Source organism: Mycobacterium syngnathidarum (assembly GCF_001942625.1).
In the GTDB taxonomy this organism is placed as follows: Bacteria; Actinomycetota; Actinomycetes; order Mycobacteriales; family Mycobacteriaceae; genus Mycobacterium; species Mycobacterium syngnathidarum.
The window spans coordinates 1-112,350 of sequence record NZ_MLCL01000089.1 but is presented as its reverse complement, the minus strand read 5'-3'; the positions used below and the strand labels follow the sequence as shown (position 1 = coordinate 112,350).

Below are 112,350 nucleotides of genomic sequence, written 5' to 3'. Positions count from 1 at the left end.
CTGGGTGCGGGAGTCGCTCGACGGCAAGCAGCTGACCGCGGCCGGGCAGGTCTTCCGGATGGCGATGTACCACGACAACTACGGAGGCATGCACTACGAGATGGCCAACCGGGTAGAGGTTTTCGAGCCGCCACACGCGATTGCGTGGCTTCCGGGCCAAGGCGACGACCACGCCACCCTGGAGTTCGGCGGCTGGATCTGGCGCTATGACCTTGAGCCGCTCGGCGACGACCGGACGGAGGTCACGCTGACGTATGACTGGTCAGCCGTGCCGCCCACCCTTCGCGAACACATCCAATTTCCGCCGTTCGACCGCCGGCACCTGGACAACTCGCTCAAGCACCTGGCCGGGCTGGCACAGGAGCGGGCGTAGCTGTCGGCTGGATGGACACGATTCGGAACGCATCCGGCCGGGAGCCATCCGTCACGAACCGGACAACGAGGCTGTCGGGAGGAAATTTGGTGGCCAGGTCGTTGAGGGTTCTGGGCAGAAAAACCCGGGCCTTCGCATTGCCGTACCAGTTCGGGTTGGCCGGGGATGTGTCGAGGTCACCGACCGTGTCGATCTCGGTGTCCCATTGCTGAACCGGATTCGGCGGCTCAGCTCCGAAGCCCGTCGATTTCAGGTATGCGTCGGCTTGCCCCGCGAGGGTGACCGCGGCCCCGCCACCCACCGGCGTCCCGGTGATCGTCCCGTCGATCACATCGGCCGTGACCGATGTCAGCCGCGCCGTGCACACTTTGTCGACGAGGTTGGGCGGCACACAGAATCCGGGTAGCGGGGTCGCGTGCGCTGCGGAGACGTTCAGAATCCCCGGAATGGCCAATGCCGCTGCGGCAGCACCCACGGCGGTCATCGCCCGGCGACGATCGTTCGGCATCGGCCAACCCCCTTGAGACGCGCTGAACCGTATGTCGGCGCCGTCGTCGTGGGAGTTACAGATCCTCAGCCGCCGATCGGCGCGTACCAGTCGGCGTTGGTGAGCAGCACCCGCGTCCCGAGGTCGCGATTCCACTCCGGCTCGATGCCGTGGCGCCGCACGATGGGGAACACGACCTCGTCGAGCATCCGCGTCACGTCGCTGACGTACAGGTCTTCCTTGGCCTGATCGCTGAGCGTGTTGTACGCGTCCTCGTCGAAGTCTTCGGGCTCGAAGGCTCCATAGCCGATGTAGGTCGAGCCGCTCTCCACCAAACTGTCGGTGTCCTGGTTGTGAAAATAGATGTAACCCTGCCAGTGTCGGCTGTCGTCACGCTCGTCGCCGATCTCGGCGGAGGCGCAGGTTCCGCAGCAGGAGAAATCGGCGCGGGCAACCACGCCATGGGCGTTGAGTTCCTCGAACGCGGCGTGCGTCCGGGACCGGTAGTCGCCGATCTCGGCCTGTTGGCGCAGTCGCGCGTCGCGCAGCGCGGCGAAGGCGGTGGTGAGCTGCTCCTCGGTGAGCTCGTAGTCCTCGGCGTAGATGTCGAGGAACTCCTCGACGTCGTCATTGCCGGTGACCAGCCTGCCCCAGATCTCGGAGGTCAGGTTGGCACGGTCCCCGTCGTCCAACGGGAGGACGGGGAGCGCGGCGTAGGCGGGGATCATGTTCGGGTTCGATGGTGCGCTCACAGCGCGGGGCCTCCAGATGTGCCGTCGGAACCGGGCGAATGCACCCAGCGTGGCGATCGTATCCGCGGATGCCGAATCGGTATCGGACCGAAACCTCAACACGTCGTGCGGCGCCGCGGCTTTCGACTCAAGTGATCCACAATTCGGACATGACGGAACCGCGGGAGTCGCCGCGCGGGATCTCGCGTCAAAGGTTCCTGCGCGGAGCCGTCGGTGCGTTTGCTGCTGGCGCGGTGTTCGGATCGAGCCGGGCAAGTGCCGACCCGGCCGGCTGGGGCGATCTCTCGGCCGCGATCCAGGGCCAGGTGGTCCTGCCGGACAACGGTGGGCAATTCGCCTCGGCCAAAAGCGTTTTCAACACCAATTTCAACGGACTGACCCCGGCGGCGATCGTCACCCCGAATTCGGCGGCGGACGTGCAAAGGGCGATGGCCTTCGCCGCGGCCCACAACCTCAAGGTCGCTGCGCGCGGTGGCGGGCACTCCTATGTGGGCGCGTCGACAGCGAACGGCACGATGGTGCTGGATCTGCGCCAACTGCCAGGCGGCATCGACTATGACGCCGCCACCGGGTATGTCACGGTGACACCCGCTACCGGCTTGTACCCGATCCACCAGGCCCTCGCCGCAGCCGGGCGTGGCATTCCCACCGGCACCTGTCCGACGGTCGGGGCGGCCGGGCATGCCCTGGGCGGCGGGCTCGGCGCCCAATCGCGCCATGCGGGGCTGATGTGCGATCAAATGGTCTCGGCGACAGTGGTGCTGCCCGGCGGTGCGGCGGTCACGGCGTCGGCAAATGAGCATCCGGATCTGTATTGGGCGTTGCGAGGCGGTGGCGGCGGCAATTTCGGGGTGACCACCGCGCTGACCTTCGCCACCTTCCCGATCAGCGACGTGGATGTCGTCGGGCTGCATTTTCCGCTGCAGGCTTTCCCGCAGGTACTGATGGGGTGGCAGAACTGGCTGCGTACCGCCGACCGCAGCAGCTGGGCATTGGCCGACACCGTCACCGACCCGCAGGGCGCGCACTGCCGCATACTCGCAACCTGTCCGGTCGGGTCAGGGGGCAGCGTGGCGGCCACCATCGTCAAAGCGGTGGGTCTGCAGCCGGCCGGGACGGAGAACCGCACATTGAACTATCTGGACCTGGTGAAATTCCTGGCTGCCGACAACCTCAACCCGGCGCCGCTCGGCTATGTCGGCGGATCCGACGTCTTCCAGTCGATCACCCCGGCCGCCGCCCAGGGAATCGCCGCGGCGTTCAACGCCTTCCCGGCCGGGGCCGGCCGTCCGCTGGTGATCATGCATGCGCTCGACGGCGCACTGGCCACGGTGGGGCCGGGGGACGCCGCCTTTCCGTGGCGACGACAGTCCGCTCTGGTGCAGTGGTACGTGGAAACCGCCGGTTCGCCTGCGCCGGCAGCCAATTGGCTCAACACTGCGCACCGAGCCGTGGCACCGTATTCGGTCGGCGGCTACGTGAACTATCTCGAGGCGAACCAGCCGGCGTCACGGTATTTCGGGGCCAACCTTTCCCGGCTTGCCGCCACCCGGCAGAAGTATGACCCGAGCCGGATCATGTTCTCGGGCTTGAACTTCTGACAAGCGCTATCTTGGTCGTGAGCCGGAAGAGTGAAGGAATGAGCATGCGAGCAACCGTGATGTATGGCGCCGGCGACGTGCGTGTGGAAAACGTGCCCGATCCCATCGTGAAAGAGTCGACCGACGCCATCGTGCGGGTCACGCGCGCCTGCATCTGCGGCAGCGACCTGTGGCCGTATCAGTCCATGCCCCACAAGGACGGTGGCCGACGGATGGGGCATGAGTTCATCGGCGTCGTCGAGGACGTCGGAGTAGACGTGTCCGGGCTCGCGCGCGGTGACCTGGTGGTCGCCCCCTTCGTCTGGGCGGACAACACGTGTGATTTCTGCGCGGAGGGGCTGCAGACGTCCTGCCGCCACGGTGGCGGGTGGGGCGCCCCCGGCGTCGATGCCGGCCAGGGCGAAGCCGTGCGCGTTCCTCAAGCGCAGGGGACGCTGGTGAAGCTTCCGGTGGCCGAGGACTCGGCACTGATGCCGTCCCTGCTGACCCTGTCGGATGTGTTCTGCACCGGCCATCACGGCGTGGTGACCGCCGGGGTGGGGCCGGGATCGTCGGTGACGGTCATCGGTGACGGTGCGGTGGGACTGTGTGCGGTGCTGGCCGCCAAGCGGTTGGGTGCCGAGCAGATCATCCTGAACGGCCGCCACACCGTCCGAACCGACCTGGGTCGCGAGTTCGGTGCCACCGACGTGGTACCCGAACGCGGCGACGAAGCCGTCGAGAAAATTCGCGAACTGACCGGCGGGGACGGCACCCACGCAGTGATCGAATGCGTGGGGACCGAACCGTCGGTCGCCACGGCGCTCGACGTGGTACGGGCGGGCGGCCGGGTGAGCCGGCTAGGAGTATCTCAATACACCCAAGTGCCAATGGATTTCGGCACCTTCTTCCGCAACGTCACGCTCACCGGCGGGGTGGCGCCGGCCCGTGCCTACATCGAGAAACTCATGCCCGACGTGCTCGACGGCACCATCGAACCCGGCCGGGTGTTCGACCGCACCATCGGCCTCGACGAGACCCCCGACGGCTATCGCGCGATGGCCGACCGTGAGGCCCTCAAGGTGTTGATCGAGCCATGAACCTGCTGTGGCCGGGCGTCAGCGGCGCTGCAACTCGATGACCGGGATGACCCGGTCGGTTTTCGTCTGATACTCCCCGAAGCCCGGTGCCTTCGCGACGATGCGTGGATACGCCGCGTCGCGCTCGTCCCGTGGCATCTCGCGAGCGCGTACGTCGTAGGCGTCGGTACCGATTTCGATGTGGGCATCGGGATGCGCGCGCAGATTGTGCAGCCATGCAGGGTCGACGTCGGCACCTGCGTACGAACCGACGATGGCGAGCTTGCCGTCGAGATCGAATGCCATCACCGGGTTGACGCGCTCCTTGCCGGACTTGGCCCCGGTGGTGTGCAGGAGCAGCAGCGTCGCACCCTCGAACGGTCCACCGACCTTGCCTCCGTTGGCGCGGAACTCGGCGATGATCTTGTCATTCCAGTTCTCGGTCATGACGTCCTTCCTACGCCGGGGCTTCACGCCGGTGCAGGCGGATCACGAAATCTCGGTCGTGGTGATGTGGACTTCCGAATTGAGGGTTTGATGGACGGGGCACCGCTCCGCGATGTACATCAGCCGTTCCCGTTGGGTGTCGTCGAGCTCGCCGATCAACTCGATCTCGCGGTCGATCTGGTCGATCATCCCCTTCGTGGTCTCGCAGTCGGCACAGTCCTTCGCATGAATACGCTAGTGCCGCAACGTGACTCGTACCTGCTCAAGAGGCCAGCCCTTGCGGTCGGCGTACATCCGCACCGTCATCGACGTACACGCGCCCAGGCCGGCCAATACCAGGTCATAGGGATTCGGGCCGGCGTCGTCACCCACCGGAAGCGGTTCGTCGGCGATGAACTGGTGGCGTCCGGCGGTGATCTGCTGGGTGTAGGTTCCCGCGCCCGTCTCGGCCACGGTGACGTCGATGGTCATGGTCACGAGTTTCGGCGAGCAGACACAAAGCTGCCCGCAAATGCCGATTTTGGGACAGTTCTACGTCTGCTCGGCAGGGAACTGGTCGGCCAACGTCACGGAGACCGCGGCCAAGCGGTCCGGATCGCCGATGATGTCGATGACATGAATCCGCCCGTCTCGGATGTCGAGACGCAGTAGGGACCTCAGCCGGCCGGCCGGCGCGATGACGATGCCGGCGGCGCCGTCGAGCACCGCGACCTCGCCACCGCGGGCGACCGCGGCGAACATCTTCGACTCCTCGACGAACTCCTGTGCACCTCGCAGCTCGGTGGGGACCTGCCCGCCGACGAGCACGCGGTCGACGCGACGCACCACATCGGGGTCCAGAATTTCCAGCAGCGCCTCCAGATCGCCCTGCTGGGAAGCGGCCAGGAAAGTCCGGGCGATGTCGAGGTGTTCAGCGGTGGGGCGGGCCGCGGACGGCTCGGAACCGTTGACGCGGTCGCGGGCCCGGCTGGCCAGTTTCTTGGCGGCCGCCGGTGTGCGGTCGAGCAGCGTGGCAATGACGTCGAAAGGCACGGCGAAGGCGTCGTGCAGCACGAACGCGACGCGTTGGGCGGGCGAGAGCTGGTCGAGCACGACGAGCAGGGCGCGGCCCACCGATTCGGCCATGACCACCTGCTCGTCGGCGGCTGGGGACAGGGCCTCGGGGAGCAGTTCGTCGCCGCCGAGGACTTCGGCACGCCGCTTGTGCTCTCGCAGCCGGTCGAGACACTCGTGTGCGGTGACCGTGGTGAACCAGGCGGTCGGGGTGTTCACACCGTCGATGCCGCGACGGCTGATCTTGAGCCACGCCGCCTGAACCGCGTCGTCGGCATCGTGCACCGAGCCGAGCAGTCGACACGCCACCGCGCGCAGACGGGGACGATCCTCTTCGAATCGGTCGGCCAGGACCCTTTGGTCGGTCATGCCGTCACCTTTCACGCACGGCGAGCGTCAACAAGGTGAACCCCTTGACGATCGGACATCGGAGGCGACCACCATGACCCTACAACTCGGCATGATCGCGACATTGATCGTCGCGGTCACCATCGCGGCCAACGCGGCGATGGCGCTCGCGGATCTCGCCGGGGCGAGTTTCGTGCTGGCCAACTCGGCGGAGGTCGACGTCCCGCGGAACTGGGTTCCGGTGCTGGGCCTGCTCAAGGGGGCCGGAGCCGTCGGACTGCTCGTGGGCCTGTTTGCATTCCCGCCGCTCGGCCTCGCCGCCGCGGTCGGACTGGTGGCGTTCTTCATCGGTGCCGTGATCACCCACATCCGCGCGCAGGTCTTCTACAACATCGCGTTCCCGGCGGCGTTCCTGGTCCTCGCGGTGCTGTCGCTGGCCGCCTTTCTCGCGGGCTGACCGACGCAGGCCAACTCAAGCTGACAACCGAAAAGGCCCCATCTCGACTGGGATGGAGCCTTTTCGGATCGGCGTATGAGTTTGCTGTACGGCTCAGGCGGTGCGGCGGATGCCTCGCTTGAGCAAGAGCTCACGCTCGGACTCGCTCAGGCCGCCCCAGATGCCGTACGGCTCACCGACTGCAAGCGCATGTGTACGGCACTGGGTAATCACTGGGCAGCTGCGGCACATCTCCTTGGCGCGGAGCTCACGTTGAGCCCGGGCCCGTCCGCGTTCACCATCGGGATGGAAGAACATCGACGAATCGACACCACGGCAAAGTCCCTGCATTTGCCAATCCCAGATATCCGCATTGGGTCCGGGAAGCTGCTGCGGCTGCGGCATGTGGAAAACCCCTCTCTGCTCGCCCATTTCGCCGAATTGGGCGGGTTTGAGTCGGTGGAACCGAACTGAGCACGTGTCGCCGATGACCGCTCGTGCACACAAACTAGGGGGACTGAATAAAGCGAGTCAATAGGCCCGCGGTGTGCTAAAGGGCATAATCGCAGGTCGAGAATTTACATCGCGTTCATCGTTGCGACGCTTAAGCCGGGGCTTGCATGTTAAGGCTGTGGCAACCAAGTTCGGGTTTTCCCTGTTCGCGCAGGCGGGGACGTTGTGTGCTATTCCGGGCGGGCAGCGGTTAGTTGACACGCCATTAACATTCGCGCCACCAATTGTTAACTGATGCTTATATCGCAACATTCAATACCCGGTTCCGACGGTATGCGGTACCCGATTCCCGCGTGCCTGAGCCGACTGTGAAGTTGCGACTGTGCAGTTGATAGCGTCGCGAAACGATGACTGAATTCCCGGCGGCCGCTGCGGCCCTGGCCGACGCGGCCTTTGGGGCCGAGCCCGGCCGGTGGCCGCTACCCAGCGCAACTACGCCGCGCGAGCGCTGGCTGCGGGCGGTCGCCGCCGGCGGGCAGGGGCGCTACGGCTGTGCCCTCACCGAGCTCGGCGTGCTCCTGCGGGGGCGGGACGCCGGGCCATTGGTGTCGTTGGCGCACAGCACCCGGGCCTCGTTTCTTCGCCAGTTGGGCGGGCACGCACGTGCCCGCGCGGCCGACGGTCAGGCCTGGGCTCGGTGCGGTGACGATGCCGAGGCAGCCGCCGATGCGCTCGTCGGGCTGGCCGCCGATGCGCTCGGACTCGGCCGCTTCGGTGTCTCGGAGCGGCTACTCGACCGGGCCCGCGCCCTCGAAACATCCGCCAACTCACGCCGGCAGATCCGGCTGGAGTGGGTGAGCGCCGAACTGGCGATGGTCCAGGGCGACGGCGCCGCGGCGGTGGAGCATGCCCGTCGAGGGGTCGCGGCTGCGGCCGGTCACCGCTCGACGCGCCACGCCGTCAAATCAGACGTTGTGCTGGCCGCGGCACTGTGCAGTGCCGGCGAGTTCGACGCCGCACGCGAAGTCGCCGACGCGGCACTGCTGGCCAGTGAGAAATCCGGGCTGATCCCGCTGCGCTGGGCGTTGGCCTGCCTGCTGGCCGACATCGGGAGCGCCACGCACGAGGCTGGACAAATCAGCAGAATCCGGGACCTCAGCGCCGATACAGTGCGTCGCAGAGGCGGGGTGTGGGCCGGCACCTAGAACCGGCACTGGTCACGGCCACCCCGCCCCGATCGTTATTGTTTAGCTCAGCCAATCGCCGCGAGTGTCGGTGCAACGTAACGCTGGAGAGATCGCCCACGATGACAAGTTCGGGAGACCGTCTCGACATTGTCGTTGCTGAGGCAGTGGCAGGTGATCGGAACGCGCTCTCGGAAGTGCTGGAGATCATTCGGCCAATCGTCGTTCGTTATGTCCGGGCGAGGGTGGGGGCGACCGAGCGTAGTGGTCTATCAGCTGATGACGTTGCGCAGGAGGTTTGCTTGGCCGCCATAACGGCGCTGCCGCGCTACAAAGATCAGGGACGCCCGTTCCTGGCCTTTGTGTACGGCATCGCTGCGCACAAGGTTGCTGACGCGCATCGCGCGGCGGCCAGGAATCGTGCCGAGCCCACCGATGTGGTGCCCGAGCGGTTCTCCCTTGACACGGGGCCCGAACAGACCGCGCTCGACACCGAGTCTTCGGAACGGATGGCCAGGCTGCTGGCGGTACTGCCCGAAAAGCAGCGCGAGATCCTGATCCTGCGCATCGTGGTCGGCATGAGCGCCGAAGAGACCGCCGAGGCCGTCGGCAGCACCGCCGGCGCCGTGCGGGTGGCTCAGCACCGGGCGCTGGCCCGGCTCAAGACCGAGATCATGGCGACGGGACGTGACCATGCCTGACTTCGGCCGCTGGACCTCAAACGGTGGTGATCCGTCCCTCAACGAGATCAACCGGTCCGAGAAATTCATCGAGGCGTTGTCCCTCGAACGGCAGGTGTATGCCACCGACCGGGAAGAGGCAGAACTCGCCGTTCTGCTGACCGGCTGGCGCGACGAGGCGCGGCGCGCTCCGATGTCGGGCATCGCGACGCCCCGCGAGGCCGTCGCGGCACTCGACAAGGCCACCTCGCAGGGCCGGGTTCGGATGCCGATGGCACTGGTGGGATCGATGGCGGCCGCGCTGCTGTGCCTCGGTGGGTTCGGTGCGGCCGTGTACGGCTCGGGGCCGGGCGACGCGCTCTACGGCGTGCGTGGACTGGTTTTCGGCTCGGCACCGGTGACGCGCGACGTAGGCGTCGAGTTGGCCTCCAGTGAGCTCAAACAGGTCCAGCAGCTGATCGACGATGGGCAATGGGAACAGGCACAGCAGAAGCTGCAGACCCTCACCACCACCGTCGCCACCGTCGATGACGAGCGGCGCAAGCAGGAGCTCGTCGACCAATGGCAGCAGCTGTCGGTGAAGGTGGAAAACCGTGATCCGAAAGCGACCGTGCCACCCGACGCGCCGCCGGTGGTGCTGCCCGAGGTGACCGTGACGACGCCACCGTCGTCGCCCGTCGAGAGCCCGCCGGGAGAGATCCCGACGTCGACACCGACGACCGGGCCTTCGACCTCGCCTACGGAGACGACACCGGGTTCGGAGACATCGGGTCCGTCGGTAACACCTACAACACCTACGCCGTCGGAGACATCGCCTCCGACCACCACGGCCCCGTCGACGCCGCCGACCTCGTCGGCGTCGACAGCCCCGACGAGCAGCCCCGAGCCCACCACCAGCGCGTCGGCCCCGGCGACGACTCCGTCGTCGTCGGCCTCACCGCCGGCGGTGACGCGCACGACGTCGGCGCCCACCACCTCGGCTGCGCCAACGGCTGAGCCGCCCACCACCGCCGCGCCGGTGGAGCCCACGTCGGCGCCCCCGGCGCACAGCGCGCCGTCGGCACCTGCCGAGAGCGAGGGTGGCGCAGATCACGAGGGCCCGTCGAGCGGGCAGGGTGCGGAAGGTCCGGCGTTGCCGGAGATGGAACTGCCCCTGTTGCCGGGGCTAGGCGGTTCTCAGCGGTAGCCGTCGGTGTCCGAGGTGGCCTCGTTGAGGGACGCGTCGGCGTAGCCGCGGCAGTAATCCCACGTCACGTAGGCGTCGGGCTCGGGATCGTAGGCGGGCTCGTGCGGGCGTACCGTGCCGTCGACAAGCAGCTGCAGCAGATTGGCCCGCAGCATGTCCCAATCGTGGTAGTGGTCCTGTTGGCATTCGTCACAGCACACGACGAGGCCACGAATTCCTTTGTGCGCCAACAACGCTTCATACACCGCGAGATCGGCTAGATCAGCCTCGACTGCCGTCCGTTCCTGGGGGTCCAGAGGCTGGCCCGGCTCGATCGCGTCCAGTGCGGCCGACGGATCGCAGGGATCGTCGGCAAACGGATCGGGCGGCAAACCAGGGGGGAGGTGGTCACGCACGGGTCCCACACTACGCAGCCGTCCTCCCATCGCGCCAGCCGTGCCGATGCGCAAGCGGACGTGCGAGGAGCGGCAACATCACTGTCAATATCCGAGCCGATAGAATCGGGTCATAAGCCCCACGCCTGCCACTGGAGGCCCCACCCATGTCGATCGCTGAAAGCAGCGTTCCCATCGCCGTACCGGTGTCGACCGGCGGCGATGACCCCACCAAGGTCGCAATGCTCGGTCTCACCTTTGATGATGTGCTGCTGCTGCCCGCGGCCTCCGATGTGGTTCCCGCTGCTGCCGACACCTCGAGTCAGCTGACCCGCAACATCCGCCTGCGGGTGCCGCTGGTCAGCTCTGCGATGGACACCGTCACCGAGTCGCGGATGGCCATCGCGATGGCCCGCGCCGGCGGCATGGGCGTGCTGCACCGCAACCTGCCCGCCGCCGAGCAGGCCGCCCAGGTGGAGACGGTGAAGCGGTCGGAGGCCGGCATGGTCACCGACCCGGTCACGTGTTCTCCGACCAACACCTTGGCCGAGGTCGACGCGATGTGCGCCCGGTTCCGCATCTCCGGTCTGCCCGTTGTCGACGAGGGTGGGCAGCTGGTCGGGATCATCACCAACCGCGACATGCGGTTCGAGGTGGACGAGAACAAGCCTGTCGCCGAGGTGATGACCAAGCCGCCGCTGATCACCGCGCAGGAAGGTGTTTCGGCCGAAGCTGCGCTGGGCCTGCTGCGCCGGCACAAGATCGAGAAGCTGCCGATCGTCGATGGGCACGGCAAGCTGACCGGCCTGATCACGGTCAAGGACTTCGTCAAGACCGAGCAGTTCCCGCTGGCCACCAAGGACAGCGACGGCCGGCTGTTGGTCGGCGCCGCGGTCGGTGTCGGCGACGACGCCTGGGCCCGGGCGATGAACCTGGCCGATGCCGGTGTCGACGTGCTGATCGTCGACACCGCCCACGCTCACAACCGCGGTGTGCTCGACATGGTTTCGCGGGTGAAGCAAGCCGTGGGCGACCGCGTCGAGGTGGTCGGCGGCAACGTCGCGACCCGCGCGGCGGCCTCGGCGCTGGTCCAGGCCGGTGCCGACGCGGTCAAGGTCGGCGTCGGCCCCGGCTCGATCTGCACCACCCGCGTCGTCGCAGGTGTCGGTGCCCCGCAGATCACCGCCATCATGGAGGCGGTCGCGGCCTGCAAGCCGTATGGCGTGCCGGTGATCGCCGACGGCGGTCTGCAGTACTCCGGTGACATCGCCAAGGCGCTGGCCGCCGGTGCGTCGACGGCCATGCTGGGCTCGCTGCTGGCCGGTACCGCCGAGTCGCCCGGTGAGCTGATCTTCGTCAATGGCAAGCAGTTCAAGAGTTACCGCGGCATGGGCTCATTGGGTGCCATGCAGGGACGCGGCGGTGCCAAGTCCTATTCCAAGGACCGTTACTTCCAAGACGACGTGCTCTCCGAGGACAAGCTCGTGCCCGAGGGCATCGAGGGCCGGGTGCCGTTCCGTGGTCCGCTCGGGACGGTCATCCACCAGCTGACCGGCGGCCTGCGGGCCGCGATGGGCTACACCGGCTCGGCGACCATCGAGCAGCTGCAGCAGGCGCAGTTCGTCCAGATCACGGCGGCCGGGTTGAAGGAAAGCCACCCGCACGACATCACCATGACTGTCGAGGCCCCCAACTACTACACCCGCTGAATCGGTGGGGCAGGAGACTAAGAACAGTCATGCGCGACATGGTTGAAATCGGCATGGGCAGAACTGCCCGCCGTACCTATGAGCTCGATGACGTCACGATCGTGCCGTCCCGGCGCACCCGTTCGTCCCAGGACGTGTCGACGGCCTGGCAGCTCGATGCGTACCGCTTCGAGGTTCCGGTTGTCGCGCATCCGACCGACTCCCTGGTATCGGTGGAGTTCGCGATCGAGATGGGCCGGCTCGGTGGGCTCGGGGTACTCAACGGCGAGGGGCTGATCGGCAGGCACGCCGATGTCGAAGAGAAGATCGCCCAGGTGCTCGACGTCGCGGCCACGGCTTCCGATGATGCCGCCGCAACCCGAATGCTGCAGCAGCTGCATGCCGCACCCCTGGACCCCGAGCTGCTCGGCGCGGCGGTGGCCCGTATCCGTGAGGCTGGGGTCACCACGGCGGTCCGCGTCAGTCCGCAGAACGCCCAGGCGCTGACCCCGACGCTGGTGGCGGCCGGGATCGACCTGCTGGTCATCCAGGGCACCATCATCTCCGCCGAGCGTGTTGCGCAAGATCACGGGGCCGGTGATCCTCTCAATTTGAAGACGTTCATCTCCGAGCTCGACGTGCCCGTGGTGGCCGGCGGCGTGCTCGACCACCGCACCGCACTGCACCTGATGCGTACCGGCGCGGCCGGCGTGATCGTCGGCTACGGCTCCACTGCCGGGGTGACCACCAGCGACGAGGTGCTGGGCATCAGCGTGCCGATGGCCACCGCGATCGCCGATGCGGCGGCCGCCCGTCGCGAATACCTCGACGAGACCGGCGGACGCTACGTGCACGTGCTGGCCGACGGCGACATCCACACCTCGGGCGACCTGGCCAAGGCGATCGCATGCGGTGCCGACGCGGTGGTGCTGGGCACGCCGCTTGCCATCGCCGACGAGGCGCTCGGCGGCGGCTGGTTCTGGCCGGCCGCGGCGGCGCACCCGTCGTTGCCTCGTGGTGCGCTGCTGCAGGTGGCGGTCGGCGAGCGGCCGGGGTTGGCGCAAGTGCTCAACGGGCCGTCCGACGATCCGTTCGGGTCGTTGAACCTGGTCGGTGGTCTGCGCCGGTCGATGGCCAAGGCGGGCTACTGCGATCTCAAGGAATTCCAGAAGGTCGGGCTCACTGTTGGCTCTTGACGCCGAGCAGACAGAGAATCGCATTACCCGCGCGTGTTTCATGCGAGTCTGTGTCTGCTCGCGGTCTCAACCGGCTAGGCGCGCTGCCGAGAGGTGATAGTTGATGCGCTCGGCGAGCTGGCTGGGATATCGCCGCACATCTTGAGCCACCATCGGAATCACTGTCCACCCCTGCTCTTGAATGCCGGCGACCCGCTTCTTGTCGTCGACCATCTTGGCCGGACCGGAATGCCAATCCAGGCCCTCGTACTCCGCTGCGACTCGCGCGTCGAGCCACGCGAAATCGACTCGCCATGTCTCGCCGTTCCGGCCACGGATCTCGTACTGAAGTTCAGGCCGCGGTAGGCCGTAGTCGATCATGACCAGCCTGGCCTCGCTTTCCATCGCGGATTCGGCTCGGCCATCGGCATGTTGGAGAAGTTCTCGTACGGCGACGATGCCGCGCCGACCGCGCTGCTCGCGTACTGCCTTGTCCAAGTCGGCGGGAGTGCACCGCAGCGAATGAAGCGCGCCGTCCAAGACAGCGAGCGCGCGTGGCCGCGGCAACTGTCGCGCGATCTCGACCGCCGTCCAGGCCGGTGCGGTCGCCAGTCGTCCGGAAATGCGCTGCAGCGGCGCGCCTACTCGTTGATGAACCATCAAGCCGACGCAGGGTCGTACGCGGACACCCGGATCGAGCATGTGGATGGCTGTCGTGTTCTCAAAGTCGAAGCCGTACAGCGTTGCGGCAGTTCCCATGCACAGGACCGCTTCACTGCCTATGTAGAGGTCGAGCGCGGCCAGGCGTCCCATCAGATCTGGCTTCGACGCTGCATACACGCCGTACCAAACACGCGTGAGAAAGCCTCTGCGCACCTGGACGTCCAGCTGCTGACGTGTCATGACGGTCAACAACTGGCGGGTGGTGGCGAATCCACCGAGCTCGTCCAACAGCGTCAGTGCCGAGGCGGTCACAGTCGATACGGTCACGATCGAATCCTGGGTCGCCACGCACTTCCTGCGCCGCACTACTTGGGCCGGTTGGGGATGAACTTCGGCTTGTGGACAAACCCTCCCCGCCGAGCAGACAGAGAATCGCATTACCGAGGCCCAATTGATGCGAGTCTGTGTCTGCTCGCGGGGAAAATCTCCTTTACAAGTTAGGGCCTCCTGTCTAGAAGTTACCAATCGGTAGCGTCATACTGATCACATGAAGCCTGACTATGACGTCTTGGTGATCGGTTCGGGGTTCGGCGGCAGCGTCAGTGCGCTGCGGCTGACAGAGAAGGGCTATCGGGTCGGTGTACTCGAGGCCGGCCAACGGTTCGCCGACCCGGACTTCGCCAAGACCTCGTGGGACCTGCGCAAGTTCCTGTGGGCACCTCAGCTGGGCATGTACGGCATCCAGCGCATCCACCTGCTGCGCAACGTGATGATCCTGGCCGGCGCGGGTGTGGGCGGCGGATCGCTGAACTACGCGAACACCCTCTACGTGCCGCCGGACCCGTTCTTCAACGATCCGCAGTGGAAGGGCATCACCGACTGGCGGGCCGAGCTGATGCCGCATTACGACCAGGCCCAGCGAATGCTCGGTGTGGTGAAGAACCCGACCTTCACCGACGCGGACCGCATCGTCAAAGAGGTCGCCGACGACATGGGCTGCGGGGATACCTTCGTCGCCACGCCGGTCGGGGTGTTCTTCGGCCTCGACGGTGAGAAGGCACCTGGCAAGACCGTGCCGGACCCGTTCTTCGGCGGCGCAGGCCCGGCCCGCACCGGGTGTATCGAGTGCGGGGAATGCATGACCGGCTGTCGTCACGGTGCCAAGAACACGCTCGTCAAGAACTACCTGGGTCTTGCGGAATCGGCCGGCGCACAAGTGCATCCGATGACCACCGTGACGAGTTTCGAGCAGCGCGCCGACGGGCTGTGGGAGGTCACCACGGTGCGCACCGGCAGCAAGCTGCGGCGCAGGCGCAAGACGTTCACCGCGACGCACCTGGTCCTGGCGGCCGGGACGTACAACACCCAGAAGCTGCTGTTCAAGATGCGCGACACCGGCAAGCTCAACCGGCTGTCGGACAAGCTCGGCGTGCTGACCCGAACCAACTCCGAGTCCATCGTGGGCGCACAGACCCTGACCGTGACACCCGGTATGGATCTGACCCACGGCGTGGCCATCACCTCCTCGGTGCATCCCACCTCCGACACCCATGTGGAGCCGGTGCGCTACGGCAAGGGCTCCAACGCGATGGGCCTGCTGCAGACGCTGATGACCGACGGCGCCGGGCCGCAGGGCACCGACGTTCCCCGTTGGCGGCAATTCCTCGATCAGGCCCGCCAGGATCCGGGCAAGCTGATCCGGCTCCTCAACCCGCAGCGGTGGAGTGAGCGCACGGTGATCGCGCTGGTGATGCAGCACCTGGACAACTCGATCACCACCTTCACCAAGCGCGGGCCCGGGGGTAAGCGCGTGATGACGTCCAAACAGGGCCACGGCGAACCGAATCCGACGTGGATCCCGGTGGGCAACGAGTTCACCCGGCGGATGGCGGAGAAGGTCGACGGGGTGGCCGGCGGTACCTGGGGCGAGCTGTTCAACATCCCGCTCACCGCGCACTTCCTCGGCGGGGCCGCCATCGGCGACAGTGCCGAGCACGGCGTCATCGATCCCTACCAGCGCGTGTACAACTATCCGACGCTCCACGTGATGGACGGTGCGGCCATCTCGGCGAACCTCGGGGTGAACCCGTCGCTGTCGATCACCGCGCAAGCTGAACGCGCGGCGTCGTTGTGGCCCAACAAGGGGCAGGACGACCAGCGCCCGGCGCAGAATGAGCCGTACCGGAAACTGGCGCCGATCGCGCCCGAGCATCCCGCGGTACCGGCCGAAGCGCCCGCCGGGTTGCGACGCCTGCCGATCGAGCCCGTCAACTCAGGCGGTTAGCGCCCAGCCCTTCCGGGTACTTGACCTTCGCCGGACGGCGGGGTCCGGGGGAGGGATGTGGCGATGCGGAAGGCGTTTCACGACGAGTTGGCACAGCTGTGCAGTCAACTTGCCGAGATGTGTGCTCTGGCGGTGAGCGCGATGCAACGGGCCAACCAGGCTCTGCTCGACTCCGATCTGTCGTTGGCCGAGCAGGTCATCGCCGACCATGAACACATCGCCGCCTATAACCGCCGCATCGAGGAGTCGGCGTTCCGGCTGCTGGTCCTGCAACAGCCCGTCGCCGGCGAGCTCCGCACGGTCGTCGGTTCGATGCACATCGCGGCCGACATCGACCGGATGGGTGCGCTTGCGGTGCATGTCGCCGACATCTCCCGATTGCGTCATCCCGAGTGCGCGCTGCCCGACGAGGTCCGCGCGAGTTTCACCGACATGGGGGCGCAGGCCGTGCGGTTGGCGCAGACCGCCCAGGAGGTGCTGGTGTCGCGGGATCCCGACGCTGCGGCACGTCTGCGCGATGAGGACGACGCCGTCGATGCCGAGCATCGCCATCTGTTCACCCTGCTGCTGGACCGTCAGTGGGAGGACGGGGTGTGCTCGGCTGTCGACGTGGCATTGTTGGGCCGCTACTACGAACGGTTCGCCGATCATGCCGTCGAGATCGGCAAGCGGGTGATTTTCGAGGCGACCGGCGGCCGGCCGCTGCACAAGAAGCTGGCGTGAGCCGTTACTGCGCGGGGGAGGATTCCAGCAGCGCGGTGAACAGCCGGGTGAGGGTCTCGGTGTCGACTGTCCCGGGTTGCAGCACTTCCTCGGTGGCGATGCCGGAGATGATCGTCACCACCAGTTGTGCCAGTGCCGACAACTGGTGGCCGGGCAGGCCCGTGCCGGCCTGTTCGACGATGCGCAGCGCTTGATCGGCGGCCGCGCGGCGGCGGGCCACCAAGCGTTCGCGCAGCTGCGGGTCTCGTACTGCACGCAGCCAGTATTCGATGAGCACGATCTGATATTCGGTCTGGTCGTGGATCGAATCGAGGGTTGAGCGGCTCAGGGCCGCGGCGATGGCCGCGGTATCGCCCTGGCCGCTGTCGAGCGCGGTGGCGATAAGTGCGCCGCGGCTCTCGAACTGCCGGTCCAGCAGGGCCAGGAACAACTCGTCCTTGGATTCGAAGTTCGAATACACCGCGCCTTTGGTGAATCCCGCGGCGTGACCGATGGCGTCGATGGTGGCGCCGGCGAACCCTTCGGCCGCGAAAACCTTGAGCGCCGCGTCCAGGATCCGGTCACGCACCTCGTCACGGGTGGGGCGGGTACGGGTGGGTTTGACAGCCGACATGGCCAACACAATACTCGCTAGTATCGTATGGATACCAGTGAGTATCGAAAGGTCGGAAATGGCAGACAGGGACGACGCCGAGGACACCCAGGCGCCCGAGGTGGACGACGCGCAGGACCCGCCGCAGATCATTGCGGCCGGGCTGGGGGTCGACGGCGAGCACGGACCGCTGTTCTCCGATATCGGCCTCGAGCTCACGCCGGGATTCCATGCCATCCAGATGCCCGGTGGCTGGGGGCAGACCGCCCTGCTGCTGACGTTGGCCGGGCGGCTCAAACCCACCCACGGCACCGTGACTGTCCGCGGCGAATCGGACCCCAGAGCGATCCGGCGCCACTGCGCGATCGCGGCGTTCGCCGACATCGATGAACTGGAGGATTCGGTCACCGTGCAGACCGTGCTCGCCGAACAGCGACGCTGGCTGGCGCCGTGGTATCGACGAGTTCCGATCGAGGCCGGCGAATCCGCCCTGCGCGAGGTGTTCGGCGAGCTGACGCCGCCCGCACCGCAGGACTACATCAGCGAACTGTCCGATCTCGACCTGTTTCTGCTGAAAGTCACCTTGGCGCTGTTCTCGAATCGTCCGATCCTGGTGGTCGGTGACCTCGAACAGGTCCGGGACAACTCGCGCCGGGCGATCGCCATCGAACGACTCGGCGCCATCGCCACCCAGCGCAGTGTCGTTGTCGGCGTGACCAATCCGCTCGGTGTCGAAGCTCCTGACCACGGACTGCACGACCACCGCATCCTGACCGGAAAGGACGCCTGATGTTGGGTCGTCACGACTTCAACTCACCCGCCGCGGGTCTCGCCTTCGGCTCGGAGATCAAGCGCTTCGGCCGCAGCCGCATGACCCGAGCCGCGATCGTGGTGCTCATGCTGCTGCCGCTGGTGTACGGCGCACTGTATCTATGGGCGTACTGGGACCCTTTCGGTCAGGTCGACAAGATGCCGGTGGCGCTGGTCAATTCCGACCAGGGAGCGGTGGTTTCGGGTCAACACGTCAATGTCGGCTCCGAGATCGCCAAGAGCCTGACCGACGACGCCAGCCTGAATTGGCATGTGGTGGATGCCGACGAGGCGCGGCAAGGTGTCGAGCACGGTCAGTACTACTTCATGCTTGAGCTGCCAAGCGACTTCAGCGAGGCGATCGCGTCGCCGCTGACCGGTAACCCCAAGCAGGCCAACCTCAATGCGGTCTACAACGACGCCAACAACTACATCTCGTCGAACATCGGCCGAACCGCGATCGACCAGGTGCTCAATGCGGTGTCGACGCGGATCTCGGGTCAGGCCGTCAACCAGGTGCTGTCGGTCGTCGTCAGCTCGGGTGCCGGGATCAAGCAGGCCGCCGACGGCGCGGCCCAACTCGCCGACGGCGCAGCCAAAGTCGACGACGGCGCCGGTCAGCTGGCGACCGGGCTGCACAGCGCTCGGTCGGGCTCGGCTCAGTTGGCCACGGGTGCCAAACAGCTCTCGGACGGCATCACCAAGGCCACCGATCCGCTGGTCGCCGTCACCTCCGCATTGTCGAAGATCGGCGGCGACACGCAGAAGCTGGAAGACGGGACCGCTGCGTTGCGTCAGGCCAATGACCAGATCGGTGCCATCACCGGGGCGCAGGACTCCGCGGCCACGGCACTGGCCTCGGTGATCGACCAGCTGTCGGCCAGCCCGGATCCTGTCGCCAACAACGCCGCCGGGACGCTGCGCGGCGTTCAGGATGATCTGCGGGCCCATCAGTTCACCCCGCAGATCCGCCAACAGCTCACCGACGCCGAAAACGCGGCGATCTCGATGACGTCGTCGCTGCGCAATCCCGGCAGCCCGCTGAACTCAGCGCTGGATCAGGTGGGCAGCAAGAACCAAGAACTCAGTGCGAAACTCAATGAGTTGCGCAGCGGAGCCCGGCAGCTGGCGACGGGCAATGCCGAACTGGCCAGTGGCATAGCCAAACTCGATACCGGTGCCGGGCAGCTCAAGGCCGGCACCGCCCAGTTGCGAGGCGGATCGGCCGAGTTGGCGACCAAGCTCGCTGACGGTGCCGGCCAGGTGCCGGATTGGACGCCCGCGCAGAAGGAAGCGATCGCCGACACCATCGGCGGCCCGGTGCACCTGCAGAATTCGGCCGAGAACGCCGCACCCAACTTCGGCACGGGGATGGCGCCGTTCTTCATCACGCTCGCCCTCTTCTTCGGTGCGCTCGTGCTGTGGATGGTGTTGCGTCCGTTGCAGAATCGCCCGATTGCCGCGGAGGTGCTGGCGATCCGGGTGGTGCTCGCCAGCTACCTGCCTGCCGCGGTGATCGGGGTGTTCCAGGCGATCATCCTGTACTGCGTGGTGCGCTTCGCCCTCGGTATGCAAGTGGCGCATCCGGTCGCGATGCTCGGCTTCATGACGCTGGTTTCGTGTACCTTTGTCGCCGCGACGCAGGCGATCAACGCCTTTGTCGGCCCTGCGGTGGGGCGCGTGCTGCTGATGGCCCTGCTCATGCTCCAGCTGGTCAGCGCGGGCGGCATGTACCCGGTGGAAACCACGTCACGGCCGTTCCAGGAGTTTCACAACTACGATCCGATGACATACGGCGTCAACGGTTTGCGTCAGCTCATCCTCGGCGGGATCGACCACCGGCTCTGGCAGGCGATCATCACGCTGTTGGTGATCTGGGTCGGCGCACTGACCATCTCGTCGTTGTCGGCCAGGCGCAACCGGCTGTGGAACATGACCCGGTTGATGCCCGCGATCAAGATGTGAGTCAGACTGCCTGCAGCAGAGCGGCATCCGCCAGCGGCCGGCTCGGTTGGCCGTGGATGTCGACGGGAACATCGCCGGCAAGCGTCACGCGGTGCATCACCCGGCGCTGGTTGTCGTAGTCGTCGACCGCACGGTGCTGGGTGGCGCGGTTGTCCCAGATCGCGACGTCGCCGAGTGACCAGTTCCAGCGGATAGTGTTCTCCGGAACGGTGATTCGGCGCTGTAGCAACTCCAGCAGGGTGGCCGATTCGTGGCTGTCCAAACCGAGGAATCCGCGGGTGAAGTCGCCGGCGACCAGGGTGCGCTCGCCGGTCTCCGGATGCACCCGAACCACGGGGTGCTCGGTCCGGAAGTCGGGCTTCTCGAACGCGGCCCGCATCAGCTGCTGTTCCTCGGTGAGGGCGATGGCCTGTGCCGCGGCGTAGTCGAAGCGGTTGCTGTGGACGGCCCACAGGTTCTCGGTGAGGGCCTTCAGCGGTGCGGGCAGGGCGTCGTAGGCGGCCGCGGTGGAGGCCCACAGGGTGGATCCGCCGTATTCGGGCAGCGTCACCGCGCGCAGGATCGAGATGGCCGGGTAGTCGGGTACGAATGTGACATCGGTGTGCCAGCGGGTGGCCTTGGCGTACTCGGAATCCAGCGGTGTGATGATCGGGGCTTCGGCTTGCTTGAGGGCGTGATGGCCGACGGGCTTGCCCAGGAGCCGCGCAAAGGCGTGATGTTGCTCGTCGGTGAGGTGCTGCTGGCCGCTGAAGAAGATCACTTTGTGCTCGAGCAGCGCGCGCCGGATCTCGGCGACGGTGTTCTCGTCGAGATCGCCGCCCATCTGCACGCCCTCGATGCGGGCGCCGATGCGGCTTCCGAGCTTTGTGACAGTGAGAAGGGGGGTGGTGGAAGCGGTCATCGGCTCGTCCTTTGTTCTGGTGGGAACACCTGTAGTCAGGTGACTACAGGTGCATGTGGGCTAGTGTAGCCATGTGACTACACCCACGCCACCGGCCAAAGATCCGGCGAATCCGGTGGGCCGCGACGAGGTGGTTGCCGCCGCGCTGTCGGCGGCGGCCGAACTGTTCGCCGAGCGCGGAGTGTCTGCCACGTCGATCCGTGACATCGCCGCCCGGTCCAAGGTCAACCACGGACTGATCTACCGGCACTTCGGCACCAAGGAGCAGTTGGTCGGCGCGGTACTCGATCACCTCGGGACACGGCTCACCACACTGCTGGACAACGGTGGCCCGGCTGACGAGATCGAACTCAACATGGACCGACACATGCGGGTGATGGCCCGCGCGCTGCTCGACGGTTACCCGATCGGCCAATTGCAGACCCGGTTTCCGGGGGTGACGAGGCTGCTCGACGAGGTGCTTCCGCGTTTCGACGACGAACGAGCGGGGCGGCTGGCGGTCGCCAATGCCGTTGCCCTGAAATTGGGTTGGCGGTTCTTCGAACCGTTCCTGCGATCGTCGGCCGGCCTGGATCCGATCAGCGACGGTGAGGTGCGGAACGCGGTCGGCGCCGAGGTCGCACGGATCCTCGAACCCGGCGCCGCCGCGGATCAGTCAGCTGCCGCTGCGGACTGAGGATTCGACCTTCTCGCCGAGCTGTTTGTCGACGTTCTTCCAGTACTCGAAGGCCCGCTCCAGGACATGCTCGGAGACACCCTTCGAGAGGTGACCGGCGATGTTGGAGACCAGCCGGGCCCGCGCCGCGTCGTCGAGCACGTCGCGCACCATGGTTCCGGCCTGCCCCCAGTCGTCGTCCTCGGCGTGCAGCGTGTAGGCGGCGCGGATCATCTCGCCGTCGGCACGCCACAGCGATTCACCGGTGCGGGCCGGGTCGGCCTGCGGGCCGCCGTACGAGTTCGGGGCGTAGACGGGATCGGACACGTTCTTGATCCGCATGGCCCCGTCTTTCGAGTAGCTGTTCACCTCGACCTTCGGGGAGTTGACCGGGATCTGCTTGTAGTTGGTCCCGAGCCGGTGACGGTGGGCGTCGGCATAGGAGAAGTCACGGGCCAACAGCATCTTGTCCGGACTCAGACCGGTGCCGGCCACCCGGTTGTTCGGCTCGAACGCTGCCTGCTCCATTTCGGTGTGATAGTCCTCGACATTGCGGTCCAGCGTCAGCGTGCCGACATCGTGCAGCGGGTAGTCGCCGTGCGGCCACACCTTGGTCAGGTCGAACGGATTGAACCGGTAGTCCTTGGCTTCCTCGAACGGCATGAGCTGCACCTTCAACGTCCAGCTCGGGAAGTCGCCGCGGTCGATCGAGTCGTACAGATCACGCTGATGGGCATCGCCGTCGACGCCGGCCATTCGGTCGGCTTCCTCCTGGGTGAGGAAGTCGATGCCCTGGTTGGTGATGAAGTGGTACTTGACCCAGGTGATTTCTCCGGCAGCGTTGATCCAGCTGTAGGTGTGGCTGGAATAGCCGTTCATGTGCCGCCAGTCTTTCGGGATGCCGCGGTCACCCATCAGCCAGGTGACTTGGTGCGCGGATTCCGGCGACAGCGTCCAGAAATCCCACTGCATGTCGTGATCGCGAGTGTTGTTGTCGCTTCGCCGCTTCTGCGAGCGGATGAAGTGCTGGAACTTCAACGGGTCCCGCATGAAGAACACCGGGGTGTTGTTGCCGACCATGTCGAAGTTGCCCTCGGTGGTGTAAAACTTGGTCGCAAAACCCCGGGGATCACGCCAGGTGTCTGGGCTGCCGCGTTCACCGGCCACGGTCGAAAACCGGGTCAGCGTCTCGGTTTTGACGCCCGGCTGGAACAGCGCAGCCTTGGTGTAGGCGCTGACGTCGTTGGTCACCTCGAAGTGACCGAATGCGCCGCCACCCTTGGCGTGCGGCTGGCGCTCCGGGATGCGCTCCCGGTTGAACATCGCCATCTGCTCGATCAGGTAGTGGTCCTGCAGCAGGATCGGCCCGTCGGGACCGATCGTCAATGAATGCTCGTCGCTGTACACCGGGATCCCGGCGTCGGTGGTTGTCGGCTTGGGCTGGGTACCGGTCACCCCGTCGCTCCTTTCGCTGTTCAGCAGCCGGCGCTGCGCGCGCGGCAACGCCACCACTGGGACCTACGAGTGCCGGGTACCCGCCGACGTTGTGACTCCAAACCCCGTTCGGGTGCTCTTATCGGTCGGAGTGGCCCGCGCGACGGCGTACCGGTTCCTTGCCGGGTGGCTGATGCGGGGGCGGCAGCAGTGGATGGAGAGGCGTGATGGCGACGGTAGTCGGTCCACTGGTGTCGAGCACGACGTCGTCTCCGGCATGACGGATGGTGAGCGTCCCGTCGGGCCCGTCGCGCAACGTGTAGGTGACGTCTTCGTGGTGCGCATCGACTGTCACCCGAAAACCCTTCCACAGCAACCGAAACCGTAGACACGAGATGCCGTCGGGCAGGTGCGGGTCCAGGGACAGGGTGCTCTCGTCGTCCCGCAGCCCGCCGAAACCGGCCACCAGCGCGGTCCATGTCCCGGCCAGCGAGGCCATGTGCAGGCCATCGCGGGTGTTTCGGTGCAGATCACGTAGATCGATCAGCGCGGCCTCGTAGGCGTAGTCGTGGGCCAGCTCGAGGTGGCCGACCTCGGCGCACATGACTGCCTGGGTACATGCCGACAGCGACGAGTCCCGGGTGGTGCGCCGCTCGTAGTAGTCGACGTTGCGGGCCTTCTGCTCCGCGGTGAACGCATGGCTCTGCCACTGCATGGCCAGCACGAGATCGGCCTGCTTGAGCACCTGGGCCGGGTAGAGCCGGACATAGGGTTCGTGCAGCAGCAGCGGGTAGGAGGTGTTGGCGGAGAAATCCCATTCGGCCAGCGTTGTGAAGCCCTGGCACTGCGGGTGCACCCCCAACTCCTCGTCGTAGGGAATGTGGGCGGCATCGGCGGCGTCACGCCAGGCCGCGGTCTCCTCGGTGGTCACGCCCAACGCGTAGGAGGCGTCGGGATGGCGGGTGCACGCGGCAGCGGCCACCCGCAGGTTGTGTGCGGCCATCAGGTTGGTGAACACGTTGTCGCGCACCACCGCGGTGTACTCGTCGGGTCCGGTCACCCCGTCCAGATGCCAGATCCCGTGGCGATCGTGATGGCCCAAGGACATCCACAGCCGGGCGGTGTCCACCAGCACCGTGAGCCCGCATTCCTGCTCCAGCGAATCATCGCCGGTGACAACGCGATAGCGCTCGAACGCCGCGGCGATGTCGGCATTGATGTGCCACGCGGCGGTGCCCGCAGGCCAATAGGCCGAGCACTCCTCGCCGCGGATGGTGCGCCACGGGAAGCTGGCGCCGTCCAGATCGAGCTGCTTCGCACGCTCTCGGGCGAGATCGAGCGTGGAGGCCCGCCACCTCAGGGCGTCGGCGGCCGCCTGCGGCTTGGTGTACGTCAGCACCGGCAGCACGAAACCCTCGGTGTCCCAGAAGGCATGCCCGTCATAGCCGGTGCCGGTCAGTCCCTTGCCTGCGATGGCACGCCGCTCGGCGCGGGCGCTGGCCTGCAGCACGTGGAACAGTCCGAACCGCACTGCCTGCTGGCAATCGGGGTCGCCTTCGACTTCGACGTCGGCGCAGTCCCAGAATTCGTCGAGGTAGGCCCGCTGAGAGTCCAGCAGCCCCTGCCACCCGCTGTAGCGGGCACCGGTGATGGCCGCAGCGGCCTGGTCGCGCAAGGCCGGACGCGATCGCAGGCTGGACCATCCGTACCCGAGGTATTTGACGATGCGCAGCTTCTGCCCGGCCCGCAGGCCGCAGATGACGGTGGTGCGGGCCAGGTCCTCACGCGAATCGGTGCTGACCTCGACCCGCCCGGGCACCTCGACGTCGTGATCCATCGCGGCCGCCATCATCAGGCCACTGCCGACCGTGCGGTGCACCAGAAGCGCACCGCTGTCGGTGTTTTCATGGTGGACGGCGTGCAGCGGATGTTTGAGCACCGCCGAGACCCGGGGGTCGTCGGAGGTCTCGGGCTGGTCCTCGTTGGTGACGAGTTCGGATTGCACCGTCACGCGGACGAATTCGTCGAGCGCCTCGACGATGTACTCGACGGCCGCCACGCCGCGGTGCGCGAACGACACCAGACGCGTCGAGAGAATCCGGACCTGTTTGCCCGCCGGGGAGCGCCAGTGGGCGAGGCGCGTCAGGGTTCCGGCGCGTAGGTCCAGTGTGCGTTCGTGATCGATCAGCTCGCCGTAGCGCACGTCGAAGGGCTCGTCGTCGACGAGCAACCGCAGCAGCTTGCCGTTGGTGACGTCGACGACGGTCTGGCCGGCCTCGGGGTAGCCGAACCCGGCCTCGGCATAGGGCAGCGGGCGCACCTCGAAGAACCCGGCGAGGTAGGTGCCCGGCAGACCGTAGGGCTCGCCTTCGTCGAGGTTGCCGCGCAGGCCGATGTGGCCGTTCGACAGCGCGAACAACGATTCGGATTGTGCCAGCAGGTTGAGGTCCAAACGGGTTTCGCGCACCTGCCACGGCTCCACCGGATAGGCCTCGTGGGTGATCATCATGGCGTTACATCAACTCCGCGAGGTCGGTGACGACGACGTCGGCGCCGTCGCGGCGAAGCTGCTGGGCCTGCCCGACCCGGTCCACGCCGATGACGAATCCGAATTTTCCGGCTCTGCCTGCCGCGACCCCGGCCAGCGCGTCCTCGAACACCGCGGCCTGGGCGGGGGAGACGTCGAGGAGTTCGGCGGCACGTAGGAAGCTGTCCGGCGCCGGCTTGCCGGCAATGTTCTCCTCGCGCATCGTCACGCCGTCCACCCGCCGCTCGATGTAGGTGTCCAAACCGGTGATCCTGAGGACTTCCTCGGTATTGGCGCTGGAGGACACCACGGCCCGGCGCAGCCCTGCATCGGCCACGGCTTGCAGATATCGTCGCGATCCCTCGAACACCTCGACCCCGTCTTTCTGCAGTGTCTGGTGAAACATCGCGTTCTTCCGGTTGCCCAGGCCCTCGATGGTGCCGGCTTCGGCGGGATCATCCGGTGTGCCCTCGGGTAGTTCGATTCCCCGGCTCGACAGGAACGTCCGCACGCCGTCCTGTCGGCGCTTGCCGTCGACGTAGCGCAGGTAGTCGCCGTCGACGTCGAACGGTGTGTACGGCTCACCGGTGCGGTCGGCCCGGCCTTCGAGGTACTCGTCGAACATGGCCTTCCAGGCCTTCTTGTGCACGCTGGCCGTATCGGTCAGCACACCATCGAGATCGAACAGGCAGGCGGTGATCTGCTCGGGCAAGCCCAGCACAACGGTCCTCGCTTTCGCCGACGTCCACTCCATCATGCGTAGTCGCCGCGCCAAGGGTGGGTTTAAACACGGCTCCGGCGGCCCGCGGTATCCGCCTACCAAGTTTTCCGGCACGTCAAGCACGCTCTGACCTGCCCTCTAGACTGTTGCGGTGGCTTCTCCATCTCCCCGTCCCGTCCTCGTCGTCGACTTCGGCGCTCAGTACGCACAGCTGATCGCGCGGCGGGTCCGTGAGGCCCGGGTGTTTTCCGAGGTCATCCCGCACACCGCCACGGTCGAGGAGATCAAGGCCAAGGATCCGCAGGCCATCGTGCTGTCGGGTGGCCCGGCCAGTGTGTACGCCGAGGGCGCCCCACGCCTGGATCCTGCGTTGTTCGATCTCGACGTCCCCGTGTTCGGCATCTGCTACGGCTTCCAGGCGATGGCCCAGGCACTCGGCGGCACCGTCGAGCACACCGGGACCAGCGAGTACGGGCGCACCGAGCTCGCCGTGTCGGGCGGCGACCTGCACTCTGAGCTGCCGGTCAGCCAGCCGGTATGGATGAGCCACGGCGACGCCGTCACGGCCGCGCCGGAAGGCTTCGAAGTGATCGCCTCCAGTGCCGGCGCCCCGGTCGCGGGTTTCGAGAACCGGGCCCGCCGCCTGGCCGGCGTGCAGTACCACCCGGAGGTCCTGCATTCCCCGCATGGCCAGCAGGTGCTGAGCCGGTTCCTGCACGAATTCGCCGGCATCGGCGCGACCTGGACCCCGGCCAACATCGCCGAGCAACTCATCGAGGCGGTCCGCGCCCAGATCGGTGACGGCCAGGCCATCTGTGGTCTGTCCGGTGGTGTCGACTCCGCGGTGGCCGCGGCGCTGGTGCAACGCGCCATCGGGGACCGGCTCACGTGTGTGTTCGTCGACCACGGTCTGCTGCGGGCCGGGGAACGGGGGCAGGTGCAACGCGATTTCGTCGCCGCGACCGGGGCCAAGCTGGTGACCGTCGATGTCGCCGACCGTTTCCTCGAAGCGCTGACCGGGGTCACCAACCCCGAGGGCAAGCGCAAGATCATCGGCCGCGAGTTCATCCGCGCGTTCGAGGGCGCGGTGCGCGACACCCTGAGCGAGGCCGACATCGACTTCCTGGTGCAGGGCACGCTGTACCCCGATGTGGTGGAATCCGGTGGCGGCACCGGCACGGCCAACATCAAGAGCCACCACAACGTCGGCGGCCTGCCGGACGACCTGAAGTTCAAGCTCGTCGAACCGCTGCGACTGCTGTTCAAGGACGAGGTGCGCGCGGTGGGCCGTGAACTCGGCCTACCCGAGGAAATCGTTGCCCGCCAACCGTTCCCGGGGCCGGGCCTGGGTATCCGTATCGTCGGCGAGGTGACCGCCGACCGGCTCGAAACCCTGCGCCGCGCCGACGCGATCGCGCGTGAGGAGCTCACCGCCGCCGGGCTGGATCAGCAGATCTGGCAGTGCCCGGTGGTGCTGCTGGCCGACGTGCGTTCGGTCGGTGTGCAGGGCGACGGCCGCACTTACGGGCACCCGATCGTCCTGCGCCCGGTGTCCAGCGAGGACGCCATGACCGCCGACTGGACCCGGGTGCCCTACGAAGTGCTGGAACGGATTTCGACCCGGATCACCAATGAGGTGCCCGAGGTCAACCGGGTGGTGCTGGACGTCACCAGCAAGCCGCCGGGCACCATCGAGTGGGAGTAGTTACGTCTGCTCGCCGGGATTCGTCGCCGCCTTCTCGACGTACTCGGTCAACATCTGACTGACCACCGATTCGATGGTCGATTCGATCGAGGCGGCCAGCGTCGCGCTGACCGCGGAGACGGCCTGGGTACGGAACTGGATCAACATCGTGATCAGTTCGGCCACTTCGGTATCGGCGGGCAGCGACTCGCCGGGTTTGATCTTCTGGGACACCTGCTCCACACCCGCCCGCACCAGGATCGAGCTGATCTGATCCAGCAGCGGCAGCACCTGCTCGTGTACATCGATCAATTTGTCGATCGGGACACCGTACCGCCGGACTTCGTTGAATGCCTCGATCAGCTTGGGTCGCACGATGATTGCCTCATCCGAGGTCTTCTCGATCTTGATCACGCCGTTGCCGACCAGCCTGTCGAAGGCCGAGTCGTCGGCGACCAGCCGTTTGGCGTGCCCGAGCGGCACCCGTTCGGGTTTCTCGGTCGCCCAGTTGCCCGCGATGGCGTCCTCCAAGCCCAGCACATCGCCGATGTCCTTGCCCTGTTCCCAGGCGCTGAGCATCTCGTGAACGTGCGCGATGTTGTAGCCCCGGTCCAGCATCGAGGTGATCAAGCGCAGCCGGGTGAGGTGGGTGTCGTTGAACAACGCGATCCGGCCCACCCGCAGTGGCGGGTGCAGCAGGCCCCGGTCTCGGTACACCCGAATGTTGCGGGTGGTCGTGTCGGCAAGCCGGGCGAGCTCCTCGATCCGGTACTCGCCCGATGCGGCGGCGCCGTGCGGTTGCACGGCGGCGTCGAAGAGCTGCGACACCGCCGTCTCGATGACGTCGCGCGATCCGCGCCGGATCTGCCTGGGGGCCCGGCGCAGACCGGTGAGGATGGTCGAGATGGCGCCGGCCGGCGGCCGGGGCTGCTTGGCCGCCATCACGCCGAGGAGCTGATCGCGACAGCTGCGTCGCGTGCTGAAGTGGGACTCGGCGCGTCCCGCACCGCTACCTCATAGTCGCCCAGCCGGAAATCCCGCATCTGTCGAAGATACTGGGTGGCGGTTCCGGGATACATCGACGCGTTGAATCCGTCGGCGGTCAGATACCAGCTGGTGCACCCCGACATCCAGGTGGTCTTCGTCAACCGCTGCTGAAGTCGGGTGTTGTGCCGCTCCTGGACGGCGGCTCGCACGTCGAGGTAGCGGAGATTCTTGCGCAGGATCGTGGTGATGCCGGTGACGGCGTAGTCGATCTGACCCTCGACGTAGACCAGCAGCGAGTTGTGTCCCGGCCCGGAGTTGGGTCCGGTCATCAGGAACAGGTTCGGGTACCCGTGGACGTTGATGCTCTTGTATGCCTGGGCGCCGCCTTTCCACTCGTCGGCCAGGGACCGGCCGCCCACGCCGGTGACCGGATACGGCGGGCCGGTGAGATGGACGTCGAAGCCGGTGGCGAACACGATCGCGTCGAGGTGGTGTTCGATGCCGTCGCTGGTGCGGATGCCCACCGGGCTCATCGTGGCGATGGGCCAGTCGATCAGCTTGCAGTTGTCGCGCTGCAGAGCCGGGTAGTAATCACTGGACACCAGCATCCGCTTGCAGCCCGGGGTGAAATCCGGGGTCAGCTGCCTGCGCAGCCAAGGGTCGGCAACCTGCCGGCGCAGGTGCGCCTTGCCGAGCCGGGCCACCAGTCCTGTCAGCGGGGTGTCCCACACCATCGCCGTCGCGCTCGCCTCATGACCCCAGAACAGGATCTGCCGGGCGAGCTGTTGTGCGGCAGGAACTTTGGCGAACAAGCTGCGCGCGACCGGGGGCGTGGCGATGTCCAGGCGGGGGATCACCCAGCCCGGGGTACGTTGGAACACTTTGACGAAGCCCGCGGTCTTCACCAGTTCCGGGATGATCTGCACCGCGCTGGCTCCGGTGCCGATGACGGCGACGCGCTTGCCGGTGAAGTCGTAGTCGTGGTCCCAGTTCGCACTATGGATCTTGTGCCCCTGGTAGGTGTCCAGTCCACGGATATCCGGCCATTTATGGTCCGGCAGGGGGCCCGACGCCAGCACGACGGTGCGGGCCCGAAATTGCTTGCGGCCCGTGGTCTTGACCGTCCAGACGTCCTCGGTCTCGTCGAAGGCGAGGCCGTTGACCTCGATCCCGAACTGGATGCGCCGGCGCAGGTCGAAGGTGTCGACCATGCCCTCGATGTGCTGACGGATTTCACCGGCCGGCGAGTACGCCCGTGACCAGTCCGGGTTCCTGACGAACGAGAACGAGTACAGCAGTGACGGAATATCGCACGCCGCACCGGGATAGGTGTTGTCGCGCCAGGTTCCACCGACCCGGTCGGAACGGTCCAGGATCACGAAGTCGTCGACGCCGGCCTCGATGAGTTTGATCGCGGTGCCGATACCGGTGAACCCGGCGCCGACGATCAGGGTGTCGTACGTACGCATGTCAGGCCGCCGGCTCGTGGGTCAGCTCTTTGAACCAGCTGGGGATGGGTCGCAGCAACGTCTTCGGATAGCGGTCGGACGCCCACACCATCGGGTTCGCGATCCAGTGATAGGGGTGGCGTGGGTTGGTGACCACCCGGCCGTGCAACTTGAGCAGCTGATACGTCGGGACCCGCCAGGTGTACTCACCGCGGCCGCCGATCTCCTTGAAGCGCATCATCGCCTTGTACAGCTTCTCCGGTTGCAGACCCATGTCGACGATGTTGTTGCGCATCCGGTTGAGCAGCGGCACATACATCAACGTGCCGATGATGACGCCGGGGGACGCCACGTTGCCGACGAATTCGACCGCCAGTCTCCGCGCGGTGGAGTTGCCGATCATGTTGAGCACCTCGAAATCCACCGCGATATGGCGGGATTCGTCGTTGTTGATCTTCTCGAAGACCTGGTGGCACACGGGGTCGTCGACCTCTTCGAGCAGGAACTTCAACAGTGCCCCGTCGAGGGCCACCTCGAGCATCGGGATGACGGTGCCTAGCACCGAGAGTGACATGTTGTCGGAGAAGGTGTCCAGCCACTCGATGGCCAACCGGATGTTGACGTTCGGTTCGGGCATCTCGCCGTCGTCGAGCATGCCCCAGCGCTTCATCAGGGCCAGTTCGGCATTGGCATGCCGCTGCTCCTCGGCGTGGAAGTAGCGGTAGATCTCGGCGATGGTCGGGGTGGGAGCCTTCTTGGCCAGCGCGGCGAACCCGCGCGCACCGACGTTCTCGATCCAGCACAGATCGGCCATGAAAGCCTTGAGCTTGGGCCGCATTTCGTCGGTGATGGTCTCGGCGCCCGGCGCGTCCCAGTCGATGTCGGCCAGTGCCCACTGGCGATCCTTGATCTTTGCCAGCATGCGTTCCATATCCATGGCCATGGCTAAACCTCCTCGTGACTGGTGACGCGGGTGGTCAGACCCACGGCTCGGGTGTAGATCGTCGGGGTGAGTCGTTTGATGCCCCAACCGATCCGGGCGTCGGGTTGCGGCATGCAGTAGAGGCCGCCGCGGTCGTTGGTGTCCAGGCACATCCGGGCGACACGTTCGGGGGAAAACCCGGTCCAGCGCATCAGCCGGTCGGCGAGCTGCGTCGACTGGGCGGTGATCCGGCCAGCTTCGACGATGTTGGTCTTGACGAAAGTCGGGCACAGCGCCGTGACGTTGATCCCGGTGCCGGCCAACTCGGCGGCCAGCGTCTCCGACAGCGACAGCGTCCCAGCCTTGCTGACGTTGTAGGCCGCCATCCCCGGAGCCGCGCCGAATGCGGCAGCGGACGCGACGTTGATGATGCCGCGGGGCTGATTGCCTTCTGCGGCACGCAGAATCGGAGTGAACACGTGGCAGCCGTGGATCGGCCCCCACAGGTTGATGCCGAGCACCCAGTTCCAGTCGTCGAGGGTGACCTCGCCGATGGGTTGGCCGCCGGCGCCGACGCCGGCGTTGTTGACGACCAGCGATGGCGGACCGTCGAACCAGGCTTGTGCGGCCTCGGCGAGATGCGTGACGTCCTCGATCCGCGATACGTCGCAGCGCACCGCGGTGGCCTGCCCACCGACGACGACGATACTTTCGGCGATGGCGCGGGCTGCGGCCTCGTCGATGTCGCTGCACACCACCCGGCCGCCGCGGGCGGCCAGTTCGCGGGCAAAGGCCGCGCCGATGCCGCTGCCCGCTCCGGTGACAACGGCGTCGGCGTGCCGGCTGCGCTTGCGGCCCGATCCGAGGATGTTCATCCGGTCACCTCGATGGTGGTGCAGCGCAGGGACTCCGAGATGAAGCCCGCTGCCCGTTGCATGGCTGGGACGGCTTCTGGGCTGAGCCGAGGGAGGGCCTGGAAGACGTGGACCTGATCGGGCCACACCTGCAGTTCGGCATTCCCGCCCGCAGTGCGGATGTCCGCGTCGAGCGAGCGGGCATCGGCGAGCAGCATCTCGGCGCCGCCGGCCTGGATCAGCGTCCGCGGCAACTGCCGCCCGCCTGCGACATCCAGGGCCAGGCGAGGGTGGGTGACATCGATTTTCCCGCAATACAACTCGACGAGGCGAGCGGCATCGGCGACGCGGATGGCGGGGTCGGGGGACAGGCTCTCCCGGGCACGGGCAAGCGTGAACGTCAGATCGATCAGGGGCGAGAACAGCACCAACCCGGCGGGATGGGCGACATCGGGTTGCAGGAGCAGATCCACGGCGAGGTGCCCACCTGCGGAGTCGCCTGCCATCACGATGCGGTCCGGATGGAGGCCGCGTTCGGTGCACAACCAATTCCAACCTGCCCGCACGTCGTTGGCGGCGGCGGGGAACCGGTGTTCGGGAGCCAGCCGGTAGTCGATGCAGAACACGGGCAGTCCGGTCAGGCGTGACAGCCATGCGGTGAGCCGCCGGTGTGTCTGCGGCGAGCACAGCGCGAACCCGCTGCCGTGAAGGTAGTAGATGGCCCGTTCGCCTTCGGTCACTCCCGGGCCGCGTACCCATTCGCCCACGACGCGCCTGCCATCGGCCGTGCGTACGTCGACGCGTTCGACGCGGGTTCCCGACAACGACGGTCCGAAGGTGGCCATGATCCGCGCGATCAGTTTGCGTGAGCTCCACAGCCCCCAGCCGGTGTCCGGTGGGAGGGCGGCGCTGACATTCCGCAGGGTAAGGCTGCTGACCTTGGATGCGCTGCGGGATCGGAACGATCCATGGCGGGGCACGGCCGGGTGTGGTCCGGGCATGAGGGCCTCCTCGTTGAAGCGTGGAAGGAGTACACCAGCAATTGATGACATTTGTCAATGTCACCAATCGTCGATGGATGAACATCGATCGACCCGCCCCGGGTCAGCGGGCCGGGTCTCCACGCCAACGAAAACTGTTGACGTACTTGCCCATGTCCAAGGCAAGGTCCAAATTGGCCCCGGACGGGATTCCCGGACCGAAATCAGGGCCGTACGCGTGATACGGCCCGGTAGCGACGGCGATCAGCGCCAGGTCGTTCTTGACGGCCGTGAGGATGACCACCCGCAACCGCATGTACTCGCCGGTGGCGTTCTGCGGCCAGCTGTCGAGAACCATCCCGTACCCCGGCTGGTAGCCGACCATGGCATTCGGGATCTCGTAGTCCATGTCGGCGTCGGGGTAGGTGTCCGCGATCAGGGCCGTGGCGACCTCCTTCGGGGTCCGTCCGGCTGCCGGCTTGCCGATGAGTTGCATGGTGCCGCCGTCACCGGCGAGGAAATCCGCCGTCACACCGTCGTTGGCGGTGGTGACCGTGTAGGCCGCGCCGGTGGCGGGGAAGGCGACCGAGAACCCGCCGTCCGGAGCGTTGAAGCGGGGATTCGTCGCCACGGGCTCGAACGTCGGCGGACGGCCACAGTCGGGCGGGCAGATGTAGCGAGCAGGTGCGGGGCTGGCCAAGGCCGACACCCCGACGAGACCTGCGGCCGGCAACACGACGGCGGCACCCCATAGCTCCAGCATCCGGCGGTCGTCGGCCCGGTGCACCGGCGGCGGCAACGTGTGGATCGCGACTCCACAGTTGGGGCAGAACGTCGTATCGGGAACGGACTGGTCGCATTGTGGGCACACCAGCGATCCGTCGGTCTGAACGGCGTCACGGGTTTCGTAGAGCAATGCGAGCTGCACGCTGATGCGCAGTGCGAGCATCGCCAGCGCCATCACCGCCAGATGCACTGCCAGCACCAATATCTGAGAGACCGGCGCTACATCGATCAGACCGAGAATCGCATAGCCGGCAGGAACGGCTGCGGCCGTCAGTGTCACGGCCGTGCGTACTCGCTTCGGCTGCGCGGTGGCCGCCGCCGGCGTGAACCACAGCGCGACACCGACGAGCGCGCCGGCGGCCCCTGCGGTCAACGGCACCGCCACGCCCTGGATCCCGGCCTGGACCAACAGCCCGGTCAGCGGCCGGTCGTGGTCGACCAACCCGTCGTCGAACTGCGGAGCCAACCGGCCGAGTGTGGCGGTCGCAGTGAAGGCAAGCGCACCGAGTGCACCGATTGTGAAGCCGCCCAAGGACTCCCGTGCGCGCGGTGCGAACAGACCGATCGCGATGACCGGGGCCAGCATCAACAGCATCGCGCCGAGTGGGACGCCGAGGCCGTCCCGCAGGATCCGCAACGGTGGGACGGCGACACCCATCGGCATGTCGTACTCGCGGGCCACCGTGGTCGCCGTCATTAGTGTCCAAGCGACGCCCAGTCCAGCGCCCAGGACAGCGGTCAGCAGCAACGTGCGCGCTGGAATGTCTTGTGAGGCAGCGGTTCGACGGAGGTATGCGACGAACAACAGCGGCACTCCGAATGCAGCGAGCGCGTTCATCGCGGCGGGTAATCGCAAGAGTGCGCAGGCGACCACCGCGACCACCAGCACCGCTATGGCCAGGCGGAACAGCGCGCGCGAATGTCGCGGCAGCTGCGGGAACAGCGAACTGACCACCGACGGCCGCAGCAGGTGCTCGCGGCCTGCGCAGTATGCGCGGATCCGCAACCACCCGGGCTCATCGCCCTGTGCGTCCAGATGTGTACCGCACCGGCCGCAGAACTCTTGTGCCGCAACCTGGGCCCGGCATCGCGGGCACGCGGTGGTTCGCACTGTGTCGTCGGGGTCGTCGGGGCCCGTTCCGGAGCTCATGGCATGGATGGCCGCGAAGTCGGCGGCCGCTGTCCGAGCGCTATTGCCGGTGGGGGCTGCCGATCCCGTGCCGCCCAGTGGGTGGCGCCGCCGGTCCCACGTGGGTGGGCGTAAAGCTGTTGGCGCCGCCCGGGGTCACCTGCTTCTCGGTGGGGGCAGCGGGCGGCGGTGCCGTTGTGGTCGTCGTGGTGGTAGTCGGAGTCGGGCTCGTGGTCTCGGGCGCCTTTTCGCCCGTACCGCAAGCGCTGAGCCCGACCATCCCGATGATCGCAGCGGAGGCCGCACCGACTGCGAGGCGACGAGCTGATGTGCGTGACCTCATGGTTTGTCCTAACTGTCCCCCGCCGGGTGATTCGGACATGGCAGCCGAATCGAACTGGTAGCAAACCCTAACCCGGCGCGCCCCGGCGTGGGCGTCAATTGCGAGTTTCAGGCTCAGCGACTGGGATCGCCGCGCCAACGGAAGCTGTTGACGTATTTACCCATGTCCAGGGCCAACTGCAGGTTGGCCCCCGAGGGTTTACTGGCGCCGGAGCCAGGCCCGAATTCCCGGTACGGCCCGATGGCTGACGCGACCAGCGCGAGGTCGTCTTTGACCGCGACCAACACCAGGACCCGCATCCTCATGTAGTTGCTCGTCGCGCCCTGAGGCCAGCAATCGGCGACCAGGCCGAAACCCGGGTGGTAGCCGACCATCGCGTTGGGGATGGTGTAAGCGGTCCTGGTATCCGGAAAGCTCTTCTCGACCAGGGAATTGGCGATGTCCTCGGGGTTGCGCCCACCGGCCCGCTCGCTGAACAACTGCAGCATGCCGCCATCACCGGCCTGGAACTCGGCGGTGACACCGGTCGGGTTGGTGGTGACCTTGTACGCCGAGGAAGCCACCGGATAGGAGACCGAGAAGCTCCCGTCGGGCGCGGTGAAGACGGGATTGATCGCCACGGCCTGCCCGGTCGGCGGCTGCCCGCAATCCGGCGGACACATGTAGCGGGCCGGGGGTTGGCTCGTCGTGTGGGAGACCCAGGCCAGTATCCCGGCCACCAGGGCGATTCCGGCAACCAGGACGGTCAGCATTTTCAGCGCTGAGGATCCACGGATGGCCCGGGTTCTGCCTGTCGAGATGGGTACCGCGTATCCGGGGAAAAACGTGTTCATTCGGCGCCCGGCCCCGGGTCACGGACAGGTCGGTGTTCGCGACGTTCTTCTCGGGACGTGCGTGATGATGCGTGGGTGGCTGCGCCGCAGTGGGGACAGAACGACATGTCGGGCACGATGTGGCCGCAGCGTGGACAGAAGATGGGTTTGTCGGAAGCGATCTCGTCCTGGGCCTCGTGCAGCAGCGCCAGATGCAGGCCGACGCGCAGTGCCAAGATTGCCAGCAACGCAACCGTGATGTGCACGGTCAACTGGACCCACTGGGGGATACGGGCCACGTCGACCAAACCCAGTGCCGTGTAGATGATCAGCACGGCCAACGCGCAGGAGAACATCACGAGCCGGACGTAACCGACGTGTTTGTCGGCCTTGGTGGGAGGGCGGGTGAACCACAACGCCGCACCGACCAGGCCTCCGATGGACGCCGCGGTCAACGGTACTGCGATACCACGAATCCCGGCTTCCACGAGTAGCCCGGACAGCGGGCGGTTGTGCGCGATCATTCCGGTGGTCAACTGCGGGGCCAGCCGGGTCAGCGTGGCCGCCGCGGTGAAGGCCGTTGCGCCGAGAGCGCCGATCATGAAGCCGTCCAAGGATTCCCGGCTCGCCGGCCGCAGCATCCGGACCGCCACCGCGGGTACCAGCATGAGGACGGCACCGCCCAGTGGAATGCCCAGGCCGTTGCGCACGATCCGGGTTCCGGTCACCCCGGTCCCGAGCGGGACGCCGTAGGACTTGGCCATGACGTGGCCGGTGAGCAGCACCCATCCCACGCCCAGCGCGATTCCCAGGACGACGGTCAGCGCCAGGTTGGCGCGGTGCAGGTCCCGGAAGGCATCGGACTCGTAGAGATAAATCAGGAAGAGCAACGGAAGCCCCAGCGCCGCAACAGCGATCAGGGCCGCGGGCAGGCGCAACAGCGCACACGACACCAACGCGGCGAGCAGGATCAGCATCGCGATGCGGAACGGGGTGCGAGATCGATCCGACAGGTGAGGGAACAGCGAGCTGGTGATCGACGGGCGCAGCAGATGTTCGTCGGGGGCGACGCAGGATGCACTGAGGCGCAACCATTCCGGCCCGTCTCCTTGCTCCTTGTCGATCGGCACCCCGCACAGGCCGCAGTACTTGCCGTCGGGCACGTCGACCTTGCAGACGCGACACTCGGTGGTCGGGACGTCGTTGCCCTCAGGCGTGTCGGTCATCGGTTCGCCTTCTGCAGCACGAGGAGATTCTTGACGAGGTTCTCTACGTTGGGCGTGCCCAGCCCGGTCACCATGTCGTAGCCGGGTGCGGCGCTGGCCACCGCGTTGCCCCCGAGGGTGACGTCGCGGAATGCCGGCAGCGGTGCACCCTTGGCGACGCGGTACAGCATCGGATTGAGATCGCCGAGTGCGCGCCCACCGTTGGCGGTCAGGTACTGGTTCATCACCGCGGCCATCGCAGCCCACAGCGGCGCGGACTGCGAGGTGCCGCCGCCGACCAGGACCTGGCCGTTCAGAACGATCTTCACGCCGGTGAACGGGTCGGCGACCGCCGAGATGTCTGGGGTCAGCCGCTTCTGGTCGCCACCGGCTTCGGTACTACCGGGTGCGGACAGCCCGCGCTGCCAGCCCGGTCGGTCGAACAGCGACGAAACCCCGCCGCCGGTGCCTTGTGACAGCGGGACGTCGAACCAGGCCTGTTCGGCCAACCAGTCGCCGTCGGCGTCGGTGGACAGTGTGGTGCCGCCGACGTCGGTCATCTCCGGCAGGGAGGCCACCGAGTCCAGGCCGATGTCGTCTTCGCTGGGTGCCGACGACCAGTCTTGTCCGCCTTTGCATTCCAAGCCGGCCAGGTCGCCGCTGGCATTGAATGCCGTGGTGCCGTGGGTGTGTGCGGTGGCCAGCGCCGAGCGGACGGGGGCGAGATCGGCCGCGGTGATCAGCTTGTCGCAGCCCCACCCGATCGAGAAGCTCCACACCGCACCGGGGAACTGCCGGTCGGCGGACTCGAGCATCTTCCCGATCTTCTCGTAGGCACCGTCACCCTCGACGGTCGGCCGGGCATTGACCACGACCTTCTGCGCATCCGGGGCGATGGCATGGGCGACCTGCAGATCCATGGTGGTCTCACCCCGCGGTGCACTCGGTTGCCCGCCGACCACCGCGGGTGTGAACCTGGGCAGGCCGAAGGTGGTGGCGAACGTGTCCAGATCGGACTGATCGAATCCGTCGAACGCGAAGAACACGATGGTGGTGCCCTTGCCGGTGAATCCCTGTTTGGCCAGATCGGCGAGGTTGTAGGTGTTGAGCACTCCCTGTGGCGTCAATCCCTGGTCCGGAACATCGGTGGGCAGGTTCCGCAGGTCCGGCAGTGACATCCGGTGTGGCGTGTAGCCCAGGATCCGGCCGACCTCGCTGACGTCTGCGGCCAGTGGCCCGGGCACCGAAGGCTGTTGCGGTGAGGCATAGAACTCCTGACCGCGCCGCCCCCGGTAGTCGTGGATGTCCACGCCGAAAGCGGTTGCCATGTCGGGGGATCGGCCTTCGGTGATCGCCCAGGCGTCACCGGGTCGCCAGCGGACCGACAGTGCGTGCTGCTCGGCCCACTCGAACAGGGCCGCCGGCCGAGCGGCACCGTGCAGCGTCATGGTGAGTTGCGCCGAACCGTTGTCGGCGGGGCCGAGATCGGTTGAGTCGGACAGCAGATGGGCGTACGGGCCGCTTATCTGAGCGGACCCGTACGCCCGGTCACCCGTGGCCGGAGTGGCCCGCAGGTCAGACACCAGCAGGGCGCTGAACAGGATCAGAACCAGTAGCGTCCGCCCAGCGGCGATGTTCATCCCGGTCATGGGTGAACGACCGACTTTCTGTGCTCCGCGTTCAGTTGTCGCCGGGGATGGCGGTCGGTGCAGGCGGTGCCTTCACGCCGGGTGTGAAGAGATTGCCGCCGGTGGGGTTGATCGACTTCTCGGTCGGTTCGACCGATGGCGGTGGAGCAGGGGTGGCCGGCGTGGTGGTTGTGGTCGTCGTCGTGGTGGTCGGTGTGGTGGTCTCGGGGCCCTCCTCCTCGGTACCGCACGCGGCGGTGAACGAGATCATCCCGATGACTGCCGCGCCGCCCGCGATGACGGTGAGCCGACGAGTCAACTGCCCAGACTTCATGTTGTTGTCCTCACTGTCCCCCGTGCTGTTACAGAGCTGGCCTTCGGCGAATCGCGGTGGATTCCCACTACTTGCAACGCAAATCGTGGCCCAGCCCCATCCCGAAGCGGGTTCTGGTGATCGGAACTCTAACCGAAGGTCCGCGCGGTCGCAGAACCATCGCCGGCGGTGCGGCTTCCCGCGTCGGTGGCCGTCGCCCGCGGCTTGACGCTGTCGGAGCGTAGGTGTTTACTCGAGCCATCGAACATATATTCGAACATGCTGGGTTGCGAATGGTGCGGGAGGTGTTGTTGTGACTGTTGCGGCAGAGCTTGATATGCGTCGGCTTACCCGCTCTGAACAGGTAGAACACCTCCGCCGGAAGATTGCCTCGGTGTCGGGCAAGGTCGGCCCGGTGCATCGCGGAGCGCCCCGGTCACCGGCGGTGGCGACGCCTCCGGAAACTTTGCTGTCGTCGCCTGAAACCCAGGTTGATGCATTCCCGGAGGGCCTGCAGACGATGCTGCCACGCGGGTCGGTCGCGGTGGCCGCGGGTGCCCGGTCGCTGTCGCTGGGCATGGTGGCGGCGGTGACGGCCGGGGGCGGGCATGCGGTGATCATCGGCCAACCCGATGTCGGCCTGTTGGCCGCGGTGGAGATGGGCGCCGACCTGAGCCGCCTCGCGGTGATCCCCGACCCAGGCGCCGACCCTGTTGAGGTGGCCTCGGTGCTGATGGACGGGATGGATCTGGTGGTGCTCGGTCTGGGTGGGCGTTCGGTGCCGCCGAGCCGGGCCCGGGTGATGGTGGCGCGGGCACGGCAGAAGGGCTGCACTCTGTTGGTCACCGACGGTGACTGGCAGGGGGCATCGGCCCGGCTGGAGGCGCGGGTATCCGGCTACGAGGTGGTCGGTGCCGGTCAGGACGTCCCGACGCCCGGCCGTGGCCGGATCAGCCGGGTTCGGCTGGCCATGGGGGCCCGGGGCCGGGGCGTCGGATCGGCTTGTGCGGCAGGCGGGTAGCTCATGCCCGCGGATTCCAGGGTGCTGGCTCTCTGGTGTATGGACTGGCCGGCGGTGGCTGCGGCGACGGCGGCAGGTCTGACGTCGACGGTGCCGGTCGCGGTCACCTTGGCCAACCGGGTGATCGCCTGTTCGGCATCGGCACGCGCAGCCGGGGTCCGGCGCGGCCTGCGCCGCCGCGAGGCTCAGGGCCGGTGCCCGCAACTGCATGTCGTCACCGCCGATCCGGCCAGGGACGCCCGCCATTTCGAGAACGTGACGCTTGCCGTCGACGATCTGGTACCTCGCGCCGAGGTGCTGCGTCCGGGGCTGCTGGTGCTCTCGGTCCGCGGCGCGGCACGGTACTTTGGTTCGGAATCGGTTGCGGCAGAACGATTGATCGATGCTGTCGCCGCGGCAGGGGCTGAATGTCAGGTCGGCATCGCCGATCAGCTTTCCACAGCGGTCTTCGCAGCTCGGGCGGGGTGCATCGTCGAACCCGGGGCCGACGCACGGTTTCTGTCCGGGTTGTCGATCCGGCAACTGTCCACCGAACCGGCCCTGGCCGCTCCGGGGCGCGAGGACCTGGCAGATCTGTTGTGGCGGATGGGTATCCGGACTCTTGGGCAGTTCGCGGAGTTGTCCCGCACCGATGTTGCCTCCCGGTTCGGGGCCGACGCGGTGTCGGCGCACCGGTTCGCCTGTGGCGAGCCGGATCGGGGGCCTTCCGGGCGGGATCCGGCCGCTGAACTCGACGCGGTGATGAACTGTGACCCGCCGATCGAACGGGTGGATGCCGCAGCCTTCGCGGGACGGTCACTGGCCAGTGATCTGCACCGTCATCTGGAGGCGGTGGGGGTGGGCTGCACCCGATTGGCCATCCACGCCGTAACCGCCAACGGTGAAGAGCTGGAACGGGTCTGGCGGTGTGCCGAACCACTGACCGAGGATGCCACCGCTGATCGGGTGCGTTGGCAGTTGGACGGCTGGCTGAACTGCCGCACCATTGATCGGCCTAGTGCGCCCCTCGTCATGTTGCGCTTGCGGCCGGTGGAGGTGGTGTCGGCGGCGGCGCTGCAGTTGCCGTTGTGGGGCGGGCTCGGGGAGGAGGATCGGCTGCGGGCCCGGCGGGCGCTGCTGCGGGTTCAGGGTCTGCTCGGCCCGGAGGCGGTCCAGGTCCCGGTGCTCAGCGGCGGGCGTGGACCGGCTGAACGCATCACCTTCACCCCGCTGGGGGATGAGCCGGTGCCGCGAGCCGATCCTCGGCAACCCTGGCCCGGTCAGCTGCCCGAGCCCTCGCCGACTGTGTTGCTCGACGACCCGGTGGAACTGCTTGATGTACAAGGAAATCCGGTGCGGGTCACCAGCCGCGGGTTGTTCTCCGCCGATCCGGCGCAGCTGACCGGCGCCGGCCGCCGGGACGGCAGGTTGTGCTGGTGGGCGGGGCCGTGGCCGGTCGACGAGCGGTGGTGGGATCCGGAGAACCGAGGGGTCGGACGTACGGCGCGGGTCCAGGTGCTGCTGGGCTCTGGAGATGGGGAAGGGGGTGATCTTGCTCTGCTGTTGTGTTACCGGCAGCGCCGGTGGTATCTGGAGGGCGCCTATGAATGAAGTCTTAGGGAGCCGCTAAATGACGAGGTGGCAAGCGTAGCATGCAGTGCTACGCTTGGGTATGACCGAAGAAATCAGTCAGCGCGAATTGCGTAACGACAGCGGGCGGGTCCTGCGGGCATTGGATGAGGGGAAGACGTTCGTCATCACCCGTAATCGCGAGCCTGTCGGGGAACTTCGTCCGTTGCGGCGGCGACGGCTGATGGATGCGCACATCGCAGTTGAGTTGTTCCGTCATGCTCCTACGGTCGATGGGGTTCGGTTCCGAGCTGATGTGGATGCACTCGCTGACCAAGATCCGGCACCTAGTGTCTGAACGGGCGAAAGTTCGTGCCAAGGCGGGATTACTTGACACCTCCGTGGTCGTAGATCTGGAATCGCTGAGCCCGGAGGATCTTCCTGAGCAGATTGCGATCAGCGCAGTGACGCTCGCGGAGCTTGCCGCCGGTCCGGTGTCAACGACCGATCCCGCTGAACGTGCCAGGAGACAAGATCGCCTGCAGCGGGCAGAAGCGGTTTTCGATCCGGTCCCTTTCGGCGTCGAGGCGGCACGAGCCTATGGCCGGGTGGCGAGCGCAGTGGTTTCGGCGAAACGACAACCGCGAAAACGATTCGCCGATCTGATGATCGCGGCGGTGGCCATTGCCGAGGGCATGCCCGTCGTTACACGGAACCCGGATGATTTTCGCGGGTTGGAGGATCTCGTTACCGTTATCGCCGTCTAGCGTCGGGCTGGTCAGCTCAAACGCTGTGCGAATTCCCCGACCCGGCTGATAAACCGGTCGAAGAACACCGACGGGTCGACCTCGGTGCCGATCAGTGCATTGGGTCGACGGCCCCAGTGTCCGCGCCAGTCGGCCACCGTCATGCCGCGGGTCAGAGTTCCGCTCAGCTCGACATCGACTGTGGTCTCCCGGTAGCTCACCAACTCCGGGTCCAGGGCGACGGCAGCGGCCAGGGGATCGTGCAGGTGGGCCAGGTAGCCGTCGCCGGTGTCGAAGTGGAACTCGAAGTAGAACCGCATGGAGTCCTCGAGCACGCGGATCAACGGATTGTCCGCGCTGGACCGCGTGCCCCGCTCGTCGAGCACGCTCATCGGTGCCGATGGGGAGCCGGCCGCGGCCGCCAATCGGTTCAGTAGTGCGGGCGTCATCGCGATGTTCTCGGTCAGGTTGAGGCCCAACACGATTGGCACATGTTCCGCATCATCGTGGCCCCAGGCGGCGTTCCAACCGCTGAATACCTCGGCGGCAGACTCGGGGTCCACACTGATGTTCCATTCCGACACCGGTGTGGTGTTGCCGCGATAGTCGAAGGCCCCGCCCATGATCACCAACCGGCGCAGCAGCTTGGGCAAAGTGGGTTCGGCGCGCATGGCCAGCGCCAGGTTGGTCAGCGGGCCGGTGGCCAGGCCGATCAATTCGCCCGGGTGCGCGCGTGCGGCGCGTACCCAGGCCTCGGCGGCATCGTGCGCGGTGAGCAGCCGATCGCTGTTCGGCAACTGCGCATATCCCAGGCCTTGTGGCCCGTGGGTGTCCTCGGCGGTGCGCAGGGGTGCGCTCAACGGCTGTTCGGCCCCCTTGGAGACCGGGACCCCCGCCACCCCACACAGCTCCAGCATGCCGAGGTTGTTGGCACAGACCTGTTGCACCGGAACGTTTCCCGCGGTAGAGGCGATACCGACCAGTTCGGCCTCAGGGCTGGCGAACAGATATGCCAGCGCCATGGCGTCATCGACACCGGTATCGACGTCGGCGAACACGGGAATTACGGATGACGTCACCGTGCCAAGGATAAGCCAACGACATGACCCAGATCGGCTACCAGTGCACCCCGGGCACCAACCGCACCGCCCGCTTGACCGGGCGGGCCACCGCCCGCGGGACCCGCAGGTTGCGTCTGCTGCGGACGGGTCGCTTCGGGCGTCGTTGCGCTTCAACGCGATCCGGCCCGTCGGTGCCGACGCCACGTGCGGCGGCCGAATCCGGGTAGCCCAGATACAGCTGGTGCAGAACGCGTCGGGACAGTTTCGGGGTCAGGTAATTCCCGAAATCGGCGACGGTCCCGAGCGGGGTGTCGATCCGGGCCGGTTTGTCGACCAAGCCGCGCACCACCATGGCCGCGGCATGTTCGGCCGAGATGGGCGGTACCGGGTTGAGCTTGCGTGACGGCGCGATCATCGGCGTCTTCACCAACGGCATATGGATATTGGTGAACGTGATGTGATCGGAGAGGGTTTCGGTGCCGACCACCTCGGAGAACGCATCCAGCGCGGCCTTGGACGGGAGGTAGGCGCTGTACTTCGGGCTGTTGGCCTGTACCCCCGCGCTGGACACGTTGACCACATGACCGAACCGGCGTTCGCGCCAGTGCGGCAGCAGCGCCAGCACCATCCGCACCGAGCCGAAGTAGTTGACCGCCATCACCCGCTCGTAGTCGTGCAAGCGGTCCGTCGAGTTCACCACCGAGCGGCGGATCGACCGGCCGGCGTTGTTCACCAGGTAGTCGACGTGGTCGAACCGGCCGAGGATGTCCTTGACCGTGTGCTCGACCGACGCCGAATCGGTGACGTCGCAGGTGAATGCATAGGCCTGCCCGCCTGCCGAGCGGATCTCGGCGACCAGGTCGTCGAGTGCCTCCCCGTTGCGGGCCAGGGCGAAGACGCAGGCGCCGCGCTCGGCGATGGCGATGGCCGAGGCCCGGCCGATGCCGCTGGAGGCGCCGGTGATGATGACGTGCTTGCCGACCAGGGGGCCGGCCGGGTCGTCGCGCCGCGCCCGGTCCGGGTCGAGGTGCTCAGCCCAGTACCGCCACAGTTTCGGTGCGTACGTGCTGAATTCAGGTACCGCGATCCCGGTGCCGCGCAACACGGCGGTGGTGTAGTCGGCGGTGAATGTCGGCCTCAACTCGGCCACGTCGAGCACATCGCCGGGGATCCCCAACTGGGTGGAGACGATGTTGCGCACCGCCTTGGCCCGTCCCCGTGCCCGCAAGACCGGTGCCGCGGTGGCCCGCGGCAGCGAGCCGCGCAGCGGCGGCAGGCCGGCTTCGACGGCCACTCCGCGGTAGATGTCGCGCAGTCCGGTGGTCTTCGGCGCGGTGAGGTGGAACGTCTCACCGTCCTTGTCGTCGACGTGCATCAGATGGACAACCGCTGCCACCACATAGTCCACCGGTACGACGTTGGTCCGGCCCGAGTCGGGCAGCATCATCGGGGTGAACTTGGGCAGTGCTGCCAGCCGCGCCAGCACGCCGAAGAAGTAGTACGGGCCGTCGATCTTGTCCATCTCGCCGGTCTGCGAATCGCCGACCACAACCGCCGGGCGGTATACCCGGTAGCGCAGGCCCGGCGCCGAGCGGACCAGCAGTTCGGCCTCGAACTTGGTCTGGTGATACGGCGTGGGCAGGTCCTGGGCGACGTCGAAATCGGCCTCGGTGAACACGCCCCGATGGTTGCCGGCCACCGCGATCGAGGACACGTGGTGCAATGTGGCATCCAGGCGCTGGGCCAGTGCGATCACCGCGCGGGTGCCCTCGACGTTGGCGGCCCGTTGCTCGGCCTCGCCCACGGTCATGTCGTAGATCGCCGCGCAGTGCACCACATGGGAGATGTCACCGAGGTCGGCGATATCGGTGTCGGACAACCCGAGATCAGCCGCGGTCAGGTCACCGACCAGCGGTTTCACTCGATCATCCCAGTTTTGGGCGAGCTTCTCGAACCGTGTCAACGACTCACGGCGCACCAGCACCCACACCTCGGCGCCGGGGTCACGGGACAGAATCCGGGTGATCACTCGGCGGCCGATAAACCCGGTACCGCCGGTAACGACATAACGCATGCGAGCCATCGTGGCCCTAGATTTGGCAAACGTCAACATGGGCGGCCGCCTCAACTATCGTCGGCACGCATGCCTCTCAATCCGGACGCCATAGGCGCGACGACCGATCCGATCCCGTTCGACTGGACCGACCGCGACACCCTGCTGTACGCCATCGGCGTCGGCGCGGGAACCGATGACCTTGCCTTCACCACCGAGAACAGCCACGAGATCGAGCAACAGGTGTTGCCGACGTATGCGGTGATCGCGTGCTCGGCGTTCCCGGCGGCACTGAAGATCGGCACCTTCAACTTCAGCATGCTGCTGCACGGGTCCCAGGAGATCCGGCTGCACCGGCCGCTGCCGCCGGCCGGAAAGTTGACCGTGGTCTCCGAGGTTGCTGACATTCAGGACAAGGGGGAAGGCAAGAACGCGGTGGTCATGCTCAAGGGCATCGGCACCGATCCGGCCAGCGGCGAGGTTGTCGCGGAAACCCTTACCACCGTGGTGATTCGGGGCGAAGGCGGGTTCGGCGGCCAGCCCGGGCAGCGCCCGGAGGCACCGCAGATTCCCGACCGCGAACCCGACGCCCAGGTGGCGCTGCCCACCCGCGAGGACCAGGCGCTGATCTACCGGCTCTCCGGGGACCGCAACCCCCTGCACAGTGATCCCTGGTTCGCGAAGAATCTCGCCGGGTTCCCGAAACCGATCCTGCACGGGCTGTGCACATACGGGGTGGCCGGCCGGGCACTGGTTGCCGAGCTCGGCGGCGGCGACGCCACGAAGGTTCATGCGGTGGCGGCGCGGTTCAGTTCGCCGGTGTTCCCAGGCGAGACGCTGACGACGTCGATCTGGCGCACCGAACCGGGCCGGGCGGTGTTCCGCACCGAGGCTGCCGGGCCCGACGGAGCTGAGGCCCGGCTCGTCCTGGAGGACGGCGCCGCAGAGTATTCCGCCTGATCCAGGCAATTTCGTAGAAGCCCTGCACGCCGCGTAGTGGGTTGACAGGATCGAACCACGACGTTCGCACGGCGCGGTGCGGGATGGGTGGTGGCAGATGACGCAGGCGAACTTGGTCGTTGGATACCTGGCCACCCCCGGTGGTGCCGACGCGGTGGCCTTGGCAGTCCGGTTCGCCCGGACCCTGGGTGCCGAGGTCAACATCTGCATCGTGCTCCCGCCCGACACCGCGCCACCGGGCACCGTGCCCAAAGGCGGTGGCTACGAAGACGTCGTCGCCGAACAAGCGCAGCGTTGGCTCGACGATGCACGGGGGCTGGTGCCCGACGACGTTGTGGCACACACCCATCTCAGCTTTGACGAGTCGTTCACCGACGGTTTGATCCGCGAGGCGCTGCGGTTGCAGACCAGCGCCATCGTGGTCGGTGGCGCGGGTGGGGGACTGGTCGGCAGTTACTCGCTGGGGTCGGTGGTCAACGAGTTGTTGCATTCCTCGCCGCTGCCGGTTGCGGTGGCGCCGCGTGGGACGCGCTTTTCCCAAGTTCAGCGGGTGCACGAAATCACTTGTGCCATCGGCCAGCGCCAGGGCTCGGGCTTGTTGCTCGACACCGCTGTACGTGCCAGCCGGGCTGCGGATGTCCCCTTGCGGTTGGTGTCGCTGGTGGCACTGGATCCTGCCTTCGGCTCGCTACGCGGCGACGCCGAGGCGGTCCGGGCGCACGCGCTCGCACATGCCGAGCGAACCCTTGATGCGGCCAGAAACGAACTGCCTCCTGATTTTCCGGTGACGTCCACGATCGTGAACGGTCCAACAGTCGAAGCGGCCGTCGAACAGTTGGGCTGGCAGGACGGTGACGTCATCATGGTCGGATCCAGCCGGCTCAGTGCGCCGCGGCGGATCTTCCTCGGTTCGACCGCCGCAAAGATGTTGCGGGTTTTGGACGTACCCATGGTGGTCGTGCCCCGGGACGAACGGAAGGACGGCGAGGACAAGTCATGAGCGAGTCGGCATCCGAACGCCAGTCCCACCAGAAGCTCGAGGAAGCCGAACACTCCGCGGGATTGGTGTCGAAAGGGCTGGCCGCAGGCAAGGTCGGCACGTTGTCTGGTGCGATCCTCGGGATCTCTTGTGTGGCACCCGGGTACACGCTGACTGCCAGCATCGGCCTGATCGTCGCCGCGGTCGGCTTGAAGATGCCCGCCATCTTCATCGCCGGGTTCATACCGATGTTCCTGACCGCCTACGCTTATCGTGAACTCAACTCACGTGCGCCCGATTGTGGGGCGTCGTTCACCTGGTCTACCAAGGCATTTGGTCCGTATGTCGGGTGGATGTGCGGTTGGGGCATGGTGGTTGCGTCCATCATCGTGCTGTCCAATCTGGCCGCGATCGCCGTCGAGTTCTTCTATCTGTTCATCGCCCGGATCGCCAACCAACCCTCGATCGCCGAGCTCTCCGACAACAAGGCCATCAACATCGTCACCACACTGGTGTTCCTGGCGATCGCGACCGCCATCGCCAGTAGAGGCATCACCACCAGTGAACGGGTCCAGTACGTACTGGTCGGTTTCCAGATGGTGGTGCTGCTGGCGTTCGCGGTGATGGCGTTCGTCCGTGTGGGTGGCGGTGACGCCCCGGCCGGGTTGTCGTTCGACCTGGACTGGTTCAACCCATTCAGCGGGCTGGCGTTGAGCGCCTTCGTGGTTGGTGTGACGGGGTCGATCTTCGCCTTCTGGGGCTGGGACACATGTCTGACACTGGGAGAGGAATCCAAGGATCCGACGAAGGTGCCGGGCCGGGCCGGGCTGCTGTGCGTGCTGTCCATCCTTGCGACGTATCTGCTGATCGCGGTCGCGGTCATGATGTTTGCCGGTGTCGGGGAAACCGATCTCGGACTCGGCAACCCGGACAATGCCGAGAATGTGTTCGCCGCGCTGGCCGACCCCGTGCTGGGGACGTGGGCCGGCCCGTTGCTGTTTCTGGCGATCCTGGCCTCGTCGGTGGCCAGCCTGCAGACCACATTCCTTCCTGCCGCACGCGCAATGCTCGCGATGGGTGCCTACCGGGCCTTCCCGTCGCGCTTCGCCGAGGTCAGCCCGCGCTACCTGGTGCCGAGCTTCGCGACCATCACCGCCGGCGTGGTCACCGGTGTTTTCTACACCGTGGTGAGCCTGCTCTCGGAGAGCGCCCTGCTGGATACCATTGCCGCCCTTGGCATCATGATCTGCTGGTACTACGGCATCACTGCGTTTGCGTGCGTCTGGTACTTCCGCCGGGAGTTGTTCGCCAGCGTCCACAACGTGGTGTTCAAGTTCTTGTTCCCGCTCCTCGGCGGACTCGTATTGGCGGCGGTGTTCGTGATCTCGATCGGCGAGAGCATGAATCCGGAGAACGCCAGCGGTGCGGCGATCGGCGGCATCGGCCTGGTGTTCTTCATCGGCTTCGGTGTGCTGCTCTTCGGTGCCGTGCTCATGTTGATCTGGCGGTCTCGCAGCCCTGAGTTCTTCCGGGGCGAGACGCTGCGGTACGACACACCGTCGCTGGTGGAGTAGGGGCGCGGTGGTCAGCTGCCGGCCGCGTTACCGATCCCCGAGTTGCCCTTGTTGTGGGCGAGCTCGAACGGATCGAGCAGGTCCCACACCGTGGCGACAGCGGTGTCTTTCAGCTCGGCGCCCGGGGTTTCCAGGTTGATCAGGTCGGCGACGATGTCGTAGCCGTAGTACACCGCCGAACCCGGCGGAGTGGTCTTGATCAGCTCCATGATGATGGTCTGCCGGGCGTCGCGGGCCGCCTCGTCATCGCCGAGCGCCGGCGCCAGACTGGGCAGGATCTTGCTGATCGGGATCACCGCGTTGACCCACGGCACGATCTGGCTGCCCCGGTAGATCTGCTCGGTGGCTTCCCGGACGAACGGATCGAGTTGATCGGGTGACGCCCCCATCAGGGCATTCCGCAGATTCATGATCGGCTCGGGGATGTCCGTCGGCTCCGGATCCTCGGCGCGGAACGGGTTGGGATCCCACGCCGGGTCATCTGCGGCGGTGTCGACCTGGGTCTGTACCGCGGCGAGCTTGGGCGTGGCCAGGCTGGTGCTCTCCGGCTGCACCACGGCCTCGCTGTCGGCCGTGGGCTTGGGCGCGGCCGCCTGCTTGGGGTTGAACAGGTCCTTGAGCTTGGCGACTTCGCCGGCCTCGAACTCCTCGGCGCTGGGCTTGGACTTGAGCTTGGGCTTGACGGGCTTGGTCAGCGAGCCGGTGATCGTCGTGGTCACGGCGTTCGCGGACTCGGTGACCCGCGTCGCCGCCTTCTCGATCTTGCCCGCGCGCTTGTCGAGGTTGTCCTTGACGGCGTCCTTGAACTTGGCCACGGGCTTGGCTCGTTTGGTGTCGGCCTTGGTTTCACCGCGCTTGGGTCCGGCCTTGGTGTGCTGCGATGTGCTGCTGGTCGAGCCCTTGGACCTGCCGTCCGTGGAATCGGCGTGCGCGGTGCCCTGGCCGGCGACTGCGAGCGCCGCACCGACTCCCGCCGCTACCGCGACACCACCGACGTAGCCGATGTACTTCGTTGACGCCGACGTTGTGGCCATTGCCTGCCTTTCAGACCCGATCCCCAGCCCATCGGCATCGTAAGGGGTCGGCGCGAATGCGGCAGTGCGTAGGTCCGATCGGACAGCTCACGCCTGCGCGACCTTGTAATACGCTGTGGATCGCCCGCATTTTTGCTGTGCAGACGTCGGAGCGGGCAGCGAGGTTAGGAGAGCGCAGTCGTGATGGTGCAGAGGTTGGCCGGTCTGTTCGGAGCGCTTGTTCTGGCGGTGACGCTGAGCGCGTGTGCCGACGACGCGTCGGTGGATGTCGCGGCACCGGTAACCCAATCGGCGGCGCCGGACCCGGCGACTGCGGAGCTCACGATCGAGATCGTCGACAAGATGAACTCGACGCTGCAGGAGATGACCGGTAGCGCTTTGGGCCAGATCGAGGTGAGCTCCATATCCATCAGCACGTCGGGCAACATGGCGGTGGACGCGCTCGACCCGGCCAAGCCCACGGAGTTCAACCAGTACGTCTCGTACTGGGACGGACGCACCGACGTACGGCCATATGACTACGGTGGCTCGGAGAAGCTGCCGGCACTGAGGGAAACGCTGTTCGCGGCCAATACCGTTGCCCCGCAAACCCTGGTGGATGCCTGGACGGACTCGTTCGAGCGTGTCGAGGGTGAGCGCGCCGAACTCAACGCATCCGCGGGGCCCACCGTGACTCGCGCCGACGAGACCGGGCCGGTCGAGATCTACGTTGTCAACGGCACCGAGCGGGACCGGCAGACCGTTTACTACGACGCGACAGGGAACTTCCTGCGCGTGTCATAGCGCCGGCGTGGAGCGGGCCGAGCGAGCCGAGCTATTCCGGCGGTGGCAGGGCGGGCGTCGGGTCGACCGGTACCGGTGGGCCGAACACCTGCCGGTTGATGACTTGTGTTGGGACAGCAGTAAACTGAGCCTCGGCAGATCCTTCCACGGTTACGCCCTTCATAAATCTGGCCTCGGTACCGTGCACGGTGAATTCGCCGTGCCGAGGCTCGTGGCCGCCGCGTACCTGATATGTCACGGCAAACGGCTGATCTGGCAAGGGGTGCAGGCCAATGTAGTTCGGTTGGATTGTGTAGGTGTAGACGCAGTTGTCGGCCGATGGGCAGTTCCGGTCGGTCACGGTGACGCCGATGTTGAATTCCTCCGGGGTTGGCAGCTTCGGCGCTGCGACCGGTGTTTGGAGTGCGGCCGGTGGCTGTGTCGCGTCCGGGACACGCGCGTCGCCGAACAAGATGAAGACCGAGACGCCGATGCCGGCGACGACTATCCCCACGAGGGTCAGCGCCGCCCCCCACTTTCGTACTAGCTGTTTCCAGCCGCCGTCACTGAACAGTGCGACCCCTAGTCGATGCATACCGGCGACTATCCGGTAGCGCGCCGGGTTTCGCTCACGGATTCGCGGTATTGGCTGACGGCGTCTCGTGCCAGGAAATGAGCGTATCGAACAGATGTTCGATATGCTGGCGTGGTGGGTTGGCATAACGGGCCGCCGAGCTGGTCGGAGATGGAGCGGGTACTTACCGGTAAACCGCGTCGTTCCGGGCTGCCGTTGGAACCCGTCGGCGACGGTGGGGACAGCCCGGCCTGGTCGCGTAAACGCGGTAGCTATCAGCCGCCGGAACTTGACCGGCCGCGGACGTCCGTCCGCTATGCCGAGCTACATGCGCACAGCGCCTACAGCTTCCTCGACGGCGCCAGTACGCCGGAGGAGTTGGTCGAGGAGGCGGCCCGGCTGAACCTGCGGGCGATCGCACTGACCGACCACGACGGGCTCTACGGCGTGGTCCGGTTCGCCGAGGCGGCCAAGGAGTTGGACGTCGCCACGGTCTTCGGTGCCGAGCTGTCGCTGGGGAACATTCCCCGCACCGAAGATCCCGATCCGCCCGGTCCGCATCTGCTGGTGCTGGCCCGTGGGCCGGAGGGCTATCGGCGGTTGTCCCGTGAGATCGCCAAGGCGCACCTGGCCGGTGGCGAGAAAGGTAAGCCCCGCTACGACTTCGACGGGCTCACCGAGGCCGCCGGTGGGCACTGGCACATCCTCACCGGATGCCGTAAAGGCCATGTCCGCCAAGCGCTCTCGAAAGGCGGTCCGGAAGCGGCTGCCGTCGCACTGGCCGATCTGGTGGATCGCTTCGGGGCGGGCCGGGTTAGCGTCGAACTCACCCGTCACGGTCATCCGTGTGACGACGAACGCAACGCCGCCCTGGCCGGGCTGGCCCGGCGGTTCGGGCTACCGGTGGTGGCCACTACGGGTGCGCACTTCGCCTCCCCCGACCGGGGCCGGCTGGCCATGGCGATGGCCGCGATCCGGGCCCGCAACTCGATGGACACCGCAGCGGGCTGGCTGGCCCCGCTCGGCGGGTCTCACCTGCGCTCGGGGGAGGAGATGGCCCGGCTGTTCGGTACCGGGATCACAACAGCCGCAGCAGATCTCGGTGAGCAGTGTGCCTTCGGGTTGGCGCTCATCGCCCCGCAGCTGCCCCCGTACCCAGATGTACCGTCCGGCGAAACCGAAGACAGTTGGTTGCGACACCTGGTGATGGCGGGAGCTGCCGAGCGGTACGGTCCCGTCGACAACGCGAAGAAGGCTTACGCGCAGATCGAACACGAACTGCGGATCATCGAGCAGTTGAAGTTTCCCGGCTACTTCCTTGTGGTGCACGACATCACCCGATTCTGCCGAGACAACAACATCCTGTGCCAGGGCAGGGGATCGGCGGCAAATTCGGCGGTCTGCTACGCGTTGAAGGTCACCAACGTCGATCCGATCGCCAACGAGCTGCTGTTCGAACGGTTCTTGTCCCCGGCTCGCGACGGCCCACCCGACATCGACATCGACATCGAGTCGGACCTGCGCGAGAACGTCATTCAGTACGTTTACGAGCGTTACGGTCGTGACTACGCCGCGCAAGTCGCCAACGTCATCACCTATCGCGGCCGCAGCGCGGTCCGCGACATGGCCCGGGCCCTGGGATTCTCGCAGGGGCAGCAGGATGCCTGGAGCAAGCAGCTCAGCCGGTGGGACGGGCGTCCGGACTCGCCGGAGGCCGAGGACATCCCGCGGCCGGTGATCGAGCTGGCCACCCAGATCGCCAACCTGCCGCGCCACCTCGGCATCCACTCGGGGGGCATGGTGATCTGCGACCGCCCGATCGCTGACGTGTGCCCGGTGGAGTGGGCCCGCATGGCCAACCGCAGCGTGCTGCAGTGGGACAAAGATGACTGTGCGGCAATCGGTTTGGTGAAGTTCGATCTCCTGGGCCTCGGTATGCTCTCGGCCCTGCACTACGCCATCGACCTGCTGGCCGAGCACAAGGGCATCGACGTGGACCTGGCCAAGCTGGACCTGTCCGAACCGGCGGTCTACGAAATGCTGCAGAAGGCCGACTCGGTCGGGGTGTTCCAGGTGGAATCCCGCGCACAGATGGCCACCCTTCCCCGGCTAAAGCCACGCACGTTCTACGACCTCGTGGTGGAGGTGGCGCTGATCCGGCCGGGGCCGATCCAGGGCGGCTCGGTGCACCCCTACATCAAGCGGCGCAACGGTCTGGAGGAAGTGACCTACGACCATCCCTCGATGGAGCCGGCGCTGAAGAAAACCCTTGGGGTGCCACTGTTCCAGGAACAGCTCATGCAATTGGCAGTCGACTGTGCGGGTTTCACCCCGGCCGAGGCCGACCAGTTGCGCCGGGCGATGGGTTCCAAACGCTCCACCGAGAAGATGCGCCGGTTGCGTGCCCGGTTCTACGACGGCATGCGAGACCTCCACGGCATCACCGGCGAGGTGGCCGAGCGGATCTACGAGAAGCTGGAGGCATTCGCCAATTTCGGTTTCCCGGAAAGTCATTCGCTGAGCTTCGCGTCGCTGGTCTTCTATTCGTCATGGTTCAAGCTGCACCATCCGGCGGCGTTCTGCGCGGCACTGCTGCGGGCCCAGCCGATGGGGTTCTATTCTCCGCAGTCACTGGTGGCCGACGCGCGCCGACACGGGGTGGTGGTACACGGCCCTGATGTCAACGCCAGCCTGGCCTACGCGACGTTGGAGAACGCCGGTATGGACGTACGGCTGGGGTTGGGCAGCGTGCGGCACATCGGTGACGAGTTGGCGGGGCGTCTGGTCGATGAACGAAATGCCCACGGGCCGTTCACCACCCTGATCGACCTGACCAACCGGGTGCAGCTGTCGGTGCCGCAGACCGAGGCGCTGGCCACGGCCGGGGCGCTGGGGTGTTTCGGGATCAGCCGGCGTGAGGCGCTGTGGGCCGCAGGTGCGGCGGCTACTCAGCGGCCGGACCGGTTACCGGGAGTGGGCTCTTCCTCCCACGTCCCGGCATTGCCGGGCATGAGCGCGCTGGAGCTGTCGGCCGCCGACGTGTGGGCCACCGGTATCTCACCGGACAGCTATCCCACCCAGTACCTGCGTGCCGACCTCGATGCGATAGGCGTGATTCCGGCCGACAAGTTGCTGGATGTCGTCGACGGGACTCGGATCCTGGTTGCCGGGGCGGTAACTCACCGGCAGCGTCCGGCGACCGCGCAGGGGGTGACGTTCATGAACCTGGAAGACGAGACCGGGATGGTGAACGTGCTGTGTGCACCGGGGGTGTGGGCTCGCTACCGCAAGCTGGCGCAGACGGCGCCGGCCCTGGTGGTCCGCGGAATCGTGCAGAACGCCAGCGGTGCGGTCACGGTGATCGCCGACCGGATGAGCCGGGTCGAGCTGAGGGTCGGGTCCCGGTCGCGCGATTTCCGTTGAGCGCTGAGGCCGGGTTCAGTGCTCCGCGTCGGCGCTCGGCTCCGCCTTCGGCAGCTCGGGCGGGCTCGCACTGGTGCCGTTCTCAAGCCCGCTCCGCAGCAACGACCATGCCAGCCGCCGCGCGGCAGTGGCCCGCTCTTGTAGCAGCCGCTGGACCGCCGGGATGGGGTTGGTTTCCGGGGTGCGTCCCTCGACCACGTCGGAGTGCACATCCTCGGCGACCTGGATCGCCATCAGGACCGCGTCGTTGACGCGGTTCAGCGCATCCTGCAGGCGCTCGTCTTGGTTGAGCAGGTGGGCGTTGTCCAGCTCGACCGAAACGTCGTTCACCACCTGGCTGATCTGCCCGAAGAGCGCGTTCATCGCGGTTTCCCGCTCGTCACGGTCCGGGTTGCGCAATTGCGTCGCAGCTTCGGTCCACAGCGTTGCGAGCATCCGGGTGTGTGCGCCGACCGCCCGCGACACCTCGATCATGGCCTGCTTCTGCAGTTGTTCGAGCAGGTTGTTGCGCTCGATACGGGCCAGTTCCTGCTGAGCCGCCAGCTCGGCATGGTGCAGTCTCTGCTGGGATTCCATCTGGGCCCGATGCCATTTCTGGTTCAGGGCGATCTCGAGGGCGGAGCGTTCGTCGGCGGCCGCGAGCTCACGGCGTAGCCGTTCGTCGGCTTGGGCGATGTCGTACTTGGCCTGACGCTGGAGCGTGAGGATGAGCCACATCGTCACCATCACGACGACGAAGACGACGGCGCCGAAGAACCACTCGGCCTTGCTTCCCGACTCGCCCGGACCGAACACCAGGTATCCGACGATGGCCAGGGCGCCCAGACCGGCGCACACCAACCAGCCGATGCTGACCTTGGTGATGCCGGCCTTGGTGTCGATCGGCGTGGCGTCGGGGGCCCGGACTTGATCCACTGCGGCCACCCGCATGGGCTCGGTCGTCTCGCCGATCTCGCTGTAATCCAACGGGGCACCCCCTGGCTCAGCGACCCTTGTCGATTCAGTTAGTCCGGCCATGTCGACCTCCCGTCGGCCAAGCCTGCCACCGTGCGGCGTTCAGAGTAAGGCCATCCTCGGCAGCGGGTGCTACCGGCCGGTGGCATCCGCATTCGCATACCTTGTTTTTCGTCATTCTTCAAGTGCCCCTAGCGATGACGCGCGGCGTCGAAACCGCTAGTGTCATCCCGAGTTCAACCGCGAGCGGCGGCGAATCGACCACCCAGGCCGAGCAGCCGGCCGTTCACCATGTATCTATTGCACTCGCTGGAGAATTGAGGCCTCATGGGACAAAAAGCCACGCTGGAAGGTGATTCGGCGGTCATCGTCAGTCTGTCGGAAGCGGCGATGCACATGTACTCGGCCGCCATCGACGCACTGCCGTTCCCCGAGGACAAGAAGTTCCACAAACGCGCCGACGTTGTCCTGTCCGGGCTGCGGAAGCTGCGCGCTTCCCTGACCGAGGCAGCCAGCAGCGACCGCCCTTCACCCTCGGTCATCGTGGCGCTCAGCGGAGTCCGTCAGCGGTACGACTCGCTGATGGCGCACGCCGCCGCGGCGCCGGGATCCTCTCTGGGGCAGCAGATCTACGTCACGCGCGTCCACGCCAAGCTGTCGGCGCAGGAAGTGGCTAACGGTGCCGGCCTGCCTGACGGCCTGCTCGACGAGCTCGAGGCGGGCGCAACCCCGACCGAGGCCGAGGCGCAGAAGATTCGGGACACCATTGCCGCGCTCGGCGGGTTGCCCGGCGACGATCACGGTATTCACGCTGTGCCCAACCCGATCGACTACGCGTCGTCCGACGAGTCGCAGGTCAGCGGCTGGGAGCCCATGGTGGTCTCGGAGAACGCCGGCTGATCGGCCCGTGCGCCGGCGCCTCGACGGCGTCGGTGTGCAACTTTCATCGGTTAGCTGAGTTTCACTGCGGCGCACGATGATTGAAGCTCCCCAGCAAACTGCTGGGGAGCTTCGCTGTTTTGGCGGCGCGGTAGTCTCGCGGCATGACAGCCGAATCCACCCTGAACCTGACCGTCGATGAACTCCTGACCACCACCCGATCGGTGCGCAAACGGCTCGACTTCGAGAAACCGGTGCCCCGGGACGTGGTCATGCAATGTCTCGACCTGGCGCTACAGGCCCCCACCGGGTCGAATGCACAAGGCTGGCAATGGGTTTTCGTGGAGGATGTGGCAAAGAAGAAGGCGTTGGCCGACATCTACCGGGCCAACGCCAACCCGTACCTCGACCTACCGAAGCCGGAGCGCGGTGACATCCGTGATGAGCAGATCGGCGCGGTGATGAGCTCGGCCAAGTACCTGGCCGACAACTTCGAGAAGGCGCCGGTGCTGATGGTGCCGTGCCTTGAGGGCCGGCCCGACGGTGCGCCCGCCGGGATGAGCGCGTCCTTCTGGGGCTCGCTGCTGCCCGCGGTGTGGAGCTTCATGCTGGCGCTGCGGTCACGGGGCCTGGGATCGGCCTGGACGACGCTGCACCTGCTCGGCGACGGAGAGAAGCAGGCCGCCGAGCTGCTGGGGATCCCGTTCGACCGGTACGCCCAGGCGGGTCTGTTCCCGATCGCCTACACCGTGGGCACCGACTTCAAGAAGGCCAAGCGCCTTCCGGCCGAGCAGTTCTCACACTGGGACAGTTGGTGAGCCGGGCGCTCTGGGGCCTCTGGTGCACCCGATGCAATTGTGAAGCCGGTGTATGAACTCTCTGTGAGATTCGGGCGTGGGTCGCGGGGCGGCCCACGCCCGAGGCGTAACTAGACGCCGCCGGCGAACCCGTGCTGGCGCCACGCCTCATAGGCGGCGACTGCCGCCGCATTCGACAGATTCAATGACCGTCTGCCGTCGAGCATCGGAATACGCACCTGCTCGGTGATATTCGGGTCGGCCAGAGTGTGTGCGTCCAGGCCGGTGGGTTCCGGGCCGAACATCAAAACGTCTCCCGGCTCATAGGCGATATCGGCGAACGAGGTCGACGCATGCGCGGTGAACGCGTAGACCCGGGCCGGCAGCAATGCCCGCCACGCGGCGGCCAGATCGGCGTGCACGGTCACCGATGCCAGGTCGTGGTAGTCGAGGCCGGCCCGGCGCAGCTTGGGCTCGGACAGGTCGAAGCCCAACGGCTCGACCAGGTGCAGCTCGCATCCGGTGCCCGCCACCATCCTGATCGCATTGCCGGTGTTGGGTGCGATGCGCGGAGAAAAGAACAACACCCGGAACATCCGACGATGATCGTACGAAGGCCGGCCGCGGGGCGAATCGGGATGCAAATGCGGGCGAAATCGGCTACCCGGAATGCGGCGCGGAAATCGGTACGCGATTCGGCAAGGTCGGCGCTGTTTGCTCGATTACCACACAACTGCGCTACAGCTCGGTCACGAACTCTGTCTGTTCAGTAAGAATTGTGGAAACGCTCGCGGGAGACTGTCATACTCGTGCAATTGCCAAGGCGTTTGACGCCCGCCCCCGCGTGGGCGGAAACAGCAGGAAGTCTTATGAATCACGCCCCACGAGTGAATTGCGGCCACGCAGCCGGTAGTGCGGTTGGGCGCCGATGACTGCCTTTACGCAGCTGAAACAGGCTGACGGCACCCTCGTCGAATTCTCCCCAGCTCCATCGGCTCCGGCCAAGCGCCCCTCGCGCTGGTCACCGGCCAACTGGCCGGTCACGAGGAAAGTCCTTGCCATCGTCGTCGTGCCGTTGATCCTGGCGGCGACATTCGGTGGCTTGCGCATCTATGCCAGTGCCAGCGCCGCCGGAGACCTGCGGTTGGCGGCCGACCGCGCCGAACTGATCCCCGACATCGACGGCTATATGGCGGCGATGGAGGGCGTGCTGATCGCAGCCACCGAAGGCGGCGACGGGCAGTCGGCCATGTCCACGTTCGACGAGCGCAAATCCGACTTGAAGCAGCGGGTGGATGCCACCGATCTGCCCGAAGACGTGGATCAGGCGGTGACCGGCCTGCTCGGGAAAGGCCAGCAACTCGTCGATGCCGTGATGTCCAATTCGATCGACCTGCGGCAGCGCATCCTCGAGTACGGTCCGCTGCTGCTGACCGGCGAAGCCGCCATCACCGGTTCGGTGCACAGCAATCAACAGGCGGTCCAGGCCCGGGTGGAGGCACTGGCTCGCGCGGTGGGCGCCCGTGGGCAGATGGCGATCCAGCGGATGCTGGTCAACCGCGGCGGCGACGAGCCGGAGCCGTTGCTGCGCACCTCGATGATCACGATGGCCGGCACCGAGCCGTCCACGGTCGCGGCGCTGACGAAGGTGCTCGGGGGCGGCTCCGAGGAGGCGGCCACACTGCGCGCCGAGATGGTCAAGCGCATGGCGATGATGTCGAACCCCGGCATCCCGCTCGTCGGGAACCCGGACATGTTGGCCTCGCTGGACGCGACCAACAAGATCGCCGAGCAGATCATCGAGGACACCACGACGTCCATCCCGGCGGCCGTGGAGGCACAGGCCGCCGATGCCCGCAACGACGCCATCCGCGACGCCATCCTGGTGGCGACCGCGATCGTCAGCGCCATGGTCATCGTGTTGTTGGTGGCCCGATCGCTGGTGCGCCCGCTGCGCACCCTGCGTGACAGCGCGCTCAAGGTCGCCCACCAGGACCTGGCCAAGGAGATCGAGCGGGTTCGCGCCGGCGGCGAGTTGGTGCCGGTCAACCCGATCCCTGTGCAGACCACCGAAGAGGTCGGTCAGGTGGCCCATGCGGTCGACGAACTGCACGAGCAGGCGGTGTTCCTCGCCGGGGAACAGGCCCAGCTGCAGCTGCAGGTCGCCGACATGTTCGAGACGTTGTCGCGGCGCAGCCGTTCCCTGGTCGACCAGCAGTTGTCGCTCATCGATCAGCTCGAACGCAACGAGGACGATCCAGAACGCCTGGAGAGCCTGTTCCGGCTCGACCACCTGGCTGCCCGCATGCGCCGCAACGGCGCGAACCTGTTGGTGCTGTCCGGTTCCAAACTCGCGCGTGAGCACAGCCGTCCGGTGCCGCTGGCGACGGTGATCAACGCCGCTGCCTCGGAAGTGGAGGACTACACCCGCGTCGTCACCGCGTCGGTGGCCGACGTCGAGATCGTCGGTGCGGCGGCCGGTGACCTGATCCACCTGCTGGCCGAACTCCTCGACAATGCGCTGCGCTATTCGCCGCCGATCTCGCAGGTGCGGGTCTCGGCCGTGCATGCCGCCAAGGGCGCGTTGGTGATCGAGGTCAGCGACGTCGGCCTGGGCATGACCGAGGCCGATCTGCGGGTCGCCAACACCCGTCTGCAGTCCGGCGGTGAGGTCAACCCCTACACCGCGCGCCACATGGGTCTGTTCGTGGTCGGGCGCCTGGCCACCCAGCACGGCCTGGTGGTGCGGCTGCGCAGCACCGTGGCCGAAGAACCGAGTTCGGGTACCACGGCAGGGGTGTACATCCCGGCGGCACTGCTGGCCCGCGACGGGGCCGACCCGATCGACGAGCTGCCTTACGGCAGGCCCGTCGACGCGCATGCCGGGATCTCGACGGCGCTGTCGTTGGACGCCGACCCGGCCGATGCGTCGGCGTTGGACTCGGAAACGGCTGAGGCCCACCTCAACGGCGCAGAGATGCCGTTCGACCTGCTGCCGCAGCGCAGTCCCGGGGCCAGCGGAATCTCGGAGCTGCCGGGCACCCTCGCCCCGCAACCGGAACCGGAGCCGGCGGCGGAAGTGCCGGCCCAGGAACCTGAGGACGAACCGGTCAGCGAGTGGCCACAGCAATGGCCCGTGCACACCGAAGAGAGTGCGGCGCTGGCCAAGGGCGAAGTCAAGGGTGAGGGCGCGGGTGCGGCCGGCCCGACGGCTGACGAAGTGGACGACACCGACGAAGTGGACGACACCGACGAAGTGGACGACACCGAGGCCGGACGTCAAACACCGACCAACACGTCGTCGTTCTTCGCCTCGCGCGGCCAGGCCGCCGCCTACGGCGTCAACGGCCTCAACGGCGCAGACGACCACGACGGCCGCAACGGCGTCAACGGCCACAGCGGTCTGAACGGAGTCAGCGGTCTCAACGGTCTCAACGGTGCGGCTCAACAAGCCGAGCCCGCACCCGAGGAGCACGTCGAACCCGCGGCCCAGGCCGAAAGCCCCGAGGCCCAGGGCGACTCCATCTATCAGTCGATGGTCTCCGAATTCGAGATCGACCCGACCACCCACGTGCGCAGCGCCGACCTGGATTGGCAGACGGTCTGGGAGAAGGGCTGGTCGGTGGCCGCGGCCGCGCAGGACGCGCCCGTCGACCAGCGCACCGAGGAAGGCCTGCCCATGCGTACCCCGGGCGCCCGCCTGGTGCCGGGCGGCGTCGCCGCTGCCGTCGGCGCTGCCGGCGAGTCCAACGGCCGTCACCGCAACGGTGGAGTACACCGTAACGACGACAGCGTCGAGACGGTAGCATCGGCAGACGAACCTGACAGCGGCATGTTCGCGGCGTTCAAACCGCGCGATCCCGAGGCTGTCCGTACCAGCACCAGCAACCTTTTCGGAGGCGTGCACGCCGGACGGTCGCATGCCCGTGAGACCAGAGGAACCGATAACGAATGACCCGTCCGACGCAGCGCGACTCCCTGGACTGGCTCGTGTCCAAGTTCGCCCGCGAGGTTTCCGGGGTGTCCCACGCGGTGCTGGTTTCGGCCGACGGACTGCTGATGGCCGCCAGCGAACACATGCCGGTCGAGCGGGCCGACCAGCTCGCCGCAGTCTCCTCCGGACTGGCCAGCCTCGCCACCGGAGCGTCCCAGTTGTTCAACGGCGGTCACGTGATGCAGTCGGTGGTCGAAATGGAGAACGGCTACCTGCTGCTGATGCGGGTGGGAGACGGCTCCAACCTGGCCACGCTGACCACCCCGTCGTGTGACATCGGCCAGGTCGGCTACGAGATGGCGATTCTGGTCGAGCGGGTCGGCGCGGTGGTGCAGTCTTCGCGCCGCACGCCGCAACCGTCCTGAGTCCCCGCCCCCTTCTGCCCTTCGCGAGGTGCCTTGTGGACGAACCGGAAAACACTGACCGTCCGAGTCTGGTGCGGCCGTACACACTGACGGCCGGCCGCACGGACTCGCGCGTGCACCTTCCGCTGGAAGCGCCGGTGCAAAAAACCGACACGACCCGTGAACCGCGCTGGACTGGGCACGATGTGCGCGCACAGATCGTAGAGTTGTGCACCGGCAGCCCTTCGGTTGCCGAGATTGCCGCTCATTTATCTCTCCCGCTCGGCGTGGCGCGCGTGCTGATCGGGGACTTGGTGACGCAGGGTTATCTACGGGTGGAAGCCACCCTTGATGATTCGGCTAGCTTCGACGAACGCCGCGAATTGATTGGAAGGACCCTGCGTGGCCTACGAGCACTCTGAACCCCGCTCGGCCTCCGCCGGTGGCGCCCCCCGACGTGGGGCAGCCTCGACGAAGATCGTCATCTCTGGCGGGTTCGGGGCAGGGAAGACGACATTCGTCGGCGCGGTCTCCGAGATCATGCCGCTGCGGACAGAAGCGTTGGTCACCAACGTGTCTGAAGGTGTCGACGCCCTGGACGGAACCCCGGACAAGCGCACCACCACGGTCGCGATGGACTTCGGCAGGATCACGCTGGACGAGGATCTGGTGCTCTACCTGTTCGGCACGCCCGGGCAGCGCCGGTTCTGGTTCATGTGGGACGACCTGGTGCGCGGCGCGATCGGTGCCATCATCCTCGTCGATGTGCGACGCCTGCAGGACAGCTTCGCGGCGGTCGACTTCTTCGAGGCCCGCAAGCTGCCGTTCATCGTCGCGGTCAATGAGTTCGACGACGCGCCAAAGCATCCCACCCAGGCAGTCCGCAAGGCGCTGGCACTGCCCGAGCACATCCCGGTGGTCGCCGTGGACGCCCGTGACCGCAACTCGGCGAAGGCTGCCCTGATCGCGGTCACCGAGTACTCGTTGACGACGATGTCGGCGTTGCCCGGCTGAGGCGTGGCAGCTGACGAAACCGCCTGGGCGGACCGGGAATTCACCGGTCACGACTTCCGCGACGAAGATCTGAGCCGGTTGCGCACTGAGCGGGTGGTGTTCACCGAGTGCGATTTCAGCGGCGTTGACATGTCTGAGTCGGAGCATTTCGGCTCGGCCTTCCGCAACTGCACGTTCCGGCGCGCCACCCTCTGGCACAGCACCTTCACCAACTGCAGCCTGCTCGGTTCGGTGTTCAGCGAGTGCCGGCTCCGGCCGATCAAGATCGTGGAATCGGATCTGACCCTGGCCGTGCTCGGTGGCTGCGATCTGCGCAACGTCGACCTGTCGGACTGCCGCCTGCGGGAGGCCAGTCTGGTCGGTGTGGACCTGCGCAAGGCGGTGCTACGGCAGGCGGACCTGACCGGTGCGCGGGTGCAGGACGCCAAGCTCGACGAGGCCGATCTGCGTGGTGCCCGCGTCGACCCCACTTTCTGGACCACCGCGAAGCTGCGCGGCGCCAAGATCGACATCGCCCAGGCGCTGGCCTACTCCGCGGCACACGGTCTCGACGTCCACGGCGGCTAGCCGGGGCCCAACCGGCCGGCCTTCCGGCGCCCTCTTTGTCACGCCAGCCGGGCCGTCGGCGTTGAGCGTCACTCTGGCGTGGCATCCAAATCTGTCTTGTCACGTCAGAGTGGCGCCCGAGCCCGAGCGTCACTCTGGCGTGACAACGGGCCTGACAACGAACGGGTAGAACTCAGCCGGCCTTGAGGCGGATCCGCCACCGCACGAACCCGGTGTAGACGATGCAGAGCAACAGCAGGATGCCGATGTTGATCAGCCACACGGTCGGGGTGTGCTTCCAGTGCGAATCGGCCGGCAGCAGCGGTGGCGGCACCAGGCGGGTCAGGTCGATGGTCGACGCCGACGCCGCGAAGCCCCAGCGGGCCGGGGTGATCCACGATAACTGATCGAGCACCACGCGGTCGGTCACCGGGATCATGCCGCCGGAGAACACCAGCTGGCTCATCACGGTCACAACCAGCAGAGGCATGATCTGTTCGGCAGAGCGGGCCAGTGCCGACAGCGCCAGGCCCACCATCGCGGAGGCCACACATGTCATGGAGATGTCGATGAACAACTCCAGGTTGCGGCCGCTGATGAAGGCCCCGCTGTCGACAGAGCCCGGACCCCAGCCCTTCCCCAGGATCGTGATCACCGTGACGATGGCCGATTGGAGCACGGCGAACACGGCGAAAACCGCGATCTTGGCCAGCAGGTAGGCCGTCGTCGACAGGCCGACCGCCTGCTCGCGACGGAAGATCGCCTGCTCGCCGATCAGCGCCCGGATGGTCAGCGCGGTGCCCATGAAGATCGCACCGACGTTGAGCATCACCAGGATCTGGCCTGCTTCGTTGGGCGCCTCGCCGCCTTGGACGGCCGGCACCGGCAGACCGAACCCGACATCACCGGGCACCGACAGCGACAGCACACCCATGATGAACGGCAGCATCAGCAGGAACGCGGTGTAGCCCCGGTCGGACACGATCAGCCGAACTTGTCGGCGGGCGATCGTGGACAGCTGCCGGAACAGGCTGGTCTTGGCGGGCGCACCCAGATCGCCGGGCTGTGCCGACGACGCCGCGGCCGCCGGTGCCGGACCGGTACGGGCCAGATACTTGCGGTTGGCCTCGGCCGGATCGCCTGCCACGGTGCTGAAGATGTCGGCCCAGTTGGTCGTGCCGAGCTCGGGACCGATCTGATCGGGCGGGCCACAGAACGCGGTCTTACCGCCAGGGGCCAGCAGCAGCACCTGATCGCACACGTCGAGGTAGGTCAGCGAGTGCGTGACGACGAGCACCACGCGGCCGGCGTCGGCCAGCTGGCGCAGCATCGTCATCACCTGGCGGTCGAGTGCTGGGTCCAGGCCGGAGGTGGGCTCGTCGAGGATCAGCAGTGACGGGCCGGTCAGCAGTTCGAGTGCGACCGAGGCGCGCTTACGCTGCCCGCCGGACAGCTTGTCGACGCGCGTGTCGAGGTGCTTGGTCATCTCAAGCTCTTCGAGCACCTGCATGACGACCTGCTCGCGGTCTTCCTTGGTGGTGTCCGGCGGCAGTCGCAGCTCGGCTGCGTACATCAGGGCCTGCCGGACCGTGAGCTGGCCGTGCACCACGTCGTCTTGGGGGACCATGCCGATCCGGGAACGCAGCGAGGCGTATTCGGCGTGAACGTCGTGACCCTCGAAGGTGACCGAGCCGCTCGTCGGATGTGTGTAGCCGGCGACCTGTTTGGCGAATGTCGACTTGCCCGCACCCGACGGGCCGATCACCGCGGTGAGGGTGCCGGGCCGGGCATCGATGGAGATGTTGTCGAGCAGGGTCTTGTTGCCCTCGATGGTCCACGTCAGGCCGCGTACCTCGAGACCGCCGGTGCGGGTGTCGGCCTCGGTTTCACTGCGGCGCACCAGGGTGCCCCCGGTGAACACCAGGTCGACATTGCCGATGGTGACCACGTCGCCGTCGTGCAGGACGGCGGAATCCACCCGCGCGCCGTTGACGAACGTGCCGTTGATGCTGCGCTCATCACGGATTTCGGTGCCGCCGGTCATCGGGATCAACGTCGCGTGATGTCGCGAGGCCAGCACGTCGGGAATGACGATGTCGTTGTCGGTCGCGCGGCCGATCTTCACCGAACCTGCCGGCGCCGCGGTGGTGCGCCCTGGCCGCAGGATCTTCATCATGCTGGTCGCGATGTTGCCGCCGGCTTCACTGCTGCCGCGAGCCGAGCCGGCCGCCGGGCCCATCGCCGTCGGTGCCGCGGCCGGGTTCGAGTTGCGGACCGGCTGCGACTGATAGGACTGCGGCCCGCTGGGGTGGCCCGGCTGCGGGCCGCTCGGGTAACCGGTTTGTGGGCCGCTCGGGTAACCGGTTTGTGGGCCGCTCGGGTAGCCGCCCTGTGGGCCGCTGGGATATCCGGCCGGCGCGGTGGGGTAGCGCGGCTGCGGACCGGACGAGTATCCGGGGCGGGCAGGTGCGGGCGGCTGACCGTAGTGCTGACGGCCGGGAGCGGCCGCCTGGGTAGGCCAGGCGCCGCTGGGACGGTTGCCGACGGGCACCGCAGCGGTCGGCGTCCGGCCGACCGAACCCTGGTGTCGCCCCACCTCGAAGGTCAACTGGGGCCCGTCGGGGTTACCGATGTTGACGACCTGGCCGTCGTGGATGTCGATCGTGGGCACCCGACGGCCGTTGGCATACATGCCGTTGAGGCTGCCGTTGTCGATCGCGACCCAACGGCCTTGGTCGAAGCGCAGCACCAGGTGCGCACGCGAGATCAGCGGGTGGGCAATGCGGACGTCGGCACGAAGGTCTCGGCCGATGACGACATCGTTGCCCGGGGCAAAGGTACGGGTCGACCCGTCGAAACGAACAGTCAGCGCAGGGCTCATCGCGCTCAACTCTATCGGTTGTTCTCACCGGGGCTGGGCCGTTGCGGAGGTGTCGCCGCGTGTGACGATGGCACCCATGGGTTCTGAAGAGGCGCGGAAGACGGCAGGCCGGGTGCTCGGCGTGCTGCGGTCGCTCGGCACGATGCTGGCCGGGGCGGCAGTGGTGTGGCTGGTGTGGGCGGCGGTGCTGGCGGCCTGGGCGCGGCTCGGCGCGCAGCGCAGCGCCGGCGAAAGCGCCTGGTACGTCTCCGGGCTGCACCGGTGGGGCGACGCCCTCCCGGGCCGTATGGCGCTGATAGTGGTGGTCGTCGCGGTGGTGCTGCTTGCGGCGATGGCCTACAGCGTCTGGCGCGGTCACACGGGCCGGGACCTGGCGGCCACCCCGGCCGGAGCGGCAGGCGTGGCGGCGCTGCTGGTCATCGCCTACGTCTCCCAGGGAATCCCGGCGTTCTATCGGACGGCGATGGACAATGCGCCGGTCACCGCGGCGCTGCCGGCCGGGATGGCGGCCTGGTGGTTGGGCCTTGCGGGTGCCGCGGCGACTTTCCTGGCGGCCCGGGCCTTCCCTGTGCTGGATCGCGGTGCCGTGAAGTTGCTGGCGCTCGGTGCAGCGATCGCAGTCGTGGTTGCCGCGGTGGTGACCGTGGGCGCCTTTCGCGCCGGTGACGACACACGTTTCCTCGATGCGACGACGGCAGCAGCTACCGATGTGCCTGCGGTGCCCGACACGTTGGGGAAGCGCACGTTCACGGTGTCTGTGCCCGACGCGTTCGAGGGGGACAGGCACGAGCCCACTCGCCAAATCGCTGCTGCCGGAGCCGGTTTCGCGGTGTACGGCGATCACCGCATTACCGCCTACGGCATCGACGGCAAGGAACGCTGGCACTTTGCGCGCACCGGGCCCGGCGGGGTGGCGGTCAACGGCATGCGGGTGTTCGACAACGGCGCCACGGTGGTGGCCGTGGTCGACAAGGGTCTGGTGGGTCTCGATGCCACCACCGGCGAGCGGCTGTGGGCAGGCGCCGACGATCAGATGATGTATGCGCTGGCCGAAGTGCCCGGCTACAACCTGGAGGCGCCGTTCTTGGTGTACCGCGACGACCGGGCCTGGGTGCGCTTCGACACCCGCACCGGTGCCCCGAAGTGGACGGTGCCCGCACCCCACGCCGATTGCGTCTTCCCGGCCCGCGCGGTGGACACCCGCGCGTGGCTGGTGTCGGTGGTGCAATGTCCGTCCGAGCAGGGCAATGCGATCCGGGTGGTCGCACTCAACCCCGACAACGGCGAAACCGTTTGGGACCACGAGGTGTTCAAAGGTCAGGCCGACGCGGGCGCGGTGGCCACTGCGGCGAATGCGGTGGGCATCTTCATTCAGTTCGGTGGGGCCGGCGCACCTTCGGGGATCTCCTACGTCAACGTGGTGGACAAGAGCGTGACCCCGCTCCCGGAGCGGGGCACCGGCGAACCTTCCCTCGGGCCCAGTGACAACTTCCTGTTCTCGGGCCGTGACGGCGGCCGCCAACTCATGTTGTTCGGTCCCGACGGTAAGCAGAGATGCGCTGGCGTCCAAGGTGTTCGCGGCACCCAGACCCGCGTTGCGGGGCACGGTTCGGGCCTGGCGTATCTGTCGTTCGCGAACAGCTTCGTGCTGGCGGACAACTCAGATCAGGGGTCGCTGCGTACCTTCGACGCGAAGACCTGCGCTCAGACCGCGGCGGTGCCCGCGGAGTCGGTGGAGGGTTTCGTTCCGGTGCCGGGTGCGGTCCTGGTGCTGCGGCGCGACGGGCAGACGCTGCAGATCGACGGGTACACCGCTTAGGCGGGTGTGTTGGCCAGTGCGGGCACCGCTTCTTTCGGGTAGCGGTCCTGGGCGTCCCATACGTCCCAGGTCTGGACTGCCCAGAACACGGCGAACAGCACAATGAGGATGAGTTCGACGGTGATCACGCCGAAGTGCCAGCCGAGGATCAGCAGTACGACGCCGGCCGCGATGGTGATGAGCATGAGCCCGGCGATCGTGGCGTAGAACCGCGCCAGGTGCCGGCGCACAGCTGCCCTGGCGTAGCACGCGTGGTAGACCGCCACGAGCGTGATGGCCAGAAACATTGCCACCGAGGCGATTACGTGTGCGTGTTGAGCGAACCAGCCCCACAGCATCAGCGGTGCCCCGGCGACGGAGATGGCCAACAACCCTGCCGGAAGCCACTTTTCGGTGCGAATCAGCGTGGTGGCGATGGTCTTCCACGGCGTGGCGGCCTCGGAGCAGGACGGCTCGGAGGCCACGGGGGGCTCATGCGGTCGCCGCCAGTGACTCAGCGCCAGATAGGTCCCGGTGCCGACGGCGACGGCCACGAACAGCGCGGCGACGTTGTTGGCGACGCCGCCGAACGGGTCGGTGACGGTGGGAAGCCATGGTCGGCACAGATCACCGGGGCCGGTGGGCACCAGCGCCACGATGAAGGCCATGAACCCGGAATAGTTCAGCAAGGCGTCTTCACCGATGCGGCTGCCCTTGTAGGCGATCAGGCAGATCCCGATCGCACACAGCGAGGCCAGGAACACCGCGTGGGTGCGGGTGTAGAAGAACGCACTGATCGAGCCCTGCGGGCAACTGTGCGCCCACGTCAACGCCAGCGAGGTCAACAGGAACACCACCAGCGCGACCAGACCGACCCGCACATAGCGGTAGGTCACCATGGTGTCGCTGGGGTCGTTACTACTACCAACCATGGAGCTATTAGCTCACGAGTGAGTCCGGGGCTCCCGTCACCACGCAGTGGGTATGGCTGTAGATCGTCGGCATACACATGTTGCAGTGCGTGCACAGCGATTTGGTGGATCCCTTGGATTCCTCGGCCTTGATCCGGTTGAGCAGGTCCGGCTCGGCGAGCAGGGCGCGTCCCATAGCAACGAACTCGAAGCCCGCCGCCATCGCCCGGTCCATGGTCTCGCGGTTGGTGATGCCACCCAGAAGGATGATCGGCATGCTCAGCTCGGCGCGGAACTTCTCGGCGTCGCGCATCAGATATGCCTCGTGGTAAGGATACTCGCGGAAGAACTTGTTGCCGCTCATCCGGATGCCCCAGCTGATCGGGGGTTTGAAGTTCGCTGCGAACTCCTTGACCGGTGCACCCCCGCGGAACAGGTACATGGGGTTGACCAGCGAGCTGCCCGCGGTGAGCTCGATCGCGTCCAGCCCGCCGTCCTCCTCGAGCCACTTCGCGGTCTGCAGCGACTCGTCGATCGGGATGCCGCCGCGGACTCCGTCGCTCATGTTGAGCTTGGCGATGACGGCGATCTTCTTGTCGCCGTGCTTGTCGACGGCGTCGCGCACCGCGCGCACCACGCCGCGGGCCACCTTCGCGCGGTTCTCCAGCGATCCGCCGAACTCATCGGTGCGGCGGTTGATCAGCGGGGACAGGAACGAACTGGCCAGGTAGTTGTGGCCGAGGTGCACCTCGACGGCGTCGAAGCCCGAGTCGATGGCCAGCCGGGCGGCGTTGGCGTGGGCTTCGGTGACCTCGCGGATGTCGTCGATCGTGGCCTTCTTGGCGAACCGCATCGACAGCGGGTTGAAGAACCGTACCGGCGCCAGCGCCGTGGCCTTGTTGGTCCGGGAGTTGGCCACCGGCCCGGCGTGGCCGATCTGGGCGCTGATGGCCGCACCCTCGGCGTGGATGGTCTCGGTCAATTTGGTCAGTCCGGGCACGGCTTCGGGCCGCATCCAGATCTGCCAGCCATCGGTGCGGCCGCCGGGCGCCACCGCGCAGTAGGCGACGGTGGTCATGCCGACCCCACCGGCTGCGGGCAGCCGGTGATAGTTGATCAAATCCTCGGTGACCAGCGCGTCAGGAGTGGACGCTTCGAAGGTGGCGGCCTTGATGATGCGGTTACGCAGCGTCACGGGGCCGAGCTTGGCCTCACTGAAAACATCAGTGAACACATTGGGCTGAGTGTTCATAGGTGGAGCTTGCCACGCCACCTGACACAATGGCACCCGTGGGTGCGATTGTTTTGGACGGTAAGGCCACGCGTGACGAGATCTTCGTCGACCTCAAGCAGCGCGTAGCGAAATTGGCCGAAGCCGGCCGGACGCCGGGCCTCGGGACGGTGCTGGTCGGTGACGACCCAGGATCGCAGGCTTATGTGCGCGGCAAGCATGCCGACTGCGCCAAAGTCGGCATCAACTCGATCCGCCGCGACCTGCCTGCCGACATCACCCAGGCCCAGCTCGACGAGACGATCGACGAGCTCAACGCCAACCCGGACTGCACGGGATACATCGTGCAGCTGCCGCTGCCCAAGCACCTGGACGAGAACGCCGCGCTGGAGCGCATCGACCCGGACAAGGACGCCGACGGCCTGCACCCGACCAACCTCGGCCGGCTGGTGCTGGGCAAGGACGCGCCGCTGCCCTGCACCCCCCGCGGCATCGTGCACCTGCTGCGACGGTTCGAGGTGCCGATCGCCGGGGCGCATGTCGTGGTGATCGGCCGCGGCGTCACCGTCGGTCGGCCGATGGGCCTGCTGCTCACCCGACGTTCGGAGAACGCCACCGTGACGCTGTGCCACACCGGAACCCGCGATCTGCCGGCGTTGACCCGCCAGGCCGACATCATCATCGCTGCGGTCGGCGTACCGCACATGGTCACCGCGGACATGGTCAAGCCGGGCGCGGCCGTCGTCGATGTCGGCGTGAGCCGGGTGGACGGCAAGCTCACCGGTGACGTCGCGCCGGACGTCTGGGAGGTGGCCGGGCATGTATCACCCAACCCGGGCGGGGTGGGTCCGCTGACACGCGCCTTCTTGCTGACCAATGTCGTCGAGCTCGAAGAGTCGAAACTGGCGTGACAGCAAAGGAGTTCGTCCGCAAGGTGGTTGCCGGGCAGTGGCCGATCCTGGTGGTCGGGCTGATCTTTGTCGCGGCCTTCGCCTTGGTGGTGGCGGGCTATTGGCGGCGCGGCGCGCTGGTGATCGGCATCGGGGTGGGCGCGGCGGCGGCGCTGCGACTCGCGCTGACCGATGACCGGGCGGGCCTTCTGGTGGTGCGGTCGCGCACCATCGACTTCGCGACCACGGCGACGGTGAGTGCTGCGGTGCTCTACATCGCCTGGACCATCGATCCGCTGGGCACTTCATAGTTCCTCGCCGAGTGGCCAGTTGTTGCCCATGAATTGGGAAACCCGTGTCATAACTGGCGTTTCGGTACAGCTCCGGCGTCGGCGGAGTTGTCGTAGAAGCGCCGTCAGAAAAGTGCCTAGTAGGCAATATTGCTCAGTGGGCAATAATTGGCTACCGTGGTGGCATGACACCGGGACTGCGAGAGCGCAAGAAGCTCGACACGCGACGGGCGCTCAGCGATGCGGCGCTGACACTGGCGTTCGAGCGCGGGCTGGAGAACGTCACCCGCGAAGACATCGCCAATCTGGCTGGCGTCTCGCTGCGCACCTTCACCAACTACTTCTCCGGCAAGTACGACGCCTTGGCGTACCGGCAGCAGGAGCGCCTGCGCCGCAGCATCGACCTGTTCCGCTCGCGCCCGGCCGACGAACCGCTGTGGACCGCCATCACCGAATCGGTGGTCAATCCGGTGGACGCCGACATGTCCGACGTCTACGGTGTGGAGAACGCGCTGCCGACTCGCCGGCAGCTGGCCGAGGTCCGAAAATTGCTGATGATCCCGGAAATTCGCGACGCCACCTTCCGGGGGATGGTCGACGAGTGGGTGGCGGCGATCGCCGAGCGGACCGGCACCGACCCCGAACGCGACATGTATCCCCGGCTGGTGGCCGCCGTGGTGCGCGCGGTCGGCGATGTGGCGATGGACGAGTACGGGATCTCCGATCCGCCAGTGTCTTTCACGGCACTGCTGCGCCAAGGATTTGCGGCAGTAGCCGCAGGCCTGCCTGAACCAGGAAGGAACTCATGAACGAGAACAGGGTAGACGTCGTCATCTCCGGTGCCGGCCCCAACGGCCTGTTGGTGGCGGGGGAGCTGGCGCTGGCCGGGGTGCGGCCGGTGGTGCTCGAGCAACTGCCTGAGCCCAGCGCGGAACTCAAGGCCAATGGCATTGTCGGACAGGCCAACCGAGTGCTCGATCTGCGCGGGCTGTACCAGAGGCTCAACGGCACGGGCGCGGTGCCCGAGCCGATGAATGGCTACATCTTCGCCGGAATGCAGGTGCCGTTCGTCGATGTTGTCGACAACCCCATGTACGGCATGCTGATCCAGCAGCCCCAGGTGGTGCGTGAGCTGGTGGACTGGGTGCAGGGCCTGGGGGCTGAAATCCGTTGGGGACACGAACTCATCGACTTCGAACAGGGGCCCGAAGGCGTCGTCCTCCACGTCTCGGCGCCCGAGGGGGCCTACCGGTTGCCGGCCACCTACCTCGTCGGCGCCGACGGTGGCCGCAGTCCGGTGCGAAAGAAGGCCGGCATCGAGTTTCCCGGACTCACCACCGACGTCGTCGCGCGGGTGGCACACGTCAGCCTGCCCAGGGAACTGCGGACCGCGCCCGGGTGCATCGAAATCCCCGGGGTCGGACATATCCCATTCGGGCACAATCGGTTTGATGACGGAGTGCTCATCTATGCGGAATTCCAGGAGGGACGGTCCATGCTCGGAACCATCGAGTACGGTTCCGTTCTTCCCGACGACGCGCCGGAGCTGACGATCGACGAACTGCGCCAGAGCGTGATGCGCGTGGTGGGCGCCGACCTGCCGATCGAACCCCCGGCCGGGCCGGGGCCGCACGCGTTGCGGCGTATCAACGGCCAGAACACCCGCCAGGCCGCACAGTACCGTACCGGCAACGTCTTCCTGGTCGGCGATGCGGCCCACGTGCATTCGGCCATGGGCGGGCCAGGCCTGAACCTGGGCCTGCAGGATGCGATGAACCTGGGCTGGAAACTGGCCGCCACTGTGCAGGGCTGGGCGCCGGAGGGGCTGCTGGACAGCTACCACAGCGAGCGCTGGCCGGCCGGGCAGCGGGTGATGATGCACTCCATGGCCCAGGCTGCCCTGATGGCCGCCGGCCCCGAAGTCACGGCGCTGCGAACGCTTTTCGGTGAACTTCTGGCCACACCGGACGGCTCGACGCACATCGCCGGAGTATTAGCCGGTTCCGACGTTCGCTACGACGTGGGTGAGGGCCACCGGCTGTCCGGATACTTCATTCCCGATTTCGTGCTCGACGACGGCCGCCGTATTGCCGAGCTGTTGCGCACGGGCCGGCCGATGGTGCTCGACTTGTCTGCCGGCGCCTGCAGCGACATCGTGGACGGCTGGCGTGACCGCGTCGACGTGACGGTGACGACCGCAGCAGGTCGGCCCGCCGCCGCGATGCTTATCCGCCCTGACGGCTATGTCGCCTGGGCGGCAGACGAATTCGATGAAGGAGGGCTGCGGGCGGCGCTGGAACGCTGGTTCGGCTCGGAGGCCGAGTCGTCCGCGCTCAGCGCCTGAGGGCGCCTCAGCTTCAGCTTCTGCCTCAGCCTCAGCCGAGGGTGGCCCGGATCCCCACGGTGACATAGGGCAGCGCAAGCCCCGACGAGTTGGCCAGCGCCGGGTGGGTGGCCAGCAGTTCACGCACCTGCTCCAGCGTCCGGGTACGCACCTGCTCCGGTGAGGTGATGCAGTAGCTGCGCGAGGCCACGAGGTCGATGAGGGCCTGGGGTGTCAGGTAATTCGTCCACTCCACCTGGTGGCGTTCGATATCGCCGAACGGCTCGGCCAGCGTCACCTCACTGTTGAACGGATCGTGCTCTGGGCCGATGATCCGGCCCAGATCCTTGACCCATCCGGACCGTTCGTCGCGGGTGTTCCACACCAGGCCCAGCCGGCCGCCGGGGCGAAGCACCCGGCTGACCTCCTTGACGGCCCGCTCGGGGTCGAACCAGTGCCAGGCCTGCGCCACCAGCACAGCGTCGACGCTGTTGTCGGCCAGCGGGATCTCCTCGGCCGTACCCAGCAGCGCCGGGGTGTCCGGCAGTGAGTTCGACAGCAGCTCAAGCATTTCGGGGATGGGATCCACGGCGATCACGTCCAGTCCGCGCTCGACGAGCCGGGTGGTCAGCTTGCCGGTGCCTGCGCCCAGATCCAGCACATCGTGCGCACCCTCGGGAAGCAGCCAGTCGATCGCCTCCGGCGGATACGACGGCCGGCCGCGTTCGTAGGCTGCGGCTTCCGAGCCGAAGGACAGAGAACGCGCCTTGGGCGAGCTCACCGTGCTGCCAGCTCCAGCGTGCGGCGGATCAACTTGCCCACCACCTCCGTCTCGACCAGGAAGCTGTCGTGCCCATAGGCCGAGTCGACCACGTCCAGACCGTTGCAGCCGGGTAACAGCTCGGCCAGCTCCTGTTGTAGCCGGATGGGGTAGAGCCGGTCGGAGGTGATCCCACCGACGATGACGGGCACCGGACAGCTGCGCAGCGCACTGGTGACGCCGCCGCGGCCGCGGCCCACATCGTGGGTCGACAGCGCATCCGAGAGGACCACATAGGTGCCCGGGTCGAACCGGCGGGCCAGCTTGCCGCCCTGGTATTCCAGGTAGCTCTGCACTCCGTAGCGTCCGCCGGCAGCCGGATCCTCATCGCCTTGGGCGTCGTTGCGGAAACGCTCGTCGAGCTCTTCCTCGCCGCGATAGGTCAGGTGCGCGAAGCGCCGGGCGATCTCCATGCCGGCCAGTGGGGCCCGGTCGGTGTCGTAGTAGTCCCCGCCCTGCCAGTCCGGGTCGGCCTTGATCGCGGCCACCTGGGTGCTCTGGGTACCGATCTGATCGGCCGTGGCGCGGGCGCCGACCGCCAGCACCAGTCCGGTCCGAACTTCGTCGGGGTGTCCGACGAGCCATTCGAGGGCGCGGGCTCCGCCCATCGACCCGCCGATCACCGCGGCCACCTCGGTGATGCCGAAGGCGGCCAGGGCGGCCCGGTCGGCTGCGACCTGGTCGCGGATCGTGATCTGGGGAAACCGTGAGCCCCAAGGCTTTCCGTCGGGCGCAAGCGATCCGGGCCCGGTCGAGCCCTGGCAGCCGCCGAGCGCGTTGGTCGAGATCGCGCACCACTGGTCGGTGTCGATCGGGGCGCCCGGTCCGGCCACCCCGTCCCACCAGCCCGCGGTCGGATGGCCGTCGCCGGCCGGTCCGGTGACGTGGGAGTCGCCGGTCAGGGCGTGCAGCACCATCACCACGTTGTCGCGTGCGGGCGACAGTTTGCCCCAGCGCTGCACGGCGATCGACACGTCGGGCAGGACGGTGCCGTTCTCGAGCGTCAGCGCACCGATGTGCACGACGGTGGTCTCGCCTTCGGCGGGCAACGGGAGGGTGGACACGGCCGGTTCTTCGGTGATCGTCATGGCGGTCTTCTCTGGCCGTCCTACACCGTCGCCGCAGTCTGCGGTACGCCGCTGAACGGGCGGGCGGCGGCGAACCCCTGCTCCAGGTCGGCCAGGATGTCGTCGATGCCCTCGATGCCGACGGCCAACCGCACCAGACCGGGCGTGACACCGGTGGACAGCTGTTCGGAGGGGGAAAGCTGCTGGTGGGTCGTCGAGGCCGGGTGGATGACGAGCGAGCGCACATCGCCGATGTTGGCGACGTGGCTGTGCAGGGTCAAGGCGTTGACGAAGGCCTTGCCCGCTTCCACACCTCCGGCCAGCTCGAAGGCCAGCACGGCGCCGGCGCCCTTGGGCGCGATCGTGCGGCCCAGCTCGTACCAGGGTGAGCTGGGGAGTCCGGCGTAGTTCACCGAGGTCACATCGGAATGTCCGGCGAGGTACTCGGCGACCTTCTGTGCATTGGCCACGTGGCGTTCAACACGCAGGGACAGCGTTTCCAATCCCTGCGCGATCAAAAAGGCGTTGAAGGGGGAGATCGCGCTGCCCAGGTCACGCAGCAGCTGCACGCGCGCTTTCAGGGCATAGGCCGGTGCGCCGAGCTCGGCGAAGACCACGCCGTGGTAGCTGGGGTCCGGGGTGGTGAACCCGGGGTGGCGGCCCTGGGTCCAGTCGAAGTTGCCGCTGTCGACGATTACGCCCGCGATCGCCGAGCCGTGCCCGCCCAGGTATTTGGTGGCCGAGTGCACCACGATGTCGGCCCCGAGCGCGATCGGCTGGATCAGGTACGGGGTGGCGATGGTGTTGTCGACGATCAGTGGGACGCCGTTGTCGTGTGCCACCGCGGATACGTTCGGGATGTCGAGGATGTCGATCTGGGGGTTGGAGATGGTCTCGGCGAAGAACGCTTTGGTGTTGGGCCGTACCGCGGCCCGCCAGCTGTCGAGATTGTCCGGGTCCTCGACGAAGCTGACCTCGATGCCCAGCTTGGGCAGCGTGTAGTGGAACAGGTTGTAGGTGCCGCCGTACAGGCGCGGGCTGGACACGATGTGGTCGCCGGCGCCGGCCAGGTTGAGGATGGCGAACGTCTCGGCCGCCTGACCCGAGGACAGCAGCAGTGCGGCCACGCCGCCTTCGAGCGCGGCGATGCGCTGCTCGACGACGTCGGTGGTGGGGTTCATGATCCGGGTGTAGATGTTGCCCGGCTCGGCCAGGCCGAACAGCGCGGCGGCGTGGTCGGTGCTGTCGAAGGTGTAGGAGGTGGTCTGGTAGATCGGCAGGGCCCGGGCCTTGGTGGCGGCGTCGGGAGTCTGACCGGCGTGGACCTGCTTGGTCTCGAACGACCAATTGGCGGCGACGTCGGGGTTTGTCATGGCTGGGGTGTCTCCTCCGTGAAGGGGATGAGGAAGGCAGGGCGTGTGGTCGGCTACCGGGCGCCGGGCTTGTCGTCGATCACGACGGGCCGACGCATTGGGTTCACGGACACATACACATGGCTGGCCTCCATCAGGTTTCCCTGTCTGTCTGGGGGCCCGTACCTTCGGACCCGCGCTTGCCTTACAGCCGCGAACGACTGCTCAACCTGGTCATCACCCGGGGCACCCCACCGCGGTTGGAGGGTTGCCGGCCAGCAAGCCGGGGCTTGATGCTGACACTCATGACCGGCCTGCAGCTTATCGCAACGCGCTGAGGCCATGCCAGTCGGTTCTGCGGGGTGTTTGCCCGTTTTGTGCGACCGGGACTGAAACACGTTCAGTTCGGCGGGCCGGTGAAGGTGTCGGACGCCTGAACACAAGCCAAAGTTACTGGTCAGTAATGAAAGCTGCCCCTTCGAGGCGGTGCCCGTCCTTGTAGTCTGGCCGCGACACAAGAGCAGCGAATAACCACGAGTGACAACGAGTGATCCTCGTCGAACCGAGACTGACGCCGGGAGAGCAACCATGACTGCCCAGCAGCCGACCATCATCTACACGCTGACCGACGAGGCGCCGCTGCTTGCGACGTACTCCTTCTTGCCGATCATCCGCGCCTTCGCGGAGCCGGCGGGTATCGATATCCAGACGAGTGACATCTCGGTGGCGGCGCGCATCCTGGCCGAATTCGGCGACTGTCTGACCGACGAGCAGAAGGTTCCGGACAACCTCGGTGAGCTGGGCCGTCTCACTCAGCTGCCCGAGACCAACATCATCAAGCTGCCCAACATCAGTGCCTCGGTCCCGCAGCTCACGGCCGCGATCAAGGAACTACAGGAGAAGGGTTACGCGGTCCCCGACTACCCGGGGGATGCCAAGACCGACGAGGAGAAGGCGATCCGTGATCGCTACTCGAAGATCCTCGGTAGCGCGGTGAACCCCGTTCTGCGCGAAGGCAACTCGGACCGCCGCGCCCCCAAGGCCGTCAAGGAGTACGCGCGCAAGCATCCGCACAGCATGGGCGAGTGGTCGCAGGCCTCGCGGACCCACGTGGCCACCATGAAGACCGGCGACTTCTACCACGGTGAGAAGTCGATGACGCTGGACAAGGCTCGCAATGTCCGGATGGAGCTGGAGACCAAGGGCGGCGAGACCATCGTCCTCAAGCCCGAGGTCAAGCTCGACGAGGGCGACGTCATCGACAGCATGTACATGAGCAAGAAGGCCCTGATCGAGTTCTACGAGGAACAGATCGAGGACGCCTACAAGACGGGCGTGATGTTCTCGCTGCACGTCAAGGCGACCATGATGAAGGTCAGCCACCCGATCGTGTTCGGCCACGCGGTCAAGGTCTTCTACAAGGACGCCTTCGCCAAGCATCAGAAGCTGTTCGACGAGCTCGGCGTCAACGTCAACAACGGTCTGTCTGATCTCTACAGCAAGATCGAGGCGCTGCCCGCCTCGCAGCGTGAGGAGATCGTCGAGGACCTGCACCGCTGCCATGAGCACCGGCCCGAGCTGGCCATGGTCGACTCGGCCAAGGGCATCTCGAACTTCCACTCGCCGTCCGATGTCATCGTCGATGCGTCGATGCCGGCGATGATCCGCCTCGGCGGAAAGATGTACGGCGCCGACGGCCGCACCAAGGACACCAAGGCGGTCAACCCGGAGTCGACGTTCTCCCGGATGTACCAGGAAGTGATCAACTTCTGTAAGACTCACGGCCAGTTCGACCCGACCACGATGGGCACGGTGCCCAACGTCGGTCTGATGGCGCAGAAGGCCGAGGAGTACGGCAGTCACGACAAGACCTTCGAGATCCCGCAGGCCGGTGTCGCCAAGATCGTCGACATCGATTCCGGTGAGGTGCTGCTGAGCCAGGACGTCGAAGAGGGCGACATCTGGCGGATGCCGATCGTCAAGGACGCCCCGATCCGCGACTGGGTCAAGCTGGCCGTCAACCGGGCTCGGTTGTCCGGTATGCCTGCCGTGTTCTGGCTCGATGACGAGCGTCCGCACGAGAACGAGCTGCGCAAGAAGGTCAAGGCCTACCTCAAGGAAGAGGACACCGAGGGCCTGGAGATCACGATCCTGCCGCAGGTGTGGGCCATGCGCTACACCCTGGAGCGGCTGATCCGCGGCCAGGACACGATCTCGGTGACCGGCAACATCCTGCGTGACTACCTGACCGACCTGTTCCCGATCCTGGAACTGGGCACCAGCGCCAAGATGCTCTCGATCGTGCCGCTGATGGCCGGCGGCGGGCTGTACGAGACGGGTGCCGGCGGCTCGGCCCCCAAGCACGTGCATCAGCTGGTGGAGGAGAACCACCTGCGCTGGGATTCGCTCGGCGAGTTCCTCGCCCTGGGCGCCAGCCTGGACGACTTGGGCAACAAGACCGACAACGCCAAGGCCAAGGTGCTCGCGGCCGCGCTGGACACCGCGACCGGAGAGTTGTTGAACGAGAACAAGTCTCCCTCGCGCAAGACCGGCGAGCTGGACAACCGCGGCAGCCAGTTCTACCTCGCGCTGTACTGGGCGCAGGCGCTGGCCGAGCAGACCGAGGACAAGGAGCTGGCCGCGCACTTCGCGCCGCTGGCCAAGGCCCTCGGCGAGCAGGAGCAGGCCATCGTCTCCGAACTCAATGCGGCCCAGGGCAAGCCGGCCGACATCGGCGGCTACTACTACCCGGACCCGGAGAAGACCGCTTCGGTGATGCGTCCGAGCAAGACGCTCAACGATGTGCTGGGGGCCGCCGAGAAGGCATAACCTCCGTCAGCCCGTCGCTCGGGCCTGGCCGATGTGCGGGTCGACGAACTCGGTGATCACCCGGGTGATGGTGTCGGGTGCCTCGAACATCGGGACGTGCCCGACACCCTTGAGCGTGGTGACGACGGCGTCCGGCGCCAGGCTTCTGGTGAAGTGCCGGGTGAATCGCGGCGCTGGCAGCACCCGGTCCTTCTCGCAGATGACGAGCTGGGTCGGGGTTCGCGAATCGGCGATCTCCATCAGCCCGGCGGTGGTCAACGCCTTGACCATGAGTTTGAAGTAGGCCGGGCAATGTGCCAGGTCGTCGATCAGATCGCGGCGGTCGCTGTCGTTGAGCACGTCGGGGGTAGCGCTCACGGCGACATATGAAATCTGCTTGGTCAGTGGGAGTTTCAGCAGCTGCTGACGCAACACCGCGGTGGAGAGCACGATCGGCAGCGCTGCCATGAACTTGGCGATGATCTCGTACTTCGCCAGCGTGTGCATCGACCAGCCGCCGGCCGGGGCGATGCCGGTCAGGGTGCGGGCCCGGCCGCGCCGTTCCAGTTCGAAGGCCACCCAGCCGCCCAGGGAATTGCCGACGATGTGCGCGGTGGTCCAGCCGAGTTCGTCGAGCCGGCGTTCGACATCGTCGGCCAGTGCCGCGACGTCGAGGAGCAGGGGTGCATGCGCGCCACCGTGGTGGCCGGCCATGGTGGGGGCGAACACGTCGTAACGGCCGGTCTGGGCGAGTTGCGGCGCGACGTATTTCCATACGCTCTGCGACAACAGGAACGGGTGCAGCAGCAGGATCGGATCGCCGTCGGGAGTGCCGAGGTGGATGGGTGCACGTTCAGCCATGCCGCCAGACACTAAGGTGATACCTGCGGTACCGCAAGGCCCTGTCGGTGCCGATCGGTAGGGTCTGGGCCGTGGCATCTCCGGGACCTCTGACCGTCAGCACCATCAACGTCAACGGTATTCGCGCAGCGGTCAAGCAGCGCTCCACCGATAACCTCGGCCTGCTGCCGTGGCTCAAGGAAACCGAGGCCGACGTGGTGTGCCTGCAGGAGACGCGGGCCGACGATGAGCAGCTCAACGATGCCTTGGCGCCGGCTTTGGCCGACGGCTGGAACCTGGCCTCGGCCGTTCCGCATGTCAAGGGCCGCAACGGGGTTGCGGTGTTGTCCCGGCATCCCATCGAGGCGGCTCGGCTGCTGGTTTCTGAAGAGTTCGAGACGCACGGGCGCTACCTCGAGGTGGATACCGCCGGCGTGACAGTGGCCAGCGTGTATGTCCCCACCGGGGAAGCCGAGACGGATCGTCAGCTGGAGAAGGAACGGTTCATGGCCACGATCGCCGCCCGGATGGCCGAGCTGCACGGACGCGACGCGGTGCTGTGTGGTGACTGGAACATCGCGCACACCGAGAACGACATCAAGAACTGGAAGGGCAACGTCAAGAAGGCCGGCTTCCTGCCCAGTGAGCGGGCCTGGCTCACCGAGCTGCTGGGCACCGGCTGGGTGGACGTGGTGCGGGTGCTGCATCCCGATGTGGCCGGGCCCTACAGCTGGTGGTCCTGGCGCGGTAAGGCGTTCGACAATGATGCCGGCTGGCGTATCGACTATCACCTGGCCAGCCCGACGCTGGCGGTCAAGGCCACTTCTGCGCGGGTGGACCGGGCCGAGCTGTACGCGTTGCGGTGGTCGGATCATTCACCCGTGACGGTCTGTTACGGCTGAGCGCCGACGCACCGATCGCGCGTTTGGTTCGCCAAGAACTGGATTTATCGGGGACAATTTGCGGTGGAGGTGGCGACGTTGCATGAAGTGGTCGAGTCGAAACGGCATGAGGTCGAGTTGTTGTGTCGTGAGCTCTCGGTTCGTCGGCTCGATGTGTTTGGTTCTGCCGTCGGGGATGCGTTCGACGCCGAGTCCAGTGATCTCGACGTTCTCGTCGAGTTCGGCGAAGCGGCTGGCGTCGACTACTTCGACCATTACTTCTCGCTAAAGGAAGGTCTGGAACGGATATTCGGACGTTCGGTCGATGTCGTGACGGTGTCAAGCATCAAGAACCCGTACTTCAAGAAAGATGTGATGAGGACGCGGGAAGCGCTGTATGCCGCGTGACGCGAGGAAGTACCTGTGGGACGCTCGGCAAGCGGTGATGCTGGTCCGTCAGTTCAGCGATGGAAAGACATTCGCTGATTACCAGGCTGATGCATTCCTGCGTTCTGCGGTTGAACGTCAACTTGAGATAGTTGGTGAAGCGCTCAATCAATTGTCCAAAGCAGACAAGGTCATTTCGGCGCAGATTCCGGAGCTCTCACGGATAGTGGCCTTTCGGAACATCCTTATTCATGGGTACGCCGATGTTGACGATGCATTGGTGTGGCAAGTAATCGTCGACAAACTCCCGGAGTTGGAGAACGTCCTTCGTTACCTTCTTCCTGGGCAGCAATAGCTACGTCTGACGCCAGCCTGGCGTACGGCCAAGGTGCAACAGAATCTTCTCGAAATCTGTTGCCGCCGAGGCGTTGATGGCCCGGTCGAACGGCGAGGCTGTGCTGTCGCGGAAGTCGCCGTCGGGGATCGCCGTCACCAACGGCACCAACGCGGTGACCACGTCGGCCGGTAGTTCGTAGGGCGTGCCGAGAGCGGCGGCGACATCCCACCCGTGCACGGCGTAGTCCACGAAATGGAACCCGATCACCAACGCGCCCGGGAACGTCGCATCCGGGCCGAACTCCGGTAGTGCAAGCGTCGCCTCCATGACCCCGTCGGCGGCGAAGGCGTCGAGCACGTCGTGGGCGGCCGCGGCGTATGCGCCGCACGGGTCGGCGCGTACGGCGTCAGCCACGGCCGTGACCTCCCACGCGGACTGATCGGCGCCGTGTCCGCGGGCTGCGGCGGCGAACCCGCGGTGCTGCACGGTCATGTGGGCGAGCAGATCGGCCACCGTCCACCCGGCGCAGGGCGTGGCCCGGTCCAGGTCGGAGGTGCCGACAGTGTCGACGACATCGATCGATTGCAGAACAACGGTGCGGTGAAGGGGGCGGAGATCGGTCTCAATAGTAGGCATGCGCTTATGATAAGCGTGAGCACATCATATCGCAACGCTTACGCTGACCCGGTGTCTCGACGCCCCGATCTGGCGGCCATGCTTGCCCCGTTGCTGCGGGAGCTGATCGCCGCCGAACAGCCGATACTCGATGCCCACGGCGTGTCGATGTGGGGTTACGTTGTCCTGCTCGCACTCGACCGGTCCTCGGTCCGGACCCAAGCGGCACTGGCCGAGGCGATCGGTGCCGACAAGACGCGCATCATCCGCACCCTCGATGACCTGCAACGGCAAGGCTTCATCGAGCGTGAGGCCGATCCCGACGACCGCCGGGTGCGGCTGTTGGCCATCACCGACGCGGGCCGCGCGGTCAAGGATGCGGTCCAGCGGGAGATCCAGCGTGGGGAGGAGCGGTGGCTGGGCGAGCTGGCCGCCGATGATCGCAAAGTGTTCCTGCGGGTGCTGCAGCAGCTGGCCCCTGAACAAACCTGATGACGTCAGTGCGAAAATCAGAAGATCATGAGTAGCGGAAGCAAACAGGTCGTATTCTCGGGCGCCCAGCCCACCTCCGACTCCCTGCACCTCGGCAATGCCCTGGGTGCCGTCACGCACTGGGCGCAGCTGCAGGACGGCTACGAGGCGTTCTTCTGCGTCGTCGACCAGCACGCCATCACCGTGCCGCAGGACCCCGAGACCTTGCGCCGTCGCACGCTGGTGACGGCCGCGCAATACCTGGCGCTGGGCATCGACCCGACGCGCAGCACCGTATTCGTCCAGAGCCACGTCCCGGAGCACAGCCAATTGGCCTGGGTGCTGGGATGTTTCACCGGCTTCGGCCAGGCCTCGCGGATGACACAGTTCAAGGACAAGTCGACCAAGCAGGGGGCCGACGCCACCACCGTGGGCCTGTTCACCTACCCGGTGCTGATGGCCGCCGACGTGCTTCTCTACGACACCGATCTCGTCCCGGTCGGCGAGGATCAACGCCAGCACCTGGAACTGGCTCGCGACCTTGCGCAGCGATTCAACGCGCGGTTCCCGGACACCTTCGTGGTGCCCGAGGCCATGATCCCCAAGACCACCGCCAAGATCTACGACCTGCAGGATCCGTCGGCGAAGATGAGCAAATCGGCAGCCACCGACGCCGGGCTGATCAGCCTGCTCGATGATCCGAAGGCTACCGCCAAGAAGATCCGCTCGGCGGTGACCGACAGCGAGCGTGAGATCCGGTTCGATCAGGTGAACAAGCCGGGCATCTCGAACCTGCTGACCATCCAGTCGGCGGTGACCGGTGCCGACGTCGACAAGCTGGTCGAGGGCTATGCCGGCCGCGGCTACGGCGACCTCAAGAAGGAGACCGCCGAAGCAGTGGTGGAGTTCGTCACGCCGATCAAGACCAGGGTGGATGAATTGCTGGCCGATCCGGCTGAGCTCCAGTCCGTTCTGGCCGCCGGGGCACAACACGCCCGCGAGGTCGCGGGGAAGACCCTCGCTCGGGTTTACGACAGGATAGGGTTTCTCCAGCAAACGTCGTAAACACCGGGGAGGGGTTGACGGTGGACGAGCCGGAGAAGCCGGGATTGCTGGATCGGATGCGGGCGCGCTTTCCCTGGTTCGACCATGTGATGCGGGCGCAGGAGCGCTATAGCGACTGCAATGGCAACTTCTACGCCGCCGGCATCACGTATTTCACGATCTTCGCGCTCTTCCCGCTACTGATGGTCGGGTTCGCCGCCGGCGGCTTTCTGCTGGCCAGTCGGCCTGACCTGATGTCGGAAATCGAGGAGCGGATCCGTGACGCGGTGTCCGGCGACCTCGGCCAGCAACTGATAACGCTGATGGACTCCGCCATCGACTCCCGCGGCACGGTCGGTGTCATCGGGCTCGCGACCGCCGCATGGGCGGGGCTGGGCTGGATGGCCAACCTGCGTGCCGCGCTCACCCAGATGTGGGAGCAGCACCCCACCGAATCAAACTTCGTCCGTTCCAAACTCTCGGACTTGGTGGCCCTGATCTCTGCGTTTCTGGCGATGGTCATCACGATCGCGCTGACCGCACTCGGAGATCCCGCCCTGATGCGTAAAGTCCTGCACTGGATGGGCATTCAGGACATCGTCGCGTCCGTCGGCGGGCTGCGCGTGTTGTCGATCCTGGTGTCGGTGGGCATCTCATGGATGCTGTTCACCTGGATCATCTCTCGGTTGCCGCGCGAGGCCGTGCCGTTTCGTAGTGCGCTGCGAGCCGGGCTGCTGGCCGCCGTGGGTTTCGAGATCTTCAAACAGGTGGCGTCGATCTACCTGCAGTCGGTTCTGAACGGTCCTGCCGGTGCGACATTCGGGCCGGTGCTGGGGTTGATGGTGTTCGCCTACGTGACCGCCAGGCTGATCCTGTTCGCGACGGCGTGGGCGGCCACCACCAGGGAGAGCCTGGCCGCTGCACCGGTGCCACCACCGGAGCCTGCGCAGATCGTCACGCGCGTGCAGGTCCACGAGGGGGTCGGGGTGTCCGGAGCCTTGGCTGCAGCTGCCATGGGAGCGGTTGGGGCGCTGGGGCTTTCGAGGCTGCTGCGGCGCTAGGTGCGGTGCTAGGTGCGGCGCGGGCCCGCGCCTTTGTCACGCCAGAGTGGCGCCGGAGGTCGACAGCCACGCTGGCGTGACAAAGCGGGGGCCGAAAGACGCCTAGTGTGTGACGACTTTCAGCCCGACGATGCAGCCGACGACCCCGAGCATGAGCAATACCTTGATCACCGAGGCGGATTCGGCGCCGGTCACCATGGCGAAGCCGACAGTGAGCACCGCGCCGATGCCCACCCACACGGCATAGCTGGTGCCGGGCGGCAGGCTGCGCATTGCGATGGCCAGTCCGATCATCGACAGGGTGAGCGCCACGAGGAACACGAGTGACGGAAACGGGCGGGTGAAACCTTCGGTCTTGCTCAGGGCGGTCGCCCAGACCGCTTCGAGAACACCGGAAACGACGAGAATCAGCCAAGCCATGGCACACCTCCAAACATCCCGTCTTTTCGCTGGCCGGGTACGGGTGTGCCTCGTCCGGTGCCGTGTGCTGGCATTGTCGATTGTAACAACGACGTAACATTGCAGGCTGTGAGCTTGGCAACCACGTGGTCTCGGTCGATCGGCATCGACGCCCCCATCGTCAACGCGCCCATGGGTGGCGCGGCAGGAGGTCGGTTGGCCGCGGCGGTCTCGGCCGCGGGGGGCTTGGGCATGGTGGGGATGGGCAGCTCGGCCACCGCCGAGCAGTTGACCGCCGAGTTGGCCCTACTCGATGGCCAGCGGTTCGGAATCGGGTTGGTGCACTGGGTTGCCCAGGACCGGCCGGACCTGTTCGAGGTTGCCCTGGCCGCCCGGCCCGCATTGCTCAGCGTGAGTTTTGGAGAGGACTGGGCCTGGGTGCGTCGGGCCCACGACGCGGGCCTGACGGTGACAACCCAGGTGGCCACGGTCGACGCTGCCCGGCGCGCGGTGGATGCCGGGGTCGACGTCGTGGTGGCGCGCGGGGCCGAAGGTGGTGGCCACGGTGAGCCGACGGTCGGCACCCTGCCGCTGCTGGCCGAGGTGCTCGACACCGTCGACGTACCCGTGCTGGCCGCCGGCGGAATCTCGTCGCCACGTGCGGTGGCCGCGGTGCTGGCCGCCGGGGCGGCGGCGGCTTGGGTCGGCACGGCATTCGCGGCATGTGCCGAGGCGCTGACGCCATCGGCGGCGCGCGACGCCCTGCTGGCCGCGCAGAGCGAGTCCACCGAGCTGACCACCGCGTATGACGTCGCAGCCGGATACCGTTGGCCCGCAAGCATTCCGGAGCGCGTCCTGCGCGGGTCGCCCGTGAACGCGGGACAGGGGGTGGGTCTGGTGACGGCTTCGGACGGCGCGGCCGAGATCCTTCGATCGCTGTGCGACGGGGCAGAACAGCTACTTGGACAGTGGCGTTGACCGGGCCTGCCGAACCGCCGAGAGCGGCGGCGGTTCGGCACGCCCCGCGTGTATTTAACTAGATCGGCAATTACTTGTCAGTGTATTGGGCAAATTCATGATCAGTTGCTCGGTGCATCGTCCACGCTGCGGCTTTGTCGCGAAAACGTGGTTTGCGAGGGCTCGATGGATCGCCGCCTTCAGCCGATACAGGGCGCCATCTCCGTGGCAAGCCGACGTCGGCGTTACGCGTGCTTGGCTTTCGCCGTACCTCGCTTCGCCTTCGCGATGAAGCGGACGATCAGCGCGGCCAGGACAACCATGAGAAACGGTCCGTAGAACTCCGTGTAGGTGACGCCCCGGCGCCAGTAGGCGATGAAGAAGGTGAACCAGATGACGTAGCTGCCGGTGACGTGCAGGTGCTTCCACGTCGAGTACGACATCCGTTTGGCGACACGGTCAAACGAGGTGATGGTCATCGCGATGATGAATCCGTAGGCGATGAAATCGAGGACGAAGACACCGTGCGGGGTGGGATCGACGACGCGGGTCTCGAACCGGTGTGAGTTCAGAACGATTGTCGTGACGATGAATCCGGCGTGGACCAAATGAGATCCGGCGAAGCCGACACCGAGATAGCGTCGGTTGCGGCGGATCCACCTGGTGGTGTCGTTCGGCCACAGCTGATAGAGCGACGACGCGGTGAAGGCGAGCAGGAAAAGTATCGCCGATGTGCGCGCGGTGATGCGGATGCCGAGGTTGGCTCCGTTGACGCCGCCCACCGCCCACGCCGCGATGGTGGAGCCGGCGGCGATCGCCACGATGAGCAACCACGTCAGTGTCCAGCCGGACAATGCGGACTTGAGTGGCGTGTGGCCGGCGGGTGTGGCGATCGCGGCATCGGATGATTTGATCGACACTTCTGAAGCTCTTCCTGCCGAATCGGGCATTGCCCCTGATTTCATGTCCTCAAGTCGAACATCGTGGAGTCATCGCGTCCAACGAACGTTTTCAATGATCGTCATCGACTACGCAGATGAGATCGCGGTAGCGGGTCAGCGAGCCGGGCGACGATTGAGCGAACGAGCGCCCATGATCAGCAGGAACACGATCACCGCGCCCACGATGGCCACACCGACCCGCACCGGCAGTGAGTCCGCCGGTGGCAGAACCGAAGCGGCCTGGGCGGCCGTCGGTTCGTCGGCCTTGGGTGTAGTCAAGGACGGATCGGGGTCGACGAGATTGCCGACCTTGGTGCCGGGCGCGGTGGCGAATCCGTAGTCGAGCAGGTGCGCGGCTTGCTCCCACGGCGCGATCGGGACGCGAGTGCCCTTCATGAGCACCGCCACCAGGCGCCGGCCATCACGATCGGCAGCGCCCACGAAGGTCTGCCCGGCATCGTCGGTGTATCCGGTTTTACCGCCGAGCGCGCCCGGATAGTTGTAGAGCATCTTGTTGTCGTTCTCGATGGGGTAGGGCGGATTGCCGTCCCGCCCCGGGAAGTCGTAGCTCTGCGTTGCAACGATGTCGGCGAACACCGGGTTCTGCCAGGCATAGCGGTAGAACAGCCCGATGTCGTAGGCCGAGGTGCTCATACCGGGGCCGTCCAGACCTGAAGGGGTGGCGGCGCGGGTGTCGCGGCCACCGAGCTTGCCGGCCAGGATGTTCAGTTTCTGCAGAGCGGGGTCCCAGCCGCCGAGTTGCATCGCCAGGGCATGCGCGGCGTCGTTGCCGGAGTGCATCAGCAACCCGTGCAACAGATCGTTGATCGTGTAGCGACCGCCGGGGCCGACGCCGACACGGGTACCCTCGGAGTTGGCGTCCTCCTGAGTGCCCGCCACCAGCTTGTTGAGGTTGAGTTCGTTGAGCGCGGCGGTGGCGGTGAGCACCTTGATGATGCTGGCCGGCCGGTGGCGCCCGTGTGGGTCTTTGGCGGCGATGATGTCACCGCTGTCCAGATCGGCGACCAGCCAGGCCTCGGCGGAGACGTCGTTGGGCAACGGCGGGGTGTCGGGAGCCGTGATCACGCCACAGCTTGAAAGCGCTTCACCGCCAATCGTCTTGGCAGGTACCGGTAGCGGGCCGGGGGCGACCTCGCCGGGCTTGGGCACCTCGGAGGCGTCCACCGCCGGAGGCGTGGTCACCTTGTAAGGGCATTCCGGGGCCGGGTCCGCGTGTGCGATACCGGCTGTCATCAGGGGTGCCGTCAGCATCGCCAGTGCCGCGAACGCAGACACGGCGCGCTGGGTAGTCCTCCGCAAGGTCGCCATCGTGACCGAAGATTAGGCGACGAGGACCGGTTTTCGGGTTTGCCACGCTGTGACGTGTGTGGTTTGTGTGACAATTGTTAACGTGCGGAAACCGCTAACCCAGGTCGCGAAGATCCGCATAGGCCAGCGCGGGGAAGGCGATCGTCGACATCCAGAGCCTGCCCGCCGATTCCACCACCCCGGTGACGGTGCCGAAGTCCGGACGCGCGGTCTGCACACCGGTGAGTACGTCGCCGGAATCGGCGTCGAACGCCAAAACCCACACTTGCGGCTGGATCTTGGGTTGAAGCCGATCGGGCAAATGCCACAAAAGCTTTCGTATTATCGGTGCGCGCGGCGCGAGCGCCTCCGCGGCGGCATTCGGTGCGGACACCATCGCCACCCAGATGCGGTCATCGGCACCGGTGGAGATGTTGTCCGGATAGCCGGGTAAATGCACGGCCAGTGGCGTCACCGTCCCGGCCTGTGGCCCGCTCAGCCAGTACTTCGACAGTCTCCTGCCCTGAGTTTCGGCGAACACCAACGCCGACCCGTCGGCGGTGACGGTGACACCGTTGGCGAAGTAGAGGCCGTCCAGCACAGTGGTCACGTTGCCGTCGGTACCCAGCCGGAACAAGCTGCCACGGCCGCGAGCCTCCATGATCGCCCCGGTGAAATGCTCGAAATGGAACTGGCTGGTGGACTCAGTGAAATAGATTGTGCCGTCTGCTGTTTCGGTGACATTCGAGCAGAACCGCAACGGCCTGCCGTCGATGTCCCGCACCAGGACATCCAACGCACCGGAGCCGGGGTCCAGCGCGAGCAGCCCACGGTGACTGTCGCAGATCAACACCCGTCCATCGTGGGCGACATGCATACCCAACGGGCGTCCACCGGTGTTGGCAACCACCGCTGCCACTCCGTCGGGGGACAACCGCACGATGCGCCCATCGACCAGGCCGGTCCATAGTTGTCCGGATGCGTCGACCACGACATCCTCGGGCCCTTCGCCCGGTACCGGCACGATGGTGAGTGTGGCTGGGCCGAAATTCGGCAGCTCGTCGATGGGAGGCGGAGTCCAACGGACCGGATCGATCGGGGGTTTACGAGCCACGCTGCCAGTCTGCCGCCGAAACGGCATTCCGGCAGAGAGTTACTCGAACTTGTTCTGCCGGAATGCCGTTTCGGTGCAGAGGGGCAAGAGTTACAACAGCTTTCCCGCCTCGGTGAGCACACCGTGCAGGATGTCGTAGATCGCGTCGAACTCGGCCTGCCCGCTGATCAGCGGCGGCGCCAGCTGGATCACTGGGTCGCCACGGTCGTCGGCACGGCAGTACAGCCCGGCCTCCCACAGCGCGGGCGTCAGGAAGCCGCGCAGCAGGCGTTCCGATTCCTCGTCGTTGAAGGTGGCCTTGGTCGTTTTATCCTTGACCAGCTCGATTCCGTAGAAGAAGCCCTCACCGCGGACATCGCCGACGATCGGCAGGTCGTAGAGCTTCTCCAACGTGGCCCGAAACGCCGGAGCGGCTTCCTTGACGTGGTCGTTGATGCCCTCACGCTCGAAGATGTCGAGGTTGGCCATGGCGACCGCGGCCGAAACCGGGTGTCCGCCAAAGGTGTAGCCGTGACCGAAGGTGGTCTTGCCGTCGTTGAACGGCTCGAACAACCGGTCGCTGGCCACCATCGCGCCCAGCGGCGAGTAGCCCGAGGTCAGACCCTTGGCGCTGGTGATGATGTCCGGCACGTAGCCGAAATCGTCGCAGGCGAACATCGAACCGATGCGGCCGTAGGCGCAGATCACCTCGTCGGAAACCAGCAGCACGTCGTACTCGTCGCAGATCTCGCGGACCCGCTCGAAGTATCCGGGCGGCGGCGGGAAGCACCCGCCGGCATTCTGCACCGGCTCGAGGAAGACCGCGGCCACGGTGTCGGGGCCTTCGAACTCGATGGCCTCGGCGATACGGTCCGCGCAGTATTGGCCGAAAACCTTTTCGTCGTGGGCGTATTCGGCCGGAGCTCGGTAGAAGTTGGTGTTCGGTGCGCGGAAGCCGCCGGGGGTCAACGGCTCGAACGGGGCCTTGAACGCCGGTATGCCGGTGATCGCCAGCGCGCCCTGCGGGGTGCCGTGGTAGGCGATGGCACGCGAAACCACCTTGTGCTTACCGGGTTTTCCGGTCAGCTTGAAGTACTGCTTGGCCAGTTTCCACGCGCTCTCGACGGCCTCACCGCCGCCGGTGGTGAAGAACACCCGGTTCAGATCACCCGGTGCGTAATTGGCGACGCGCTCGGCCAGTTCGATGGCCGGTGGGGTGGCGTAGGACCACAGCGGGAAGAAAGACAGTTTCTCGGCCTGCTTGGCCGCGGCTTCGGCAAGTTCTTTGCGGCCGTGGCCGACCTGGACGACAAAGAGGCCGGAGAGGCCGTCGATGTAGCTCTTGCCCTTGTCGTCGAAGATGTGGACACCCTCGCCGCGGGTGATGATCGGCGGAGTGATGCCCTCGCCGTGGCGGGCGAAGTGTCCCCACAGGTGGCGGTTGGCTTTGGCTCTCAGATCGGATTTTTCAGTGACACTCATCGAGTTCCCCAATTGTATTGCTGCTTAACAAGTTTCAGATAGACGAGGGTTTCGGTGGTTATCACTCCCGGCAGTGCTCGGATCTGGGTGTTGAGAAGTTCGAGCAGGCTGTCGTCGTCCTCGCAGACCACCTCGCAGATGGCGTCGAACGATCCTGCGGTCAGTACCACGTAGTCCACGGCATCGATGGCCGACAGTTTCTCGGCCAACTTCAGGGTGTCGCCGGTGCAGCGGATGCCGATCATCGCCTGCCGGGCGAACCCGAGTTGCAGCGGATCGGTCACCGCGACGATCTGCATGACGCCGGCGTCGACCATGCGCTGGACGCGTTGGCGCACCGCGGCCTCGGACAGGCCGACGGCCTTACCGATTCCGGCATACGAACGACGGCCGTCGGCCTGCAGCTTCTCGATGATCGCCTTCGACAGTTCGTCGAGCTGAAAGGCGGTGCGAGAATTGCTCACGCGCAGCGGAACGGCCTGAAGGTCGGGACCATCAGGGTTCGTCATGCACCGATTGTGCACGGAATCCGTCGTTTAGGGCAACTGATTCGATGAAATCCCTCGTTTGAACCGGGCCCAGGCGCGGGATTGCGTAGATATCAACTGACGCATCGGTTACCGTGGGGCTCCATGAGCGTGGCAGTGAATGTGACGAGCAGCTGGATCAACGGGGCGCCTGTGACGACGGCCGGGGCCACTCACCAGATCATCGACCCCGCGTCCGGTCGGCCTGTCGCCGAGTATGCCCTGGCCACCCCGGCCGACGTGGACAACGCCGTCGACGCCGCCCGTCAGGCGTTTCCCGCCTGGTCGAAGGCCACCCCGGCCGAGCGCTCGGCGGTCCTGGCCAAGCTGGCCGAACTCGCCGACGAGCACGCCGACCAGTTGATCGCCGAGGAAGTCGCCCAGACCGGAAAGCCGGTACGGCTGGCCACCGAGTTCGATGTCCCCGGCAGCATCGACAACATCGACTTCTTCGCCGGTGCCGCCCGCCGCCTCGAGGGCAAGGCCTCCGCGGAGTACTCCGGTGACCACACGTCCAGCATCCGGCGGGAGGCCGTCGGCGTCGTCGCCACCATCACGCCGTGGAACTACCCGCTGCAGATGGCGGTATGGAAGGTCATCCCGGCACTGGCGGCCGGCTGCTCCGTCGTCATCAAACCCGCCGAGATCACCCCGATGACCACCCTCACGCTGGCCCGGCTCGCCACCGAGGCCGGTCTGCCCGCCGGTGTGTTCAACGTCGTGACCGGCGGAGGTGCCGACGTCGGCACCGCGCTGGCCGGGCACCGCGACGTCGACGTGGTCACCTTCACCGGATCCACCGCCGTCGGCCGCAAGGTCATGGCCGCCGCCGCGGTGCATGGCCACCGCACTCAGCTTGAGCTGGGTGGAAAGGCCCCGTTCGTGGTGTTCGACGACGCCGATCTCGATGCGGCGATCCAGGGTGCGGTGGCCGGAGCGCTGATCAACACCGGACAGGACTGCACCGCCGCCACCAGGGCGATCGTCGCCCGCGACCTGTACGACGACTTCGTTGCCGGCGTCGCCGAGGTGATGAGCAAGATCGTCGTCGGTGACCCACACGATCCCGACACCGACCTGGGCCCACTGATCTCGTTCGCGCACCGCGACAAGGTGGCGGGGATGGTGGCCCGCGCGCCTGAACAGGGCGGACGCGTCGTCACCGGCGGGGTGGTGCCCGACTTGCCCGGTGCGTTCTACCGGCCCACCCTGATCGCCGATGTTGCCGAGACCGCCGAGGTCTACCGCGACGAGGTCTTCGGGCCGGTGCTGACCGTGCGGCCTTTCGCTGACGACGACGACGCGATCCGGCAGGCCAACGACACGGTCTACGGGCTGGCCGCCTCGGCCTGGACCCGCGACGTGTACCGCGCCCAGCGGGCTTCCCGCGAGATCAACGCGGGCTGCGTGTGGATCAACGACCACATCCCGATCATCAGCGAGATGCCGCACGGCGGCGTCGGTGCTTCGGGCTTCGGCAAGGACATGAGCGACTACTCGTTCGAGGAGTACCTCACCATCAAGCACGTGATGAGCGACATCACCGGTGCTGCTGAAAAAGGCTGGCACCGAACGGTTTTCGCCCAGCGCTGATCTGCGTCCGGTCACCGCACGCTCGGATGCCACGCTGGAGTGGCCCTCGACGGCCGCAGCCACTCTGGCGTGGCGCTCGGCGGGATTAAGCTTGGGCTGTGACCACTGCGGCGCGCACCGACGAATTCGAGGCGCTGCGGCCGCACCTGCTGGCGGTCGCCTACCGGTTGACGGGTACCTATGCCGATGCCGAGGACATCGTGCAGGACGCCTGGCTGCGTTGGCATGACAACCAGACCACGATCGCCGACCTGCGGGCCTGGCTGACCACCGTCGTGAGCCGGCTCGGCCTGGACCGGTTGCGCTCCGCGGCGCACCGGCGCGAGGCCTACTACGGGGAATGGCTGCCAGAACCCGTCGTGACCGGGCTCGACGCGAACGATCCACTCAACGCGGTGGTGGCCGGGGAGGACGCCCGGTTCGCGGCAATGGTGGTGTTGGAACGGCTCACGCCTGATCAGCGCGTGGCCTTCGTATTGCACGACGGGTTCGGCGTGCCGTTCACCGAGATCGCCGGTGTGCTGGGGGTCAGCGACGCATCGGCGCGCCAGTTGGCCTCGCGGGCCCGGCGCGCGGTCGCCGACAATCCGCCGCCCGCGACGCCCGACGAGCTGCACAACCAGGTTGCCGGCGAACTGATGGCCGCCCTGGCATCGGGTGAGCTCGAAGCCGTTGTGCGGTTGCTGCACCCCGACGTCACGTTCACCGGCGATTCGAACCGTCGGGCCCCGACCGCTGCGCGCGTCATCCACGGACCGGACAAGGTGGCCCGGTTCATCCTGGGGCTGTCCAAGCGGTACGGGCCGAATTGGTTGGCCGGCAGTCAGTTCGCGCTCGTCAACGGCCAGCTGGGCGTCTACACGACCGGCGCGCCGGCCGGCGACGGCTACCCCGAGATGATGCCCCGGGTCACGATCTTCACCGTTCGTGACGGTTTGGTCTGCGCGGTCTGGGACGTCGCCAACCCCGACAAATTCACCGGATCCCCGATGCGAGGTGCGCAGTGATGCCGAACGACCCCGGAACATTGACCCATACGTTCAGCCGAATGATGTTTCGCGGCATGGACAAGATGCGACACCGCGACGCGTTCGACATCGGCACGCCGACCGGATCGGATTTCGCCGGTTTCGACAAATACCGGCAGATCGTGTTGGTGACTTACAAGCGGTCGGGGGAGGCGATGCCCAGCCCGATCAACCACGGGGTCGACGGCGGCAAGATCTATGTGCGCACAGATCCGTCGACCGGGAAGGTCAAGCGCATCCGCAACAACCCGAAAGTCCTTGTGGTGGCGAGCAATCTGCGCGGTAAGCCCACCGGACCGGTGGTGGCCGGCGTGGCCCGCATCCTGCCTGAGGCCGAGCATGCGCATGCCGAAGCCGTGATCGCCGCCAATTGGAGTGCTCCGATGAAGCTGTTCGAACGCAGCCTCGACTACGGCAGCCAACTCGCCGGGGTACCAACGGCTTACATCGAGATCACGCCGGCTGAGGTGTGACCGTCACAAGACGTACGGGATCAGCGCCTTGCGGTCGGTCGGGTAGTCGGGAAACTTGTCCTGATACCAGCTGTGTGTGCCCAACGCCCGGGGGATCAGATTGCCCGCGGTGATCAGCAGGATGGCGACGCCGGGCAACGCCCAGGTCAGCAGCGCGAACCCGGACCAGGCGACGATCTCGCCGAGATAGGCCGGGCTGGTGACGAACCGGAAGCCGCCGCCGAATGGGATCCTGTATTCGGTGGATGAGCCGCTTGCGCGAAGACCAGATGCAGATGCGCCGGGGCCGCCCTTGTCCCGCAGGTTCCGCACGATCGATTCGGAGTTGACCAGCAGCGCGAACCCGCACAGGTAGATCACCAGCCCCACCAGGAATCGAGGGTCGGTCAACCAGGCGGTGGTGTACTGCCCGAAGAAGTCGTGACTGAACAGGGTTCCGTTCAGGTAGCCGTGCATGGAGGTGACGAGCATGCCCATCACGATCACCGAGATGTTGAAGGTGCCGCGCTTGCCGGGGGCCTGGCGGATCGCCAGCGGAAAGAACCAACCGCGGTTGGCGTAGTGCAGCATCCAGATACCGGCGAGCACCAGCGACGTCGGCTCGAATCGGTGAGGCCCGGCCAGGTAGCTGATCAAGAACACCACGGTCGCGGGGATCTCCATCAGCCACCAGCCGAGCTTCGGGTTGAGGTTCAAGCCGAGCTTGGTCGACGAGAAGCGTCCGTAGGAACTCTGTGCGAAGAACCCGCCGATGATCACGAATGCCGCGAACGCGAAAGCCGCTGTCAGCACCGTGTCGTAGATCGTGTTGCCGGTGTACCAGTGCATGAGTGTCCCTACGTGAGCGGGTGATTTCTGTAACGTGTTCTACCACCCGGCCTCATCGCGCGATCACTCAGTGTCGGCCCACGGCACCCGGCACGCGTCTCCGGAATTGAAGCCCTGCTCGGTGATACCCAGCGCCGAGTACATCCGCGACCGCATGTTCTCCACACCGATCTGATAGGTCAGCTCGATCACGCCGTCGTCGCCGAAACGCTGACGGAGGTCGGCCACCTGCTCGTCGGTGACGGTGTGCGGGTCGGTGGTCATCGCGTCGGCGTAGGCGATCGCGGCGCGCTCGTCATCGGTGAACAGCGGGGAGGTGGCGTAGTCGTCGATCGACTTGAGCCGCTCGACGTCGAGGTTCTCGAGGCGCATGAGCATGGAGCCGAAGTCCACACACCACGAGCACCCGACGGCGCGGGCGGTCCAGAACACCGCGAGCTCGCGGACGGTTGCGGGCAGCTTCTTGGAGCCGCCCTGCAACAGCATCTCGTGGACGCCGTTGGCGACCAGCAGGCGTGGATGGTGGGCGGCAACCGCGAACGGCTCTGGCACCTCACCGAATTCGCGCTTGGCGTACCAGTACATGGCGCGGGTGAGCAGGCCGGCTTGCTTGGGGGTTACAGCGGGGATTCGTGTCTTTGTCTCGGTCATATGAGTTAGACGAGATGGCCCGTCAATGTGTGACGGGTTCCTTCGGCCGAACGTGAACAAGATGGCGAGGATTCCGACGATTCTCACCATCTTGTTCACATTGGCGGGCCGTGGAACCGGAAGGGCGCCGTCGTCGTCCTAATCGACATGGCAGGTGACTGGCCCTTTCTGGGCTCGGAGGCACTCGTGGCGGGCAAGCTCAATCGGTATCAGCTGACCACCCGCTACGAAATGCTGCACCGGGACGTGTATGTCCCGCGCGGTGCACTGCTCACGCCGGTCGACAAAGCCACCGCGGCTTGGCTCTGGTCAGGGCGGCGGGGAACTGCGGCCGGGTTGTCAGCGGCCGCGTTGCACGGCGCGCGGTGGATCAAAGACAGATATCCGGCTGAGCTCAACCACTCCAGCAGACACAAGGCCCGCGGAATCATCCTGCACAGCGATGTACTCACAGCTGACGAGCGTTGTCTGGTCCGCGGAATCCGGGCCACCACACCGGCTCGGACAGCGTTCGACCTGGGCCGCCGACGGGGGTTGACCGTCTCCGTCGAACGGGTTGACGCGCTGCTGCAGGCCTGCGATCTGAAACTTGTTGATGTACAGGCACTTATCAAAGTGCATCCGGGTGTGCGCGGGCTGGTGCAGTTGCGGCAGGTTCTCGATCTCGCCGACTACGGCGCCGAGTCGCCGCAGGAAACCCGTCTGCGTCTGCTCTATACCGACGCGGGCATGAGGCCGACCCAGACGCAGATCGAGGTATTCGATCATGGCCGGCAGGTGGGGAGGATCGACATGGGTTGGCTGGAGTGGAAGGTCGGGGTCCAATACGACGGGATCCAGCACTGGACCGATCCGCGACAACGCACCAAGGACATCGACCAGAACGTCGAATACCAGGATCTCGGCTGGCGGATAGTCCGAGTGGGTGCCGATCTACTCCGATACCGCCAGGGCACCGTCATCGCCCGCACTCGCGATGCCTTGCGCGCCGCGGGTGCGCCCTTTTGACGCCCAACGTGAAGAACATCGCGAGATTCTCCAGGAATCTCGCGATCTTCCTCACACTCGACAGAACAAAAACTAGCGCGCAAACATCAACGCGCGCTTGACCTCCTGGATCGCCTGGGTGACCTGGATGCCACGCGGGCAGGCCTCGGTGCAGTTGAACGTGGTGCGGCAGCGCCACACCCCGTCGACCTCGTTGAGGATGTCCAGCCGTTCGGCGGCCGCCTCGTCACGCGAGTCGAAGATGAACCGGTGGGCGTTGACGATCGCGGCCGGGCCGAAGTACGACCCTTCGCTCCAGTACACCGGGCACGACGTGGTGCAGCACGCGCACAGGATGCACTTGGTGGTGTCGTCGTACCGGGCCCGGTCGGTGGCGCTCTGGATGCGCTCCTTGGTGGGCGGGTTGCCGCTGGTGATCAGGTACGGCTTGACGGCACGGTAGGCGTCGAAGAACGGCTCCATGTCCACCACGAGGTCCTTCTCCACGGGCAGGCCGCGGATTGGCTCGATGGTGATGGTGAGCTGCTTGCCCGCCTTCTTCGGCAGCATGTCGCGCATGAGCACCTTGCAGGCCAGCCGGTTCACGCCGTTGATGCGCATGGCGTCCGAACCACACACCCCGTGGGCGCAGGAGCGCCGGAAGGTCAGCGTGCCGTCCAGGTAGCCCTTCACATACAGCAGCAGGTTGAGCAGCCGGTCGGTGGGCAGGCAGGGAACCCGGAAGCTCTGCCAGCCCGCGGCGTCGGGGTTCTCGGGGTTGAACCGGGCGATCTTCAGCGTGACCATCACTGCGCCCTCGGGCACGGGAGGCAGGGGCGGGTCGCCGGCTTCCGGCTTGTCGATGACAGGTGCACTCATGATCAGTACTTCCGTTCCATCGGCTCGTAGCGAGTCTGGACCACGGGCTTGTAGTCCAGCCGGATGTCGGCCAGCAGCCCGGGGCCTTCCTTGTACGCCATGGTGTGGCGCATGTAGTTGGTGTCGTCGCGGTCGGGGTAGTCCTCGCGTGCGTGCCCGCCGCGGGACTCCTTGCGGTTGAGCGCACCGACCACGGTGACCTCGGCCAGCTCCAGCAGGAAGCCCAGCTCGATGGCTTCGAGCAGGTCGCTGTTGTAGCGCTTGCCCTTGTCGTGCACCGTGATTCGCGCGTAGCGCTCCTTGAGTGCGTGGATGTCGGTCAGCGCCTGCTTGAGCGTTTCCTCGGTGCGGAACACCGCGGCGTTGTTGTCCATCGACTGCTGCAATGCGGTGCGGATGTCGGCGACGCGCTCGTTGCCGTGCTCGGAGAGGATGTCGCCGACCCAGCCGACCACCATGTCGGCCGGGTTCTCCGGCAGGTCGACATGGTTGTGGTTGGCGGCGTACTCGGCGGCGGCGATGCCGGCGCGACGGCCGAACACGTTGATGTCCAGCAGCGAGTTGGTGCCAAGACGGTTGGCGCCGTGCACCGACACGCACGCACATTCACCGGCGGCGTACAGGCCCGGGATGACGTTGGTGTTGTCGCGCAGCACCTGGCCGTGGACGGTGGTCGGGATGCCGCCCATGACGTAGTGGCAGGTCGGGTAGACCGGCACCAGTTCCTTGACCGGATCCACGCCCAGGTAGGTGCGGGCGAACTCGGTGATGTCGGGAAGCTTGGCCTCCAGCACGTCCTCACCGAGGTGACGCACGTCGATGTAGACGTAGTCCTTGTTCGGTCCGGCGCCGCGGCCTTCGAGCACCTCGAGCACCATCGACCGGGCGACGATGTCACGCGGCGCGAGGTCGACGATCGTCGGCGCGTAACGCTCCATGAACCGTTCGCCCTCGCCGTTGAGCAACCGGCCGCCCTCGCCGCGCACGGCTTCGGAGATCAGGATGCCCAGGCCGGCCAGGCCTGTCGGGTGGAACTGGTGGAACTCCATGTCCTCCAAGGGAAGTCCCTTGCGGAAGACGATGCCCAGGCCGTCACCGGTCAGGGTGTGGGCATTGGAGGTGGTCTTGTACATCCGGCCCGAACCGCCGGTGGCGAACACGATCGCCTTGGCGTGGAAGATGTGGATGTCGCCGGTCGCCAGCTCGTAGGCGATGACGCCGGTGGCCACCGGGCCGGCCGGGGTCTCGGTCAGCGCGATGTCCAGTGCGTAGAACTCGTTGAAGAACTCCACGTCGTGCTTGACGCAGTTTTGGTACAGCGTCTGCAGGATCATGTGGCCGGTGCGGTCGGCGGCGTAGCAGGCCCGGCGCACCGGGGCCTTGCCGTGATCGCGGGTGTGGCCGCCGAACCGGCGCTGGTCGATGCGGCCCTCGGGGGTGCGGTTGAAGGGCATCCCCATCTTCTCGAGGTCCAGCACCGCATCGATGGCCTCTTTGGCCATGATCTCGACGGCGTCCTGGTCAGCGAGGTAGTCGCCACCCTTGACGGTGTCGAAGGTGTGCCACTCCCAGTTGTCCTCTTCGACGTTGGCCAGTGCGGCGCACATGCCGCCCTGGGCCGCGCCGGTGTGCGAGCGCGTCGGGTACAGCTTGGTCAGCACGGCGGTGCGGACGCGGGGACCGGCCTCGACGGCCGCGCGCATGCCTGCGCCGCCGGCACCGACGATGACGACGTCGTAGCGGTGTTCCTGAATCATTGGTTAACCCCCAATATTCGGGTCGAAGGTGACCAGGACGTAGGTGCCCAGAACCAACGTGAACCCTGTCGCCAGCAGAAGCAGCGAATTCAGGTAGAACTTCGTGACGTTCTTACGGGCGTAGTCGCCGATGATGGTGCGCAGTCCGTTGGCCCCGTGGATCATCGCGAGCCACAGCAGGGCCATGTCCCAGATCTGCCAGAACGGGGAGGCCCAGCGCGCTGCGACGTAATTGAAGTCGATGCGGTAGACACCGTCCTGCCACATCAACATGATGAACAGGTGGCCGAGCGCCAGGAAGACCAGCGCCAGACCCGAGAACCGCATGAACAGCCAGGCGTACTTCTCGAAATAGGGAATGCCGCGGGGACGACGGGGCGCGCGGGGATGGTCCAGCGCGGCCGGCCGGTCGTGCTCACGTTCCATGACCGGTGCCGGGCGGCCCAACCGCGACTCGCCCGCTCCTGGCGCGCTCACAGGAACCGCTCCACCATGTGCATACCGATCACTCCTAGTGCTGCGATGAGGACCACGGCAAAGACGCCGACGGCGACCGCGAGCATCTGCCGCTGGTAGCGGGGACCCTGCTGCCAGAAGTCGATGAGGATGACGCGGATGCCGTTCAGTGCGTGGAAGAGCACTGCGGCAACCAGGCCCATCTCCATCAATCCGACGATGGGGGTCTTGTACGTCTCGATGACCTCGTTGTAGGCCTGCGGGCTCACCCGGACCAACGCGGTATCGAGAACGTGTACGAACAGGAAGAAGAAGATCGTGGCACCGGTAATACGGTGCAGCACCCAGGACCACATTCCCGGATCACCGCGATAAAGGGTGCGCCGTCGTGCTTTCCTGGGTTGCGGAGCCGGTACCTCCGTCTGAGTACTCATCGGGCCCTCCAACGCCATCGGTGGGACGTATGGGACTGCCTGTTAATTAGCCCCAAACCTCGGGGCGACTCTAAACCCATTTGTAGTGGCGAACGAATTACGGTTGAGCAGTTCGGCCCGCCAAACAGGGAAAAGTTAGGCTTACCTATCTTAATGTGCGGGTCGGGAATTGGGGTTTCGGAATGCATTCAGAACCTGTGGCCGGGGTGGTGGCATGAGCGCCGACGTAGACTGGAATATGTTGCGCAACAAGGCAATTGAGGTGTCATTCCACGCCTACGCACCCTATTCGGGCTATTCGGTGGGGGCTGCGGCCCTCGTCGACGACGGTCGGATCGTGGCCGGCTGCAATGTGGAGAATGTCTCATATGGCCTAGGTCTCTGTGCCGAGTGTGCTGTGGCCTGTGCCCTGCATTCCGGGGGCGGCGGAAGGCTCGTCGCGCTGTCGTGTGTAGGGCCCGACGGGGGCCTGCTGATGCCCTGCGGACGGTGCCGTCAGGTGTTGCTGGAGCACGGCGGGCCCGGGCTGCTGATCGACCATCCTGACGGTGCGCGGCCACTGCGCGAGCTGTTGCCCGACGCCTTCGGTCCCGACGATCTGGGGCGCCGGTAAGGCCAAGTGGTCCAACAACTCCGGGTTACTGGCGAGTAGGTTTGGCGTCATGCCGCATCTCGACGCTCCCACCGTCATCCGCACCAAACGTGACGGCGGGATGCTGTCCGATGCCGCGATCGATTGGGTGATCGACGGCTACACCCATGGACGGGTCGCCGACGAGCAGATGTCGGCGCTGTTGATGGCCATCTTCCTCAACGGTATGGCCTCGGCCGAGACCGCCCGGTGGACCGCGGCCATGGTCGATTCCGGGGAACGGTTCGACTTCACCGACCTACGTCGTGAGGGAAAGCCACTCGCCTTGGTGGACAAGCACTCCACCGGTGGGGTGGGGGACAAGATCACCATTCCGCTGCTGCCGGTCGTGATGGCCTGTGGCGCAGCCGTGCCGCAGGCCTCAGGGCGCGGGCTCGGGCATACCGGCGGCACGCTGGACAAGCTCGAGGCGATCCCGGGATTCACCGCAGAGCTGTCGAAAGACCGGATCCGGCAACAACTTCGGGACATCGGTGCGGCAGTGTTCGCCGCAGGCGAGCTGGCGCCGGCCGATCGCAAGATCTACGCATTGCGCGACATCACCTCGACAGTTGACTCACTGCCACTCATCGCGAGTTCCATCATGAGCAAGAAACTGGCCGAGGGGGCGCGGTCCCTGGTGCTCGACGTCAAGGTGGGGCGCGGGGCGTTTCTCAAGACCGAGGCCGAGGCGCGGGAGCTGGCCGCCACGATGGTCGGGCTCGGCAACGACTACGAGGTCTCGACCCGGGCGCTTCTGACCGACATGAACTGCCCGCTGGGCCGCGCCGTCGGCAACTCCGTGGAAGTCACCGAGTCCCTGGAGGTGCTGGCCGGGGGCGGGCCGGCCGACGTCGTCGCGCTGACGCTGGCGCTGGCGACCGAAATGCTCGACGCGGCCGGCATCGACGGCGTGGATCCGGCCGAGACCCTGCGAAACGGCAGCGCGATGGATTGCTTTCGTGCGCTGGTGACCGCCCAGGGCGGTGACCTGAGCCGGCCTCTGCCGATCGGGGCGGTTAGCGAGACGGTGACGGCCCCGCACGGCGGTTTCATGGGCGACCTGGACGCCATGGGCGTGGCGATGGCGGCGTGGCGCCTGGGCGCCGGCCGGGCGCAGCCCGGTGAGCCGGTGCAGTTCGGCGCCGGTGTGCGGATCCACCGCACGCCCGGCGAGCCCGTGGCCGCCGGGGAGGCGCTGTTCACGCTGTACACCGAGACCGCCGACCGGCTACCGGCGGCGCTGGCCGAACTCGACGGCGCCTGGACTGTCGGCGACGCGGTGCCCGCCCGGTGGCCACTGATCATCGACCGGATTTCCCAATCGGTCGGCGAATCATGTTGACGACCGATCGCATCCACCAAAACGGTTGCAGCGCATCAGCCGAGTAGCCCACGCCCGATGAGCATGTACACAGCCCAAACCGACAGTACGGTGATGAGCGCGATCTCCCTCCACGCGAGCATTGGCCGATCCTGGATCGCATAGGAGATGATCTGGATCGGTGACGCCGGCTGCTTCGGGCTCCGATTGTCGGAGAGCCGACGATTGAATCGGTGGAAGAACAGCTGTATCAACGTCATCCCAACGGTGAGCCCGGTGATGAAGCTGAGATAGTGCATGTCCGCGGCGAATTGCAGCGCCACCAGGATGAGCACGGCGATCAGCAGCACCCGGTCGGCCACCGCGAGGCGGCGCGGTCCGGCTGAATAGTGCGCCGCTACCTTGGCGATCCGTCTCTCGTAGGGAACCACCAGCCAGGCCGTGAATTTCGCCAAGCTCTGCACGGTGATCACCAGCAGCAGAATTATCAGCACAAGTTCCATCTACGACCCTCTTACGGTTGAATTGGCGCCTCGAAACCACGACAACAACTCCGACGTGCCGACGATCGTGATGGCACCTTCGGAAAGTCCGAGGATCCGTTCGATCGCGGCGGTATAGGCCAAAATCACCCCGTCAATGTCGGTGCGGACGGCCCGGCCGGCTTCGAACGCGAAGAACAGCCCTGCGAGCTCGTCGTTCAGGTCCTGGATCAGCGTGATCAGTAGGCGGCCGATCGATTCTGGAGCGACGGTGTCGATGGCTCCTTGGTCGACACCCCGGCGGACTATGGCTGCCAGGAGTGGAGCGTGACGGTCGATCAGATGAGTGCGCAGCCTGGCCCGGACCAGCACGTTGTCCTCGGAATACCACATGTGGAGTGCATTGTTCGCGCTGCCGTGGTGCTGAAGTTTTCCACCGGCCAGGGTGCCGAAATACGCGCGAAGCTGGTCGAGTGCGTCCGGGCCCGCCCCGTCGACGGCTGCCCGTAGCCGTGCCAGTAGGGCTTCCCCCATGCGTTCGACAACCGCCCACAGCAAGTCCTGTTTCGAGCCGAAGTAGTGGTAGAGCGCACCTCTCGACGTACCGGTCGCGTCCAATACGTCCTGGATGCTCATCTGGGCAAAACCCTTGCCGGCGATCAACTCTTGTGTGGCGGCCAGGAACTCATCGCGGCGACGCGCGTGGGCCAGCGCATCGACTGTTCGCGCCATCACGCCTCTCCCGAATAATAGACCGATTGTCGGTCTATTATTAGACAACCGACCATCGGCGTTCAATACCGCCGATGGTCGCGCATGATGGGGTCATGAGTACGCCGCTGAGTCTGGAGAAGATCCACCACGCTCCCAAGGCCCTGCTGCACGATCACCTGGACGGCGGGTTGCGGCCGTCGACCGTGCTCGACCTGGCCGGCCAGCTGGGTTATGACGACCTGCCGGCCACCGAGCTCGACGAACTGGCAACGTTCTTCCGCACGGCCGCCCACAGCGGTTCCCTGGTGCGCTACCTGGAGCCGTTCGCCCACACGGTCGGGGTGATGCAGACGCCTGAGGCGCTGCACCGCGTCGCCTTCGAATGCGTCGAGGACCTCGCCGCGGACAACGTCGTCTACGCAGAGGTGCGGTTCGCGCCCGAATTGCACATCGATCGTGGACTGTCGCTGGACGACGTGGTCGACGCCGTGCTCGCCGGATTCGCCGACGGTGAGAAGGCGGCCTCGGCCGAAGGGCGCACCATCACCGTGCGCTGCCTGGTCACTGCGATGCGCCACGCCGCCCGTTCCCGTGAGATCGCCGAGCTGGCAATCCGTTTCCGGGACAAGGGCGTTGTCGGGTTCGACATCGCCGGGGCCGAAGCCGGCTACCCGCCCACCCGCCACCTCGACGCATTCGAGTACATGCGAGGCAACAACGCGCGCTTCACGATTCACGCCGGTGAAGCATTCGGCCTGCCGTCGATCCACGAGGCCATCGCGTTCTGCGGGGCCGACCGGCTCGGACACGGTGTGCGCATCGTCGACGACATCACCGAACTCGACGACGGCACACCACACCTGGGCCGGCTGGCGTCCATCTTGCGCGACAAGCGAATCCCACTCGAACTGTGTCCCAGCAGCAACGTGCAGACCGGGGCCGCCCCCAGCATCGCCGAGCATCCGTTCGACCGGCTGGCGCGGCTGCGGTTCCGTGTCACCGTCAATACCGACAACCGGTTGATGAGCGACACCACCATGAGTCAGGAGATGTTGCGCTTGGTCGAGGCGTTCGGCTACGGCTGGAGTGATCTGGAGCGGTTCACGATCAATGCGATGAAGTCCGCCTTCATCCCGTTCGATCAACGGCTCGCGTTGATCGACGAGGTGATCAAGCCGCGGTACGCGGTGCTGGTGGGCTGACCGGGCGCAGGGCAAACCACCCGTGCGAAAATTTTCGGCGGAAACGCTGTAACGACGGAGTGAGCTGCTGCGACGATCCAGCACGCTCGACCATCATCAAGATCAGGCGATAATCGCGACCGACCCCTGCTGGGAACCGCCCCTCCGACTGGCGCGGCAGTGATCTGGTGCCGCCGATCGAGGCCGGCCGGTACTACTCGCTGCAGTTCAACGGCGCCTGGCACGCGCCGCGTTTCGGTGCCTGGGCTTCGGGTAGGAACTCCAAAAGAGGAGGCTCGTGTGCCACGAGGGTGCACACCCGGCCGGGGTGGCGGGCAACCAGTGTGCAGGCGCGCGCCGGGAACCTCCAGGGTGTGGGTGGAAAGGCCGGTCGATGCGGGTCATGAGTGGATTGACCGCGGCCGCCGCCGGAATTCATCGGCTCATCCCAGGGAGAGCGTCGAATACACTCCGAGCGTGAACCAGTGGGGGAGTTCGCCGTGGGGCGACAGTCAGGGTCAGCCGGGTGCGTCGGGGACGAGGGAATCGCCGTTCGGTCCGCCCGCGGTGCACCCCGGAGGGCCCCCGGTCTTCGGCGCCGCTCCCGGTTTTCCGGCCCCGGGTTACGGTGGCTACCCACCTCAGTTCAGTCCGCTGCCCCCCGAGGTTCGCCGCCGCGACGGGAAGGTCATCGGAATCGTTGTGGCTGCAGTGGTGGTCGTCGTGCTGGCCCTGGTGGTCGGCTCGATCGTATTCTGGATGTCAGGGTCGGACGAGTTGTCCGAGGCCGATGCCGCCGCTGGAAAAGCTGAGATTGCCGGTGTGGAGCGTCCGCCCGCTGCAGCGCAGCTACCCTCGCTGAGTGCGGCGCCCACCAACAACCTGTGGAGCTATCCGCCGGGTCCGGATTCCAACGCGTACCCGTTGGTCATGGGCGGCGATTCGAAAACCGTCATCGTCAATCTGAACAAGTCCATGATCGCGCTGGATGCCGCGAACGGTACGCCGCTGTGGCAGCAACCGCTTCCCGCGTCGTTCGGCAGGGTGGCGCACTGTGTCGTCGGTACATCGGGCGGGGCCGCCCTCTGTGCCGGCGGCAAGGAGGCGGTACTCGTCGATATGAGGTCCGGCGCGACGAAGGAATCCATGTCGACTGACGGCGTCCCTCAGGTCTATTCCGGTTCCGGTTTGCTCGCATTCGCCGACAACAAGAAAAACCTCACGGTGTTCGACGATTCTGGACAGCAGCTCTGGACGAAGCCGACAACTGGGTCGGCATCGGTGTACCTGGATCAAGGCGTCGTGGCAGAAGTGGGCGGCACCAGCACGAAGTTCTACGACGCCGAGTCCGGCGCCGATCTGTTCTCGATTGGCGCGGTCGACGAGCTCATCGCCACCAGTCGGGGCATCGTGGTGGCTGTACGCGGCAGGGCCCTCCTGAATTCGGACCACTTCCCCGAACAGCAGATCGATTTCTACTCCTTCACCGGCAAGCTCGCCTGGCGTATTCCCGCGGATCACGGCTATCGGCTGCCAAACACCGATCTGATGTCAAACCCCTCGTTCCCACGTTCGGTCGCGTACGCGACATCTGGGATTGTGTTGCCGATCGTGTACAGCGAGAGCAAGGGGGAGATCGCAGCGGTGGACACCCTGACCGGCGATTTTAAGTGGTCACAGCAGTTGCCGCTAACCCCGTCGCCTCGGGTCACGCTCGCGGGGGTGGGCAATCTGTGCATCGTGTCGTACGGGGAGGTGGGTTCGGACACGGGCGGGGTGCGCGCACGGGACTGCACAGACGGAACCGGCGCGTTCATTGAGAAGGCGAAGCTCGATAGCCTGGTCGCCGCCGACAACAACCAGATCGTCGGCGGGCATGACGTTGACCCCACGACCGCCTACGACGCCGCAACCGGCCAGCGATTGTGGCAGGTGGGGAGCGATGTCGGCATAGTCACATGGGTAGGAGCCGGGCTCTATGGAAACGGGCGCGGCAAGATCACCCGGCTGTCCTGAGGGCTACTCCGCCCGCAGGCGTGACTCCACGAACCGTTCCAGTGCGTCCCACTGCTCGACGGCCTCGGCGTGCGGGACCTCCGGCTTGCGGGCGTTCTCGTCGCCGAGCACGTAGCTCACGAACTTGCCCAGCGCCTTGGTCCGTGCGAGCGTCTCGTCGACGGTCTTGTCCTCGGCGTAGTCGCTGACGTCGCGCAACAGTTCGACGGCCAACTCCAACTGGTCGTGGTCGACCGCATCGGGCCCGTCGGCGATGTCGTCGGAGATGCCGGACAGGACGTAGATGTTCTCCTCGGCGACGTCCACCCGCAGGGAGCCGTCGGTGGCGGCGGTCCTGATGTCGTCGTAGGTGGCCAGGTCCGACAGGTCGTGGTCGTGTTCGTCGGCCAGATACCGAGCCAGCGCCCGCTCGGAGCTGAACACGCTGATACGACCGTTGCGCCCGAGGAAAACCGGGTCGTCGTCGAGGTAGCAGCGCAGGGTGTAGACGGTGCCCGAACCGGTCATGATGCGCACCGGGTCGATCCCGACCTTCTGCCAGAAGTCCTCGTCGTCACCCAGGACCGCGGTGTCGGCGGCGCTGCGTACCGGCTCGGCCGAGGCCTCGTCGTCCTCGTCGTCGGTTTCGGCGTCCTCGGTGTCCACCGCGACGTCGTCCTCGTCCTCCTCGGGGGCCGGCTCCTCGAGCTCGGCCTCGGCCTTCTTCACCGCATCGGCGTCGACGGCCTCAGGGATGGCGACGATCTCGTCGATGGAGTCGAGCACGCCGTCCCAGCCGCGGGCGATCACGGCTTCGATCTCAGCCCACCGCTTGCGTCCGGAGCGGCCGGTGAAGCCTTCCAGTCCGCCGCCGACCGTGCCGAGAACGGGGTTGCCGTTGAAGAACTTGCTGATGGCCGGCAACTCACACACCGAGCCGATCGAGGACACCACGACGAGGGTGCGGTGCAGGCGCGCGACGGATTCCTCGGTCGGCTTGTCGGAGACCAGGTCGGGCACCCCGACGATGTCGTACTCACGGTCCTCGGCCGGCTGCAGCTTGTGCGCGTTGGCCGCAGTCAGCTTGTCCCACTTCGGGTGATCGGCGAGGTCGTTGTCGGTGTTGGTGCGGACGAAGGCGACCAGGTCAGCGACAGATTCGAAGGCGTAGAGGGCGTCACCTTCGCCCAAGAAGGCCTCCCACTCGTCGCCGGCATCCCGCCAACGCGGAGCCCACAGTGTGTAAAGGTCGCCCTTGGTCAGCCCGAGCCGGACCGGCACGATGTCAGCAGCCATGCGGCACAGCCTAATGGGGTGCCCTGGACGCCAGTCAGCTTGTCTCCGGTTCGGGGCCTGCCGGTACTGCGCTCAGGCCGTGGGCCGCCAGAATCCCTGAAAGCCCTGACCGGCATTCGTGGTCCGGACGGGCGACAGCTTCACCGGATCACCGGCCTCGATCATCGTGTTCGGCCCGACGATCATCGCGACATGCCCGTCCCACACTGCCAGGTCACCCGGCCGCAGTGTTCCGGGCGACACTGCCTTGCCGATGTCCTGTTCCTGTGCCAGTCGGGGGATGTCCAGCCCGGCTTCGTGGTAGGCCCACTGGGTCAGGCCGCTGCAGTCCAAGCCGACGCCCGGGGTGGTACCGCCCCATCGGTAGGGCACGCCGAGTTGGGTCAACGCATGCCGCACGGCGCTGGCCGCCACGGCATTGGGGGCCACCGCGGTGCTGCCGTCCGGCAGCCGCACCGCCACCCCGTCACCGAACATCCCGGGGTCGCGTAGCCCGACCACGGCGTCCGCGCGATCGTCGGCCGGAGCCGCCGGTAGACCTGCGGCCCGGCTCCAACTTGCCGGCGCTGTGGCTCCCGACGACCCCGCGGCGGTCGGGGCGAAACCTCCGGAGCCGGCCGATCCCGCGTGCGTACCGGCCGCGGGCGCCGAGCCGGTGACCGCGTCGGCGCGCTGGTCGAGTTCGGTGCGAAGTTCGTCGACGACGGCCGTGGCCTCGGTGATCGCGCGTCGTGCTTCGGCCTGCATCTGCTGGGCCACTCCGGGTTCATCGAGGTGTGGAGCCAGCGCGGCGGCGCGTTCCTCGAAGCGGTCGATGATCGCCTGCAGTCGGATCCTGGCCCGGGCCACGGCCGAGCCTGCGTCCCGGGCCGCGCAGCTCAGGATCTGCGTGCGCTCGGCCAGGCTGGTGACTTCGGCCGCAGCGCGGGAGGCGAACTCCGCGGCCGCCGTCGCCGAGATGCCGGACCAATCCCCGGCGGCACGGTCCCACGACCGGCCGAGCGCAGCCGCGATGTCCGAAAGAGCGCCGTGGGCGCCGTCCATCGCGGCGACGGCGGGACGGTGGTCCGGCCAGCCGCTGCCGACGAGATCTCGCAGTTCGTACAGCGGCGCGGCCAACGCGATTGTGGACCCGGGCACGGCTACATCCGCGGCAACAGCGTGGCGGCTCGTTGACCGGCGGAGTCGTAGTCTGCGGCGGTACATCGAGCGCTGACGGCCCCGGCCCCCGTGCAGGCGCCGAGTGCCGCGACCGCATCGCGGTGTGCGCTGACGGCCTCGGCGAACGCGGTCGCGAACCGTTCGCCGACCTGGCCGAGCGCCGGTGCCGGGATCGATCGCAGGGAAACGGCCACGGCACTCAGATCGGCGGCGTGCGCATCGAGGGCATCGCCAAGGGCACGGATGGCCGCCAGGTCGGCGTGAAGGGTGTCGGCAGGCATGTGGTTAGGACGCCGGCCGACGCCGTTCGGTTCCCCTGTGTTTCAGATGGCGGTGCCGCCGCCGTCGACATGCAGCGTCGAGCCGGTGATGAACGCTGCGCGCGGTGACGACAAGAACAGCACCGCCTGGGCGATCTCCTCCGGGGTGGCCGTGCGGCCCAACGGCAGGGCCCGCCCGAGTTCCTCGTTCGTATCGCCCCATTGGGCCTCGACGCCTTCGGTGCGGGTCGGACCCGGCGCCACACTGTTGACCCGCACACCGCCGGAACCGAACTCGGCGGCCCAGGTCCGGGTCAGCGATTCAACGGCCGCTTTGGAAGCGCTGTAGGCCGAGGCGCCCGGCACCCCTTTCGAGGCGACCATCGAAGTGACGTTCACGATGCTGCCGCGGCCGCGCTCGAGCATGCCACCCACCAGTTGAGCCACCAGGAAATAGGTGCCGCGCACATTGGTGTCGAAGGTCTGCTCGAACGACGCGACATCCTGTTCCACCGTGAGCGCACCGGGAAAAGCAGCTGCGTTGTTGACCAGAATGTCGAGCTGATCACATTGGTGGGCAAGCGATTGCACCGACCCAAGGTCGGCAAGGTCGGCACGGATGAATCGGACCTCCCCGCCGAGTGCGGCTGCGGCATCACGGCCCCGCCGTTCGTCTCGTCCGGTGATGGTCACGGCCGCGCCCGCCCGCGCCAGCAGGTCGGCACTCGCCAACCCGATGCCGGCGGTGCCACCGGTCACCAGCGCACGGTACCCCTTGAGTTCTTCTCCGGATTCCATTGTGTCCCTCCATTGTTTCGTCACGCGACACGTCGGGTGTCGTCGTTGCCCAGAGCTGCCCTGAGGCGTTCGCGACTGCGGGCGATGCGCGACATGACGGTTCCCAGGGGGATTTCCATGCGCGCCGCGGTTTCGGCGTACGTCAGGCCTTCGATATCGGAGTAGTACAAAACCGTTCGGAAACCTTCGGGCAGCGTCAACACCGCATCGCGGATCCGGCTGTCGCAGAACATGTCGAGCGCACGGTCTTCGGCCGAGCGCTCGGCAGTCGCGGAATGATTTGCGCTGCAAAGCATGTCGCTGTCAGTGATCTCGGCAACGGCGAATGCATCGGGGCGTCGCTGCTTCATCCGGTGTGTACTTATCCACCGGTTGTGCAGGATGCGGAAGAGCCAGGCCCGCAGGTTGGTGCCCGGCTCGAACCGGCGGAAACCGGTGTAGGCGTTCATCAGTGTGTCCTGAACCAGGTCTTCGGCGTCGGCCTGGCTGTGGGTGAGCCGCCGGGCGGTGCGCAAGAGGATGGGGTGGAACGGCATGGCCTCGTGAACGAACCGCTCCGCGAGTTGCGCGTCAGACTCGACGCCGAGGACGGCCACGGCGCTGATTCCCGCCGGCGGGGCGGCGGTGACTTTCGTCATGGTCAGATCTCCAGAGCTAAGCCTCGATCCACTGATGAATTGGGGTAGGTGTGCCTCGCTGGGCTGTTGAGGGCTGGTCCTGGTCGCGGGCAGGGGGTATCTGCTGGTCTGTCCAGCTGTTCCTGTGCGCTCCGGTCGGGCCTTTC

At 66.5% G+C, this 112,350-nt stretch carries 108 protein-coding genes, 1 pseudogene and 2 riboswitches (1 of these 111 only partly in view); of the genes and pseudogenes, 51 read left to right on the top strand and 58 right to left on the bottom strand.

Translation table 11 applies throughout. The features are described from left to right. A protein-coding gene (locus BKG60_RS26435; protein ID WP_070944203.1) for an SRPBCC family protein crosses the window boundary here: on the top strand, positions 1 to 373 show its 3' portion. It extends 107 nt beyond the left edge of the window; only the last 373 of its 480 coding nucleotides appear in the window; the start codon falls outside the window, past its left edge; it ends in the stop codon at positions 371 to 373. Here the strand turns inward: BKG60_RS26435 and BKG60_RS26430 are convergent. Together BKG60_RS26430 and BKG60_RS26425 are read right to left on the bottom strand one after the other, a co-directional pair. Further along, the gene (locus BKG60_RS26430) at positions 336 to 881 is read right to left on the bottom strand and encodes a hypothetical protein (RefSeq protein WP_239251637.1); all 546 of its coding nucleotides are present in this window, start codon (positions 879 to 881) and stop codon (positions 336 to 338) included. The two genes, BKG60_RS26435 and BKG60_RS26430, sit on opposite strands and share 38 nt — an antisense overlap. Before the next feature lie 65 nt (positions 882 to 946). Then, entirely contained in the window at positions 947 to 1,612 is a 666-nt protein-coding gene (locus tag BKG60_RS26425; protein WP_070944354.1) for a DUF6891 domain-containing protein, read from the bottom strand. A gap of 149 nt (positions 1,613 to 1,761) precedes the next feature. On the opposite strand from BKG60_RS26425, the gene BKG60_RS26420 reads away from it, so the two are divergent. Then, on the top strand, positions 1,762 to 3,213 hold the full coding sequence (locus BKG60_RS26420; protein WP_070944353.1) for an FAD-dependent oxidoreductase: 1,452 nt from the start codon (positions 1,762 to 1,764) through the stop codon (positions 3,211 to 3,213). A gap of 44 nt (positions 3,214 to 3,257) precedes the next feature. Then, a complete protein-coding gene (locus BKG60_RS26415) occupies positions 3,258 to 4,292 on the top strand; it encodes a zinc-binding dehydrogenase (protein WP_075910298.1) in 1,035 nt (344 codons plus the stop codon). A gap of 18 nt (positions 4,293 to 4,310) precedes the next feature. Here BKG60_RS26415 and BKG60_RS26410 read toward each other — a convergent pair whose 3' ends face one another. From BKG60_RS26410 to BKG60_RS26400, 4 genes are read right to left on the bottom strand one after another with little or no spacing between them, the layout of a single operon-like run. Continuing rightward, complete coding sequence (locus tag BKG60_RS26410; RefSeq protein WP_070184710.1) at positions 4,311 to 4,718, bottom strand: nitroreductase family deazaflavin-dependent oxidoreductase; 408 nt, start codon at positions 4,716 to 4,718, stop codon at positions 4,311 to 4,313. A 42-nt stretch (positions 4,719 to 4,760) separates the two neighbouring features. Next, positions 4,761 to 4,907 carry an OsmC family protein gene (locus BKG60_RS32795; protein WP_341350335.1) on the bottom strand — a complete coding sequence of 49 codons (147 nt, stop codon included), beginning with the start codon at positions 4,905 to 4,907 and terminating at the stop codon, positions 4,761 to 4,763. A gap of 45 nt (positions 4,908 to 4,952) precedes the next feature. Then, positions 4,953 to 5,189 (bottom strand): OsmC family protein, encoded by a 237-nt coding sequence (locus BKG60_RS32790; protein WP_341350334.1) that lies wholly within the window; start codon positions 5,187 to 5,189, stop codon positions 4,953 to 4,955. Positions 5,190 to 5,249: 60 nt separating this feature from the next. After that, positions 5,250 to 6,140, bottom strand: a complete 891-nt coding sequence (locus BKG60_RS26400) for a sigma-70 family RNA polymerase sigma factor (protein WP_075910212.1) — start codon at positions 6,138 to 6,140, stop codon at positions 5,250 to 5,252. A 73-nt stretch (positions 6,141 to 6,213) separates the two neighbouring features. Here BKG60_RS26400 and BKG60_RS26395 point away from each other — a divergent pair, with 73 nt between their 5' ends. Beyond that, on the top strand, positions 6,214 to 6,576 hold the full coding sequence (locus BKG60_RS26395) for a DoxX family protein (protein WP_083339216.1): 363 nt from the start codon (positions 6,214 to 6,216) through the stop codon (positions 6,574 to 6,576). A 93-nt stretch (positions 6,577 to 6,669) separates the two neighbouring features. On the opposite strand, the gene BKG60_RS26390 is transcribed toward BKG60_RS26395, so the two are convergent. After that, a complete protein-coding gene (locus BKG60_RS26390) occupies positions 6,670 to 6,960 on the bottom strand; it encodes a WhiB family transcriptional regulator (protein WP_075910297.1) in 291 nt (96 codons plus the stop codon). Positions 6,961 to 7,415: 455 nt separating this feature from the next. On the opposite strand from BKG60_RS26390, the gene BKG60_RS26385 reads away from it, so the two are divergent. From BKG60_RS26385 to BKG60_RS26375, 3 genes are all read left to right on the top strand, one after another. After that, on the top strand, positions 7,416 to 8,213 hold the full coding sequence (locus BKG60_RS26385) for a hypothetical protein (RefSeq protein WP_075910211.1): 798 nt from the start codon (positions 7,416 to 7,418) through the stop codon (positions 8,211 to 8,213). Positions 8,214 to 8,314: 101 nt separating this feature from the next. Further along, complete coding sequence (locus BKG60_RS26380) at positions 8,315 to 8,893, top strand: sigma-70 family RNA polymerase sigma factor (RefSeq protein ID WP_070184713.1); 579 nt, start codon at positions 8,315 to 8,317, stop codon at positions 8,891 to 8,893. After that, positions 8,886 to 10,058, top strand: coding sequence for an anti-sigma-D factor RsdA (locus BKG60_RS26375; RefSeq protein ID WP_075910210.1), 1,173 nt, complete (start codon positions 8,886 to 8,888; stop codon positions 10,056 to 10,058). The genes BKG60_RS26380 and BKG60_RS26375 overlap by 8 nt, the downstream gene beginning before the upstream one ends. Here BKG60_RS26375 and BKG60_RS26370 read toward each other — a convergent pair. Then, positions 10,049 to 10,453 (bottom strand): DUF5319 domain-containing protein, encoded by a 405-nt coding sequence (locus BKG60_RS26370; RefSeq protein WP_003882245.1) that lies wholly within the window; start codon positions 10,451 to 10,453, stop codon positions 10,049 to 10,051. The genes BKG60_RS26375 and BKG60_RS26370 overlap by 10 nt on opposite strands. A gap of 146 nt (positions 10,454 to 10,599) precedes the next feature. On the opposite strand from BKG60_RS26370, the gene guaB reads away from it, so the two are divergent. Next, positions 10,600 to 12,141: an IMP dehydrogenase gene (gene guaB, locus BKG60_RS26365; protein ID WP_070184714.1), complete on the top strand. Its 1,542-nt coding sequence runs from the start codon at positions 10,600 to 10,602 to the stop codon at positions 12,139 to 12,141. A 38-nt stretch (positions 12,142 to 12,179) separates the two neighbouring features. Next, a complete protein-coding gene (locus BKG60_RS26360) occupies positions 12,180 to 13,316 on the top strand; it encodes a GuaB3 family IMP dehydrogenase-related protein (protein ID WP_171054927.1) in 1,137 nt (378 codons plus the stop codon). A 66-nt stretch (positions 13,317 to 13,382) separates the two neighbouring features. Here BKG60_RS26360 and BKG60_RS26355 read toward each other — a convergent pair whose 3' ends face one another. After that, positions 13,383 to 14,270, bottom strand: a complete 888-nt coding sequence (locus BKG60_RS26355; protein WP_165617759.1) for a hypothetical protein — start codon at positions 14,268 to 14,270, stop codon at positions 13,383 to 13,385. A 235-nt stretch (positions 14,271 to 14,505) separates the two neighbouring features. On the opposite strand from BKG60_RS26355, the gene BKG60_RS26350 reads away from it, so the two are divergent. Continuing rightward, positions 14,506 to 16,242: a GMC family oxidoreductase gene (locus tag BKG60_RS26350; protein WP_075910209.1), complete on the top strand. Its 1,737-nt coding sequence runs from the start codon at positions 14,506 to 14,508 to the stop codon at positions 16,240 to 16,242. A gap of 63 nt (positions 16,243 to 16,305) precedes the next feature. Next, positions 16,306 to 16,965: a phosphate signaling complex protein PhoU gene (gene phoU, locus BKG60_RS26345; protein WP_070944195.1), complete on the top strand. Its 660-nt coding sequence runs from the start codon at positions 16,306 to 16,308 to the stop codon at positions 16,963 to 16,965. Between the two features lie 4 nt (positions 16,966 to 16,969). Here phoU and BKG60_RS26340 read toward each other — a convergent pair whose 3' ends face one another. After that, positions 16,970 to 17,590 (bottom strand): TetR/AcrR family transcriptional regulator, encoded by a 621-nt coding sequence (locus BKG60_RS26340; RefSeq protein ID WP_070944349.1) that lies wholly within the window; start codon positions 17,588 to 17,590, stop codon positions 16,970 to 16,972. Between the two features lie 46 nt (positions 17,591 to 17,636). Here BKG60_RS26340 and BKG60_RS26335 point away from each other — a divergent pair, with 46 nt between their 5' ends. Both BKG60_RS26335 and BKG60_RS26330 read left to right on the top strand, forming a co-directional pair. Then, entirely contained in the window at positions 17,637 to 18,347 is a 711-nt protein-coding gene (locus BKG60_RS26335; RefSeq protein WP_242671651.1) for a P-loop NTPase family protein, read from the top strand. Continuing rightward, a complete protein-coding gene (locus BKG60_RS26330; protein ID WP_075910207.1) occupies positions 18,347 to 20,332 on the top strand; it encodes a YhgE/Pip domain-containing protein in 1,986 nt (661 codons plus the stop codon). The genes BKG60_RS26335 and BKG60_RS26330 overlap by 1 nt, the downstream gene beginning before the upstream one ends. A 1-nt stretch (position 20,333) precedes the next feature. On the opposite strand, the gene BKG60_RS26325 is transcribed toward BKG60_RS26330, so the two are convergent. After that, positions 20,334 to 21,233 carry a TauD/TfdA dioxygenase family protein gene (locus tag BKG60_RS26325; protein ID WP_075910206.1) on the bottom strand — a complete coding sequence of 300 codons (900 nt, stop codon included), beginning with the start codon at positions 21,231 to 21,233 and terminating at the stop codon, positions 20,334 to 20,336. Positions 21,234 to 21,306: 73 nt separating this feature from the next. On the opposite strand from BKG60_RS26325, the gene BKG60_RS26320 reads away from it, so the two are divergent. Continuing rightward, positions 21,307 to 21,909, top strand: coding sequence for a TetR/AcrR family transcriptional regulator (locus BKG60_RS26320; protein WP_075910205.1), 603 nt, complete (start codon positions 21,307 to 21,309; stop codon positions 21,907 to 21,909). Here the strand turns inward: BKG60_RS26320 and BKG60_RS26315 are convergent. The 3 genes from BKG60_RS26315 to BKG60_RS26305 form a co-directional block, all read right to left on the bottom strand. Then, a complete protein-coding gene (locus BKG60_RS26315) occupies positions 21,889 to 23,343 on the bottom strand; it encodes a catalase (protein WP_070944347.1) in 1,455 nt (484 codons plus the stop codon). The genes BKG60_RS26320 and BKG60_RS26315 overlap by 21 nt on opposite strands. 118 nt (positions 23,344 to 23,461) lie before the next feature. After that, positions 23,462 to 25,828, bottom strand: a complete 2,367-nt coding sequence (locus BKG60_RS26310; RefSeq protein WP_075910296.1) for a glycoside hydrolase family 65 protein — start codon at positions 25,826 to 25,828, stop codon at positions 23,462 to 23,464. Between the two features lie 7 nt (positions 25,829 to 25,835). Next, positions 25,836 to 26,606: a beta-phosphoglucomutase family hydrolase gene (locus BKG60_RS26305; RefSeq protein WP_075910204.1), complete on the bottom strand. Its 771-nt coding sequence runs from the start codon at positions 26,604 to 26,606 to the stop codon at positions 25,836 to 25,838. A gap of 115 nt (positions 26,607 to 26,721) precedes the next feature. Between BKG60_RS26305 and guaA the strand changes: the two genes are divergently transcribed. Then, entirely contained in the window at positions 26,722 to 28,275 is a 1,554-nt protein-coding gene (gene guaA / locus BKG60_RS26300; protein WP_075910203.1) for a glutamine-hydrolyzing GMP synthase, read from the top strand. Here the strand turns inward: guaA and BKG60_RS26295 are convergent, their stop codons facing one another. From BKG60_RS26295 to BKG60_RS26245, 10 genes are all read right to left on the bottom strand, one after another. Further along, positions 28,276 to 29,196, bottom strand: coding sequence for a MerR family transcriptional regulator (locus tag BKG60_RS26295; protein WP_070184961.1), 921 nt, complete (start codon positions 29,194 to 29,196; stop codon positions 28,276 to 28,278). It abuts the gene before it with no gap. Then, positions 29,196 to 30,710, bottom strand: a complete 1,515-nt coding sequence (locus tag BKG60_RS26290) for a flavin-containing monooxygenase (RefSeq protein ID WP_075910202.1) — start codon at positions 30,708 to 30,710, stop codon at positions 29,196 to 29,198. The genes BKG60_RS26295 and BKG60_RS26290 overlap by 1 nt, the downstream gene beginning before the upstream one ends. A 1-nt stretch (position 30,711) precedes the next feature. Then, positions 30,712 to 31,632: a reductase gene (locus BKG60_RS26285; RefSeq protein ID WP_075910201.1), complete on the bottom strand. Its 921-nt coding sequence runs from the start codon at positions 31,630 to 31,632 to the stop codon at positions 30,712 to 30,714. Positions 31,633 to 31,634: 2 nt separating this feature from the next. Continuing rightward, positions 31,635 to 32,486, bottom strand: coding sequence for an SDR family NAD(P)-dependent oxidoreductase (locus BKG60_RS26280; protein WP_075910200.1), 852 nt, complete (start codon positions 32,484 to 32,486; stop codon positions 31,635 to 31,637). Next, entirely contained in the window at positions 32,483 to 33,466 is a 984-nt protein-coding gene (locus tag BKG60_RS26275) for an alpha/beta hydrolase (RefSeq protein WP_075910295.1), read from the bottom strand. Before BKG60_RS26275 ends, BKG60_RS26280 begins: the two co-directional genes overlap by 4 nt. Before the next feature lie 103 nt (positions 33,467 to 33,569). Then, positions 33,570 to 35,381, bottom strand: coding sequence for a zinc ribbon domain-containing protein (locus tag BKG60_RS26270; protein WP_075910199.1), 1,812 nt, complete (start codon positions 35,379 to 35,381; stop codon positions 33,570 to 33,572). Between the two features lie 435 nt (positions 35,382 to 35,816). Then, a complete protein-coding gene (locus tag BKG60_RS26260) occupies positions 35,817 to 36,536 on the bottom strand; it encodes a hypothetical protein (RefSeq protein ID WP_070944187.1) in 720 nt (239 codons plus the stop codon). Further along, entirely contained in the window at positions 36,533 to 37,741 is a 1,209-nt protein-coding gene (locus BKG60_RS26255) for a zinc ribbon domain-containing protein (RefSeq protein WP_075910197.1), read from the bottom strand. Before BKG60_RS26255 ends, BKG60_RS26260 begins: the two co-directional genes overlap by 4 nt. Then, positions 37,738 to 39,360 carry a S53 family peptidase gene (locus tag BKG60_RS26250; RefSeq protein ID WP_070944343.1) on the bottom strand — a complete coding sequence of 541 codons (1,623 nt, stop codon included), beginning with the start codon at positions 39,358 to 39,360 and terminating at the stop codon, positions 37,738 to 37,740. Before BKG60_RS26250 ends, BKG60_RS26255 begins: the two co-directional genes overlap by 4 nt. A gap of 40 nt (positions 39,361 to 39,400) precedes the next feature. Next, positions 39,401 to 39,682, bottom strand: coding sequence for a hypothetical protein (locus BKG60_RS26245; protein WP_070184969.1), 282 nt, complete (start codon positions 39,680 to 39,682; stop codon positions 39,401 to 39,403). A 292-nt stretch (positions 39,683 to 39,974) separates the two neighbouring features. On the opposite strand from BKG60_RS26245, the gene BKG60_RS26240 reads away from it, so the two are divergent. Together BKG60_RS26240 and BKG60_RS26235 are read left to right on the top strand one after the other, a co-directional pair. Next, on the top strand, positions 39,975 to 40,682 hold the full coding sequence (locus BKG60_RS26240; RefSeq protein WP_075910196.1) for a hypothetical protein: 708 nt from the start codon (positions 39,975 to 39,977) through the stop codon (positions 40,680 to 40,682). Positions 40,683 to 40,685: 3 nt separating this feature from the next. Next, positions 40,686 to 42,272 (top strand): DNA polymerase Y family protein, encoded by a 1,587-nt coding sequence (locus tag BKG60_RS26235; RefSeq protein WP_070944184.1) that lies wholly within the window; start codon positions 40,686 to 40,688, stop codon positions 42,270 to 42,272. A 49-nt stretch (positions 42,273 to 42,321) separates the two neighbouring features. On the opposite strand, the gene BKG60_RS32150 is transcribed toward BKG60_RS26235, so the two are convergent. Then, a complete protein-coding gene (locus BKG60_RS32150; protein WP_070188084.1) occupies positions 42,322 to 42,510 on the bottom strand; it encodes a hypothetical protein in 189 nt (62 codons plus the stop codon). A gap of 40 nt (positions 42,511 to 42,550) precedes the next feature. Here BKG60_RS32150 and BKG60_RS26225 point away from each other — a divergent pair, with 40 nt between their 5' ends. Then, complete coding sequence (locus tag BKG60_RS26225; RefSeq protein WP_070188091.1) at positions 42,551 to 42,997, top strand: type II toxin-antitoxin system VapC family toxin; 447 nt, start codon at positions 42,551 to 42,553, stop codon at positions 42,995 to 42,997. 11 nt (positions 42,998 to 43,008) lie between these two features. On the opposite strand, the gene BKG60_RS26220 is transcribed toward BKG60_RS26225, so the two are convergent. After that, positions 43,009 to 44,055 (bottom strand): nucleoside hydrolase, encoded by a 1,047-nt coding sequence (locus BKG60_RS26220; RefSeq protein ID WP_374242962.1) that lies wholly within the window; start codon positions 44,053 to 44,055, stop codon positions 43,009 to 43,011. A 37-nt stretch (positions 44,056 to 44,092) separates the two neighbouring features. Beyond that, positions 44,093 to 46,111: an SDR family oxidoreductase gene (locus BKG60_RS26215; protein WP_120765038.1), complete on the bottom strand. Its 2,019-nt coding sequence runs from the start codon at positions 46,109 to 46,111 to the stop codon at positions 44,093 to 44,095. 69 nt (positions 46,112 to 46,180) lie between these two features. Here BKG60_RS26215 and BKG60_RS26210 point away from each other — a divergent pair, with 69 nt between their 5' ends. The 3 genes from BKG60_RS26210 to BKG60_RS26200 all read left to right on the top strand — a co-directional run bounded on the left by BKG60_RS26210 (position 46,181) and on the right by BKG60_RS26200 (position 49,603). After that, on the top strand, positions 46,181 to 47,050 hold the full coding sequence (locus BKG60_RS26210) for a MaoC family dehydratase (protein WP_070945973.1): 870 nt from the start codon (positions 46,181 to 46,183) through the stop codon (positions 47,048 to 47,050). Positions 47,051 to 47,147: 97 nt separating this feature from the next. Beyond that, positions 47,148 to 48,050: a universal stress protein gene (locus BKG60_RS26205; protein WP_070946029.1), complete on the top strand. Its 903-nt coding sequence runs from the start codon at positions 47,148 to 47,150 to the stop codon at positions 48,048 to 48,050. Beyond that, positions 48,047 to 49,603, top strand: a complete 1,557-nt coding sequence (locus BKG60_RS26200) for an APC family permease (protein ID WP_083339349.1) — start codon at positions 48,047 to 48,049, stop codon at positions 49,601 to 49,603. The genes BKG60_RS26205 and BKG60_RS26200 overlap by 4 nt, the downstream gene beginning before the upstream one ends. Positions 49,604 to 49,614: 11 nt before the next feature. Here BKG60_RS26200 and BKG60_RS26195 read toward each other — a convergent pair whose 3' ends face one another. After that, positions 49,615 to 50,637, bottom strand: a complete 1,023-nt coding sequence (locus BKG60_RS26195) for a hypothetical protein (RefSeq protein WP_239251631.1) — start codon at positions 50,635 to 50,637, stop codon at positions 49,615 to 49,617. Positions 50,638 to 50,817: 180 nt separating this feature from the next. Between BKG60_RS26195 and BKG60_RS26190 the strand changes: the two genes are divergently transcribed. Next, a complete protein-coding gene (locus BKG60_RS26190; protein ID WP_131823407.1) occupies positions 50,818 to 51,420 on the top strand; it encodes a hypothetical protein in 603 nt (200 codons plus the stop codon). Positions 51,421 to 51,451: 31 nt separating this feature from the next. On the opposite strand, the gene BKG60_RS26185 is transcribed toward BKG60_RS26190, so the two are convergent. Further along, on the bottom strand, positions 51,452 to 51,871 hold the full coding sequence (locus BKG60_RS26185; protein ID WP_131823408.1) for a hypothetical protein: 420 nt from the start codon (positions 51,869 to 51,871) through the stop codon (positions 51,452 to 51,454). A 237-nt stretch (positions 51,872 to 52,108) separates the two neighbouring features. Between BKG60_RS26185 and BKG60_RS26180 the strand changes: the two genes are divergently transcribed. Beyond that, positions 52,109 to 55,396 carry an error-prone DNA polymerase gene (locus BKG60_RS26180; RefSeq protein WP_070946030.1) on the top strand — a complete coding sequence of 1,096 codons (3,288 nt, stop codon included), beginning with the start codon at positions 52,109 to 52,111 and terminating at the stop codon, positions 55,394 to 55,396. 15 nt (positions 55,397 to 55,411) lie between these two features. Here the strand turns inward: BKG60_RS26180 and BKG60_RS26175 are convergent, their stop codons facing one another. After that, positions 55,412 to 56,413, bottom strand: a complete 1,002-nt coding sequence (locus BKG60_RS26175; RefSeq protein WP_242671649.1) for a hypothetical protein — start codon at positions 56,411 to 56,413, stop codon at positions 55,412 to 55,414. A gap of 264 nt (positions 56,414 to 56,677) precedes the next feature. Here BKG60_RS26175 and BKG60_RS26170 point away from each other — a divergent pair, with 264 nt between their 5' ends. Continuing rightward, the gene (locus BKG60_RS26170; protein WP_070187360.1) at positions 56,678 to 57,250 is read left to right on the top strand and encodes a forkhead-associated protein; all 573 of its coding nucleotides are present in this window, start codon (positions 56,678 to 56,680) and stop codon (positions 57,248 to 57,250) included. Between the two features lie 143 nt (positions 57,251 to 57,393). Then, on the top strand, positions 57,394 to 58,047 hold the full coding sequence (locus BKG60_RS26165; RefSeq protein ID WP_070945977.1) for a nitroreductase family protein: 654 nt from the start codon (positions 57,394 to 57,396) through the stop codon (positions 58,045 to 58,047). Positions 58,048 to 58,157: 110 nt separating this feature from the next. On the opposite strand, the gene BKG60_RS26160 is transcribed toward BKG60_RS26165, so the two are convergent. Further along, a complete protein-coding gene (locus BKG60_RS26160; protein WP_070187358.1) occupies positions 58,158 to 58,622 on the bottom strand; it encodes a tRNA (cytidine(34)-2'-O)-methyltransferase in 465 nt (154 codons plus the stop codon). Positions 58,623 to 58,954: 332 nt separating this feature from the next. Here BKG60_RS26160 and BKG60_RS26155 point away from each other — a divergent pair, with 332 nt between their 5' ends. Genes BKG60_RS26155 through BKG60_RS26135 form a run of 5 tightly spaced genes read left to right on the top strand, consistent with a single transcriptional unit; the run spans position 58,955 to position 63,945 of the window. Further along, positions 58,955 to 61,981 carry a HAMP domain-containing sensor histidine kinase gene (locus BKG60_RS26155; protein WP_075910195.1) on the top strand — a complete coding sequence of 1,009 codons (3,027 nt, stop codon included), beginning with the start codon at positions 58,955 to 58,957 and terminating at the stop codon, positions 61,979 to 61,981. Then, the gene (locus BKG60_RS26150) at positions 61,978 to 62,385 is read left to right on the top strand and encodes a roadblock/LC7 domain-containing protein (RefSeq protein WP_070187356.1); all 408 of its coding nucleotides are present in this window, start codon (positions 61,978 to 61,980) and stop codon (positions 62,383 to 62,385) included. The genes BKG60_RS26155 and BKG60_RS26150 overlap by 4 nt, the downstream gene beginning before the upstream one ends. Before the next feature lie 35 nt (positions 62,386 to 62,420). After that, on the top strand, positions 62,421 to 62,786 hold the full coding sequence (locus BKG60_RS26145) for a DUF742 domain-containing protein (RefSeq protein ID WP_070946031.1): 366 nt from the start codon (positions 62,421 to 62,423) through the stop codon (positions 62,784 to 62,786). Further along, on the top strand, positions 62,767 to 63,378 hold the full coding sequence (locus tag BKG60_RS26140) for a GTP-binding protein (protein WP_070945979.1): 612 nt from the start codon (positions 62,767 to 62,769) through the stop codon (positions 63,376 to 63,378). Before BKG60_RS26145 ends, BKG60_RS26140 begins: the two co-directional genes overlap by 20 nt. A gap of 3 nt (positions 63,379 to 63,381) precedes the next feature. Next, positions 63,382 to 63,945, top strand: coding sequence for a pentapeptide repeat-containing protein (locus BKG60_RS26135; RefSeq protein WP_070945980.1), 564 nt, complete (start codon positions 63,382 to 63,384; stop codon positions 63,943 to 63,945). Positions 63,946 to 64,117: 172 nt separating this feature from the next. Here the strand turns inward: BKG60_RS26135 and BKG60_RS26130 are convergent, their stop codons facing one another. Then, on the bottom strand, positions 64,118 to 66,805 hold the full coding sequence (locus BKG60_RS26130) for an FHA domain-containing protein (protein WP_165617818.1): 2,688 nt from the start codon (positions 66,803 to 66,805) through the stop codon (positions 64,118 to 64,120). Between the two features lie 76 nt (positions 66,806 to 66,881). On the opposite strand from BKG60_RS26130, the gene BKG60_RS26125 reads away from it, so the two are divergent. After that, the gene (locus BKG60_RS26125) at positions 66,882 to 68,624 is read left to right on the top strand and encodes an outer membrane protein assembly factor BamB family protein (RefSeq protein WP_075910293.1); all 1,743 of its coding nucleotides are present in this window, start codon (positions 66,882 to 66,884) and stop codon (positions 68,622 to 68,624) included. Here BKG60_RS26125 and BKG60_RS26120 read toward each other — a convergent pair. After that, positions 68,621 to 69,535: a diphosphate--fructose-6-phosphate 1-phosphotransferase gene (locus tag BKG60_RS26120; RefSeq protein ID WP_070945982.1), complete on the bottom strand. Its 915-nt coding sequence runs from the start codon at positions 69,533 to 69,535 to the stop codon at positions 68,621 to 68,623. The genes BKG60_RS26125 and BKG60_RS26120 overlap by 4 nt on opposite strands. Positions 69,536 to 69,542: 7 nt before the next feature. Continuing rightward, positions 69,543 to 70,766: an NADH:flavin oxidoreductase gene (locus BKG60_RS26115; protein WP_075910194.1), complete on the bottom strand. Its 1,224-nt coding sequence runs from the start codon at positions 70,764 to 70,766 to the stop codon at positions 69,543 to 69,545. Positions 70,767 to 70,804: 38 nt separating this feature from the next. On the opposite strand from BKG60_RS26115, the gene BKG60_RS26110 reads away from it, so the two are divergent. From BKG60_RS26110 to BKG60_RS26095, 4 genes are all read left to right on the top strand, one after another. Next, a complete protein-coding gene (locus BKG60_RS26110) occupies positions 70,805 to 71,656 on the top strand; it encodes a bifunctional methylenetetrahydrofolate dehydrogenase/methenyltetrahydrofolate cyclohydrolase (RefSeq protein ID WP_075910292.1) in 852 nt (283 codons plus the stop codon). Beyond that, entirely contained in the window at positions 71,653 to 71,946 is a 294-nt protein-coding gene (locus tag BKG60_RS26105) for a DUF3017 domain-containing protein (RefSeq protein WP_070187350.1), read from the top strand. The genes BKG60_RS26110 and BKG60_RS26105 overlap by 4 nt, the downstream gene beginning before the upstream one ends. A gap of 164 nt (positions 71,947 to 72,110) precedes the next feature. Further along, positions 72,111 to 72,734 carry a TetR/AcrR family transcriptional regulator gene (locus BKG60_RS26100; RefSeq protein WP_070945984.1) on the top strand — a complete coding sequence of 208 codons (624 nt, stop codon included), beginning with the start codon at positions 72,111 to 72,113 and terminating at the stop codon, positions 72,732 to 72,734. After that, positions 72,731 to 74,269, top strand: coding sequence for an FAD-dependent monooxygenase (locus BKG60_RS26095; RefSeq protein WP_075910193.1), 1,539 nt, complete (start codon positions 72,731 to 72,733; stop codon positions 74,267 to 74,269). The genes BKG60_RS26100 and BKG60_RS26095 overlap by 4 nt, the downstream gene beginning before the upstream one ends. 31 nt (positions 74,270 to 74,300) lie before the next feature. On the opposite strand, the gene BKG60_RS26090 is transcribed toward BKG60_RS26095, so the two are convergent. The 3 genes from BKG60_RS26090 to BKG60_RS26080 are packed head-to-tail and all read right to left on the bottom strand — an operon-like array spanning position 74,301 to position 77,508. Beyond that, complete coding sequence (locus tag BKG60_RS26090; RefSeq protein WP_075910192.1) at positions 74,301 to 75,029, bottom strand: class I SAM-dependent methyltransferase; 729 nt, start codon at positions 75,027 to 75,029, stop codon at positions 74,301 to 74,303. Beyond that, positions 75,026 to 76,156, bottom strand: coding sequence for a homoserine O-acetyltransferase MetX (gene metX / locus BKG60_RS26085; RefSeq protein ID WP_075910191.1), 1,131 nt, complete (start codon positions 76,154 to 76,156; stop codon positions 75,026 to 75,028). Before metX ends, BKG60_RS26090 begins: the two co-directional genes overlap by 4 nt. 20 nt (positions 76,157 to 76,176) lie before the next feature. Further along, positions 76,177 to 77,508, bottom strand: coding sequence for a bifunctional o-acetylhomoserine/o-acetylserine sulfhydrylase (locus BKG60_RS26080; RefSeq protein ID WP_075910190.1), 1,332 nt, complete (start codon positions 77,506 to 77,508; stop codon positions 76,177 to 76,179). Positions 77,509 to 77,678: 170 nt separating this feature from the next. Then, positions 77,679 to 77,798: riboswitch (SAM riboswitch) on the bottom strand. Between the two features lie 277 nt (positions 77,799 to 78,075). On the opposite strand from BKG60_RS26080, the gene BKG60_RS26075 reads away from it, so the two are divergent. After that, the gene (locus BKG60_RS26075) at positions 78,076 to 80,316 is read left to right on the top strand and encodes an NADP-dependent isocitrate dehydrogenase (RefSeq protein ID WP_075910189.1); all 2,241 of its coding nucleotides are present in this window, start codon (positions 78,076 to 78,078) and stop codon (positions 80,314 to 80,316) included. Positions 80,317 to 80,322: 6 nt separating this feature from the next. Here BKG60_RS26075 and BKG60_RS26070 read toward each other — a convergent pair whose 3' ends face one another. Further along, positions 80,323 to 81,156: an alpha/beta fold hydrolase gene (locus BKG60_RS26070; protein WP_070187343.1), complete on the bottom strand. Its 834-nt coding sequence runs from the start codon at positions 81,154 to 81,156 to the stop codon at positions 80,323 to 80,325. An 89-nt stretch (positions 81,157 to 81,245) separates the two neighbouring features. Here BKG60_RS26070 and BKG60_RS26065 point away from each other — a divergent pair, with 89 nt between their 5' ends. The 3 genes from BKG60_RS26065 (at position 81,246) to BKG60_RS26055 (ending at position 82,758) form a co-directional block, all read left to right on the top strand. Then, positions 81,246 to 82,037 carry an exodeoxyribonuclease III gene (locus BKG60_RS26065; RefSeq protein ID WP_070187383.1) on the top strand — a complete coding sequence of 264 codons (792 nt, stop codon included), beginning with the start codon at positions 81,246 to 81,248 and terminating at the stop codon, positions 82,035 to 82,037. Between the two features lie 87 nt (positions 82,038 to 82,124). Continuing rightward, positions 82,125 to 82,424 carry a nucleotidyltransferase family protein gene (locus tag BKG60_RS26060; RefSeq protein ID WP_234998372.1) on the top strand — a complete coding sequence of 100 codons (300 nt, stop codon included), beginning with the start codon at positions 82,125 to 82,127 and terminating at the stop codon, positions 82,422 to 82,424. Further along, positions 82,414 to 82,758 carry a HepT-like ribonuclease domain-containing protein gene (locus BKG60_RS26055; RefSeq protein WP_070187342.1) on the top strand — a complete coding sequence of 115 codons (345 nt, stop codon included), beginning with the start codon at positions 82,414 to 82,416 and terminating at the stop codon, positions 82,756 to 82,758. Before BKG60_RS26060 ends, BKG60_RS26055 begins: the two co-directional genes overlap by 11 nt. Here BKG60_RS26055 and BKG60_RS26050 read toward each other — a convergent pair whose 3' ends face one another. Beyond that, positions 82,759 to 83,376, bottom strand: coding sequence for a TIGR03086 family metal-binding protein (locus BKG60_RS26050; RefSeq protein ID WP_070187341.1), 618 nt, complete (start codon positions 83,374 to 83,376; stop codon positions 82,759 to 82,761). 6 nt (positions 83,377 to 83,382) lie between these two features. On the opposite strand from BKG60_RS26050, the gene BKG60_RS26045 reads away from it, so the two are divergent. Genes BKG60_RS26045 through yhjD form a run of 3 tightly spaced genes read left to right on the top strand, consistent with a single transcriptional unit; the run spans position 83,383 to position 85,931 of the window. Then, entirely contained in the window at positions 83,383 to 83,847 is a 465-nt protein-coding gene (locus tag BKG60_RS26045) for a MarR family winged helix-turn-helix transcriptional regulator (RefSeq protein WP_075910188.1), read from the top strand. A gap of 27 nt (positions 83,848 to 83,874) precedes the next feature. Then, positions 83,875 to 84,891 (top strand): tryptophan--tRNA ligase, encoded by a 1,017-nt coding sequence (trpS, locus tag BKG60_RS26040; protein WP_075910187.1) that lies wholly within the window; start codon positions 83,875 to 83,877, stop codon positions 84,889 to 84,891. Positions 84,892 to 84,911: 20 nt separating this feature from the next. Beyond that, the gene (yhjD, locus tag BKG60_RS26035) at positions 84,912 to 85,931 is read left to right on the top strand and encodes an inner membrane protein YhjD (RefSeq protein WP_070187338.1); all 1,020 of its coding nucleotides are present in this window, start codon (positions 84,912 to 84,914) and stop codon (positions 85,929 to 85,931) included. Positions 85,932 to 86,033: 102 nt separating this feature from the next. Here yhjD and BKG60_RS26030 read toward each other — a convergent pair whose 3' ends face one another. Next, a complete protein-coding gene (locus tag BKG60_RS26030) occupies positions 86,034 to 86,351 on the bottom strand; it encodes a DMT family transporter (protein WP_075910186.1) in 318 nt (105 codons plus the stop codon). 12 nt (positions 86,352 to 86,363) lie between these two features. Next, positions 86,364 to 86,428: riboswitch (guanidine-III (ykkC-III) riboswitch) on the bottom strand. A gap of 31 nt (positions 86,429 to 86,459) precedes the next feature. Between BKG60_RS26030 and BKG60_RS26025 the strand changes: the two genes are divergently transcribed. Further along, positions 86,460 to 87,308: a nitronate monooxygenase gene (locus tag BKG60_RS26025; RefSeq protein WP_075910185.1), complete on the top strand. Its 849-nt coding sequence runs from the start codon at positions 86,460 to 86,462 to the stop codon at positions 87,306 to 87,308. 224 nt (positions 87,309 to 87,532) lie between these two features. On the opposite strand, the gene BKG60_RS26020 is transcribed toward BKG60_RS26025, so the two are convergent. From BKG60_RS26020 to BKG60_RS26000, 5 genes are all read right to left on the bottom strand, one after another. Next, the gene (locus tag BKG60_RS26020) at positions 87,533 to 88,207 is read right to left on the bottom strand and encodes a ferric reductase-like transmembrane domain-containing protein (protein WP_070187335.1); all 675 of its coding nucleotides are present in this window, start codon (positions 88,205 to 88,207) and stop codon (positions 87,533 to 87,535) included. 135 nt (positions 88,208 to 88,342) lie between these two features. Beyond that, on the bottom strand, positions 88,343 to 89,557 hold the full coding sequence (locus BKG60_RS26015) for a D-alanyl-D-alanine carboxypeptidase (protein ID WP_070187334.1): 1,215 nt from the start codon (positions 89,555 to 89,557) through the stop codon (positions 88,343 to 88,345). 94 nt (positions 89,558 to 89,651) lie between these two features. Continuing rightward, positions 89,652 to 90,677 (bottom strand): SMP-30/gluconolactonase/LRE family protein, encoded by a 1,026-nt coding sequence (locus BKG60_RS26010; protein ID WP_075910184.1) that lies wholly within the window; start codon positions 90,675 to 90,677, stop codon positions 89,652 to 89,654. Between the two features lie 63 nt (positions 90,678 to 90,740). Next, complete coding sequence (locus BKG60_RS26005) at positions 90,741 to 92,111, bottom strand: aspartate aminotransferase family protein (RefSeq protein ID WP_070187332.1); 1,371 nt, start codon at positions 92,109 to 92,111, stop codon at positions 90,741 to 90,743. Further along, positions 92,108 to 92,620 (bottom strand): Lrp/AsnC family transcriptional regulator, encoded by a 513-nt coding sequence (locus BKG60_RS26000; RefSeq protein WP_070187331.1) that lies wholly within the window; start codon positions 92,618 to 92,620, stop codon positions 92,108 to 92,110. Before BKG60_RS26000 ends, BKG60_RS26005 begins: the two co-directional genes overlap by 4 nt. 123 nt (positions 92,621 to 92,743) lie before the next feature. On the opposite strand from BKG60_RS26000, the gene BKG60_RS25995 reads away from it, so the two are divergent. The 3 genes from BKG60_RS25995 to BKG60_RS25985 all read left to right on the top strand — a co-directional run bounded on the left by BKG60_RS25995 (position 92,744) and on the right by BKG60_RS25985 (position 95,732). Then, positions 92,744 to 94,231: a gamma-aminobutyraldehyde dehydrogenase gene (locus tag BKG60_RS25995; RefSeq protein ID WP_075910183.1), complete on the top strand. Its 1,488-nt coding sequence runs from the start codon at positions 92,744 to 92,746 to the stop codon at positions 94,229 to 94,231. Between the two features lie 98 nt (positions 94,232 to 94,329). Then, positions 94,330 to 95,238, top strand: a complete 909-nt coding sequence (locus BKG60_RS25990) for a sigma-70 family RNA polymerase sigma factor (RefSeq protein WP_070187329.1) — start codon at positions 94,330 to 94,332, stop codon at positions 95,236 to 95,238. After that, positions 95,238 to 95,732, top strand: coding sequence for a PPOX class F420-dependent oxidoreductase (locus BKG60_RS25985; RefSeq protein ID WP_070945999.1), 495 nt, complete (start codon positions 95,238 to 95,240; stop codon positions 95,730 to 95,732). Before BKG60_RS25990 ends, BKG60_RS25985 begins: the two co-directional genes overlap by 1 nt. A gap of 3 nt (positions 95,733 to 95,735) precedes the next feature. On the opposite strand, the gene BKG60_RS25980 is transcribed toward BKG60_RS25985, so the two are convergent. Beyond that, positions 95,736 to 96,560, bottom strand: coding sequence for a phosphatidylethanolamine N-methyltransferase family domain-containing protein (locus BKG60_RS25980; protein ID WP_075910182.1), 825 nt, complete (start codon positions 96,558 to 96,560; stop codon positions 95,736 to 95,738). Between the two features lie 63 nt (positions 96,561 to 96,623). Beyond that, positions 96,624 to 97,244: pseudogene (locus BKG60_RS25975) on the bottom strand (carboxymuconolactone decarboxylase family protein); the annotation flags it as partial. A 114-nt stretch (positions 97,245 to 97,358) separates the two neighbouring features. On the opposite strand from BKG60_RS25975, the gene BKG60_RS25970 reads away from it, so the two are divergent. After that, positions 97,359 to 98,219 (top strand): carbohydrate kinase family protein, encoded by an 861-nt coding sequence (locus tag BKG60_RS25970; protein ID WP_075910180.1) that lies wholly within the window; start codon positions 97,359 to 97,361, stop codon positions 98,217 to 98,219. Between the two features lie 72 nt (positions 98,220 to 98,291). Here BKG60_RS25970 and BKG60_RS25965 read toward each other — a convergent pair whose 3' ends face one another. Genes BKG60_RS25965 through sdhC form a run of 4 tightly spaced genes read right to left on the bottom strand, consistent with a single transcriptional unit; the run spans position 98,292 to position 101,724 of the window. Continuing rightward, positions 98,292 to 99,077 (bottom strand): succinate dehydrogenase iron-sulfur subunit, encoded by a 786-nt coding sequence (locus tag BKG60_RS25965; protein ID WP_070187324.1) that lies wholly within the window; start codon positions 99,075 to 99,077, stop codon positions 98,292 to 98,294. A gap of 2 nt (positions 99,078 to 99,079) precedes the next feature. After that, on the bottom strand, positions 99,080 to 100,834 hold the full coding sequence (gene sdhA, locus BKG60_RS25960; protein WP_070946002.1) for a succinate dehydrogenase flavoprotein subunit: 1,755 nt from the start codon (positions 100,832 to 100,834) through the stop codon (positions 99,080 to 99,082). A gap of 3 nt (positions 100,835 to 100,837) precedes the next feature. Further along, the gene (locus BKG60_RS25955) at positions 100,838 to 101,260 is read right to left on the bottom strand and encodes a succinate dehydrogenase hydrophobic membrane anchor subunit (RefSeq protein ID WP_255742026.1); all 423 of its coding nucleotides are present in this window, start codon (positions 101,258 to 101,260) and stop codon (positions 100,838 to 100,840) included. Between the two features lie 47 nt (positions 101,261 to 101,307). Next, the gene (gene sdhC, locus BKG60_RS25950) at positions 101,308 to 101,724 is read right to left on the bottom strand and encodes a succinate dehydrogenase, cytochrome b556 subunit (RefSeq protein ID WP_075910179.1); all 417 of its coding nucleotides are present in this window, start codon (positions 101,722 to 101,724) and stop codon (positions 101,308 to 101,310) included. Between the two features lie 214 nt (positions 101,725 to 101,938). On the opposite strand from sdhC, the gene BKG60_RS25945 reads away from it, so the two are divergent. Together BKG60_RS25945 and BKG60_RS25940 are read left to right on the top strand one after the other, a co-directional pair. Further along, a complete protein-coding gene (locus BKG60_RS25945) occupies positions 101,939 to 102,337 on the top strand; it encodes a cytidine deaminase (protein ID WP_070946003.1) in 399 nt (132 codons plus the stop codon). 49 nt (positions 102,338 to 102,386) lie between these two features. Further along, positions 102,387 to 103,700 carry a thymidine phosphorylase gene (locus tag BKG60_RS25940; RefSeq protein WP_075910178.1) on the top strand — a complete coding sequence of 438 codons (1,314 nt, stop codon included), beginning with the start codon at positions 102,387 to 102,389 and terminating at the stop codon, positions 103,698 to 103,700. A gap of 35 nt (positions 103,701 to 103,735) precedes the next feature. Here the strand turns inward: BKG60_RS25940 and BKG60_RS25935 are convergent, their stop codons facing one another. Continuing rightward, a complete protein-coding gene (locus tag BKG60_RS25935) occupies positions 103,736 to 104,182 on the bottom strand; it encodes a hypothetical protein (protein WP_075910177.1) in 447 nt (148 codons plus the stop codon). Then, a complete protein-coding gene (locus tag BKG60_RS25930) occupies positions 104,183 to 104,893 on the bottom strand; it encodes a TetR/AcrR family transcriptional regulator (RefSeq protein ID WP_075910176.1) in 711 nt (236 codons plus the stop codon). It lies immediately after the preceding gene. Between the two features lie 95 nt (positions 104,894 to 104,988). On the opposite strand from BKG60_RS25930, the gene BKG60_RS25925 reads away from it, so the two are divergent. Together BKG60_RS25925 and BKG60_RS25920 are read left to right on the top strand one after the other, a co-directional pair. Beyond that, positions 104,989 to 106,077, top strand: coding sequence for an adenosine deaminase (locus BKG60_RS25925; RefSeq protein ID WP_075910291.1), 1,089 nt, complete (start codon positions 104,989 to 104,991; stop codon positions 106,075 to 106,077). 681 nt (positions 106,078 to 106,758) lie between these two features. Continuing rightward, positions 106,759 to 108,072 carry an outer membrane protein assembly factor BamB family protein gene (locus tag BKG60_RS25920; protein ID WP_131827534.1) on the top strand — a complete coding sequence of 438 codons (1,314 nt, stop codon included), beginning with the start codon at positions 106,759 to 106,761 and terminating at the stop codon, positions 108,070 to 108,072. A 3-nt stretch (positions 108,073 to 108,075) separates the two neighbouring features. Here BKG60_RS25920 and satS read toward each other — a convergent pair whose 3' ends face one another. The 5 genes from satS to BKG60_RS25895 all read right to left on the bottom strand — a co-directional run bounded on the left by satS (position 108,076) and on the right by BKG60_RS25895 (position 112,204). Further along, complete coding sequence (satS, locus tag BKG60_RS25915) at positions 108,076 to 109,347, bottom strand: protein export chaperone SatS (RefSeq protein ID WP_075910174.1); 1,272 nt, start codon at positions 109,345 to 109,347, stop codon at positions 108,076 to 108,078. A 72-nt stretch (positions 109,348 to 109,419) separates the two neighbouring features. Beyond that, positions 109,420 to 110,487 (bottom strand): C40 family peptidase, encoded by a 1,068-nt coding sequence (locus tag BKG60_RS25910; RefSeq protein WP_075910173.1) that lies wholly within the window; start codon positions 110,485 to 110,487, stop codon positions 109,420 to 109,422. Positions 110,488 to 110,489: 2 nt separating this feature from the next. Continuing rightward, positions 110,490 to 110,789, bottom strand: coding sequence for a hypothetical protein (locus BKG60_RS25905; protein ID WP_075910172.1), 300 nt, complete (start codon positions 110,787 to 110,789; stop codon positions 110,490 to 110,492). Between the two features lie 42 nt (positions 110,790 to 110,831). Further along, positions 110,832 to 111,566 (bottom strand): SDR family NAD(P)-dependent oxidoreductase, encoded by a 735-nt coding sequence (locus tag BKG60_RS25900; RefSeq protein WP_075910171.1) that lies wholly within the window; start codon positions 111,564 to 111,566, stop codon positions 110,832 to 110,834. A 20-nt stretch (positions 111,567 to 111,586) separates the two neighbouring features. After that, complete coding sequence (locus BKG60_RS25895) at positions 111,587 to 112,204, bottom strand: sigma-70 family RNA polymerase sigma factor (RefSeq protein ID WP_070946008.1); 618 nt, start codon at positions 112,202 to 112,204, stop codon at positions 111,587 to 111,589. Between the last annotated feature and the right edge of the window lie 146 nt (positions 112,205 to 112,350).

Bases quoted from the DNA above. Each gene is read 5' to 3' on its own strand.
- BKG60_RS26430 (WP_239251637.1), bottom strand. From the start codon at position 881: ATGCCGAACGATCGTCGCCGGGCGATGACCGCCGTGGGTGCTGCCGCA.
- BKG60_RS26420 (WP_070944353.1), top strand. From the start codon at position 1,762: ATGACGGAACCGCGGGAGTCGCCGCGCGGGATCTCGCGTCAAAGGTTC.
- BKG60_RS26415 (WP_075910298.1), top strand. From the start codon at position 3,258: ATGCGAGCAACCGTGATGTATGGCGCCGGCGACGTGCGTGTGGAAAAC.
- BKG60_RS26410 (WP_070184710.1), bottom strand. From the start codon at position 4,718: ATGACCGAGAACTGGAATGACAAGATCATCGCCGAGTTCCGCGCCAAC.
- BKG60_RS32795 (WP_341350335.1), bottom strand. From the start codon at position 4,907: ATGATCGACCAGATCGACCGCGAGATCGAGTTGATCGGCGAGCTCGAC.
- BKG60_RS32790 (WP_341350334.1), bottom strand. From the start codon at position 5,189: ATGACCATCGACGTCACCGTGGCCGAGACGGGCGCGGGAACCTACACC.
- BKG60_RS26400 (WP_075910212.1), bottom strand. From the start codon at position 6,140: ATGACCGACCAAAGGGTCCTGGCCGACCGATTCGAAGAGGATCGTCCC.
- BKG60_RS26395 (WP_083339216.1), top strand. From the start codon at position 6,214: ATGACCCTACAACTCGGCATGATCGCGACATTGATCGTCGCGGTCACC.
- BKG60_RS26390 (WP_075910297.1), bottom strand. From the start codon at position 6,960: ATGCCGCAGCCGCAGCAGCTTCCCGGACCCAATGCGGATATCTGGGAT.
- BKG60_RS26385 (WP_075910211.1), top strand. From the start codon at position 7,416: ATGACTGAATTCCCGGCGGCCGCTGCGGCCCTGGCCGACGCGGCCTTT.
- BKG60_RS26380 (WP_070184713.1), top strand. From the start codon at position 8,315: ATGACAAGTTCGGGAGACCGTCTCGACATTGTCGTTGCTGAGGCAGTG.
- BKG60_RS26375 (WP_075910210.1), top strand. From the start codon at position 8,886: ATGCCTGACTTCGGCCGCTGGACCTCAAACGGTGGTGATCCGTCCCTC.
- guaB (WP_070184714.1), top strand. From the start codon at position 10,600: ATGTCGATCGCTGAAAGCAGCGTTCCCATCGCCGTACCGGTGTCGACC.
- BKG60_RS26360 (WP_171054927.1), top strand. From the start codon at position 12,180: ATGGTTGAAATCGGCATGGGCAGAACTGCCCGCCGTACCTATGAGCTC.
- BKG60_RS26350 (WP_075910209.1), top strand. From the start codon at position 14,506: ATGAAGCCTGACTATGACGTCTTGGTGATCGGTTCGGGGTTCGGCGGC.
- phoU (WP_070944195.1), top strand. From the start codon at position 16,306: ATGCGGAAGGCGTTTCACGACGAGTTGGCACAGCTGTGCAGTCAACTT.
- BKG60_RS26335 (WP_242671651.1), top strand. From the start codon at position 17,637: ATGGCAGACAGGGACGACGCCGAGGACACCCAGGCGCCCGAGGTGGAC.
- BKG60_RS26330 (WP_075910207.1), top strand. From the start codon at position 18,347: ATGTTGGGTCGTCACGACTTCAACTCACCCGCCGCGGGTCTCGCCTTC.
- BKG60_RS26325 (WP_075910206.1), bottom strand. From the start codon at position 21,233: ATGACCGCTTCCACCACCCCCCTTCTCACTGTCACAAAGCTCGGAAGC.
- BKG60_RS26310 (WP_075910296.1), bottom strand. From the start codon at position 25,828: ATGATCACCCACGAGGCCTATCCGGTGGAGCCGTGGCAGGTGCGCGAA.
- BKG60_RS26305 (WP_075910204.1), bottom strand. From the start codon at position 26,606: ATGATGGAGTGGACGTCGGCGAAAGCGAGGACCGTTGTGCTGGGCTTG.
- BKG60_RS26295 (WP_070184961.1), bottom strand. From the start codon at position 29,196: ATGGCGGCCAAGCAGCCCCGGCCGCCGGCCGGCGCCATCTCGACCATC.
- BKG60_RS26290 (WP_075910202.1), bottom strand. From the start codon at position 30,710: ATGCGTACGTACGACACCCTGATCGTCGGCGCCGGGTTCACCGGTATC.
- BKG60_RS26285 (WP_075910201.1), bottom strand. From the start codon at position 31,632: ATGGCCATGGATATGGAACGCATGCTGGCAAAGATCAAGGATCGCCAG.
- BKG60_RS26280 (WP_075910200.1), bottom strand. From the start codon at position 32,486: ATGAACATCCTCGGATCGGGCCGCAAGCGCAGCCGGCACGCCGACGCC.
- BKG60_RS26275 (WP_075910295.1), bottom strand. From the start codon at position 33,466: ATGCCCGGACCACACCCGGCCGTGCCCCGCCATGGATCGTTCCGATCC.
- BKG60_RS26270 (WP_075910199.1), bottom strand. From the start codon at position 35,381: ATGAGCTCCGGAACGGGCCCCGACGACCCCGACGACACAGTGCGAACC.
- BKG60_RS26260 (WP_070944187.1), bottom strand. From the start codon at position 36,536: ATGAACACGTTTTTCCCCGGATACGCGGTACCCATCTCGACAGGCAGA.
- BKG60_RS26255 (WP_075910197.1), bottom strand. From the start codon at position 37,741: ATGACCGACACGCCTGAGGGCAACGACGTCCCGACCACCGAGTGTCGC.
- BKG60_RS26250 (WP_070944343.1), bottom strand. From the start codon at position 39,360: ATGAACATCGCCGCTGGGCGGACGCTACTGGTTCTGATCCTGTTCAGC.
- BKG60_RS26245 (WP_070184969.1), bottom strand. From the start codon at position 39,682: ATGAAGTCTGGGCAGTTGACTCGTCGGCTCACCGTCATCGCGGGCGGC.
- BKG60_RS26235 (WP_070944184.1), top strand. From the start codon at position 40,686: ATGCCCGCGGATTCCAGGGTGCTGGCTCTCTGGTGTATGGACTGGCCG.
- BKG60_RS32150 (WP_070188084.1), bottom strand. From the start codon at position 42,510: ATGACGGAACAACTCAACTGCGATGTGCGCATCCATCAGCCGTCGCCG.
- BKG60_RS26225 (WP_070188091.1), top strand. From the start codon at position 42,551: ATGCACTCGCTGACCAAGATCCGGCACCTAGTGTCTGAACGGGCGAAA.
- BKG60_RS26215 (WP_120765038.1), bottom strand. From the start codon at position 46,111: ATGCGTTATGTCGTTACCGGCGGTACCGGGTTTATCGGCCGCCGAGTG.
- BKG60_RS26210 (WP_070945973.1), top strand. From the start codon at position 46,181: ATGCCTCTCAATCCGGACGCCATAGGCGCGACGACCGATCCGATCCCG.
- BKG60_RS26205 (WP_070946029.1), top strand. From the start codon at position 47,148: ATGACGCAGGCGAACTTGGTCGTTGGATACCTGGCCACCCCCGGTGGT.
- BKG60_RS26200 (WP_083339349.1), top strand. From the start codon at position 48,047: ATGAGCGAGTCGGCATCCGAACGCCAGTCCCACCAGAAGCTCGAGGAA.
- BKG60_RS26195 (WP_239251631.1), bottom strand. From the start codon at position 50,637: ATGGCCACAACGTCGGCGTCAACGAAGTACATCGGCTACGTCGGTGGT.
- BKG60_RS26175 (WP_242671649.1), bottom strand. From the start codon at position 56,413: ATGGCCGGACTAACTGAATCGACAAGGGTCGCTGAGCCAGGGGGTGCC.
- BKG60_RS26170 (WP_070187360.1), top strand. From the start codon at position 56,678: ATGGGACAAAAAGCCACGCTGGAAGGTGATTCGGCGGTCATCGTCAGT.
- BKG60_RS26165 (WP_070945977.1), top strand. From the start codon at position 57,394: ATGACAGCCGAATCCACCCTGAACCTGACCGTCGATGAACTCCTGACC.
- BKG60_RS26160 (WP_070187358.1), bottom strand. From the start codon at position 58,622: ATGTTCCGGGTGTTGTTCTTTTCTCCGCGCATCGCACCCAACACCGGC.
- BKG60_RS26155 (WP_075910195.1), top strand. From the start codon at position 58,955: ATGACTGCCTTTACGCAGCTGAAACAGGCTGACGGCACCCTCGTCGAA.
- BKG60_RS26150 (WP_070187356.1), top strand. From the start codon at position 61,978: ATGACCCGTCCGACGCAGCGCGACTCCCTGGACTGGCTCGTGTCCAAG.
- BKG60_RS26130 (WP_165617818.1), bottom strand. From the start codon at position 66,805: ATGAGCCCTGCGCTGACTGTTCGTTTCGACGGGTCGACCCGTACCTTT.
- BKG60_RS26125 (WP_075910293.1), top strand. From the start codon at position 66,882: ATGGGTTCTGAAGAGGCGCGGAAGACGGCAGGCCGGGTGCTCGGCGTG.
- BKG60_RS26120 (WP_070945982.1), bottom strand. From the start codon at position 69,535: ATGGTTGGTAGTAGTAACGACCCCAGCGACACCATGGTGACCTACCGC.
- BKG60_RS26115 (WP_075910194.1), bottom strand. From the start codon at position 70,766: ATGAACACTCAGCCCAATGTGTTCACTGATGTTTTCAGTGAGGCCAAG.
- BKG60_RS26100 (WP_070945984.1), top strand. From the start codon at position 72,111: ATGACACCGGGACTGCGAGAGCGCAAGAAGCTCGACACGCGACGGGCG.
- BKG60_RS26095 (WP_075910193.1), top strand. From the start codon at position 72,731: ATGAACGAGAACAGGGTAGACGTCGTCATCTCCGGTGCCGGCCCCAAC.
- metX (WP_075910191.1), bottom strand. From the start codon at position 76,156: ATGACGATCACCGAAGAACCGGCCGTGTCCACCCTCCCGTTGCCCGCC.
- BKG60_RS26080 (WP_075910190.1), bottom strand. From the start codon at position 77,508: ATGACAAACCCCGACGTCGCCGCCAATTGGTCGTTCGAGACCAAGCAG.
- BKG60_RS26075 (WP_075910189.1), top strand. From the start codon at position 78,076: ATGACTGCCCAGCAGCCGACCATCATCTACACGCTGACCGACGAGGCG.
- BKG60_RS26070 (WP_070187343.1), bottom strand. From the start codon at position 81,156: ATGGCTGAACGTGCACCCATCCACCTCGGCACTCCCGACGGCGATCCG.
- BKG60_RS26055 (WP_070187342.1), top strand. From the start codon at position 82,414: ATGCCGCGTGACGCGAGGAAGTACCTGTGGGACGCTCGGCAAGCGGTG.
- BKG60_RS26050 (WP_070187341.1), bottom strand. From the start codon at position 83,376: ATGCCTACTATTGAGACCGATCTCCGCCCCCTTCACCGCACCGTTGTT.
- BKG60_RS26045 (WP_075910188.1), top strand. From the start codon at position 83,383: ATGATAAGCGTGAGCACATCATATCGCAACGCTTACGCTGACCCGGTG.
- trpS (WP_075910187.1), top strand. From the start codon at position 83,875: ATGAGTAGCGGAAGCAAACAGGTCGTATTCTCGGGCGCCCAGCCCACC.
- BKG60_RS26030 (WP_075910186.1), bottom strand. From the start codon at position 86,351: ATGGCTTGGCTGATTCTCGTCGTTTCCGGTGTTCTCGAAGCGGTCTGG.
- BKG60_RS26015 (WP_070187334.1), bottom strand. From the start codon at position 89,557: ATGGCGACCTTGCGGAGGACTACCCAGCGCGCCGTGTCTGCGTTCGCG.
- BKG60_RS26010 (WP_075910184.1), bottom strand. From the start codon at position 90,677: ATGCCGTTTCGGCGGCAGACTGGCAGCGTGGCTCGTAAACCCCCGATC.
- BKG60_RS26005 (WP_070187332.1), bottom strand. From the start codon at position 92,111: ATGAGTGTCACTGAAAAATCCGATCTGAGAGCCAAAGCCAACCGCCAC.
- BKG60_RS26000 (WP_070187331.1), bottom strand. From the start codon at position 92,620: ATGACGAACCCTGATGGTCCCGACCTTCAGGCCGTTCCGCTGCGCGTG.
- BKG60_RS25995 (WP_075910183.1), top strand. From the start codon at position 92,744: ATGAGCGTGGCAGTGAATGTGACGAGCAGCTGGATCAACGGGGCGCCT.
- BKG60_RS25985 (WP_070945999.1), top strand. From the start codon at position 95,238: ATGCCGAACGACCCCGGAACATTGACCCATACGTTCAGCCGAATGATG.
- BKG60_RS25980 (WP_075910182.1), bottom strand. From the start codon at position 96,560: ATGCACTGGTACACCGGCAACACGATCTACGACACGGTGCTGACAGCG.
- BKG60_RS25970 (WP_075910180.1), top strand. From the start codon at position 97,359: ATGGCAGGTGACTGGCCCTTTCTGGGCTCGGAGGCACTCGTGGCGGGC.
- BKG60_RS25965 (WP_070187324.1), bottom strand. From the start codon at position 99,077: ATGAGTGCACCTGTCATCGACAAGCCGGAAGCCGGCGACCCGCCCCTG.
- sdhA (WP_070946002.1), bottom strand. From the start codon at position 100,834: ATGATTCAGGAACACCGCTACGACGTCGTCATCGTCGGTGCCGGCGGC.
- BKG60_RS25955 (WP_255742026.1), bottom strand. From the start codon at position 101,260: ATGGAACGTGAGCACGACCGGCCGGCCGCGCTGGACCATCCCCGCGCG.
- sdhC (WP_075910179.1), bottom strand. From the start codon at position 101,724: ATGAGTACTCAGACGGAGGTACCGGCTCCGCAACCCAGGAAAGCACGA.
- BKG60_RS25945 (WP_070946003.1), top strand. From the start codon at position 101,939: ATGAGCGCCGACGTAGACTGGAATATGTTGCGCAACAAGGCAATTGAG.
- BKG60_RS25940 (WP_075910178.1), top strand. From the start codon at position 102,387: ATGCCGCATCTCGACGCTCCCACCGTCATCCGCACCAAACGTGACGGC.
- BKG60_RS25935 (WP_075910177.1), bottom strand. From the start codon at position 104,182: ATGGAACTTGTGCTGATAATTCTGCTGCTGGTGATCACCGTGCAGAGC.
- BKG60_RS25930 (WP_075910176.1), bottom strand. From the start codon at position 104,893: ATGGCGCGAACAGTCGATGCGCTGGCCCACGCGCGTCGCCGCGATGAG.
- BKG60_RS25925 (WP_075910291.1), top strand. From the start codon at position 104,989: ATGAGTACGCCGCTGAGTCTGGAGAAGATCCACCACGCTCCCAAGGCC.
- satS (WP_075910174.1), bottom strand. From the start codon at position 109,347: ATGGCTGCTGACATCGTGCCGGTCCGGCTCGGGCTGACCAAGGGCGAC.
- BKG60_RS25905 (WP_075910172.1), bottom strand. From the start codon at position 110,789: ATGCCTGCCGACACCCTTCACGCCGACCTGGCGGCCATCCGTGCCCTT.
- BKG60_RS25900 (WP_075910171.1), bottom strand. From the start codon at position 111,566: ATGGAATCCGGAGAAGAACTCAAGGGGTACCGTGCGCTGGTGACCGGT.
- BKG60_RS25895 (WP_070946008.1), bottom strand. From the start codon at position 112,204: ATGACGAAAGTCACCGCCGCCCCGCCGGCGGGAATCAGCGCCGTGGCC.